General features: G+C 67.0%; 90 protein-coding genes, 1 tRNA gene, 2 pseudogenes and 1 riboswitch. Of the genes and pseudogenes, 53 read left to right on the top strand and 40 right to left on the bottom strand.

What is annotated here, in order from left to right; all coding sequences use genetic code 11:
* Positions 1 to 107: 107 nt before the first annotated feature.
* Positions 108 to 2,021 carry a septum formation family protein gene (locus LOC57_RS02690; protein WP_229957907.1) on the bottom strand — a complete coding sequence of 638 codons (1,914 nt, stop codon included), beginning with the start codon at positions 2,019 to 2,021 and terminating at the stop codon, positions 108 to 110.
* 276 nt (positions 2,022 to 2,297) lie between these two features.
* Here LOC57_RS02690 and LOC57_RS02685 point away from each other — a divergent pair, with 276 nt between their 5' ends.
* Positions 2,298 to 2,531, top strand: a complete 234-nt coding sequence (locus LOC57_RS02685) for a DUF3073 domain-containing protein (protein ID WP_227912583.1) — start codon at positions 2,298 to 2,300, stop codon at positions 2,529 to 2,531.
* 147 nt (positions 2,532 to 2,678) lie between these two features.
* On the opposite strand, the gene purM is transcribed toward LOC57_RS02685, so the two are convergent.
* The 5 genes from purM to LOC57_RS02660 all read right to left on the bottom strand — a co-directional run bounded on the left by purM (position 2,679) and on the right by LOC57_RS02660 (position 7,228).
* Positions 2,679 to 3,794, bottom strand: coding sequence for a phosphoribosylformylglycinamidine cyclo-ligase (purM, locus tag LOC57_RS02680; RefSeq protein ID WP_227912584.1), 1,116 nt, complete (start codon positions 3,792 to 3,794; stop codon positions 2,679 to 2,681).
* Positions 3,791 to 5,356, bottom strand: coding sequence for an amidophosphoribosyltransferase (purF, locus tag LOC57_RS02675; RefSeq protein ID WP_227912585.1), 1,566 nt, complete (start codon positions 5,354 to 5,356; stop codon positions 3,791 to 3,793). The genes purM and purF overlap by 4 nt, the downstream gene beginning before the upstream one ends.
* Positions 5,357 to 5,426: 70 nt before the next feature.
* Positions 5,427 to 5,720, bottom strand: a complete 294-nt coding sequence (locus LOC57_RS02670; protein ID WP_227912586.1) for a hypothetical protein — start codon at positions 5,718 to 5,720, stop codon at positions 5,427 to 5,429.
* A gap of 135 nt (positions 5,721 to 5,855) precedes the next feature.
* Positions 5,856 to 6,221 (bottom strand): sterol carrier family protein, encoded by a 366-nt coding sequence (locus LOC57_RS02665; RefSeq protein WP_227925391.1) that lies wholly within the window; start codon positions 6,219 to 6,221, stop codon positions 5,856 to 5,858.
* 2 nt (positions 6,222 to 6,223) lie between these two features.
* The gene (locus LOC57_RS02660; protein ID WP_227912588.1) at positions 6,224 to 7,228 is read right to left on the bottom strand and encodes an asparaginase; all 1,005 of its coding nucleotides are present in this window, start codon (positions 7,226 to 7,228) and stop codon (positions 6,224 to 6,226) included.
* A 285-nt stretch (positions 7,229 to 7,513) separates the two neighbouring features.
* Here LOC57_RS02660 and purD point away from each other — a divergent pair, with 285 nt between their 5' ends.
* The gene (gene purD / locus LOC57_RS02655) at positions 7,514 to 8,836 is read left to right on the top strand and encodes a phosphoribosylamine--glycine ligase (RefSeq protein ID WP_229957905.1); all 1,323 of its coding nucleotides are present in this window, start codon (positions 7,514 to 7,516) and stop codon (positions 8,834 to 8,836) included.
* Positions 8,833 to 9,741: a phosphoribosylaminoimidazolesuccinocarboxamide synthase gene (locus LOC57_RS02650; RefSeq protein WP_229957903.1), complete on the top strand. Its 909-nt coding sequence runs from the start codon at positions 8,833 to 8,835 to the stop codon at positions 9,739 to 9,741. The genes purD and LOC57_RS02650 overlap by 4 nt, the downstream gene beginning before the upstream one ends.
* A 131-nt stretch (positions 9,742 to 9,872) precedes the next feature.
* Here the strand turns inward: LOC57_RS02650 and LOC57_RS02645 are convergent.
* From LOC57_RS02645 to LOC57_RS02635, 3 genes are all read right to left on the bottom strand, one after another.
* Positions 9,873 to 9,949 (bottom strand) — tRNA-Pro (locus tag LOC57_RS02645).
* A 128-nt stretch (positions 9,950 to 10,077) separates the two neighbouring features.
* On the bottom strand, positions 10,078 to 11,034 hold the full coding sequence (locus LOC57_RS02640) for a metallophosphoesterase (RefSeq protein WP_229957901.1): 957 nt from the start codon (positions 11,032 to 11,034) through the stop codon (positions 10,078 to 10,080).
* Positions 11,034 to 13,412: a transglycosylase domain-containing protein gene (locus LOC57_RS02635; protein WP_229957893.1), complete on the bottom strand. Its 2,379-nt coding sequence runs from the start codon at positions 13,410 to 13,412 to the stop codon at positions 11,034 to 11,036. Before LOC57_RS02635 ends, LOC57_RS02640 begins: the two co-directional genes overlap by 1 nt.
* Positions 13,413 to 13,447: 35 nt before the next feature.
* Here LOC57_RS02635 and LOC57_RS02630 point away from each other — a divergent pair, with 35 nt between their 5' ends.
* From LOC57_RS02630 to LOC57_RS02620, 3 genes are read left to right on the top strand one after another with little or no spacing between them, the layout of a single operon-like run.
* Positions 13,448 to 13,606, top strand: coding sequence for a DUF4177 domain-containing protein (locus tag LOC57_RS02630; protein WP_227912593.1), 159 nt, complete (start codon positions 13,448 to 13,450; stop codon positions 13,604 to 13,606).
* Entirely contained in the window at positions 13,603 to 14,085 is a 483-nt protein-coding gene (locus LOC57_RS02625) for a RidA family protein (RefSeq protein ID WP_227912594.1), read from the top strand. The genes LOC57_RS02630 and LOC57_RS02625 overlap by 4 nt, the downstream gene beginning before the upstream one ends.
* Positions 14,078 to 14,989 carry an NUDIX hydrolase gene (locus LOC57_RS02620; protein ID WP_227912595.1) on the top strand — a complete coding sequence of 304 codons (912 nt, stop codon included), beginning with the start codon at positions 14,078 to 14,080 and terminating at the stop codon, positions 14,987 to 14,989. Before LOC57_RS02625 ends, LOC57_RS02620 begins: the two co-directional genes overlap by 8 nt.
* Before the next feature lie 87 nt (positions 14,990 to 15,076).
* Here LOC57_RS02620 and LOC57_RS02615 read toward each other — a convergent pair whose 3' ends face one another.
* On the bottom strand, positions 15,077 to 15,754 hold the full coding sequence (locus tag LOC57_RS02615) for a Crp/Fnr family transcriptional regulator (RefSeq protein ID WP_146360700.1): 678 nt from the start codon (positions 15,752 to 15,754) through the stop codon (positions 15,077 to 15,079).
* Between the two features lie 221 nt (positions 15,755 to 15,975).
* Here LOC57_RS02615 and LOC57_RS02610 point away from each other — a divergent pair, with 221 nt between their 5' ends.
* Entirely contained in the window at positions 15,976 to 17,157 is a 1,182-nt protein-coding gene (locus LOC57_RS02610; RefSeq protein ID WP_229957891.1) for a MarP family serine protease, read from the top strand.
* Between the two features lie 69 nt (positions 17,158 to 17,226).
* Here LOC57_RS02610 and LOC57_RS02605 read toward each other — a convergent pair whose 3' ends face one another.
* From LOC57_RS02605 to LOC57_RS02590, 4 genes are all read right to left on the bottom strand, one after another.
* On the bottom strand, positions 17,227 to 18,216 hold the full coding sequence (locus LOC57_RS02605; protein ID WP_229957889.1) for a DUF2332 domain-containing protein: 990 nt from the start codon (positions 18,214 to 18,216) through the stop codon (positions 17,227 to 17,229).
* Positions 18,209 to 18,670 carry a type II 3-dehydroquinate dehydratase gene (aroQ, locus tag LOC57_RS02600; protein WP_229957887.1) on the bottom strand — a complete coding sequence of 154 codons (462 nt, stop codon included), beginning with the start codon at positions 18,668 to 18,670 and terminating at the stop codon, positions 18,209 to 18,211. The genes LOC57_RS02605 and aroQ overlap by 8 nt, the downstream gene beginning before the upstream one ends.
* Positions 18,671 to 18,677: 7 nt before the next feature.
* Positions 18,678 to 20,018, bottom strand: a complete 1,341-nt coding sequence (locus LOC57_RS02595; RefSeq protein ID WP_229957885.1) for an MFS transporter — start codon at positions 20,016 to 20,018, stop codon at positions 18,678 to 18,680.
* A gap of 64 nt (positions 20,019 to 20,082) precedes the next feature.
* The gene (locus LOC57_RS02590; protein ID WP_229957883.1) at positions 20,083 to 20,673 is read right to left on the bottom strand and encodes a TetR/AcrR family transcriptional regulator; all 591 of its coding nucleotides are present in this window, start codon (positions 20,671 to 20,673) and stop codon (positions 20,083 to 20,085) included.
* Positions 20,674 to 20,777: 104 nt separating this feature from the next.
* Between LOC57_RS02590 and LOC57_RS02585 the strand changes: the two genes are divergently transcribed.
* A complete protein-coding gene (locus LOC57_RS02585) occupies positions 20,778 to 21,200 on the top strand; it encodes an organic hydroperoxide resistance protein (protein ID WP_227925381.1) in 423 nt (140 codons plus the stop codon).
* 78 nt (positions 21,201 to 21,278) lie between these two features.
* Here the strand turns inward: LOC57_RS02585 and acs are convergent, their stop codons facing one another.
* Positions 21,279 to 23,267 carry an acetate--CoA ligase gene (gene acs, locus LOC57_RS02580; protein WP_229957881.1) on the bottom strand — a complete coding sequence of 663 codons (1,989 nt, stop codon included), beginning with the start codon at positions 23,265 to 23,267 and terminating at the stop codon, positions 21,279 to 21,281.
* Between the two features lie 300 nt (positions 23,268 to 23,567).
* Here acs and LOC57_RS02575 point away from each other — a divergent pair, with 300 nt between their 5' ends.
* From LOC57_RS02575 to LOC57_RS02560, 4 genes are all read left to right on the top strand, one after another.
* Positions 23,568 to 24,779 carry a hypothetical protein gene (locus LOC57_RS02575; protein WP_227912603.1) on the top strand — a complete coding sequence of 404 codons (1,212 nt, stop codon included), beginning with the start codon at positions 23,568 to 23,570 and terminating at the stop codon, positions 24,777 to 24,779.
* Between the two features lie 89 nt (positions 24,780 to 24,868).
* Complete coding sequence (gene nth, locus LOC57_RS02570) at positions 24,869 to 25,681, top strand: endonuclease III (RefSeq protein ID WP_227912936.1); 813 nt, start codon at positions 24,869 to 24,871, stop codon at positions 25,679 to 25,681.
* Positions 25,678 to 26,361 carry an NUDIX hydrolase gene (locus tag LOC57_RS02565; protein WP_227912604.1) on the top strand — a complete coding sequence of 228 codons (684 nt, stop codon included), beginning with the start codon at positions 25,678 to 25,680 and terminating at the stop codon, positions 26,359 to 26,361. Before nth ends, LOC57_RS02565 begins: the two co-directional genes overlap by 4 nt.
* A gap of 41 nt (positions 26,362 to 26,402) precedes the next feature.
* Complete coding sequence (locus LOC57_RS02560) at positions 26,403 to 28,508, top strand: acyltransferase family protein (RefSeq protein WP_229957879.1); 2,106 nt, start codon at positions 26,403 to 26,405, stop codon at positions 28,506 to 28,508.
* A gap of 10 nt (positions 28,509 to 28,518) precedes the next feature.
* Here LOC57_RS02560 and LOC57_RS02555 read toward each other — a convergent pair whose 3' ends face one another.
* Positions 28,519 to 30,252, bottom strand: coding sequence for a bifunctional 3'-5' exonuclease/DNA polymerase (locus tag LOC57_RS02555; RefSeq protein WP_229957877.1), 1,734 nt, complete (start codon positions 30,250 to 30,252; stop codon positions 28,519 to 28,521).
* A gap of 76 nt (positions 30,253 to 30,328) precedes the next feature.
* Here LOC57_RS02555 and LOC57_RS02550 point away from each other — a divergent pair, with 76 nt between their 5' ends.
* Positions 30,329 to 30,886 (top strand): DUF4334 domain-containing protein, encoded by a 558-nt coding sequence (locus tag LOC57_RS02550; RefSeq protein ID WP_227925365.1) that lies wholly within the window; start codon positions 30,329 to 30,331, stop codon positions 30,884 to 30,886.
* A gap of 92 nt (positions 30,887 to 30,978) precedes the next feature.
* Positions 30,979 to 31,251: a hypothetical protein gene (locus LOC57_RS02545; RefSeq protein ID WP_227912608.1), complete on the top strand. Its 273-nt coding sequence runs from the start codon at positions 30,979 to 30,981 to the stop codon at positions 31,249 to 31,251.
* On the opposite strand, the gene LOC57_RS02540 is transcribed toward LOC57_RS02545, so the two are convergent.
* The gene (locus LOC57_RS02540; protein ID WP_229957875.1) at positions 31,202 to 33,757 is read right to left on the bottom strand and encodes an alpha/beta fold hydrolase; all 2,556 of its coding nucleotides are present in this window, start codon (positions 33,755 to 33,757) and stop codon (positions 31,202 to 31,204) included. The two genes, LOC57_RS02545 and LOC57_RS02540, sit on opposite strands and share 50 nt — an antisense overlap.
* A gap of 93 nt (positions 33,758 to 33,850) precedes the next feature.
* A complete protein-coding gene (locus LOC57_RS02535; protein ID WP_331460627.1) occupies positions 33,851 to 34,438 on the bottom strand; it encodes a DJ-1/PfpI family protein in 588 nt (195 codons plus the stop codon).
* A gap of 213 nt (positions 34,439 to 34,651) precedes the next feature.
* Between LOC57_RS02535 and ssd the strand changes: the two genes are divergently transcribed.
* The 7 genes from ssd (at position 34,652) to LOC57_RS02500 (ending at position 40,187) form a co-directional block, all read left to right on the top strand.
* Positions 34,652 to 35,911, top strand: a complete 1,260-nt coding sequence (ssd, locus tag LOC57_RS02530; RefSeq protein WP_229957873.1) for a septum site-determining protein Ssd — start codon at positions 34,652 to 34,654, stop codon at positions 35,909 to 35,911.
* Between the two features lie 83 nt (positions 35,912 to 35,994).
* Complete coding sequence (locus LOC57_RS02525; protein ID WP_229957871.1) at positions 35,995 to 37,152, top strand: TadA family conjugal transfer-associated ATPase; 1,158 nt, start codon at positions 35,995 to 35,997, stop codon at positions 37,150 to 37,152.
* Positions 37,153 to 37,192: 40 nt separating this feature from the next.
* The gene (locus LOC57_RS02520; RefSeq protein WP_229957869.1) at positions 37,193 to 38,020 is read left to right on the top strand and encodes a hypothetical protein; all 828 of its coding nucleotides are present in this window, start codon (positions 37,193 to 37,195) and stop codon (positions 38,018 to 38,020) included.
* Complete coding sequence (locus tag LOC57_RS02515; RefSeq protein WP_229957867.1) at positions 38,017 to 38,607, top strand: type II secretion system F family protein; 591 nt, start codon at positions 38,017 to 38,019, stop codon at positions 38,605 to 38,607. Before LOC57_RS02520 ends, LOC57_RS02515 begins: the two co-directional genes overlap by 4 nt.
* A gap of 146 nt (positions 38,608 to 38,753) precedes the next feature.
* Complete coding sequence (locus LOC57_RS16490) at positions 38,754 to 39,290, top strand: DUF4244 domain-containing protein (protein WP_331460626.1); 537 nt, start codon at positions 38,754 to 38,756, stop codon at positions 39,288 to 39,290.
* 158 nt (positions 39,291 to 39,448) lie between these two features.
* Positions 39,449 to 39,790: a TadE family type IV pilus minor pilin gene (locus LOC57_RS02505; protein WP_227912615.1), complete on the top strand. Its 342-nt coding sequence runs from the start codon at positions 39,449 to 39,451 to the stop codon at positions 39,788 to 39,790.
* Complete coding sequence (locus LOC57_RS02500; RefSeq protein ID WP_227912616.1) at positions 39,774 to 40,187, top strand: Rv3654c family TadE-like protein; 414 nt, start codon at positions 39,774 to 39,776, stop codon at positions 40,185 to 40,187. Before LOC57_RS02505 ends, LOC57_RS02500 begins: the two co-directional genes overlap by 17 nt.
* Before the next feature lie 117 nt (positions 40,188 to 40,304).
* Here LOC57_RS02500 and LOC57_RS02495 read toward each other — a convergent pair whose 3' ends face one another.
* Together LOC57_RS02495 and LOC57_RS02490 are read right to left on the bottom strand one after the other, a co-directional pair.
* Entirely contained in the window at positions 40,305 to 42,644 is a 2,340-nt protein-coding gene (locus LOC57_RS02495) for a DEAD/DEAH box helicase (protein WP_227925320.1), read from the bottom strand.
* Between the two features lie 112 nt (positions 42,645 to 42,756).
* A complete protein-coding gene (locus LOC57_RS02490; RefSeq protein ID WP_229957863.1) occupies positions 42,757 to 43,410 on the bottom strand; it encodes a GNAT family N-acetyltransferase in 654 nt (217 codons plus the stop codon).
* A gap of 84 nt (positions 43,411 to 43,494) precedes the next feature.
* Here LOC57_RS02490 and trhO point away from each other — a divergent pair, with 84 nt between their 5' ends.
* From trhO to proC, 7 genes are all read left to right on the top strand, one after another.
* Complete coding sequence (gene trhO, locus LOC57_RS02485; protein WP_229957861.1) at positions 43,495 to 44,388, top strand: oxygen-dependent tRNA uridine(34) hydroxylase TrhO; 894 nt, start codon at positions 43,495 to 43,497, stop codon at positions 44,386 to 44,388.
* A 258-nt stretch (positions 44,389 to 44,646) separates the two neighbouring features.
* Positions 44,647 to 46,494 (top strand): FAD-binding protein, encoded by a 1,848-nt coding sequence (locus LOC57_RS02480; protein ID WP_229957859.1) that lies wholly within the window; start codon positions 44,647 to 44,649, stop codon positions 46,492 to 46,494.
* 107 nt (positions 46,495 to 46,601) lie between these two features.
* Complete coding sequence (locus tag LOC57_RS02475) at positions 46,602 to 48,224, top strand: DUF7059 domain-containing protein (RefSeq protein ID WP_229957857.1); 1,623 nt, start codon at positions 46,602 to 46,604, stop codon at positions 48,222 to 48,224.
* Positions 48,225 to 48,403: 179 nt separating this feature from the next.
* On the top strand, positions 48,404 to 51,142 hold the full coding sequence (gene topA / locus LOC57_RS02470; RefSeq protein WP_227925308.1) for a type I DNA topoisomerase: 2,739 nt from the start codon (positions 48,404 to 48,406) through the stop codon (positions 51,140 to 51,142).
* Between the two features lie 27 nt (positions 51,143 to 51,169).
* Complete coding sequence (locus LOC57_RS02465; protein ID WP_229957855.1) at positions 51,170 to 52,192, top strand: Ppx/GppA phosphatase family protein; 1,023 nt, start codon at positions 51,170 to 51,172, stop codon at positions 52,190 to 52,192.
* A gap of 2 nt (positions 52,193 to 52,194) precedes the next feature.
* Positions 52,195 to 53,070, top strand: coding sequence for a sugar phosphate isomerase/epimerase family protein (locus LOC57_RS02460; RefSeq protein ID WP_227912624.1), 876 nt, complete (start codon positions 52,195 to 52,197; stop codon positions 53,068 to 53,070).
* A 47-nt stretch (positions 53,071 to 53,117) separates the two neighbouring features.
* Complete coding sequence (gene proC, locus LOC57_RS02455; protein WP_229957853.1) at positions 53,118 to 53,963, top strand: pyrroline-5-carboxylate reductase; 846 nt, start codon at positions 53,118 to 53,120, stop codon at positions 53,961 to 53,963.
* A gap of 527 nt (positions 53,964 to 54,490) precedes the next feature.
* On the opposite strand, the gene LOC57_RS02450 is transcribed toward proC, so the two are convergent.
* Together LOC57_RS02450 and LOC57_RS02445 are read right to left on the bottom strand one after the other, a co-directional pair.
* Positions 54,491 to 55,159, bottom strand: a complete 669-nt coding sequence (locus LOC57_RS02450; RefSeq protein ID WP_227912626.1) for a potassium channel family protein — start codon at positions 55,157 to 55,159, stop codon at positions 54,491 to 54,493.
* Entirely contained in the window at positions 55,152 to 56,531 is a 1,380-nt protein-coding gene (locus LOC57_RS02445; RefSeq protein WP_227912627.1) for a TrkH family potassium uptake protein, read from the bottom strand. The genes LOC57_RS02450 and LOC57_RS02445 overlap by 8 nt, the downstream gene beginning before the upstream one ends.
* Before the next feature lie 175 nt (positions 56,532 to 56,706).
* Here LOC57_RS02445 and LOC57_RS02440 point away from each other — a divergent pair, with 175 nt between their 5' ends.
* The 5 genes from LOC57_RS02440 (at position 56,707) to LOC57_RS02420 (ending at position 60,545) form a co-directional block, all read left to right on the top strand.
* Positions 56,707 to 57,915, top strand: coding sequence for an acetoin utilization protein AcuC (locus LOC57_RS02440; protein WP_227912628.1), 1,209 nt, complete (start codon positions 56,707 to 56,709; stop codon positions 57,913 to 57,915).
* A 47-nt stretch (positions 57,916 to 57,962) separates the two neighbouring features.
* A complete protein-coding gene (locus tag LOC57_RS02435) occupies positions 57,963 to 58,442 on the top strand; it encodes an ArsR/SmtB family transcription factor (RefSeq protein ID WP_227925296.1) in 480 nt (159 codons plus the stop codon).
* Positions 58,443 to 58,539: 97 nt separating this feature from the next.
* The gene (gdhA, locus tag LOC57_RS02430; protein ID WP_227912630.1) at positions 58,540 to 59,880 is read left to right on the top strand and encodes an NADP-specific glutamate dehydrogenase; all 1,341 of its coding nucleotides are present in this window, start codon (positions 58,540 to 58,542) and stop codon (positions 59,878 to 59,880) included.
* A 186-nt stretch (positions 59,881 to 60,066) separates the two neighbouring features.
* Positions 60,067 to 60,279, top strand: a complete 213-nt coding sequence (locus LOC57_RS02425; RefSeq protein ID WP_227912631.1) for a helix-turn-helix domain-containing protein — start codon at positions 60,067 to 60,069, stop codon at positions 60,277 to 60,279.
* Between the two features lie 167 nt (positions 60,280 to 60,446).
* Complete coding sequence (locus LOC57_RS02420) at positions 60,447 to 60,545, top strand: 30S ribosomal protein bS22 (RefSeq protein ID WP_003792170.1); 99 nt, start codon at positions 60,447 to 60,449, stop codon at positions 60,543 to 60,545.
* A 110-nt stretch (positions 60,546 to 60,655) separates the two neighbouring features.
* Here LOC57_RS02420 and LOC57_RS02415 read toward each other — a convergent pair whose 3' ends face one another.
* On the bottom strand, positions 60,656 to 61,468 hold the full coding sequence (locus LOC57_RS02415) for an HAD family hydrolase (protein ID WP_229957851.1): 813 nt from the start codon (positions 61,466 to 61,468) through the stop codon (positions 60,656 to 60,658).
* Between the two features lie 66 nt (positions 61,469 to 61,534).
* Here LOC57_RS02415 and LOC57_RS02410 point away from each other — a divergent pair, with 66 nt between their 5' ends.
* Together LOC57_RS02410 and LOC57_RS02405 are read left to right on the top strand one after the other, a co-directional pair.
* Entirely contained in the window at positions 61,535 to 61,786 is a 252-nt protein-coding gene (locus LOC57_RS02410) for a glutaredoxin family protein (RefSeq protein WP_227912633.1), read from the top strand.
* Between the two features lie 41 nt (positions 61,787 to 61,827).
* Entirely contained in the window at positions 61,828 to 62,550 is a 723-nt protein-coding gene (locus tag LOC57_RS02405) for a redox-sensing transcriptional repressor Rex (protein WP_227912634.1), read from the top strand.
* On the opposite strand, the gene LOC57_RS02400 is transcribed toward LOC57_RS02405, so the two are convergent.
* The 3 genes from LOC57_RS02400 to LOC57_RS02390 all read right to left on the bottom strand — a co-directional run bounded on the left by LOC57_RS02400 (position 62,547) and on the right by LOC57_RS02390 (position 65,681).
* Positions 62,547 to 63,803, bottom strand: a complete 1,257-nt coding sequence (locus LOC57_RS02400; RefSeq protein ID WP_229957849.1) for a hypothetical protein — start codon at positions 63,801 to 63,803, stop codon at positions 62,547 to 62,549. The genes LOC57_RS02405 and LOC57_RS02400 overlap by 4 nt on opposite strands.
* A gap of 338 nt (positions 63,804 to 64,141) precedes the next feature.
* Positions 64,142 to 64,816, bottom strand: coding sequence for a hypothetical protein (locus LOC57_RS02395; protein WP_227912636.1), 675 nt, complete (start codon positions 64,814 to 64,816; stop codon positions 64,142 to 64,144).
* A 325-nt stretch (positions 64,817 to 65,141) separates the two neighbouring features.
* The gene (locus tag LOC57_RS02390; protein ID WP_227912637.1) at positions 65,142 to 65,681 is read right to left on the bottom strand and encodes a YceI family protein; all 540 of its coding nucleotides are present in this window, start codon (positions 65,679 to 65,681) and stop codon (positions 65,142 to 65,144) included.
* A gap of 158 nt (positions 65,682 to 65,839) precedes the next feature.
* On the opposite strand from LOC57_RS02390, the gene LOC57_RS02385 reads away from it, so the two are divergent.
* The 5 genes from LOC57_RS02385 to ccsB all read left to right on the top strand — a co-directional run bounded on the left by LOC57_RS02385 (position 65,840) and on the right by ccsB (position 70,826).
* Complete coding sequence (locus tag LOC57_RS02385) at positions 65,840 to 66,502, top strand: histidine phosphatase family protein (protein WP_227912638.1); 663 nt, start codon at positions 65,840 to 65,842, stop codon at positions 66,500 to 66,502.
* Between the two features lie 59 nt (positions 66,503 to 66,561).
* A complete protein-coding gene (locus LOC57_RS02380) occupies positions 66,562 to 67,191 on the top strand; it encodes a redoxin domain-containing protein (protein WP_442860701.1) in 630 nt (209 codons plus the stop codon).
* Between the two features lie 5 nt (positions 67,192 to 67,196).
* Positions 67,197 to 67,994, top strand: a complete 798-nt coding sequence (locus LOC57_RS02375; protein WP_227912639.1) for a cytochrome c biogenesis CcdA family protein — start codon at positions 67,197 to 67,199, stop codon at positions 67,992 to 67,994.
* Between the two features lie 67 nt (positions 67,995 to 68,061).
* Entirely contained in the window at positions 68,062 to 69,804 is a 1,743-nt protein-coding gene (gene resB / locus LOC57_RS02370) for a cytochrome c biogenesis protein ResB (protein ID WP_442860159.1), read from the top strand.
* A complete protein-coding gene (gene ccsB / locus LOC57_RS02365; RefSeq protein WP_227912640.1) occupies positions 69,804 to 70,826 on the top strand; it encodes a c-type cytochrome biogenesis protein CcsB in 1,023 nt (340 codons plus the stop codon). Before resB ends, ccsB begins: the two co-directional genes overlap by 1 nt.
* Before the next feature lie 138 nt (positions 70,827 to 70,964).
* Here ccsB and LOC57_RS02360 read toward each other — a convergent pair whose 3' ends face one another.
* Positions 70,965 to 71,351 (bottom strand): PLD nuclease N-terminal domain-containing protein, encoded by a 387-nt coding sequence (locus LOC57_RS02360; protein WP_229957847.1) that lies wholly within the window; start codon positions 71,349 to 71,351, stop codon positions 70,965 to 70,967.
* 84 nt (positions 71,352 to 71,435) lie between these two features.
* Between LOC57_RS02360 and LOC57_RS02355 the strand changes: the two genes are divergently transcribed.
* Positions 71,436 to 71,741, top strand: a complete 306-nt coding sequence (locus tag LOC57_RS02355) for a DUF4229 domain-containing protein (protein WP_227912642.1) — start codon at positions 71,436 to 71,438, stop codon at positions 71,739 to 71,741.
* Positions 71,742 to 71,778: 37 nt separating this feature from the next.
* On the opposite strand, the gene LOC57_RS02350 is transcribed toward LOC57_RS02355, so the two are convergent.
* Genes LOC57_RS02350 through LOC57_RS02340 form a run of 3 tightly spaced genes read right to left on the bottom strand, consistent with a single transcriptional unit; the run spans position 71,779 to position 74,811 of the window.
* Entirely contained in the window at positions 71,779 to 72,663 is an 885-nt protein-coding gene (locus LOC57_RS02350) for a 1,4-dihydroxy-2-naphthoate polyprenyltransferase (RefSeq protein ID WP_229957844.1), read from the bottom strand.
* Positions 72,664 to 72,713: 50 nt separating this feature from the next.
* Positions 72,714 to 73,850: an AMP-binding protein gene (locus LOC57_RS02345; RefSeq protein WP_229957842.1), complete on the bottom strand. Its 1,137-nt coding sequence runs from the start codon at positions 73,848 to 73,850 to the stop codon at positions 72,714 to 72,716.
* 7 nt (positions 73,851 to 73,857) lie between these two features.
* Positions 73,858 to 74,811 carry a 1,4-dihydroxy-2-naphthoyl-CoA synthase gene (locus LOC57_RS02340; RefSeq protein ID WP_227912645.1) on the bottom strand — a complete coding sequence of 318 codons (954 nt, stop codon included), beginning with the start codon at positions 74,809 to 74,811 and terminating at the stop codon, positions 73,858 to 73,860.
* Positions 74,812 to 74,969: 158 nt separating this feature from the next.
* Between LOC57_RS02340 and LOC57_RS02335 the strand changes: the two genes are divergently transcribed.
* The 8 genes from LOC57_RS02335 to LOC57_RS02300 all read left to right on the top strand — a co-directional run bounded on the left by LOC57_RS02335 (position 74,970) and on the right by LOC57_RS02300 (position 85,774).
* Entirely contained in the window at positions 74,970 to 78,689 is a 3,720-nt protein-coding gene (locus tag LOC57_RS02335) for a nitrate reductase subunit alpha (protein WP_229957840.1), read from the top strand.
* Positions 78,689 to 80,482, top strand: a complete 1,794-nt coding sequence (gene narH / locus LOC57_RS02330; protein ID WP_229957838.1) for a nitrate reductase subunit beta — start codon at positions 78,689 to 78,691, stop codon at positions 80,480 to 80,482. Before LOC57_RS02335 ends, narH begins: the two co-directional genes overlap by 1 nt.
* Positions 80,479 to 81,177: a nitrate reductase molybdenum cofactor assembly chaperone gene (gene narJ / locus LOC57_RS02325; RefSeq protein ID WP_227912648.1), complete on the top strand. Its 699-nt coding sequence runs from the start codon at positions 80,479 to 80,481 to the stop codon at positions 81,175 to 81,177. The genes narH and narJ overlap by 4 nt, the downstream gene beginning before the upstream one ends.
* A 137-nt stretch (positions 81,178 to 81,314) precedes the next feature.
* The gene (narI, locus tag LOC57_RS02320) at positions 81,315 to 82,067 is read left to right on the top strand and encodes a respiratory nitrate reductase subunit gamma (RefSeq protein WP_227912945.1); all 753 of its coding nucleotides are present in this window, start codon (positions 81,315 to 81,317) and stop codon (positions 82,065 to 82,067) included.
* A gap of 26 nt (positions 82,068 to 82,093) precedes the next feature.
* Positions 82,094 to 83,326 (top strand): MFS transporter, encoded by a 1,233-nt coding sequence (locus tag LOC57_RS02315; RefSeq protein ID WP_229957836.1) that lies wholly within the window; start codon positions 82,094 to 82,096, stop codon positions 83,324 to 83,326.
* A gap of 40 nt (positions 83,327 to 83,366) precedes the next feature.
* Positions 83,367 to 84,107: a histidine phosphatase family protein gene (locus LOC57_RS02310; protein ID WP_229957835.1), complete on the top strand. Its 741-nt coding sequence runs from the start codon at positions 83,367 to 83,369 to the stop codon at positions 84,105 to 84,107.
* Positions 84,082 to 84,969 carry an NAD(P)H-hydrate dehydratase gene (locus LOC57_RS02305; protein ID WP_227912651.1) on the top strand — a complete coding sequence of 296 codons (888 nt, stop codon included), beginning with the start codon at positions 84,082 to 84,084 and terminating at the stop codon, positions 84,967 to 84,969. The genes LOC57_RS02310 and LOC57_RS02305 overlap by 26 nt, the downstream gene beginning before the upstream one ends.
* A gap of 46 nt (positions 84,970 to 85,015) precedes the next feature.
* Positions 85,016 to 85,774, top strand: a complete 759-nt coding sequence (locus LOC57_RS02300) for a CPBP family intramembrane glutamic endopeptidase (protein WP_229957833.1) — start codon at positions 85,016 to 85,018, stop codon at positions 85,772 to 85,774.
* Positions 85,775 to 85,884: 110 nt separating this feature from the next.
* On the opposite strand, the gene LOC57_RS02295 is transcribed toward LOC57_RS02300, so the two are convergent.
* The 5 genes from LOC57_RS02295 to LOC57_RS02275 all read right to left on the bottom strand — a co-directional run bounded on the left by LOC57_RS02295 (position 85,885) and on the right by LOC57_RS02275 (position 90,225).
* Entirely contained in the window at positions 85,885 to 86,319 is a 435-nt protein-coding gene (locus LOC57_RS02295) for a VOC family protein (protein ID WP_227912653.1), read from the bottom strand.
* A gap of 65 nt (positions 86,320 to 86,384) precedes the next feature.
* Positions 86,385 to 86,819: a hypothetical protein gene (locus LOC57_RS02290; RefSeq protein WP_229957831.1), complete on the bottom strand. Its 435-nt coding sequence runs from the start codon at positions 86,817 to 86,819 to the stop codon at positions 86,385 to 86,387.
* Between the two features lie 15 nt (positions 86,820 to 86,834).
* Positions 86,835 to 86,967: riboswitch (SAM riboswitch) on the bottom strand.
* A gap of 367 nt (positions 86,968 to 87,334) precedes the next feature.
* The gene (locus LOC57_RS02285) at positions 87,335 to 88,450 is read right to left on the bottom strand and encodes a CU044_5270 family protein (RefSeq protein ID WP_229957829.1); all 1,116 of its coding nucleotides are present in this window, start codon (positions 88,448 to 88,450) and stop codon (positions 87,335 to 87,337) included.
* Positions 88,447 to 88,974 (bottom strand): RNA polymerase sigma factor, encoded by a 528-nt coding sequence (locus LOC57_RS02280; RefSeq protein WP_229957827.1) that lies wholly within the window; start codon positions 88,972 to 88,974, stop codon positions 88,447 to 88,449. Before LOC57_RS02280 ends, LOC57_RS02285 begins: the two co-directional genes overlap by 4 nt.
* Before the next feature lie 231 nt (positions 88,975 to 89,205).
* On the bottom strand, positions 89,206 to 90,225 hold the full coding sequence (locus LOC57_RS02275) for an LLM class flavin-dependent oxidoreductase (RefSeq protein ID WP_229957825.1): 1,020 nt from the start codon (positions 90,223 to 90,225) through the stop codon (positions 89,206 to 89,208).
* Between the two features lie 94 nt (positions 90,226 to 90,319).
* Between LOC57_RS02275 and LOC57_RS02270 the strand changes: the two genes are divergently transcribed.
* Together LOC57_RS02270 and LOC57_RS02265 are read left to right on the top strand one after the other, a co-directional pair.
* The gene (locus LOC57_RS02270; RefSeq protein WP_227912658.1) at positions 90,320 to 90,871 is read left to right on the top strand and encodes an RBBP9/YdeN family alpha/beta hydrolase; all 552 of its coding nucleotides are present in this window, start codon (positions 90,320 to 90,322) and stop codon (positions 90,869 to 90,871) included.
* A 10-nt stretch (positions 90,872 to 90,881) separates the two neighbouring features.
* Complete coding sequence (locus LOC57_RS02265; RefSeq protein ID WP_229957823.1) at positions 90,882 to 91,949, top strand: ATP-dependent DNA ligase; 1,068 nt, start codon at positions 90,882 to 90,884, stop codon at positions 91,947 to 91,949.
* A 9-nt stretch (positions 91,950 to 91,958) separates the two neighbouring features.
* On the opposite strand, the gene LOC57_RS02260 is transcribed toward LOC57_RS02265, so the two are convergent.
* Positions 91,959 to 93,002: an SGNH/GDSL hydrolase family protein gene (locus tag LOC57_RS02260; protein WP_229957821.1), complete on the bottom strand. Its 1,044-nt coding sequence runs from the start codon at positions 93,000 to 93,002 to the stop codon at positions 91,959 to 91,961.
* A 321-nt stretch (positions 93,003 to 93,323) separates the two neighbouring features.
* Between LOC57_RS02260 and paaZ the strand changes: the two genes are divergently transcribed.
* On the top strand, positions 93,324 to 95,396 hold the full coding sequence (gene paaZ / locus LOC57_RS02255) for a phenylacetic acid degradation bifunctional protein PaaZ (protein WP_229957819.1): 2,073 nt from the start codon (positions 93,324 to 93,326) through the stop codon (positions 95,394 to 95,396).
* Between the two features lie 18 nt (positions 95,397 to 95,414).
* Here the strand turns inward: paaZ and LOC57_RS02250 are convergent, their stop codons facing one another.
* From LOC57_RS02250 to LOC57_RS16485, 4 genes and pseudogenes are all read right to left on the bottom strand, one after another.
* On the bottom strand, positions 95,415 to 95,555 hold the full coding sequence (locus LOC57_RS02250) for a hypothetical protein (RefSeq protein WP_229957818.1): 141 nt from the start codon (positions 95,553 to 95,555) through the stop codon (positions 95,415 to 95,417).
* On the bottom strand, positions 95,555 to 96,214 hold the full coding sequence (locus LOC57_RS02245; RefSeq protein WP_229957816.1) for a TetR/AcrR family transcriptional regulator: 660 nt from the start codon (positions 96,212 to 96,214) through the stop codon (positions 95,555 to 95,557). The genes LOC57_RS02250 and LOC57_RS02245 overlap by 1 nt, the downstream gene beginning before the upstream one ends.
* 45 nt (positions 96,215 to 96,259) lie before the next feature.
* A complete protein-coding gene (gene paaK / locus LOC57_RS02240; protein ID WP_229957916.1) occupies positions 96,260 to 97,618 on the bottom strand; it encodes a phenylacetate--CoA ligase PaaK in 1,359 nt (452 codons plus the stop codon).
* Between the two features lie 180 nt (positions 97,619 to 97,798).
* A pseudogene (locus LOC57_RS16485) lies at positions 97,799 to 98,005 on the bottom strand (hotdog domain-containing protein); the annotation flags it as partial.
* A gap of 236 nt (positions 98,006 to 98,241) precedes the next feature.
* Between LOC57_RS16485 and LOC57_RS02230 the strand changes: the two are divergent.
* Positions 98,242 to 98,922: pseudogene (locus LOC57_RS02230) on the top strand (DedA family protein); the annotation flags it as partial.
* Positions 98,923 to 99,349 lie beyond the last annotated feature (427 nt).

Genomic DNA, 99,349 nt, shown 5'->3' with positions numbered 1-99,349 from the left:
CCCCCCCCCCCCCCCCCACACACACCCCCCCCCCCCCCCCCCCCCCCGCGGCGCCCCCCCCCCCCCCCCCCCCCCACGCCGTTCGTTCGTTTGTTTGTTGCTGCCGGCTAGTTGGTCCGGATCAGGGACTCCGTCAGTTCCTGGCCTTCTGGGCTGAATACAAAGCAGTCCAGCCGGCGGTCTCCGTTGGACCAGGTCTGCTCCGTGGGGATGGACTTGGCGACCTTGAGATCCGGGTAGGACGAGGCGCTATCGGCGTAGTCCACGGCGGCGCACACCTCGTTGACCCGGTCTTCCAGGGCGGCTGTGCCGGGGAAGTCGTCGCTGCCCTCGAACCGCTCCGATGCCACCAGCTGGGCGTCGTGCGGAGTCTCGCAGGTGACGACGTCGGCAGTGGAGTTCACGTCCTCCCAGTCCTGCAGGCAGGCGCCGGCTTCCAGGTCCACGGGGCTGACGTTTTCGCTGACCACCCCTTCGCCCTTGCCGTTAAAGACGAAGACCACCAGGAGGATGGCAACGACGGCGGCCAGGACTACGCCGCCGATCACCAGCAGCAGCTTGGTGTTGCGTCTGCCTGTGCCCTTGGCCGGACCTGCTGCGGTTGCGGGGGCCGGTGCCGGGGCACCCGGCTCCTCAACTGCCGGCGTCTGGCCCGTGGCGTCTGCTTTAGGCTTCCGCGCGGCGCCGGCGGCAGCGGCAGCAGCCTGGCTTTCCGCCAGACGGCGGGAACGGCGGGTATCGCCGGTCGGAACCGAAGCCGTTGTTGGCTCCGGCTCGGGTGTGTCTTCGGCTTCAGCCTTGTCCTGCGCCGGCAAGGCATCCGTCACGGGCGCCGCTGCATTGATTCCGTGCAGCAGGCCGGGTGCATCCTTCGGCCCGGCGTCGGACCGGGCTTCGGACGGGGCTTCCCCAGCCCCTTCCTCGGTGTCCTCAGCCGCGGGTTCTTCAACTACGGCTTCTTCGGCTGCGGGTTCTTCGCCTACGGCTTCTTCGGCTGCGGGTTCTTCGCCTACGGCTTCTTCAGCCGCGGGTTCTTCGCCTACAACTTCTTCAGCTGCGGGTTCTTCGCCTACGGCTTCTTCGGCCGCGGGTTCTTGGCGTCCGGTCTCCGGCGAGCCCGGTCCTGCCTGCGCCGCGTCGGGGGCTTCGGGGTCCGTTTCGGCTGCTTCTTCAGCTGCGGGGTCAACCCGAATCTCTGCGCCGGCAGGAGCGGGCTCGAGACCGGAAAGCCGGCCCGCTTCGGCGGCATTGGCCTCCACGGCGGCTGTTTCGGAAGCCACGTCCTCAAGCTCGGCGGCCTCCACCGCGTCACTGCTCAGTGCCGGTTCGGCCAGGGACGGCTCTTCCAGCTCCAGCTCCTCGGGGGCCACTACCACCGGTTCCGGCGGCAGTTCCACGTCGTCCTCCATGTCCCCGGGTTCGTCCGCGGTGCTTTCGACGCCGGAACTTTCGGCGGACGGGTTGTCGCCGGCGCTTTCGGTTGACTGGGAGTCAGCATCAGCGCCCTCCGCATGCACGGCGTCATGCTCGGGTGCGGATTCCGCGGCTACAGCGTCACCTTCTGCAGTCACAGTGTCATCGTCTGCAGCCTCTGCGGGCACAGTGTCATCGTCTGCACGTTCTGCACGTTCTGCACGTTCTGCGGACTCGGGGGACCCGGTACCGGCAACCGCCTCGGAACTGTCGGCGCCTTTCCCTGCTCGTGTTGCCCTGTCCGCCAGGCGGGAGAGGACGGCACCCACAGCCGTTGCAACGGCAGTCTTTTTTCCCGGTGCCTCATCGGCTTTCTCCGACGTCTCATCGGCATCGGCGCCCGCTGGTTCGGCCGGCTGCGCGCCCGTGTCGGCAGCAGCACCGCTGTCGGCGAAAGTGCGCTCCCACAGGCCTGTGTCGTGGCTTCCGTCGGCGGATAGCCAGGCAGGGGAGTCCGAATGCGCGCTCAGATCGGGGAAAGCAGTGGGGTTTCCTGCCTCCTCCGGTAGCGGAGAGTCCGCCCCCGGTGTATTTTTCTGATCGCTCATGGTGAACGGTGGTCCTCCCTGTAGGTGGCGCTGTGATGCGCCCCAAAACTGTATCTACCCCTGACTTTAGCCAATATTCGGGGGGCGGCGCAGGGGCAGGTGCAGGGGAGGCCGGCCTGATGTGCTCCCGGGGCAGCCCGGACGGAACTGCAGGGGGCACAAGGCGGCGGGAAAACATGTAATCTGTACTTACGACAAATTGACCAAATATTCCGAGGCCTCGTTCATCTGCCCGAACGACCCGCCTCCGGATCGACGCAAAAAGGGGGTCACGCCATGGGGCGCGGCCGTCAAAAGGCAAAAGCAACCAAGCAGGCACGGGAGATGAAGTACTTCACCCCTGCCACGGACTACTCGGCGCTCCAGCGTGAGCTTTCTGGACCGACGAGCCGTCCATCCAGTCGATATCCCGAGGAGCCGGCTGAGCCCGACTACTCGGCGTACGAGGATAAGTACGCGGATCAATTTGGCGACGATGACGATGATGAGGGCAATCGCCGCGCAGGCTAGCGGCAGCCTCAATACATTGGCCAATTGCCATCCTTTCAGCGGACCACCTTCGGGTGGGTCCGCTGATTGGCGTTAACGCCGGGCTTGCCGGGCGGCCGGACGCAGACGGCCCCGGACCGGGCGGTCCGGGGCCGTCCTGCTGCCTCGTCAGGCGTAGCTGCCGACCAGCCGCACCGCTCCGCCGTCCACGCCCTTGGCGCCCTGGACGAAGTCGACGTCGGGGCCGTCCGGCGCCTGGGCGTCGCCCACGCTGCCCATCACCCAGGCGGGCACTCCCAATGCAGCCAGCCGCCGCAGTGCGGCATCGGCGCCGCCAGCGTCCACAATCGCCACCATGCCCACGCCCAGGTTCAGGGTGCGTTCCAGGTCCGGCTGGGGCACGTTGCCCAGTTCGGCAATGAGCTTGAACACCGGCGGGAGTTCCCAGGTGGAGCGGTCCACTGTGGCCTGCAGCCCCTTGGGCAGGACCCGGGCCAGGTTGGCGGCCAGTCCGCCGCCGGTCACGTGACTGAAGCCATGCACACCGGCTGCGTCGTACCGGGCCAGATCCAGGCAGTCTGCCGCGTAGACGCGGGTTGGCTCGAGCAGTTCTTCGCCCAGTGTCCGGCCCAGTTCCGAGACCTGGCGTTCCAACTGCCAGCCGGCGTGGTTGATCACGCGGCGGACCAGGGAATAGCCGTTGGAGTGGATTCCGGAAGAAGCCATCCCGATCACCACGTCGCCGCGGCGCACCCGGTCCGGGCCCAGCAGCCGGTCCGCTTCGACAACACCGGTAGCGGCACCGGCGACGTCGTACTCGTTTTCGCCCAGCAGTCCTGGATGTTCGGCGGTTTCCCCGCCCACCAGGGCCGTGCCGGCCACCTCGCAGGCGGCGGCAATACCGCGGACAATGCCGGCGATCCGCTCCGGTACCACTTTGCCGCAGGCGATGTAGTCCGTCATAAAGAGCGGCTCGGCGCCGACCACGACGATGTCGTCCACCACCATGCCCACCAGATCGAAGCCGATGGTGTCGTGGATGTCCAGCGCCTGGGCAATGGCCACCTTGGTTCCCACGCCGTCCGTGGACGTCGCCAGCAGCGGCTTGGTGTACGACAGCAGTTTGGATGCGTCATAGAGCCCGGCGAAACCGCCCACCCCGCCGAGGACCGAGGAATTGTGTGTGGCCTTCACCGCGGCCTTCATCAGTTCAACGGCTTTGTCGCCGGCTTCAACGTCCACCCCTGCGGAGGCGTAGGTGATGGAGGTGTCGGGCGCGTTCATACGGCCTCTTTCTTTTCGGAATCGTTGAGCAGGTTCTCGTATTCGCTGTCCGGGCCGGGGTCGCAGCCGTTGGCCCCGCTGCTCTCCGCAGGGTTCCCGGCGTCCGCTTCCAGGAGGTTCTTGCCCAGCCGGTCCGCGGAGGGCAGCTCGATGGGGTAAACGCCGGTGAAGCAGGCCGTGCACAGGCGTTCCCGCGGCTGGCGGGTCGCCCCGATCATGCCGTCTTCGGAGATGTAGGCCAAGCTGTCCGCACCGATGGACGCCCGGATCTCCTCCACGGCGGCTCCATTGGCGATGAGCTCGGCGCGGGATGCGAAATCGATGCCGTAGAAACACGGCCACTTTACCGGCGGTGAGGAGATTTTGACGTGGACTTCCACGGCGCCGGCTTCGTGCAGCATCCGAACAATGGCTCGCTGGGTGTTGCCGCGCACAATCGAGTCGTCCACCACCACCACGCGCTTGCCGCGGATCACTGATTCCAGGGCATTGAGCTTGAGCTTGATGCCCAGCTGGCGCAGGGTCTGGCTGGGCTGGATGAAGGTCCGCCCCACGTAGGAATTCTTGACGAAGCCGTGGGCGAAGGGGATGCCCGATTCCTCGGCGTATCCCACGGCGGCGGGTGTGCCCGACTCCGGCACCGGGATCACGATGTCTGCTTCCACCGGGTGTTCCCGGGCCAGCTGGCGGCCCATCTCAACGCGGGATTCGTAGACGGAGCGTCCGGCGATGGTGGCGTCCGGACGGGCCAGATAGACGTATTCGAAGACGCAGCCGGCCGGCGTCGGCTGCCCGAAAGTCCGGCTGCGGACGCCGTTATCGTCGATGGCAATGAATTCACCGGGCTTGATTTCCCGGATGAAGCTGGCGCCTACGGTGGCCAGTGCGGAACCTTCCGAAGCCACCACCCAGCCGCGTTCCAGCCGGCCGAGGACCAGGGGGCGAACCCCGTAGGTGTCGCGTGCGGCGTACAACGTGCCTTCGTCCATAAACACGAAGGAGAACGCGCCGCGCAGTTTGGGCAGCAGTTCCATGGCCGTGTCTTCGAGGGAGCGGCCGTCGCTGCCGTTGAGCAGGGCGGTGACCAAAGCGGTGTCTGACGTGTTTCCCTGGGCTATTTCCCCGGAGCGGGGCCGGCCCTCGCGTTCGATGATCAGTTCATACAGTTCAGCGGAGTTGGTCAGGTTGCCGTTGTGCGCCAGGGCCACGGTGCCGGCGGCGGTGGCGCCCAGAGTGGGCTGGGCATTGGCCCAGTGCGACGCGCCGGTGGTGGAATACCGGCAGTGCCCGACGGCGATATGCCCCACGAGGGTGTTGAGCGTGGTCTCGTCAAAGACCTGGGAGACCAGGCCCATGTCCTTGTAGACGCTGATGCGGTTGCCGTCGCTTGTGGCGATGCCCGCCGATTCCTGCCCCCGGTGCTGTAGTGCGTACAACCCGTAATAGGTAAGCTTTGCTACCTCTTCGCCGGGGGCCCAGACGCCAAAGACTCCACAGGCATCCTGTGGGCCTTTTTCGCCGGGCAGTAGATCATGGGAAAGCTGTCCGTCTCCGCGTGCCATGAGAGCATTGTCTCACGCTGATAGATGCCTCACGTCCGTATGCGCGCAACGTTACGCATGCCGCTGTTCGCTAGCTCTCCGGTTCGCCGGAATCCAGTCCCTCCACCGTGGCGCGGCGGCTCTTGCGCACGCTGAGCCAGTCAAGCAGCAGGGCCAGCAGGGCGCCCAGCGCCAGGCCCGGCATAGCGAACATCATGGTGAAGAAGCCCAGCGTTGCGGAGCGGGTGAACTCGGGATCCTCCGGGCCGCCGTAGGCGAGAACAATGGCGGCAATGAATCCGGCGATCACTCCCAGCGCCATAAAAGGGACAAAGCGTGGGGCGCGGCGGACCGTGATCTCGCGGCGCTCGGGGGTGTGCTGCATGCTTCGATTCTACCGGCCGTAAACACCCGGCCGCGTTCCCGGCGCTGAACAACCCGGCGCTGAACAACCCGGCGCTGAACAGCCCGGCGCCGGACGGGAGCACCCGGCTGGGCTGCGGGCGGTCCGGCTGCGCGCCTAGCGGCTGGCCGGGAACAGCGGAAGCACGTCCGCAAGGTCCGCGCGCAGCCCGGATGCTGCGACCTTCCCGGCCGCGACGGCGTCGGCCCAGGTCTGCTGCCCGGTGGCCAGCGCAAGCCAGGTGGCGCCGTCGGTCTCGATGACGTTGGGCGGGGTGCCGCGGGTATGCCGCGGCCCGGCCACGCACTGCGTAACGCCAAACGGCGGAACCCGTACCTCCACGCTGTTGCCCGGAGCGCGGGCAGCGAGTTCCTCCAAGGCGTAACGCACCGCAGTGGCGGTGGTGTTGCGGTCAGCTCCGCCGCCGGCGGCGGCCCGCAGGGCAGACCGTCCGTCCTCGGCGGTGATCCGGCGCCGTGCCACCGCTAGCCCAGCAGTGCGGTGACGGGTGCGCCCAGCCGGAGGCTGCCCACCGGGCGTCCGCCGCCCAGCACCGGCTGCATGATTTTTGCCAGGACCTTCTCCACGGCCAGCGGATCCACCGCGCCGCTGGCAGCGAGCAGCGTCAGGCCCACCAGCGAGGCGGCGCGGGTGCTGCCGTCAAGCATCTTCAGGGCCACCGAGGCGCCCGTCTCGGTGCCCAGCACCAGAACGCCCTCGGCGCCGTTCTTCGCGATGATGCCCAGGTCTTCCATCACAATGGTGTTCTCCCGGCCGTGCCCGTGGACAGCCCACGGGTAGTCCAGCATGGCGGTGGCCACGGTAGCGGCACGGGCGTTGCCGTGTTTGCCGGACGGAGCCTTGGCCAGCCGCCCGATGCCGCGTGCGAGCCCGGTCAGGGACACAGCGGCCAACGGCGCGCCGCAGCCGTCTACGGCCCAGTGCTGCACGGTCTCGCCGGTGAATTCCTCGATCACTTCGGCAATGCGCTGCTGCAGTGGATGCCGGGGATCCAGGTATGTGGCGTGGTCCCAGTTGTTCTCGGTGCAGGCCCACAGGAACGCGGCGTGCTTGCCCGAACAGTTGAAGGCCAGACGCTGCGGCCCCTTGCCCTCCCGGATCAGTTCGTTGCGGGCCTCGGTGTCCTGCGGCCAGTCCTCGGGACACTGCAGGTGGCCTTCGGTGACGCCGGCCGCGGACAGCATCCCGCGCACCACGTCCATGTGCTCGCGAGAGCCCACGTGGCTCGCCGCGGCCAGTGCCACCTGCGCACCGCGCAACGGGACTCCGGCCTGCATGGCGGCCACAGCCTGGAACGGCTTCAGCGTGGAGCGCGGAAAGATGGGGGAAGTGATGTCGCCGAGTTCGGTGACCACGGTCCCGTCGCCGGCCATTACGACGGCGGAGCCGATGTGGCGGGATTCAATGAAACCGTTGCGCTCAAGTACGGCCAGTTCAACGGCGTCGGACGCGGTAAAAGTTGCAGGCATGCCATTCAGTCTAAGCGGGTGCGGAGTCCGCGGGGGGCAAGCCGGCGATGACGGCCCCGGCACCGCCGTCGATCTTGCTGCCCCCCGCCGGTCCGCGGAGTGCGCTGCCTGCGGCGCCTGCCGCAGTTCCACTATCGGACGGGTGCCGGCTACCTGCAATGGTGCCCACGCATGCGGGTACCCGCGAAGAGCAAATAGGTAGCAGGCAGGTGGACTCAGGGGCCGGCGCGTCATGTGGGGGAGTTGCTTTCGGGGGTCCGACGCCAGCAAGTACCCTGAACTACTGTGAAGGTACTCGTTGTTGGCCCAGGCGGCCGCGAACATGCCCTTGTCCGATCCCTCTTAGCCGACCCGTATGTCCGCGAGGTCCACGCAGCCCCCGGCAACGCCGGTATTGCGCAGCTGGTTCCCGTGCACCCCGTGGATGCTGCTGATCCGCAGGCCGTGACGGAGCTCGCGCTCTCCCTCGGCTCAGACCTGGTGGTGATCGGCCCCGAGGCGCCGCTTGCCGCCGGGGTGGCCGACGCCCTGCGGGAGGCCGGTGTCGCGGTCTTCGGCCCCTCCCGCGCCGCTGCGCAGCTGGAAGCATCCAAGGCCTTCGCGAAGCAGGTCATGGCGGCGGCCAACGTCCCCACCGCCATGGCCCGGGTGGCCAAGACGGCGGATGAAGCCGCGGATGCCCTTGACACCTTCGGCGCCCCCTTCGTGGTCAAGGATGACGGGCTGGCCGCAGGCAAAGGCGTGGTGGTGACGGCGGACCGGGATGCCGCACTCGAACATGCCCGGGCCTGCTTCGACGCCGGCGGGAGCGTGGTCATCGAGGAGTTCCTGGACGGTCCCGAAGTGTCCCTTTTTGTCCTCTCGGACGGCCGGCACGTGGTGCCGCTGGCACCCGCCCAGGACTTCAAACGCGTGTTCGACGACGACGCCGGACCCAACACCGGCGGCATGGGCGCCTATTCGCCGCTCGACTGGGCACCTGCCGGGCTCGTCGATGACGTGGTCCACCGGGTTGCCCAGCCCACCATCGATGAAATGGCATCCCGCGGCACCCCCTTTGTGGGCGTCCTGTACTGCGGCCTGGCGCTGACCACCCGCGGGGTGCGGGTCATCGAGTTCAACGCCCGCTTCGGGGACCCGGAAACGCAGGCCGTGCTCGCCCGGCTGAAGACACCGCTGGGCGGACTGCTGATGGCAGCAGCCAAGGGCGAACTGGACGCCATGGAACAGCTCAAGTGGGACCCGCGCCCGGCCGTCGCCGTCGTGGTTGCCGCCGAAAACTATCCGGACGCGCCCCGTACCGGTGACCGGGTGCGCGGCCTGAAGAAGGCCGAACGGCTTGACGGCGTACACGTGCTGCACGCCGGGACACGGCTGAAGAAGGACAAGGTGCGCAGCGCCGGGGGCCGGGTGCTCGCCGTCGTCGGACTGGGGGAGGACCTGGCCGCCGCACGGGAGCGTGCCTACGCGGGAGTGGACCTCATCCGGCTGGAGGGCTCCCAGCACCGCACCGACATTGCGTTGAAGGCCGCGCGGGGGGAAGTGCAGGTGCCCGAGGGCAGTGCCGGCGCCCGGCCGGAAGCAGCCATTGAAGGGGACCTGGCATGAGCGGGCTGGGCTCGGCGCCCGAGCTGCCGGGCTGGCGGCACGTCTATTCCGGGAAGGTCCGCGATCTCTATGTGCCCATCGGCGAGGCGGAGGAAACCGGGGACGGCCGGGTCCTGGTGGTGGCCTCGGACCGGATCAGCGCGTATGACCATGTGCTCTCCAGCATTATCCCGGACAAGGGCCGCATCCTGACCCAGCTGAGCCTGTGGTGGTTCGAGCAGCTGGCCGAGGTGCCCAACCACGTCCTGTCCGCGGACGAGGGCATCCCGGAGGCGGTTGCCGGGCGGGCAATGATCTGCAGGAAGCTGGACATGTACCCGGTGGAATGCATTGCCCGCGGCTACCTGACCGGCTCAGGCCTGGCAGAGTACCGCGCTTCACAGACCGTGTGCGGGCTGCCGCTGCCGGGCGGACTGGTTGACGGATCCCGGATTGCGCCGGCGGTCTTCACGCCGTCCGCCAAGGCCGAACAGGGCGAGCACGACGAGAACATCACCTACGAGGCCGTGGTGGATACAGTGGGTGCCGGGACGGCGGAGCAGCTGAGGTCGCTGACCTTGGACATCTATACCCGGGCCGAGGCCATCGCCCGGGAACGCGGCATCATCCTGGCCGACACCAAAGTGGAGTTTGGCCTGGATCCGGCAACCGGGACAGTCACCCTGGGCGATGAAGTACTGACCCCGGACTCCTCCCGGTTCTGGGACGCGGCCCTGTACGCCCCGGGACAGGCACAGCCCTCCTTCGACAAGCAGTATGTGCGGGACTGGCTTACCTCGCCCGCCTCCGGCTGGGACAAGGCATCGGACACCCCGCCCCCGGCGCTGCCGGACGACGTCGTGGAACGCACCCGCGCCCGCTACGTTGAGGCGTACGAGCGGCTGACGGGCAAAGCGTTCGTGTAGGAGCGTCCGGCCGGCGCCCTGCAGCCGCAGGGCGCCGGCAGCTGCCGCTAAGGCAAGAGAGCCCGCTCACCCATAAAAGTGTCCGCTTAACGCAAAAGGCTCCGGTCAGATTTCTCTGACCGGAGCCTTGCTGGTCGGGGTGACAGGATTTGAACCTGCGACCTCGTCGTCCCGAACGACGCGCGCTACCAAGCTGCGCCACACCCCGTAACCATTGTTTCGAAGGTCTTTGACCACCTCGCGAAGCAACTTTACAAGGATACTAGACAAACCCCGATTCTGCGAAACCGGCCTCCGCTGCCCCCGCCGGAGGCCGGTTTTCCGGGCCTGCGCCGGTCAGGAGTCGCGGGCCGTGAGGGTTAGCAGGACCGCTTCGGGGCGGCAGGCAAACCGCACCGGAGCGAACCGGGAGGTTCCGATGCCTGCGGAGACATTCAGGGGAACCCGGCGTCCCCCGTGGGCCCACGACGTGAGGCCTTTGGCCTGCCAGGTGGGCAGGTCGCAGTTGCTGACGAGGGCGCCGTACCCGGGAATGCACACCTGTCCGCCGTGCGTGTGGCCGGCCAGGATAATGTCGGCTCCACCACCGGTGAACTGGTTGAGCACCCGCTGGTACGGAGCGTGGGCAACGCCGATCTTTACTTCGGGTGCCGGTACCGCCGTACCGCCGGTGCTGTCGGCGTCGTCAAGGTCACGGAAGCCCTGATACCGGTCGCGTTTGAGGTGCGGGTCGTCCACACCGGAGAAGTTCAGGCGCAGACCGGCCAGGTCCATAACGGTGCCGGTATTGGTGAGGTCCCGCCAGCCGGCTTCGCGGAACGCCCCGAAGAGGGAGCCGAACGGAAGTTCGTCCGGGGTCCGCTTGTGCTTGGACGGCCCGGTGAAATAGGTGAACGGGTTTTTCAGCACGGGCGCGTAGTAGTCGTTTGACCCCGGCACAAACACTCCCGGGAACCGCATCACCGGTTTGAGCGCCTCCAGCACCGGAGGCACCGCCTGGAGATGGCTGAGGTTGTCACCGGTGTTCACCACCAGGTCCGGCTCCAGGTCCGCCAGCCCCTGCAGCCAGCGGACCTTGCGGTCCTGGCCGGGAACAAAGTGGATGTCGGAAAGGTGCAGGACCCGCAAGGGCACACTTCCAGCCGGAAGGACCCTGACGATCTCCTCCCGGACGCTGAAGAGGTTGCGTTCAATAAAGCAGCCGTAGGCCAGCGCAGATGCGCCGCTCGCAGCGACGCCCCCGGCCAGCCAAGCCGCTTTCCGTACCGTTGACGCGAGGGGAAAAGCGGACACTAACCGTTCCCTCCGGCGCCGCCGCCACCGCCGCCCGGGTTGCCACCGTTGCCGTTGCCGTTGCCGTTGTTGCCGCCGTCGTTTCCACCACCGTTTCCACCACCGTTTCCACCACCGTTGTTGCCGGTGCCGTCACCCCCGGGAGCAGGAGCAGCAGGTGCAGGAGCAGCGGGCGCAGGAGCAGCGGGCGTGTCCTTGTCAGCCGCGGGGGCTGCCGGAGGAGCCGGGACCGTTGCCTTCGGCTGCCCGCCGCCCATGATGCTGGCAGGCGGAGCGGTGAACGGATTCGCCGTGTACTGTCCGGCAATGCGCTGGATGAAGTTCTTCCACGACGGGCCGGCAATCAACGAACCGTCAATTTCGGGATAGACCCGGCCGCCGATCAGCTTGTCCGACATGGTGGTGTTGTTGGCTTTCCAGTTGCCGATCCATGACGCGGTTGCCATGCCGGTGCTGTAGCCCATGAACCAGGTCTGCGAACGGTAGTCGTTGGTACCGGTTTTGCCGGCTGTGGGGACGCCTACCTGGAGGTTCAGGCCCGAGCCGTTGGTCATAACCCGCTGGGTGGCCACGTTGACGCCCTGGGCAACTTCCTTGCGCATTACCTGCGAGCAGGACTGCTCCGGCACCGGGTACTCGGTGCCGTCGGCACCGGTCACCGATTCAAGGGCGATTGGCTTGCACATAAGACCCTCGGCAGCGAACGTCGCAAAACCGGTGGCCATGGACAGCGGCGAGGCGTCGCCGCCGCCGCCGAAGGTCGACGGCGGGTCCACGGAGAGCATCTCTTCTTTGCCTTCCTCACCCTTGCCGTTGTGGACGCCGGCGGCAAAGGCCATCTGCTGGTACTTGCACAGGTCGATCTCGCGGGCCTCGGCCAGCGTGATGGTGTTGTACGAGTTGGCGAGACCGTCCAGCACAGTGGTGGTCTTGTAGTTCTTGTCGCCGTAGTTGATGGGGGTCCACGGGTCCGTACTGACGTAGGCCCCGCCCTCATAGCAGCTGGCGTTCCAGCGGGTTCCCACGGGGTAGGTCCGCTTGGAGCCGTTCAGGGTGGTGTTCAGGGTCCTGCCCGAATCAAGCCACGCAGCAACGGTGAAGGGCTTGTACGTCGACCCGGGCTGGAAACCGCCCAGGCCGTTGAGGTACTTGGACTTGTCGCCGTCCTGGTAGACGTCCACATTGAAGTTCTGGACCGAGTTGCCGGGCGCAAGTTCGGGCGTGTACCGGGTGTTCTGCGCCATGACCAGGATCTTGCCCGTCCCCGGCTCCACGCTCACCATGGAATGGCCGATCTCGGCGTCGGTGGAATCCGGGTTGGCAGTCTCGTTAATGGCAGTCTGCGCCGCGTTCTGGAACGTGGCGTTCAGGGTGGTCTTGATCTCCAGGCCGCCGCGCTGAAGCAGCTTCTCGCGGTCCTCGGGGGTATCCCCGAAGGCCTGGTCGTTGGTGATCAGCCGGGTGACGTAGTCACAGAAATAAGGGGCCTGGGCAGCACCCACGCAGTTGCTGGAGACCGGGGTCACGTTCAGGTCCAGCCCGGTGGCTACGGCTGCGTCGTGTTCTTCCTGCGTGATGCGGCCGGTTTCCAGCATGCGCTCGAGCACCAGGTTGCGGCGCTCCAGGGAGCGTTCCGGGTTCTGTTCCGGGCTGTAGTACGTGGTGCCGTTGACGACGCCGGCCAGCAGGGCGGCCTGCGGGATGGTCAGGTCCTTGGCGTCAACATTGAAGAAGTACCGTGCCGCCGCCTGGACGCCGTAGGTGGTGCCGCTGAAGGGAACAATATTGAAGTAGCCCTCAAGGATTTCGTCCTTGCTCAGCTCCTTCTCCACCGCAATGGCCAGCTTCATTTCCCGCAGCTTGTCGCCGTAGTCCTTGTTGCCGCTGAAAACGACTTCTTTGTCGTTCTGCCGATTGGTGTCAATGATGACGTTGTTTACGTACTGCTGGGTGATGGTGGAGGCACCGCGCGTGGTGTCGTTGGTGACATTGGAGACCAGTGCGCTGATGATGCCCTGCAGGTCCACGCCGCCGTGCTCGTAGTACCGGTCATCCTCGATGGCCAGGACAGCATTCACCATGTTCGGCGAGACCTGGTCCAGGGTCACCGGCTGGCGGTTCTCGTCATAGAGAGTGGCGATGAGCGAGCCGTCATTGGCATAGATCTTGGAAGGCGTGGCCAGGGCTCCGCGCTGCAGCTCCGAGGGGAGCTGGTCGAAGAACTGAATGGAGCCGGAAGCGGCGGTGCCGGCTGCCGCGGCCGCCGGAACCAGGAGACCGGCTGCCAGGACTCCGCAAAGAGCACTGATGCCGAAGAACGCGACGAGCTTTCCGAGTGTGGTCGCCGTGTCGAAGAACGGTGATTTGCGTGCTGCCATGCGAGACAGTCTACAAGCACGTTACGCTTTCCCTTATGACCAAATGGGAATACTTCATTACACCACTTCCGCTTCACACGCCCGGGCAGGTCCTGAATATGCACGGGGACGAAGGATGGGAGCTGGTGCAGATTGCTGCCGCGCCCAACGGCACGGGTTCCGTTGCCTATATGAAACGCGAAAAAGGCCAGTGAGCGCCGCTGCCGGTGCAGTATCGGCCGTTGAGATCCGGCTGAGGGAGCTGGGCCTGACCCTTCCCGATGTCGCAGCTCCGGTGGCTGCCTATGTCCCGGCGGTTATCACCGGAAGCCTCGTCCATACGTCCGGCCAGCTGCCGTTCGTGGACGGGACGCTTCCGGCAACCGGCAAGGTGGGTGCAGAGGTGGATCCGGCGGACGCCGCGTCGTACGCAGCGATCTGTGCCATCAACGCACTGGCGGCGGTAAAGGCGCAGATCGGTGATCTTGACCGCATCAGCCGCGTCGTGAAAGTTGTCGGTTATGTTGCTTCGGACCCTTCCTTCACCGGCCAGCCAGCCGTTGTGAACGGCGCTTCGGAGCTTCTGGGGAAGGTATTCGGTGCGGCCGGAACCCACGCGCGCTCCGCCGTCGGCGTTGCCGTCCTGCCGCTGGATGCGCCCGTCGAAGTAGAAATGATCGTGGAATTTGCCTAACTCGACTATCCGGCTCTTTCCGGTCGCGCCCGATCAGCGGGTAGCGGCCCAAAGCTGGTTCGAACGCTCCGACCGGACGCCGCGCAAACCGCGCCTGGCCTCCTCGGTGGTGCTGCTGCGGGACTCCCCGCGCGGTACTGAAACGTACCTCTCCTACCGGCGGGGCGAGTCCCCGCTGGGCAAGGTCGCCTTCCCGGGCGGCAGCGTGGAAGAGAACGACGACGCGCAGGCCACCTGGTTCGGGCCTGCGCCCGCCGCCTGGGCCAAGTCGATGGGGATCGACGATTCCCGGCTGGCCCGCCGGCACGTAGTAGCGGCCATCCGGGAACTGTTTGAGGAAACCGGAGTCCTGCTGGCCGGCCCGGATGAAGCCACCCTGCTGGAAAGCAACCGCGGCCCGGAGTGGATGGCGGCCCGCACCGCCATCGCCGCCCAGGACGCCTCTTTCCTGGAACTGCTCGGCAAGCGGGGCCTTGGGCTGCGGACGGACCTGCTGCGTCCGCTCTCCAACTGGCACAGCGCAGACTTTGCCCTGCGCCGTTTCGACACCCGCTACTTCGCCGCCATTGCTCCGGTTGGCCAGGACGCCACACTGCTGGAGGGCAAGGGCGTATGGGCCGGGTGGAAAGCTGCTGCCGACGTGGTCGCCGCACGCGACACCACTGCCCTGGGCGACGAAATCGGGCGTCCGGATACGCAGGGGTTGACCCTTGGCGAACTGGTGGTTCCCGCCGTCGAAATTACCCTTGAAAAGGTCGGTTCGGCACGCGGCTGCATCGCCTACCTGTCCAGCAGGCGGCCCGCTGCGGTCTACCGGCCGGAACTGGTGGAAGTGGACGGCGAACCGCGCCTGGCCGTAAATCCCGGCGGCGCCGCTGAAGGATCTTCTGCGCACGGACGTTGATGCTGCCGGATACAGCAACGGCGCCGGCCCCCATAGGGGTCCGGCGCCGTTGCTGTATCTCCTGCGTTTTAGGGCGTGTCCAACTGCCTAGCGCGAACGCTGCCGCAGCCGCTGGACGTCCAGGATGACGACTGCGCGTGCTTCCAAGCGCAGCCAGCCGCGCTGGACGAACTCAGCCAAGGCCTTGTTCACGGTTTCACGCGAGGCGCCAACCAGCTGGGCCAGTTCTTCCTGCGTCAGCTCGTGGGCTACCAGGATGCCGTCGGTGGCCGGACGGCCGAAGCGGTCCGCCAGATCCAGCAGCGCCTTGGCCACACGGCCCGGAACGTCGGAGAAAACGAGGTCGGCCAGCGACTCGTTGGTGCGGCGCAGGCGGCGTGCCAGGGCCTGGAGCAACTGGACGGAAACCTCGGGGCGGGTCTCGATCAATGCCCGCAGGTTCTCGTGCCGGAGACCGGCAAGCCGGGTCTCCGAGACGGCGGTTGCCGTGGCGTTGCGCGGGGAGGGATCAAACAGTGCCATCTCCCCGAACAGCTCACCCGGGCCGAGGATAGCCAGCAGGTTCTCCCGCCCGTCGGGGGCTGAACGGCCCAGCTTGATTTTTCCGGAGACGATGAAATAGAGCTGGTCGCCCTGATCGCCCTCGCGGAAAACGGAGGCCCCGCGGGAAAGGTCGACCTCAGTGAGCTCTTCGGTCAGAGCGGCGAATACGTCGTCTCCCAGAGAGGCGAACAACGGCGCGCGGCGCAGTACCTCGATATCCATGAAATCTCCTGTAAATAGTGTTCTCTACCTATTATCTTGCCGCACGTCACGCGCCAGTGACACCTGAAGCACGTTTGTTCGCCTATGGATGAGAAAAAGAGAGCAGGCCCACGCACGGCTCCGAAGAAGCGGTAACGGGTTCTTCAGGTTGTACGGATAAACTCGTCAAACGCAGCGGCCAACCCCCGTCGAGCCGCCCGAACCCCCTTTTGGAGCTTTTAGTGCTCGGACTGACACTTCTGGACATCGTCCTGCTCCTTGTCCTGCTTTTTTACCTGGTGGCAGGGCTGCGCAACGGGCTGGTGGTGACTCTGGGAGGAATCGTCGGTTTCGTTGCCGGCGCCGTGGCCGCGTTCTTCGCCATCCCCCTCGTAGCGGGATGGGTGCCGGACAACGGCTGGCGGCTGACAGTGGTGATCGCCACCGCCGTAATCCTTGTCCTGATAGGGCATGCGGCTGGTGCGGCGCTGGGCGGAATGATCCGGCGGTGGCTGAATTTCCCGCCTCTTCGGGTCCTGGACCGGCTGCTTGGCGGGGCCGCGAACCTGGTTGTTGCGGCCCTGGTGATGGCCATGCTGGCCTTCAGCGTCACGACGCTTGGCGTGCCGTACCTATCCCAGCAGATTGCCGGATCCAAGGTGCTCAATGCGATTGATGACGGCACTCCTGAACAGGTCAAGACGTGGAGTGCGCAGATCCGTTCCTTTACGGTCTCCGAGGGATTGCCGACCATTCTGGACAGTGCGGCGCCGCAAACGGCGGTGCCGCCCAGCGCGGAAGTCAGCTCGGCAGCACTGGAAAAGGCTTCGGCTTCCGTGCTGAAGATCACAGGCACGGCCTACCAGTGCGGGCAGAACCAGACGGGATCCGGGTTTGTGGTGGCGGATGACCGGGTGGTCACCAATGCCCACGTGGTGGCCGGCGTCAACGAGCCGGTAGTGGAAGTTCCCGACGGGTCCGTCCTGCCGGCCAGGGTGGTGTACTTCGACGCGGCCCGCGACCTCGCCGTGCTCGCCGTGGATGACTTGGACGCGGCGCCCATCCCGGTAGGCGCCCCGCTGCCGGACGGTACTACGGCCGCCTTCGCCGGTTACCCCGCCGGCGGGCCCTTCCGGCTCCAGGCAGCGAGTGTCGAAGGGCTTTCCGAGGTGGCCGTGCGTGACATCTACGGCACCTCACCGGAGGTGCTGGAGGTCTACACGCTGGCAGCGAACGTCCAGCAGGGCAATTCCGGCGGACCGCTGCTGGACGTTGACGGGCAGGTGGCGGGAGTCATTTTCGCCAAAACCACCGGGGACCAGCCCATCGGCTACGCCTTGTCCCTTGCCGAGGTGGGCCCGGTCATTGAGGACGCCCCCGGCTTCAGCAAGGCGGTTTCCGCCGGGTCCTGCACCGCCAAGTAGCGGCGGCCCCAACCGAACGCCACGCGCATAACAGAGCCGCAGGCTAACCGCGCCCTCCGGCCGTGCCGGTCACAGCCAGTCCAGGGACTGGCCGTGCGGGCCGGTCCGCGCCACCGGCGTGCCGTTGTGGTGCAGCACAAACAAACCCGGATCCGCGGAACCGGGCGGAGCGGAAAGTCCCGGCACCACGCCCAGGCCCTCATTGGAGAGCCAGTGCACCGGCCGGCCGGGAACGCCGAGGCAGCTGAAAATGGTGTCGCGGAAAATTTCCCGGTCGCCCTCCGGCAGGTAGGCCAGGACCGCTGTGTGGAAAACAACGACGGCGGCCTCGGCCGGCGCAGCCTCAATCAGTCCGGCAATCTCGGCATTCAAGTCGCCGCGCACAATCCGGGCAGGGGAGTGGGCCGCTGCTTCGGCCGCAACCCCCAGCAGCCGGCGGCGTTCATCCATGCCCGGCCAGATCAGGGCGTCCAGCCAAGCGAGGTCGGCCGGATCGGCCGGGTCCAGGGGATTAAGGTCCACTCCGGACCGGTGAATGATGTTCGGCACCGACGACGGCAGCGGGGGATTGCCAGTGGTCCGGCACGCCAGTACCCAGTTGTCCCGGCCCTGACCGTTGATGACGGCGCCGTCGTCGTACCGGTAGGCGTATCGGTCCGGATACAGGCACAAACCCGCGGACGCACCAACCTCGATCAACGCCAGCGGGCGTCCCTCGTCCCGGGCGATCCGTGCCAGCGACGGCAAGAGGACGGCGCAGCGGCGCGGCTCGTTGGTCTGCGTGCTGCGCCGCAGGATCACGTCGCGGATACCGTCCCAGTCCTGGAGCAGGAAAGCGCGGAACCCGCTGTAAGTGCCGGCTTCCGCGCCCCGGCTGCGGGCAGCGGCCAGCACGAGGTTGGGTTGGCGCTTGTCCCGGGGAAGCCCGTCAATCAGGTCCAGCACCTTGGCGTCCCGGCTGATTTCCTCACACCACTGCTCGTAGACTTCCGAGGCGCCGCGGGCCTCGTAGCGGGCGAAGCGCGCATACCGCTGCGCCGTTGACGGGGCCTCAGCCACGCTCCGGCTCCAGCGACTCCGCCAGGTACTCCACAGCCATGCGGTAGCCGCTGATACCGGCGCCGCAGATCACCACGGAGGCTACCGCGGAGACGAAGGAGTGGTGCCGGAATTCCTCGCGACGGTGGATGTTGCTGAGATGTACCTCCACCACGGGAAGTTCCACGGCGGAGAGGGCGTCCGCGATGGCTACCGAAGTGTGGCTGTAGGCCGCGGGATTAAAGACGATGCCCGCAGCTGTGCCCCGTGCTGCGTGGATGGCATCGATCAGGTCGCCCTCATGGTTGGACTGCACACAGTCCACGCTCCAGCCTCGGGAGGAGGCTGCAGCCATGGCCGCAGCCTCCACATCCGCCAGCGTGGAGGTCCCGTAGATTCCAGGTTCACGGGTGCCCAGGAGATTCAGGTTGGGGCCGTTGAGGACCAGGATGTTGCGTGTGCCGGCAGTAGTCATGGCTTAACTATGCCGGAGCGGATCCTGTCTTCTGCGGCGCAGCAGCCGTGTTGTGCTGCGTCATGTGACGCGCCGCCAGCGCGCCCGCGATGGTGATCAGGGACATCAGCGCCAGTACGACGCCGGGGTGCCACCAGGCGGCGCCGGTTGCATTGGAGAATACCTGGGTGACGGAGGGGGTGAAGCCGGAGAGGATGCCGGCAATGCTGTAGGCGAGGGACAGGGCCGTGAAGCCGGTCCGGGCCGGGAACAGGTCGGCCATCAGTCCGCCCAGTGCGGCCCAGGCCGCCGTTGGAGCTATCCCGCCGATCAGGATGGTCAGGATGTAGACCGGGGTGTTGGCGTTGCTGATGATGAAGTACAGCGGGAAGGAGATCACCAAGGTGGCAACGGCACCGGCCAGGACCATCCGGGCGGAGCCGATGCGGTTGGCCAGGAAGCCGAAGGCCGGGATGGTAGCCAGCTGGAGCACCGATCCGACCAGCGCAGCGTTCAGGACGGTGGACTCCGACAGTCCCAGGATCTTGGTTCCGTAGGACTGGGTGTAGGTAGTCATCAGGAAGTAGGAGCCGATGCCCAGGAGGGCGGCCGCAGCAGCGACCAGCACTGCTGCCCACTGGCTGCGCAGTACCTCGAGGAGCGGGACCCGGGTTACCTGGTGTGCCTTCTCGACGCCCTTGAACACGGGGGTCTCGTCAATGGCCAGGCGCAGGTACAGGGCAATGCCCATAAAGGGGAAGGCCAGCAGGAAGGGAATGCGCCATACCCCGGCCTCCATGGCATCGTCCGGGACCTGCGTCAGCAGCAGGAAGATGCCGGTAACCAGGATGGTCCCCACCGGAGAGCCGATCTGGGGAATGGCCGCGTAAAGGGCGCGCTTGCGCGGAGCGGCATGTTCGGTGGCGATCAGGATAGACCCGCCCCACTCGCCGCCCACGGCCAGGCCCTGCAGCAGGCGCAGCAGCACCAGCAGCAGCGGCGCCCAGATGCCGATGGTGTTGTAGTCCGGCAGCAGGCCAACCGCACCGGTGGCAACACCCATCAGGATGATGGTCCAAATCAGCGAGGTCTTGCGCCCCACCCGGTCTCCGATGTGCCCGAAGAGGATGGCGCCCACCGGCCGGGCAATAAAGCCCATGCCCAGGGACAGGAAGGACAGCAGGACGCCTGTTGCTGCATCCACTTCCGGGAAGAAAATCCGGTTCAGGATCAGTGCGGCCGCGGTGCCGAAGACATAGAAGTCATAGGACTCCAGGGCCGTGCCGATAAAGGACGCCCCCGCTACCTTGCGGGCCATCTTGGAAGAGTGTGGTCCGGCAGGTGCGGCCGGTGCGAGTGAAGTAGACACGAGAAGGAATTCTCCTATCCGGCGCCGCTTTTCCCAAGCCCGTGAGGCGAAGGTCACATCGGCGTCAGGCCTGGGCCGCGGGTTTGGGTTTTCCCGCGGTGATCCGGGGCAGGACCAGCGCCTCGCCGGCTGCCGCCAGTGCGGGCCCGACGGCGGTTCCGTCCTCCACATATCCGTGCACCATGGCGCCGTCGCGCAGCATCAGCAACTGGTCGGCCAGGCTGTCCGCCTCCTGCACGCCGAGCAGGCGCAGCCGGCCGGCCACAAGTGAATGCAGCCAGGCGCGGTGCCCTGTAATGACCATGCGGACGGGATGCTCCGGGTTCGGGTACTCAGCCGCGGCATTGATGAAAGGGCACCCGCGGAAGCCGGGGGTGCAGGCCTCGGTTCCCATCACTTCTGCCAGCTGGCGCAGGCCCGTGCAGGGGTCCGGGTCAAGGGCTGCGGCCCGCTCCTGCATTCCTGCGGACTGCTCCTGCAGGTATGCCACCACCAGATCATCCTTGGAACGGAAATACCGGTAGAAAGTCACTTTGGTGGTGCCTGCAGCAGCAATGATCTTGTCCGCGCTCACGGCCCGCACACCCTCGGTGTAGAACAGGCTCGAAGCACTGCCCAGGATCCGCTCGCGTACCCCTGACGGTTGCGTGCCCATTGCTTTCCCCTCTTCCTTCACGGTATTCGGTCTGCATTACTTGCGGTAGACGTACTAGTTAGTCTACCTTGATCCTACAGACTTTCCCCACATAAGGAGTTCCCATGAGTGCTTTGTACACAGCTGCTGCCACCGCTACCGGCGACGGACGCAACGGAGAAGCCCGCACCAGCGACGGCAAGCTGGAGGTCAACCTCTCCACCCCCACCGAGATGGGCGGCTCCGGCGAGGGAACCAACCCCGAACAGCTCTTCGCCACGGGATACGCCGCATGCTTCCTGTCCGCGCTGAAGATGATTGCACGCGCGGAGAAGGCCCCCATTGCAGATGCTGCCGTCACGGCCGACGTCAGCATCTACAAGCAGGAAGAAGGCGGCTTCAAGCTCGGCGTCGCACTGCACGTGGAAATGTCCGGCGTGGACGAGGCAACCGCGGACAAACTGGTCCAGGCAGCCCACCAGGTCTGCCCCTACTCCAATGCCACGCGGGGCAATATCGAGGTGGAGCTCGACGTCACCGTCGGCTAGTCCAACCCGCTCCTCAACACAGCAGGTGCCCGCCCCGGTCAGGGGAGGGCACCTGCTGTGTTTTGCCGTCGGCAGGGCTTACCTGCGCAGGGACTCGGCGATCTGCTGCATCACAGTGTTATCCGCCAGCGTGCTGGAATCGCCGGCTTCGCGTCCTTCGGCCACATCCTTGAGCAGGCGGCGCATGATTTTGCCGCTGCGGGTCTTGGGCAGTTCGGGAACCACCAGGATGTGCCGCGGCTTGGCGATCGGCCCGATTTCCTTGCCCACGTGGTTGCGCAGAGTGGTGACAATGTCGTCGTCGTCCTTGGCGCTGCCGCGCAGAATAACAAAGGCGACCACCGCCTCACCCGTGGTGTCATCCGCCGCACCGACGACGGCGGCCTCGGCTACCGAGGGGTGGCTCACCAGGGCGGATTCGATCTCCGTGGTGGAGAGCCGGTGCCCGGAAACGTTCATCACGTCATCGACCCGGCCCAGCAGCCAGATGTCGCCGTCCTCGTCCTTCTTCGCGCCGTCACCCGCGAAATACATGTTGTCGAACCGGGACCAGTAGGTCTCCTTGAACCGTTCCGGGTCTCCCCAGATGCCGCGCAGCATGGCCGGCCACGGCTCCTTGATGACCAGGAAGCCACCGGATCCGTTGGGCACCGGCTTCCCCATTTCATCCACCACGTCCACCGAGATGCCCGGCACGGCTACCTGCGCGGAGCCCGGCTTGGTGGCCGTGACGCCGGGCATGGGTGCGATCATGTGCGCCCCGGTTTCGGTCTGCCACCAGGTATCCACGATAGGCGCCGGGTTTTCCTTTTTGCCGCCGTTGGCGCCGATGACCTGCCGGTACCACATCCATGCTTCGGGGTTGATGGGTTCGCCCACCGATCCCAGCACCCGGATGGAATCCAGGTTGTACTTCTGCGGAATATCCCGGCCCCACTTCATGCAGGTACGGATGGCGGTGGGGGCGGTGTACAGGATGGATACCTTGTACTTCTCCACCAGTTCCCACCAGCGGCCCTGGTGCGGCGTGTCCGGTGTGCCCTCGTACATCAGCTGGGTGGCGCCGTTGATCAGCGGAGCGTAAGCCACGTAGCTGTGGCCGGTGACCCAGCCGATGTCCGCGGTGCACCAGTACACGTCCGTTTCCGGGTGCAGATCAAAGGTGTTGAGGTGGGTGAAGGCGGTCTGCGTGAGGAACCCGCCGGTGGTGTGAAGGATGCCCTTGGGTTTCCCCGTGGTGCCGGAGGTGTACAGGATGAACAGTGGATGCTCGGAGTCATGCGCCACTGCGGTGTGCTCGGTATCCGCGGTGTCCACGACGTCGTGCCACCACTGGTCCAGGCCGTCGTTCCACTGCACCGGCTCTGCGTTGCGGCGGACCACCACTACGTTTTCCACCGTATGGCCCGGCCTTCCGAGGGCTTCGTCAACGGCGCCCTTGAGCATGCTGGGCTTGCCCCGGCGGTAGGAGCCGTCGGCAGTCACCACAAGCTTGGCTTCCGCGTCATCGATCCGGCTCCGCAGGGCGTCAGCGGAGAAACCTCCGAACACCACTGAATGCACCGCGCCGATCCGCGCGCAGGCCAGCATGGTGATGACTGCTTCCGGAATCATCGGGAGATAGACGGCCACCCGGTCGCCCTTGGCCACGCCGAGGGACTCGAAGGCGTTGGCCGCTTTCTTCACTTCTTCGGTCAGCTGGGCGTACGTGTAGGTCCGGGTATCGCCGGGCTCACCCTCGAAATAGATGGCAACACGCTCACCCCGGCCTTCTTCCACATGCCGGTCCAGGGCGTTGTATGCGGCGTTGAGCTCTCCGCCTACGAACCACTTGGCGAAGGGGGCATCACTGAAGTCCAGTGCCTGGGCGAAATCCTTGTCCCAGGACAGCAATTCGCGTGCCTGCCGGGCCCAGAAGGCGGGTCCGTCCGCTGCTGCTTCCTCGTAGAGGGACGGCTGGGCCACCGCAGACGCAGCAAATTCGGCACTCGGCGGGAAGCTCCGGCGTTCGTGCAGAAGGTTCTCGAAGGCGTCACCGTGCTTCTTCGCAGGGGACTGATCAGACATGTTTGAACCCTTTCACTTCGCAGAAATCCAGCACCAGGGGAATGGTGCCGGCTGCCATCCACACTATCGCCGGTTTCGAAGGGCTGTGTCCGGGCTCACACAAACAGTTTCAAAACGGCGTGAAAATGCGGTGAGCGGTATGTCACTGCCCCGGGGCGCGCCGCCACTCGGCTAGTCTGCCTCGCCGTCGTTGATTAGGCTGAGGGAAGGAAGCAACCGCCTTTGTACCGTAAATGCGGCCTACCGTTCCCGGCGGCCCGTCCACCGGTGCTGCGGTGGTGGTCGTGAATGGAGATCAGTATGAACAACCCCCCTGTTGAGAATGAGACCCGCGGCATGGCCGACGCTTCGCACACCGACGGGCCGTCCACGGCCGCGGGAGGGCGGGCACGTCCCGGTACCGCCGATGCCGGGGGCCAGGAAGCACTGTTCGGCCCGTTCAGCCTGCGTGACACCGTAGTGGGCGGATCTGTCCTGGTGATGCTCGTGGGCAGCATCCTCCCGTTCTTTACCGTCAGCTCACTCAGGTTCGAAGAGGACTTCAACCTCTGGAACGGGTTCTCCCTTTTCTTCCTGGGTATCGGCATCCTGCTGCCGCTGGTCGTTGCCGGACTTTTCGCCGGCCGCCGGCTTGCTCCGGGCACAAAGCCCCGGGTCGGTTCGCTGTCCCTGGACCAGTTCGCCTCCGTGGTTGCTGTTTTGGCGCTCGCCTTCTTCTTTATCCAGACCGTTACCGATTTCGCCGTCGGTCCGCTGATCGCCCTCATCGGCTCCCTGGGCCTGGTGGCCGCGACCACACTCGCTCCGCACCTGCCGTTCTTCGCCAAGGAGTTCGAAGGCCGTCCCGAGCGCACCGCGGCCCCCATGGCACGTGAAGCGCTGCCGCTTCGCGCCCGCCCGGCACGGCCCAAGGCTGAAGCCCCCGCAGCACGCCGGTTCACCAACCCCATCCGCCGCAGCGACGCCGGAACCGGCCAGGCCGGTGCAGCGCACCAAGCCGAAGCCCAGCAGGGCCCTGCTGTTGCGGCCGGAGGAGGGGTTGTCGCAGGTGCCGCCGCTGGCGCTTCCGCCGCGGCGCCGCAGACCGCACGCCCCGCCGACGGCGTCCAGGCCGCCCAGGATGCGCACCCGGCCGCCCAGGCTCCAACCCCGGAAAGCAGCCGGCAGGAACCCTTGGCCGCCACCACGGTGAACCCGGTGGTTCGCGAGAGCGAAAACCCCGCCGCTGAAAATCCCGCTGCCGGAGCTGCCGCGGACGAGCCCGCTGAGCCCATCACCGCTACCCGCGACGAGTCCGAAGCCGTGGTGGAAGCGTTCTGGTTCGCTGTGGGAACCCCCCGCCAGATTGTTGACGAACGCACAGGACTGCCCCTGTTCATGTTCCACCCCGGTGACTGGGAACTGGGACTGGAAGACCGCGGCGATGAATTCCTTGTCCAGGACAAGCGCACCGGCCGCATCGGCGTGCTGCGCGACCTGAGCAACATCGAGCGGGTGGACGCGGACCAGTAAACCCTCCTCCGGCGTAAAAGCGCCGGAGGCCGGCCCGCAGTTTCGGCACTTACGGCAGCGGCAAATCCGACGCCGGATACAAAGCGCAGATAGAAGGACAAGCATTGGCGAAAGCAACCGGCAGCGATCCGTCCCTCCTTGCAACCAAGCGGAGGGCGCGGCGAATTAACCGGCTGCTGGGAGAGCTGTACCCGTATGCCGTTGCCGAACTGGACTTCACTAACGCGTTCGAGCTGCTGGTAGCCACCGTGCTCTCGGCCCAGACCACCGACATCCGCGTGAACGCAGTCACACCCGTCCTGTTTGCCCGGTACCCGGATGCCCGGGCACTGGCGGAGGCAGATGAAGCCGAGCTGCAGGAAATCATCCGCCCCACCGGCTTTTTCCGGGCCAAGTCGGCCAGCGTCAAGGCGCTTTCCACCAAGCTGGTGGATGAGTTCAACGGCCAGGTCCCGGACCGGCTGGAGGACCTGGTGACCCTGCCGGGAGTGGGCCGAAAGACCGCCAATGTAGTGCTCGGTAACGCTTTCGGTGTCCCGGGGATCACGGTGGACACCCACTTCGGGCGCCTGGCCCGCCGGTTCGGCTGGACCACTTCCAAAGACCCCGTCAAGGTGGAAGAGGACGTTGCCGCTCTCTTTGAGCCCAAGGACTGGACGCCGCTCTCCAACCGGGTGGTCTTCCACGGACGGCGGGTGTGCCATGCCAAGAAGCCCGCCTGCGGTGCCTGCGCCGTCGCGCAGCTCTGCCCGTCCTACGGCGAAGGCGAGACGGACCCGGAGAAGGCCCGCAAACTGCTGAAATACGAATTGGCGCCCGGACGCGAGGAACTGCATGCCCGCATGATGGCGGCCGAGACCCGTGCCCAGCTGCGGGCCGCTGGCTTCGGGCTCGAAGCATGAGTGCACGCGGGGACCTCGAGGCGCTGGCCGCTGCGGTAGCCGCCGGGAAAACGTCCTTCAACGCGGACATGGACCTGCTGCGGCGCAGTGTGGACCCTGCCACGGCACGCCCGGCTGCCGTGCTGATCCTTTTCGGGGTCCTCGATGACAGGCCTGCGGACTTCTCCGCCGACGCCGTTCCGGACGATTTGGACGTACTGCTGATTGAGCGGGCGGCTACACTCAGCGACCATCCGGGGCAGGTGGCTTTCCCGGGCGGCTCCGTGGACGCTGCCGACGCCACCGCGGTGGATGCCGCGCTGCGCGAAGCGGAGGAAGAAACCGGGCTGGATCCGGCCGGCGTCCGCGTACTCGGCGAGCTCCCTGCCATCGGGTTGCCGGTCAGCAACTTCCTGGTCAGCCCCGTCCTGGGTTGGTGGGACAAACCCACCCCGGTGGATGTGGTGGACTACGGGGAATCTGCGTCGGTTTTCCGGGTACCTGTCGCTGACCTGCTCAATCCGGAAAACCGGCGCACGGCCGTCCTCCCGGGCCGCAAGGGTGCGCCCCGCACTCCCGCGTTCCTGGTCGGCGGGGTGCTGGTCTGGGGATTCACCGGTATCATCCTCTCCAGCGTGCTGGACGAATTGGGATGGACGCAGCCCTGGGACGAAACCCGGGAGGTTGTCCCCTCTCTGTAGCGCGGATTCCCGAAGCAACGGACTGTTACAGGGGGAAACCATTGGTTGTCAGTACTTCAAGCGCCGGGCTGACCCCCGCAGCCAAGGCAGCACCGGCCGTGAAGAGCCGCTTCCGTACTGACATCCAGGCGATGCGTGCCCTTGCGGTGGGGCTGGTAGTGATGAACCACCTGTGGCCGCTTCGGCTGCCCGGCGGCTACGTCGGAGTGGACGTCTTCTTCGTCATTTCAGGCTTCCTGATCAGTTCGCACCTGGTGCGGGAGATCGAGGCCACCGGGCGGGTCGGCCTCCGGGTTTTCTATGCCCGCAGGGCCCGCCGCTTGTTCCCCGCGGCCTTCCTTGTCTTGGCTGCCTCGATGCTGCTGGTACTGCTTTTCCTGCCCTATCCCCTCTGGATGGCAACGGCGCAGGAGATCCTGGCCAGCGTTTTCTACGGTGAGAACTGGCTGCTGGCGGCCAAAAGCGTGGACTACTCCGCGATGACCGAATCGGCTTCCGCAGTGCAGCACTACTGGTCCCTCTCGGTGGAAGAGCAGTTCTACCTGCTGTGGCCGTTGGCGCTTATGTTGTTCGCGTTCCTGGCCCGTCGCCGCGGTCGGTCGGTCCGGCGAACGCTGCTGAGTGCAGTCTTGGCGATAGCAGTACTGTTCCTCGCCTACAGCATCTATGTCACGGCCAGCTCCCCGGAGCAGGCGTATTTCGTGACGCCTGCCCGCGTTTGGGAGTTCGCCATAGGCGCCGCGGTAGGTCTGGCAGCGCTGCAGTTGAAGTCCCTCGCGCTTCGCAACGTACTGGCCATTGCCGGTTTCGGGCTCATTCTGGCCAGTGCCCTGACCTTTGGCGGAGAGACGCCCTTTCCCGGGTGGACCGCCCTGGTCCCGGTCCTGGGGTCAGCCCTGGTCATACTCGCCGGAAACGGTCAGCGCCGGCTGGTTCATGATCGCCTGACCGCATTACCCCCGGTGCAGTTTGTGGGAAAGATTTCATACTCCCTGTACCTGTGGCATTGGCCGCTGATCGTGGCGGCACCCTATGTTTTGGGTGTGGTCCCCACCGCGCCGTACAAGGTTGCAGTCCTGGCAGCAGCGGTCCTCTTGGCCTGGCTGACCAAGCGCTGGCTCGAGGACGCCTGGATCAACCCCCGTGGCCGGCACTCGGGCCGGGCCATGGGGTTCCGCGCTCCTGTTGCCGGCATGGCAGCGGTATCGGTGGCTGCTGTCCTTCTGGGAGCAGTCGGAACTGCCAAGGAAGAGCACGCCCTGGACTTGGCGGAGGCTGGGGCGTCCGGCCCGTGCTACGGCATCGCGGCTTTGGAGAACCGGGAGTGCGGCGACCCGTATGCCGTTCCGGTTGGCCTTCCGCACATGGGCAAGGCCAATGAGTACTGGACAATGCCCGAGGTCTGTGCGGAGGCGAAAGACGAACTGCTTGAAGGCGGTGAGCCGGCGGTGTGCGACTTTTCCGGCGGAAACCCGGAGGCCCAGAACGTGTGGCTGGTCGGGGACTCGCACGCCCAGCACTGGCAGGAGCCTGTCCTGACGCTCGCCAAAGAGCGCGGGTGGAAGGTCAGCCTCAGTTATCTTGGTGCGTGTCCGCTGCTCGATGCCCCCATTGAGTCCTTTGAAGGCAAGGGATCACATCCGGATCACGTCGAGGCGTGCCGGCACTGGGGCCGGGTGGTAACGGATGCTATTGAAGCGGACTCCCCGGACAAGGTCTTTGTCAGCATGTTTGTAGGCGGGGAAATCGTTAACGACGGGACCGGAGAACCGCAGGGCGAGCAATACATCAATGCCCTCACACGGGACTGGAAGCGCTGGACGGACGCCGGGATCATGGTTGTTCCACTCGTGGACCCGCCCCTGAACGGGATGGTGCGTGATCCCGAATGCCTTTCCCTGAACGCATCCTCGCCGCAGGAATGTGCCGTTCCCCGGGAGACGGCAGTGGGGCCTGACTTCTTCCTTCAGGCCGCTGAGCGGATGGGAACGGACAAGGTTCGGGCAGTGGACCTGACCGAATACTTCTGCGACCTGCACAGTTGCTATTCGGCGGTGGGCGGCGTAGCCGTGTACTACGACGCGAACCACGTGAACGCACAGTTCTCGCGGCAGCTGGCGCCCAAAATAGCGGCCGTGGTGGATTAACCCGGGCCGCCTACTTGGCATCCGCGTAGGAATCGACGGCTGTGACCAGCACCGGAAATTCCAGCGGAATGGGACCGAACAGCAGCCGGGTGGCGGCAGCGGCGGCGTCGGACACCAGGGCGCTGACCTCCTCGACCCGGGGAGCCGGCACATGCAGCATCACTTCGTCGTGCAGGAAAAAGACCAGCTCGCCCGCGGGGGAGTCCAATGACGCCGCACGCAGCCTGCGCCGGATCTCCGCCAGCCAGCACAAGGCCCATTCCGCCGCCGTGGCCTGGACCACGAAGTTGCGGGTGAACCGGCCCTGGGAGCGGGCGAGGGAGTCCGCGCGGCGCTGTTCTTCTGCGCTGGTGCTTTGCTGGGCACGGAGCCAGCGTTCTGAAACGGGCGGCGAACTCCGACCCAAATGGCTGCTGACTACACGCCCCGCTTCTCCGGCGCGCGCACCGCGTTCCACCACGTCAATCGCACGCGGATAGGACCGGGTCAGGGCCGGCATCAACCGTCCTGCTTCGCCCGAAGTGGCCCCGTACATGGCGCCGAGCATCGCCATCTTCGCCTGTGCCCGGTCCCCGTTGAAGTTCTGGTCGGCAATGCCCTGATACAGGTCCTTGCCGCGGGCTGCTGCCGCCAGGGCGGAATCCTGCCCGAGCGCCGCCAGCACCCGCGGTTCCAGCTGGGCAGCGTCTGCCACTACCAGCCGGTGCCCGGGGTCCGGACGGACGGCATCGCGGACCGTCTTGGGAATCTGCAGGGCACCGCCGCCGCGGGAAGCCCAGCGGCCGGAGACGACACCGCCCACCACGTACTCGGGCCGGAACCGGCCATCCCGGACCCAGTTATCCAGCCAGGTCCAGCCGTTGGCGGTGAGGAGGCGGGACAGTTTTTTGTACTCCAGCAGCGGTTCGATCGCCGGATGGTGATGCTGCTCCAATTCCCAGGAACGCGTGCTGCGTACTTCTATGCCGGCCCGGTGCAGGGCCCTTAGCAGCTCCTGGGGCGAATCGGGGTTGAAACCGGGGTTGCCCAGCAGCCGGCGCAGCTCTGCCGCGAGTTGTTCAAGACGTTCCGGCCGTGCTCCTTCCCGCGGCCGCGGACCGAGCGCATCTTGGAGCATCGCTTCGTGGATGTCCCGCCGCCACGGTATCCCCGAGCTTTCCATCTCCACTGCGATCATTCCGCCGGTGGACTCTGCCGCGGCCAACAGGTTCAGCCTGGCCGGGGACGAGGACCGCGCCACTGCGTCCAACTGGTCGGCCAATTCCGCCGCCAGTTCGCCGGCAGTGCTGTGGGCGCTCCCGGCCGCGGCGCCGTCGGGAGCTTCGAGCGTGTCGAAGATGGAGGTCTGGTCCGGCGAGGCCTGTACGGGCAACAGCTGCCGCGGTACGGGATCCTCATCCGGCGCCTGTGTCCGGAGCTTCTCCGTGTAAGGGGTTGCCGGTACGGATTCGGCATAACGGAGGATGCCGCGTACGAGGGCCAGGTCATGGCACCGTTCCACCGTGATTCCGGCCGCCAGCATCCGGCCATAGACGCCTCGGGCCGATTCCCAGACCCAGCGCACCGGTGCCGAGCCGCGGTGTGCCTGGTCGAAGTGCCGCACCGCGGCGGGCAGGTCCGCGAACGGCACAACGACGGCGGGAGCCGCGGGAACGCCGGCGTCGTCGGTTTCCTGCAGCGTCCAGGAGCCGGCCGGCCCATCGGCCCAGTCGACACCGGTGCCGGGCGCGAGGACGATGTACATGCCTCTATTCTCACCCGGATCAGTGCAGCACCGGTGCGCCGTGTCCGGGCGGAGCCCCGAAGGCTAGTCTTACCGGATGGGCGAACCACGGATCGATGGACCGGATTTAATGCTCCGGGAACTCAGCGGTGGAACCACTCCGGCGCAGGCCCTCGGGTTTTTTGATTCCCTGCCGCCGGTGCGGGTTCAGGAGCTTACGGGGTCCTGGCAGGGAGCGGAGGTGCCGACGTCGCACCCCCTCGACGGCGTCCTGACCCGGCTCGGCTGGTACGGCAAGCAGTTCGACGGGCCTGACGACGCCCACCCTCTGCTGTTTGCCGGCGGCGACGGCGGGCCGTTCGACGTTAACCCCTGGTTCGTGCCGCTGGGCACGGTGCTGCGGCTGGGGCCCCTGCTGCGCCAGCCGGCGGCGGGCCGCGCACTCCGCCCCCTCCTGCAGCTGGTCCGGACGCGGAAACCACGGGCCCGCCTGCGGATGGTGGAGTACCGCGGCGTACTTTCCGCGGCCATGGTTTACGACTCGCAGCCCATCATCGATTCGTTCCGGCGAGTCAGTGGGAACACACTCCTGGGCGCCATGGACTACCGCGGCCCGCAGGGCCCCTTTATGTTCACCCTTCGAAGAAGCGGCTAGCCGCTCCGGGCCGGCTGATGCAGTGCGGCGGCATCGGGCGCATGTCCGATAGGGCAGACTGGACTGTCACCTTATACGCAGGACGGAATCCCTTGATCACTCTTCAGCAGGACAATGACGGCTTCATTCGGATGGACCGGCACTTTCCGCGCTCCGCGGCCATCCGCATCATCTTCAACGACGGTTCCGCTGAGATCTGCACAGGCGCCCGGGTGAACGAGGCCTACGACGACGCCGTGGCCGTTTTCCGGGAGAAGAATCACCTTGATGCCAAGGGCTTTTCCCGCGTCCGGAAACTGCCGGCCAACTCCAAGATCAATGCTGTGCCGGTTTCACCCGGGATGGGCCAGCAGGAACCTCAGTAGAAACTTCGGAAAGCGCCTCCGGTGACGGGTCCGGGAGCGGCTCCGGGGACGGCGCCGTCGGGCTGGCGGCGCGGAGGTGCCCGATGATCAGCTGCAGCAGTTCCGGCACCGCGGCGGCATGGAAGTAATGCCCCATGCCGGGCATGGTCACGTGGCGTGCACCCGGGATCGCCGCCGCCGTGGCCTGGCCACCGCTGGGATGCACAATAGGGTCCCGGTCGCCGTGGATCACCAGTGTGGGCACCCCGATTCCGGCCAGGTCGGCGGTGCGGTCCTGCGAGGCGTGGATTGCGCCCAGTTGCCGGGCCCGGGCGTGCCCGCGGTCCGGGTAGGCACCCCGCTCCCATGCCAGGGCGGCCAGCGGGCCCTCGACGGCGGGATCGGCCGGATTGGCCCGGCCGGACAGGTGCCGCATCATGCCCACCCGCGCGCGGACGAACTCCTCCCGGGTGCGGGGTGGGCGCTGTGCGAACCGGACCTTGGTGGACAGCGCCGCGGCACCGACCTTGGGTGCGCCCGTGGTCGAAATCAGGGAGGTCAGGGTCAGGGTCCGCGCCGGATGGCGGGCCGCGAAAGACTGGGCAATCATCCCGCCCAGTGACATCCCCGTCACGTGTGCCCGGGCCACCTGGAGGTGGTCCAGCAGCCCGGCGACGTCGTCGGCCATGTCCTCGATCCGGTAGGCGCCGGGCATGGGCCGGGCGAGCGCCTGATGCAGCAGGGTCGGCACAGGGGTGTCCATTCGGGTGGAACGTCCGGCATCCCGGTTGTCCAGGCGGATCACCCGGTAGCCAGACGCTGCCAGCCCGTCCACGAGCGCCGCGGGCCAGGCGGTCAGGTCCAGCCCGAGACCGGAAACCAGGACTACCGGCTCACCATCCTCCGGGCCGTCCACGCGGAAGCACAGGCGCACCCCGGAGGCGAGGGTGGCAAAACGGTCCGTACCCGGACCGGCTTCGGCGCCCGGGCGTTCCGGCCCCGTAAAACGCAGGTGTTCGTCCGCCAAGACGCCGTTCTGCAGGTCCCGGCGGTCCGCCAGGAAGTTCATGGTCATCAGCCACGGTGCCTGCGTGCCCTGACGCGGCAGGGACGCCAGGCTGCGCTGGACATAGCCGGCCCCGAAATCCAGGAGCGGGCGCGTTTGGAGCGCTTCCGGCGCCACCGGAACCGCCGCGGTGTAACCGTGCCGGTCCATGGACGTCAGCAGACGGGAGAACCACTGGGTCAGCAACCCCACCTTCAGGGTCCAAGCCGCATTGGTGTAACCGATGGCGAAGGCCATGTTGGGGATGCCGCTGAGCATCACTCCGCGGTAGGCCACATGCTCGGGCAGGTGCACTGGGGCACCGTCCAGGCGCAGTTCCATGCCGCCCAGAACCTGGATGGTGAACCCGGTGGCGGTCACGACGACGTCGGCCTCCACCTCTTCGCCCGATGCCAGCCGGAGTCCGTGTTCAGTGAATCCGGCGAGCTGCCCGGTCACCAGCGCCGCGTGGCCGCCGCGCAGGGCGGCGAAGAAGTCGCCGTCCGGCACTGCGCAAAGCCGCTGGTCCCAGGGTTGGTAGGGCGGGTTCAGATGGGTGTCCAGATCGAACCCCGGCGGCACTACCCGGGACTGGATTTTGCGGATGGCCTTCCGGGCCAGGTTTGGCCAGCGCTGGCAGAACGCCCAAATAGCCCGTTGCCGGCGGGCACTGATCTCGGCCATGATCCGGCCGGTGCGCTCAGGGCCAACGACGCCGCGCAGCCGGCGGGCAATGGGGTCCTCCGCCGGTATGGGCAGGATGTAGGTGGGGGTCCGTTGGACCATGGTGACCTCTGCTCCGAGCGTGGCCAGCGCCGGTACAAGCGTGACCGCGGTGGCGCCGCTGCCGATCACGGCGATCCGCTTTCCGGCCGGGTCCAGGTCCTCCGGCCAGTGCTGCGGATGCACAATCCGGCCGCGGTAATCTTCGCTGCCGGGAAGGTCCGGCGTGTATCCCTTGTCGTAGCGGTAATAGCCGGCGGCATTGAAGATCCAGCGGGCGCTCAGGTGCAGGAGTTCCCCGGTCCCCACCGGTTCGGGCAGGATGCCGTCGGGACCTGGTTCCGGTGTCCGCATCATCTCCACCGTCACGTTCCACCGTGCATCGGCGCTGGACCAGTCCGCCGCTACCACCCGCTGGTGGTAGCGGATCAGGGTGTCTACGCCGTATTCGGCCGCTGTCTCTTTGAGGTAGCTCAGGATGCTCGGCCCGTCGGCTATGGCTTTCTCCTCCCGCCAGGGGCGGAAGTCGTAGCCAAAGGTATACAGGTCCGAGTCGGACCGGATCCCCGGGTAGCGGAACAGGTCCCAGGTCCCGCCGGCCCGGCTCCGGGATTCGAGCAGGGCCACGGAGCGGCCGGGATGGTCCTGGCGAAGGCGGCAGGCCGCGCCGATGCCGCTGAGGCCGGCACCGATGATCAGCACGTCCAGGTGTTCCGGGCTGTCTGCGGATGGATAGTGCGTGGAGTTTTCGGGTGCCATGGTGATCCGTTTCCTTGTCCGCGGGGTCCTCTGCCTGCGCCGACCCTACCGCCGCCGGCGGACATTTCGTGCAGGATTCCGGGTAGGGATTTCCTACACGGGAGGTTCGGGATCGTATTGGATGCCGCGCCGAACCTGTTTGGCCCGTTCTTCTCCGGCCAGCCGGCGGACCAGGTGCAGGGCCATGTCAATGCCGGCGCTGACCCCGGCACTGGTGACCACGTCGCCGTCGTCCACCCAGCGGTCCCCGGACCGGATTTCGATGCTGGAATCCCATGCCGCGAGCCGGTCCAGTGCATCCCAGTAGGTCGTTGCCGGGCGGTCGGAGAGCAGGCCGGCAGCGGCGTAAACCAGGCTTCCCGTACAGACACTGGCCATCAGGGGGACCTTGACCCGCAGGGCCCGCATCCAATCCAAGTGCTCCGGATCCGCTGCCAGCGCCCGGGTGCCGTGTCCGCCGGGGTGCAGGAAAACCTCAAAGTGCGGGGCTTCAGCCGCGGAGAGCTGCGGCGTCAGAAGCATGCCCTTGGCCGCAGTGACCGGGGCACCGTCGGCGGACAGCAGGACGACGTCGTATCCGTCTTCGGGGAAGACCTGGGTCCAGTAGGCCAGGACTTCCCACGGACCGACGGCGTCGAGTTCTTCCACGCCGTCAAAGAGCAGTATGCCGATGTGCTTCATGCCGGTCATCCTGCCAGTGCCGCCGGTGAAAGCAGGGAACGACACAGCGCCGGGGCAGGCTCCGGCGGCCTGCGGCGGTTCCCGGAACCGGAACCTGGTCCCTCTCTTCCTCCACATCCGGAACCGGGACCGGGTCTGGCTGCCCGGCCGGTGCCTCGCCCCCGGGCAGGAACCGGGACTGGCACGGTGGGTGCCATGGAAAAGGATCACGGCTTGGCTCAGGACTTCTTAGGGGCGGGCTTCTCAGGGGCGGACTTCGCCGGGGCGGGCATCTCAGCACCGGACTTCCCATCAGCGGACTACCCCTCAGCGGACTTCCCAACGGCGGAGGCCGCAACGGGACGGAGCAGGCTGAGGCCGGCATCTGCCGGGAGGCGGGGCAGGCGGCTGCGCGGAGCCATTGCCCGGGAACGCGGTCCGGTGGTGCTGGTGTCCGGGGACCAGGAACTGCAGGACGAGGTGGCCCGCTTGGCTGCGGCGGCCGGGGTGGAGATCACCACGGCCGGCAGCGTCCCGGCTGCCGTGGCCCTGAAGCCGGATGCGGTGCTCGTGGGATCCGACTACCTGCGGAATTCCGGAAACAGCTCCGGTGCCGGATTCGGTGCAGCCTTCCCCTCCGGAGCAGGGAAAGCGGAAATTATTGTGGTCGGACTGGCAGCGGATACCCAGGTCTGGGAGGCCGCCGCCGGGAGCGCCGCGGCACGCGTTGCGATCCTGCCTGCCGCAGCAGCCTGGCTTGCCGGCTATTTGGGCCGGGGCAGGGCAGGCCCCGGCGGTCTGGTCGTAGGGGTGTTGGGTGGCTGCGGCGGTGCAGGGGCGTCCACCGCGTCCTGCTGGATCAGCTCCGCGGCTGCGGAAGCCGGCGAATCGGTCCTTCTGATCGATGGAGACCACTGGGGAGCCGGATTGGAGTGGGGATTGGGGACCGCTGAGGCGGAGGGCATCCGCTGGCCGGACCTTGCAGGGCTGAGCGGGACCCTCAACCCCGTCCAGCTGGCTGCCGGGCTGCCTGCGGTGGCAGGGTTTTCGCTGCTCGCCCGCGGCAACGGCGAACCGTCCAGGGACGGCGGCGTTGTCCTGGCCGTTATGGATGCGGCCCGTCGGGGATACGGCGTAACCGTGTTGGACCTGGGCCGCTCCACGGGCCTGGAATTCCTGCTTCCCTTCTGTGACCAGGTGTTGCTGGTGGTTCCTGGACGCGCCGGCGGCATCCTCGCGGCGCGGTCGCTGCAGCCGGATTTGGCCGGGACACCGGTGCAGGTGGTGGTGCGCGGACCGCTCGCGGACGGGTGGGACGAACAGCGGGTAGCCGAAGCCACAGGGTACCCATTGGCCGGTTACCTGCCGTTCCAGCGGGGCATGGAGCAGGCCGCGGAGAACGGGCGCATCCTGGCCGGCCCGGCCCGGCGCAGGATCGCCGTGGCGTCGCGGCGGATCCTCGCGGAAACCTTGATGGCCGGGAGGGCCGCGTGAGTCCCGGGAATAGCGGAGGCCGCTCTGCTGCCTTTCCGGGCAGGGCGTTCCCGGGTGCTGCATTCCCCGGCACAGCGGTCCCGGTGGGTCCCGATCCGTTGCTCAGCCGCGTGCGGGACCGGATCCTGGCGCATCCGGAACCGGTCACCGGGGCACGGCTGGCGGAGGCGGTCCAAGCCAGCGGCCGGCTGCTGGGATCGGAGGGAACCCTGCAGGCTGTGGACCGGGTCCGCGCCGAACTCCAAGGCCTTGGGCCGCTGCAGCCCCTGGCTATGCTGCCGGACGTCAGTGACATCCTGGTCAACGGCCCGGACCGGGTGTGGGTGGACGCCGGACACGGGCTGGAGCTGACCGGGGTTCGCTTTGCCGCAGACTCCGATGTGCTGGCACTCGCCACCCGACTGGTTGCCGCGGGGGGACGGAGACTGGACGACTCGTGCCCCTGCGTTGACGTCCAATTGCAGGGTTACCGGGTTCACGCGGTACTTCAGCCTGTCTCCACGGGGTCAACCCTGCTCTCCATCCGGATCCACCGTAACCGCGCCTTCACGCTGGCTGAGCTGGGCCGCGGCGGCACCATGGACGGCCGGTGTGAAGCGGTGCTTCGGGAAATTGTGCGGCGCCGGTTGAACTTCCTTGTCAGTGGGGCCACCGGTTCCGGCAAGACCAGCCTGCTCTCCACGCTGCTGGCCCTCAGCGGAGCACAGGAACGGCTGGTGCTCGTGGAAGACGCCGCGGAGCTGGCTCCGCTGCACCCTCACGTGGTTGGCCTGCAGAGCAGACACGGCAACGTGGAAGGCAGCGGGGTGCTGGAGCAGGCGGAACTGGTCCGCCAGGCCCTGCGCATGCGGCCGGACCGGCTGGTGGTGGGCGAATGCCGGGGCGCTGAAGTCCGGGAGCTGCTGGCCGCCCTCAACACCGGCCACGACGGGGCGGGCGGAACCATCCATGCCAATTCGGCTGCGGATGTGCCTGCCCGGCTGGCCGCCCTCGGTGCTCTGGCCGGCATGACGCCGGAGGCGGTAGCGCTGCAGGCAGCCGCGGCCCTGGACGTCATCATCCACCTGAAACGGGAAACCGGTCTCCGCGTGGTGTCCGAGGTAGCGGTACTGGCGCTGGAGGACGGTGTGCTGAAGGCTGTTCCGGCGCTTGTCCGCGCAGGCGGGGAATACCGGCAGGACAAAGCGTGGGAGCAGTTGCAGCAGCGGCTGGCGGACCGCTTGGCCGGCGGTGCCTGCTGATGCCCGGAGCGCGCCGGACCCGGCATCCGGAAGTGCGGCCGTGACCGGACTGACCCTTGCCGTGCTGCTGTCCGGGGCCGCCTTCCTCGTATGGGGCAGGTGGCCGGAGCCGGTCCGGGAGGTTCTTGAAGGCAAGCCTCTTCACGGTTCGGCCGTGCGGTTGCAGCGCGCCCGGCCTGCGGACCCGGACCCGGATGCCCCGGCACTGCTTGTTCGTGAGCTTGCAGGACTGTTATCAGCGGGACGGTCCGCGCAGCGTGTATGGGCTGACGCTGCCTCCTTGTACACCGCGAAAAACCCGGCCGGCGGCCGGATACATCCTTTCCTGCCGGTGCTCCAGGCCGCCGGGGCAGCAGCAGCCCTCGGTTTGAGTCCGGTTGCCGTCTTCGCTCACGCTGCTGTGCGGGACAGCGGACGGCGCGGCGCGGGACCGTGGCGGGCCGGACGGAAAGCCGGCACTGCGGACCGGCCGCCGGTAGGCGGCCGGCTGGACGGGGCCGGACAGGTCGGGTTGCTGTGGGCCGGCCTGGCCACCTGCGTTCGGGTGTCCGAACGCAGCGGTGCCCCGCTGGCCGCCGTCCTGATGCGCTACGCAGGGCAGTTGGACGATTCCCGGGATGCTGCCGCGGACCGGGCAGCGGCGTTGGCCGGACCGCGGGCTACGGTCGGGTTGCTGACCTGGTTGCCGGCCGGCGGGATGGGACTTGGTTATCTGTTGGGCGGCAATCCGCTGCAGATACTGGCGGGGACGCCGCTTGGATGGGTCGCGGCGGGTTCTGGCTGTGGTTTGTGGCTGGCCGGGTACTTATGGTCGGGCTGGATAGTGCGAAGGGCGGCCGACCCGGGGGAACCGGTGGACCAGCGATGAACGGACTGGCAGTGTTCGTCCTTCTGGCCGCTGCCGCAGTCCTGCTCCTGGCGCCCGGAAGGGGCTTGCCGGGCATCGGCCCAGGCCCGAGTGCCGCCCAGCCGAACACGGAGGCGGGTGTCAATGATCCGGCCCTAATGCTGGATTTGGTGGCGGCGATGCTCAAAGCCGGACAACCGCTGTCCTCCGCCCTGGCGATACTCGCCGAAGGTGTGGACGCTTCCACCGCACGGTGCCTTAGCCGCCTGCTGGGTGCCTCCAGCCTCGGGGCTCCGTGGGAGACCGCATGGCAGCTTGCCTGCAGCGAGGAGGCAGGACCAGCCGGAACCGGGACGGAACCGGTATCGGCGGCCTTCCTTGCCCTCGGGCCCGCACTGCGCTTCACCGCGACAACGGGGGCACCGTCGGCGGCCGTCATCCATTCCCACGCTGATGCCATGCGCCGCCGGCGCCGGGCGGAAAGCAAACGGCGTGCCGCCACTCTCGGGGTCCGGCTGGTCGTGCCGTTGGGCCTGTGTTCCCTGCCCGCCTTCGTCGCCCTGACCGTGGTGCCGCTCCTGCTGTCCCTGGTCCCGGGGTGGCAATAACCGTCCTTCCTCGAACGCTGCTTTCCTTCCTCCACAGCAGGCAATCGGGGAGCCGTTGTCCTTGTGCGGGACGCGGGCTCCAGCGGCACACGACGCCGGAAGGCAGGATCGAAGTTCCACGGAACTGCAAGCAGGAGGAACACACCATGACACTGAATCCGCCGGTCGCACCGCCGAAACCGCTGGCCGCACCGCTGATCCCGCCCGCTATGCACCGCTTGCCCCAAGCCCCGCACCGTTTGCCGCTGCCCGCATCACGGTTGCCAGTGTCCGGACCGCTGCGGCAAGAACGGTTGGCGCCGGATGCTGCGGACCGGGCAGGAGCGAACGTGCGCCCGGCGCCCGGTGCACGCTCCGGCTCCCGCTGCAGCAATCCGGAGTCCGACGGCCGCCACGGCGTGTACCTTCTGTCCACCCCGCCGGCAGCTCCCAGCCGCCCGCTTTCGCTTATGAAGCCCGCTGATGCTCCGGCCGCTCCGAATCCGTCGCCTCATCCGTCTCTTTCGTCTCGTTCGGCTGTTCCCGCGTGGACGGACCGGGAGGCGGGGATGGCCACCGCGGAATATGCCATTGCCACCCTCGCTGCGGTTGCTTTTGCCGGGCTGCTGGCGGTTGTACTCGGCAGCGACGAAGTGCGGTCCATGCTGGTCTCGCTGATCCGGTCCGCACTGACCCTTGGGTGAGGACTGGTGTGAGGACTTGGGTGAGGACAGGCGTGAGGGCAAGGATGCGGGCCAGGGCTGCGGAACCAGACCGGGCTGCGGAACCAGACCGGGCCGCGGGAGACCGGGCCGCGGGAGGCCGGGCCGCGGGAGGCCGGGTACTAGGCGACCGTGGCGCAGTGACGGCAGAGTTTGCGGTGGCGTTGCCGGCAATCGTGCTGGTACTGGCCGCCGGGCTGACCGGAATCGCAGCCGGTGTGACGCAGCTGCGGTTGGAGGAGGCGGCCCGGGCAGCGGCTCGGGAGGTGATGCGGGCAGACAGCTCCGCTGCCCAGGCAGCGGCGGCGAGGGTGGCCGGTCCGTCGGCGGAACTGGTCCTGTCCGGGGAAGGACCGTGGATCACGGTGGAAGTGCGCAGCGCCCTGTCCTTGCCCTTGCTGAACATGCTGCCGCTGGAGCTCTCCGCAGATGCCGTGGCCTTTCCCGGGGATGGAGGCCTGCCCGATGGGGTTCCGCGCTGAGACCCCGGAGAAAGCCGGAGAAGCAGACGTCCGGGACAGGGGAGCGGGAACCGTCGCTTCCATTGGGATCTGTCTGGTGCTGGTGGGGGCTGCCGTGTTCGGCCTGGTTATGGTTCAGGTCTCGGTGGCGGCCATCCGGGCCGGTGCAGCAGCCGACCTGGCCGCGCTCGCCGGTGCCGACGCACTCCGCGGGCTGGGCCCTCCGGGACCCGTCGGCGCGGGAGCCAGCGAAGACGCCTGCGAGGTAGCGCGGGGCGTGGCGGCCCGGAACAACGCGCGGCTCGCCGACTGCAGGGCCGATGCCGGCCGGGGCACGGTCACAGTGCGGGCAGAGGTGCTGGTGCCCGCACTTCCAGTCCCGGCAGCGGCCGCCGCACGCGCAGGGCCGCCGGAATGAGGGCAGCAGGCGTCTTGGGGCAGTCCTCCAAGGATGCCGGGCTCCGGTAAGCGTCCCCCTCGCCCACACGAAGGCAGCGTCCCCTGCACCCGAGGGGTAGCGCCCCTGTCCCTCCGGCTAACTCAGCGCGAGCGCCTCGTCCGGGGCATGTTTCAGCAGAACGTCCAGGAGCGTGACTGCGCCCTTCTTGTCCAGTGGGTTGTTTTTGTTGCCGCACTTGGGGGACTGCACGCAGGACGGGCAGCCGCCCTCGCACTCGCAGGCCCGGATGGCGTCCCGGGTCGCCGCCAGCCAGATCCGGGCGGCGTCGTAACCGCGTTCGGCGAAACCGGCTCCGCCGGGGTGGCCGTCATAGACAAAGATGGTGGGTTTCTCCGTATCGGCGTGCAACGCGGTGGACACCCCGCCAATGTCCCAGCGGTCGCTGGTGGCCACCAGCGGCAGCATCCCGATGGAAGCGTGCTCGGCGGCGTGCAGCGAGCCGGGGAAGTCAGCAGCAGCCAGTCCGGCCTCCAGCAGGAAGCGTTCATCAATGACGAACCACACGGCCTTGGTGAACAATTCCTTGGCTTCCAGCTCCAGCGGCTCCTCGCCCAGGATTTCGTTCGAAATCAGGGCCTTGCGCTGGTAGGAAACCACCTGCGTGGTCACCTTCACCGTCCCGAAGCAGACCTGGATGCCGTTCCACTCCTCGGTGCGCTCCGTCTCCAGCACCTCAACTTGGGTGATGTCCCGGGCCTGGGTGTAGAACTCCGGGTTGGTGCGGGTAACCATGGCGCAGTGGTCGGCCTCGTTGAGCTCGTCCACCAGGAAGGTAGTGCCCTGGTGGACGTAAATCGCCCCGGTGTGGGCCTGGTACTGCGCCTGCGGGGAATCCATGGTGCCCAGCAGGGTGCCGGTTTCGGACTCCACAATGTTGATCGGCCCGCCGCCGGCAGCACGCAGGTTCACCATGGATGCCGCGCTCTCCGGATGCGTCCAGAACCAGCCCGAGGGTCGTTTCCGCAGATACCCCTGGCCCACCAGCTGCTCCAGCAGTCCGGCGGCGGTGGGACCGAAGAGCTCCCGTTCGTCCGGGGTCAGCGGCAGCTCCGCAGCCGCCGCGCACAGGTGCGGGCCAAGCACATACGGGTTGGACGGGTCGAAGACAGTGGCTTCCACGGAAATATCGAAAATAGCTTCCGGATGGTGCACCAGATAGGTGTCCAGCGGGTCGTCGCTGGCGACAAAGGCCGCCAGCGCGTCCTGCCCCGAGCGCCCGGCCCGCCCGATCTGCTGGAAGAGGGAGGCCCGGGTTCCCGGCCAGCCCGCCACGAGCACGGCGTCGAGCCCGGAAATGTCGATCCCCAGTTCCAGGGCCGAGGTGCTGGCGATACCCAGCAGCTCCCCGCTGCGCAGCCGCCGCTCCAGCTCGCGCCGTTCCTCCGGCAGGTAGCCGGAGCGGTAAGCCGCGACCCGTCCCGGCAGCGACGGGTGCACCTCGTCCAGCAGCCGCCGGGTGATGGTGGAAATGGTCTCGGCGCCGCGGCGCGATTTGATGAAGGCAATGGTCCGCACCTGCGCGGAAACCAGGTTCGCCAGCAGGTCCGCGGTCTCGGCCACCACGGTCCGGCGGGACCGGGCGCCGTTTTCGCCCTTCAGCTCGGTGAGCTGCGGTTCCCACAGAGCCACCGTGGTGGACCCGTGCGGGGAGCGGTCCTCGGTGACCGCCGTGACCGGGGCGCCGATCAGCCGGCTGAAGGACTGCTCAGGGTCCGCGGAAGTGGCGGAAGCACCGATAAAGACCGGGTTGGAACCGTAGTACCGGCAGATCCGCCGCAGCCGGCGCATCAGGTTCGCCACGTTGGAGCCGAACACGCCGCGGTAGCTGTGCGCCTCGTCGATGATGACGTACTTCAGGCGGCGGAAGAACCGCGCCCACCAGGCATGGTTGGGCAGCACCCCGAAGTGCAGCATGTCCGGGTTGGCCAGCACCAGGTTGGCGTGGTCCCGGATCCAGCGCCGCGCACCGGTGTCAGTGTCGCCGTCGTACGTCTCGGCCCGCACGGTCGGCAGCTTCAGCGACTTCACCGCTGCGAGCTGGTCGGCGGCCAGGGCCTTGGTGGGAGCGAGGTAGAGCGCGACGGCGCCGGAAGGCTCCAGTGTGGCGCGGTCATCGAGGGAGGTCCGGTGGATGGCGTCCACTACCGGCAGCTGGTAGGCCAGGGACTTCCCGGAGGCGGTGCCGGTGGCGATGATCGTGTGCCTGCCCCCGTGCGCGGCGTCGGCGGCTTCCATCTGGTGCGCCCACGGTTCCTGGATGCCCAGGTTCCGGTAGGCGGCGACGACGTCGGGATGCGCCCACTCGGGCCACGGTGCGGTGACTGCCCGGCGGGCTGGAATCTGATGCACATGCATCAGCTGTTCCGGCTCTGCGCCGCCGCCCAGCAGCGGAATCAGGGAATCATGTAGGGCCACGAGCCCATTCTCCCACCGGCGAACCGGAGCCGGACCATGTTCACTGCAGGGGGAACCTCCCCCTCAGACTCCGGCCCCTGCACCCCCGGGCCGGAACAGCGGATCAGAGACGTCAGAGCCGCGGCTCGAACATCACGACGCTGGCCAGCGACTCCCAGCCGAGGTACCGGTACAGTTCCTGGCCGTCCATGGACGCGACCAGCAGTCCGGAGTCGGCGTCGTCCTCGAGCGCGAGGGCGGTCAGCGCCCGCATCACGTAGCTGCCCAGCCCCATCCGGCGGAACCCGGGCTCGGTGACTATCCGGTCAAAGACGGCGTGGCCGTTCACCACGGCCACTCGTCCCTGCGCAATCGGTGTGCCCCCGGAGAGCACGGTCACCGATCCCACGTTGTCCTCATGGGTGGTTTCCGTCTCGAAGTCTTCCCAGGGCAGGACCGGCGCCTCGATGTCCTGGTCGGACATATCGGCGATCATCAGCACTTCGTCGGTGGAGCGGACCTGGAGACCGTAAACGGTGGCGGCACCGTAAATCTCGTTGACCCGCGTGGTGACGATGGTGAACAGCCGGGTGGGGCTGTGCCGGGCGGAGGAGGCCAGGGCGGCAAACTCGTCGTGGGAGGGCTCAAGCGCGAAATACTCCCAGTCGTTGGTCCGGTCATGGAGCAATGCGGCCGGAAAACGGCCTTCATGCCGCGTCCGGTAACCACGTGCCTGTGCCCAGCCGGAGACCCAGGTCTCCAGCAGATCATCGTCCAGCGCTCTCATAGATGCACATTAGCGGGCACCTGTAGGGAAAGGTATGCGGGCCCGGGGAAAATGGGCCATCCTCCGGCGGTCTACCCTTGTCTTGTGGCACTGAACCGAATTGCACTGTATTACGCTTTCACCCCTCTCTCCGATCCCGACGCCGTCCGGCTGTGGCAGCGCACGTTGTGCGAAAAGCTGGGCCTGCACGGGCGCATCCTGATCTCCCGCGACGGCATCAACGGCACCGTGGGCGGAGACCTGGACGCGGTGAAGGCCTATGTGAAGGCGACGCGGGAATACCCCGCCTTCAAGAAGATGGACGTGAAGTATTCCGAGGGTTCCGCCGAGGATTTCCCGCGGTTGAGCGTGAAGGTCCGCGACGAGATCGTGAGCTTCGGCGCACCCGGGGAGCTGAAGGTGGACGAGAACGGCGTGGTGGGCGGAGGCACCCACCTGCGTCCCGAGGAACTCCACGAACTCGTGGAGCAGAAGGAAAAAGCCGGTGAGGAAGTGGTGTTCTTCGACGGCCGCAATGCCTTCGAAGCGCAGATCGGCAAGTTCAAGGGCGCAGTGGTTCCGGACGTGTCCACCACGCACGACTTCATCAGCGAACTCGAGTCCGGCAAGTATGACGACCTCAAGGACAAGCCCGTAGTCACGTACTGCACCGGCGGCATCCGCTGCGAGGTGCTCTCCAGCCTGATGGTGAACCGCGGGTTCAAGGAGGTCTACCAGATGAAGGGCGGCATTGTCCGGTACGGCGAGACCTACGGGGACAAAGGCCTCTGGGAAGGCTCGCTGTACGTTTTCGACAAGCGGATGCACACCGAGTTCACCGACGACGCCGTTACCATCGGCCGCTGCGTGCGCTGTGAGGCACCCACGAGCAAGTTCGAAAACTGTTCCAATCCGTCCTGCCGCAAACTCACCCTGTACTGCGCGGACTGCGCCTCCGATCCGTCCACCCTGCGCTGCCCGGACGGCTGCGGCGAGTGACCCGCCGCTGCGGCGAGTGACCGCCGCTGCGGCGAGTGACCGGCCGCTGACCGGCCGCTGACCGGCGAGTGACCCGCCGCCGCGGCGGCAGGGGGCCTCCGCACTACTTAGGCGGAGCCTAATAAACCTGTGTACTTCCGGCACCCCCGCTGATACTGTCCCGCACACGGGCCGACGGCCCGCGGCAGGCCCGAACGGACCCGGCACTTCGCCGGACGGACCGGGGACGGGCGCGGCTCAAAGCGGGGGAGTGTTGACGTGGCGGACGCAGCAGTAGACGAAGGCAACAGCCAAACCGGAGACGGCCGGACGGCAGTTCCGGAGCCCGCTGACCGGGCAGCAGCACCCCGGGGCGGGCCGGAGCACTGGGACCGGCTGGTGGACGTCCTGGTGGTCGGCACCGGCGCCGCCGCCCTGACCGCGGCGATCACCGCCGCCGACGAGGGCCTGGACGTCCTCATGGTGGAAAGCACCAAGCTCTGGGGCGGCACCACCTCAATTTCCGGCGGCGGGCTGTGGATGCCCAACAACCCGCTGATGAAGCAGGCCGGCGTGGAGGACAGCCAAGAGAACGCGCTGACCTATATGGAAGAGGTGATCGCCGACGTCGGTCCGGCCTCCTCGCGCGAACGCAAGCTCGCGTTCCTGCGCACCGTGCCCGATGTGGTGACCTTCCTGGGCGGCCTGGGCGTGCAGTGGATGCGGTCCAAGGACTACCCGGACTACTATCCGGACCGGCCCGGCGGCATGGTGGGGCGCTCACTGGAAGTGAAGGCCTTCGACACCAAGCTGCTGGGTCCCTGGTTTAAGCAGTCGCGTCCGGCCGCTTCCGGCATCCCGGCCCCGCTGGCCACCGACGATGTATGGGAACTGTCCCGGGCCTGGTCCACGCCCAGCGGCTTTATCCGGGGTGCCCGGTTTGTCTTCCGCACGCTCGGCGGGCTGGCGCGCGGCAAGCGGCTCTACGGGCTGGGCGGGGCGCTGGCCTCGTCGCTGATGTACATCGTCCGTAACCAGCAGACCCCGGTCTGGCTGTCGGCTCCGCTGGTGGACCTAATCCAGGACGACGACGGCACGGTGCTGGGCGCCGTCGTCCGCCGCCACGGCCGGGACGTGCGTATCCGGGCGAGGCGCGGCGTGGTGCTGGGGGCCGGCGGTTTCGCCCGCAACGCGCAGTGGCGGGAAAAGTACCAGGGCCTGGAGAAGGAGTATTCATCGGCACCGGAGGGGGACCTGGGGCAGGCCATCGATATTGTGGCAGCCCGCGGGGGAGCGCTTGCCCTAATGGACGATGCCTGGTGGGGGCCCACCTGCGTGGGGCCGAAAGGCGAGGTCACTTTCACCCTCGCCGAACGCTCCATGCCCTTCTCTCTGGTGGTGGATGCAGCCGGCAACCGGTTCCTGAACGAGTCCGAATCCTACGTGGACTTCGGACACCACATGCTCGCAAACAACCGCAAGGTCCCCGGGGACCCGGCGTGGCTGGTCTTTGATGCCCGGCACGCCCGCCGCTACCTCTTTAACGCGCTGCTGCAGGGCCGCCGCGAATGGAAGAAGCAGGGCCTGCTGCTCCAGGACGAATCCCTCACGGGCCTGGCGGAGAAAATGGGTGTGCCGCCGGCTGCCCTGCAGGCCACCGTGGAGCGGTTCAACGGCTTCGCCAAGACCGGCATCGACGAGGATTTCCACCGCGGGGACACCGTGTACGACAACTACTACAGCGATCCGCGGGTCAAGCCCAACCCGAACCTCGGACCGCTGGAGAAGGGGCCGTTCTCCGCCGTGCGCCTGTACCCCGGGGACCTAGGCACCAAGGGCGGTTTGCTGACGGATGCCGATGCCCGGGTGCTGCGGGAGGACGGCAGCGTGATGTCCGGCCTCTACGCGGCCGGCAACACCACGGCGTCGGTCATGGGCCGCACGTATCCCGGGGCGGGGGCCACCATTGCCCCGGCCGTCGTCTTTGGCTACCGGGCCGCCCGGCATGCGGCAGGGGCGCCCGCTGCCGGAACGGCATCCGAAGGGCAGGCCGCTGCGCTCCCATCAGCACACTCCACGGGTTCCGGCGGCACCTCCGCGGAGCCGCTGGAACCGGCGGCAGGATAGGGAAAAGCATAGGAAAGGGTCCGGCTGAGGCCGGGTGCCGCCGGAGTCCGAGCAGGCGCAGCCGGGCCCTGCACGGACTGCGGCCCGCACGGTCATAGACTGGGTTTGTGACTGATTTCTCTTTCGTGCCCTCCGCGCCGCGCAGCCGGGATACCTGGCTGCTTAAGGCGCTCGCCGCCGACCTCGGGGAGGCGGGCTACACCGTGGACGGTGTGGCCGGGTTCCTCGGCGAGGAAGCGTCTGCGGCCCTGCAGCGGGACCAACTGGTGCCGGCGCTGCTGGCCTGCCGTGCCGAGGCCGATGCGGCAGAACCGCGCCGGGTAGCACTGCCGGTGCTGCTCTGGCTGCTGGGGGAGACCGTGGAGCGGGCACAGCTGGATGCTGCCATGCCGCGCACGGGCACCGAAGGCCTGCTGGAACTCGGGCTCATTGAGCGCGGCCTCATTTTCGGCACCTTCCGTGCGGCGGTGGACCTGCGGCCCTACGGCGCTGACGACGGCGGCACGCCCACCGAGGGGAACCCCGACGCTGATCTATGGGTCGCCAGCGACCTGGGCAGCCACCAGCGCCCCGGCGTGCTGCGCCGCGACCATGTGCTGGGCATCGGCCAGGCCTCCCTGAGCCTTGCGCAGCTCACGGTGCGCAATCCCGTGGGCCGGGCCCTGGACCTCGGCACCGGTTGCGGTATCCAGGCTTTCCACCTGCTCCGCCACGCGGACCACGTCACCGCCACCGATGTGTCCGAACGCGCGCTGGGCTTCGCCCGCTTCAACCTGATGCTCAACGCCGCCCAGCTGGACATCGACCCGGACCAGCCGGAAGACCGGTTCACGCTGCGGCTGGGCAGCCTGTTGGAGCCGGTGGCCGGCGAGAAATTCGACCTGGTGGTGTCCAACCCCCCGTTCGTCATCACGCCGCGCACGGGCGCCGACTCTGAAGATGACCGCTTCACCTACCGCGACGGAGGGCTTGCCGGTGACGGCATCGTGTCCGCGCTGGTTTCCGGTCTGGAGCAGGTGCTGCGTCCGGGAGGCACCGCACAGATGCTGGGCAATTGGGAGATTCCTGCCGGCGAGGAGGAGAACTGGTCTGCGCGCATCGAGCAGTGGCTGCCCGAGGGCACCGACGCCTGGGTGATCCAGCGCGAGACGCTGACCCCGGCCGAGTACGCCGAAATGTGGCTGCGGGATGCTGCCCAGGGCCGGGACCGGGAGCAATACACGGCCGCCTATGCCGGTTACCTGGCAGACTTCGCCTCGCGCGGCGTCGGGTCTGTGGGCTTCGGCTCACTGTGGCTGCGCCGCCGGCGCAAGGCCGGCGCCGAACCGCTGCGCCGGTTCGAGGAGATCACCCATCCCGTGGAGCAGCCCATGGGCCCGCACCTGGACGCCGCGGTGCGGCGTTTCGACTGGGCGGGAGCGCAGGCCGATTTGTCTTCCGCGCATCTGACCGTGGCCGACGACGTGACCGAGGAACGCCACCAGCGTCCCGGCGCCGAACACCCGGGTGTGATCCTGCTCCGCCAGGGCGCCGGGCTGCGCCGGACCAATCTGATGAGCACGGAGCTCACCGGCTTCGTTTCCGCCTGCGACGGCGAGCTGTCCGTCGGGCAGATTACCTCCGCCCTGGCAGCACTGCTGGACCGCTCCGATCCTGAGTTCGGCTCCGACCTGGTCCGGGAAGTGCGTAATCTGGTGGTGGACGGCTTCCTCGTTCCGCTTTACAGATAGGTCCCGGCCGATCCTGTTGCAGGTCAGTGCCGGCGGTGCTTTATGGTTACCCTAGTGCTGGGGCATCGCGCATACTGTCTGTGGATGAACCGGACTGTGATGGCCGGGGCGTGGATGCACCGGACACCCAGGGCGCAAGGCGTCCCCGATAATTTTGAACCCCGTTACGTAGGAGAACAGTGCCAGTTAAGGCAACGGACAAGAAGACCGGCAAGAAGAAGCTTGTAATTGTCGAGTCTCCGGCCAAGGGCAAGACCATCGCCGGGTACCTGGGCGAAGGCTTCGAGGTGACGGCGTCGATGGGGCACATCCGCGATCTTCCGCAGCCCTCCGACCTGCCCGCAGAGCTGAAGAAGACAGCTGTGGGCAAGTTCGCCGTGGACCTCGACAAGGACTTCGAGCCGTACTACGTGGTGTCCCCGGACAAGAGGAAAAAGGTGGCCGAGCTCAAGGCCGCCCTGAAGGACGCCGACGAGCTCTATCTCGCAACTGACGGTGACCGCGAGGGCGAAGCCATTGCATGGCACCTGCTGCAGGTCCTCAAGCCCAAGGTGCCCGTGCACCGCCTGACTTTCCCGGAAATCACCCGCGAAGCCATCCAGCGTGCGCTGCTGGAAATGCGCGACGTTGACGTGGCCATGGTGGACGCCCAGGAAACCCGCCGCATCCTTGACCGGCTGTACGGCTATGAAATTTCCCCCGTGCTCTGGCGCAAGGTGGCCCGCGGCCTGTCCGCCGGGCGTGTTCAGTCCGTTGCCACCCGCCTGGTGGTCGAACGCGAGCGGGAACGCATGGCGTTCCGCCCGGCGTCGTACTGGGACCTGGTGGGCACCTTCGCCACCGAGGCTGCCGAGAGGTTCAAGGCCCGCCTCGTGGCCGTTGACGGCGCCCGCGTAGCCACCGGCAAGGACTTCACCGACCGCGGGGAGCTGAAATCCAAGACCGCCGTGCACCTGGACGAAGCCTCGGCCGTGTCCCTGGCCGCCGGCCTGGAATCGGCTGCGTTCACGGTCCGCTCCGTGGACACCAAGCCCTACACGCGCCGTCCGGCCGCTCCGTTCACCACCTCCACCCTGCAGCAGGAGGCCGGCCGTAAGCTGCGCTTCTCCTCCCGAGTGACCATGCAGGTGGCCCAGCGGCTGTATGAAAACGGTTACATCACCTATATGCGTACGGACTCCCCGGCGCTGTCGGACCAGGCGATCAACGCCGCCCGCCGGCAGGCCTCGGAACTGTACGGCCCCGAGTACGTGCCCGAGGCCCGGCGCGTGTACAAGGGCAAGTCCAAGAACGCCCAGGAAGCCCACGAAGCCATCCGGCCCGCCGGTGACTCCTTCCGCACCCCCGCCCAGGTGGCGTCCTCGCTGCGCGGCGATGAGTTCCGGCTGTACGAACTGATCTGGAAGCGCACCGTCGCCTCCCAGATGGCCGACGCCAAGGGTTCCACCGCCTCCGTGCGCATCGGCGCAGTTTCCACCGACGGGCGCGACGCCGAGTTCTCGGCCTCCGGTACGGTCATAACCTTCCGCGGTTTCATGGCCGCCTATGAAGAGGGCCGCGACGCCGTGCGCGAGGACGACGACGCCGAGGGCACCGAGGGTGCGCGCCTGCCGGTGCTGAAAGCCGAGGACCGGCTGACCGCTGCGGACATTGCCGCCGGCGGCCACGAAACCTCCCCGCCGCCGCGGTTCACTGAAGCGTCGCTGGTGAAGATGCTCGAAGAGCTCGGCATCGGCCGTCCGTCCACCTACGCCGCCACCATTTCCACCATCATGGACCGCGGCTACGTGAGCAGCCGCGGACAGGCCCTGGTGCCCAGCTGGATTGCGTTCTCCGTGGTCCGCCTGCTGGAAGAGCACTTTACGGACTACGTGGACTACGACTTCACCGCAGAACTCGAAGAAGACCTGGACCGCATTGCCCGCGGCGAAGCCGGACGCGTGGAATGGCTGAACCAGTTCTACTACGGCGACCGGGTTGAAACCGGCCTGCACACCATCGTGAACGACCTCGGCGAAATCGATGCCAAGGCCATCAACTCCATCGAAATTGCCGACGGCATCATGCTGCGCGTGGGCAAGTTCGGTCCCTACCTGGAGCGCCCGCTGCCCGCGGACGCCCCGGAGGGAACCGAGCCGGAGCGGGCGAACGTGCCCGAGGACCTTGCCCCGGACGAACTCACCGCCGAAAAGGCCATCGAACTGATGGAGACGGCGGCTCCCGAGGAACGGGTGCTCGGCACCGACCCGGAGACCGGGCGGACCATCGTGGCCCGCAACGGCCGCTACGGTCCGTACGTGATCGAGCTGATCCCGGAGCCCACCGAAGAGGACCTGGCCAACCAGCCGGTGGAGTACTACAAGAACGGCAAGCCCAAGCCGCCGAAGAAGCCCGTGAAGGCGAAGCCGCGCACCGGTTCGCTGTTCAAGTCCATGAGCGTGGAGACGGTCACCCTGGAGGAGGCGCTGAAGCTCATGAAGCTGCCGCGCGTCCTGGGTACCGACGCCGAGGGCAACGAGATCACCGTGCAGAACGGCCGTTTTGGGCCGTACCTGAAGAAGGGCTCCGATTCGCGCTCCATCGGTTCGGAAGAGGAGATCTTCACGATCACCCTGGAGCAGGCACTGGAGATCTACTCCCAGCCCAAGCAGCGCGGCGGCCGGCAGGCAGCGGCTCCGCTGGCCGAGTTCGGTGTTGACCCGGTGTCGGAGAAGCCCATTGTGGTGAAGGACGGCCGGTTCGGCCCCTACATCACCGACGGCATCACCAACATCACGGTGCCCCGGTCCACGGCCATCGAGGAACTGACCCGCGAGCAGGCGATCGAACTGCTCGCAGAGAAGCGGGAGAAGGCCCCGGCCGCCAAGAAGCCGGTGCGCAAGCGGGCGGCTCCGAAGAAGGCCGCGGCGAAGAAGTAGGGGACGGGCAGAGTCCATAATGGAAACATGCGCCTAGGCGTCCTCGACATAGGGTCCAATACCGTCCACCTGCTGCTGGTGGACGCGCGTCCCGGTGCCCGCCCGTCTCCCTTCGCCTCGCACAAGCGTCCCCTGCAGCTGGTGTCCTATTTGGACCCCGACGGCGCGATCAGCGAAGCGGGGCAGGATGAGCTGGTCGGGTTCGTCAGCGAGGCGTGGGACTTTGCCCGCCGGCACGGCGCCCAGGACCTTCTGGCGTTCTCCACGTCGGCCATCCGGGAATCAGCCAACGGTGCCGAGGTCCTGGCCCGGGTGCACCGCGAGACCCCCGTCCGGCTGGAAGAACTGTCCGGCGGCGACGAAGCGGCCATGACGTTCCTGGCTGCCCGCCGCTGGTACGGCTGGGGAGCGGGAACCATCCTGGACCTGGACATTGGCGGCGGCTCCTTCGAGATGGCGATGGGCCATGATGAGCTGCCCGAGATTGCCCGGTCCCTGCCCCTGGGCGCCGGCCGCCTGACCCGGGACTGGCTGCCCGATGACCCGCCCACCCCCAAGAGCATCAAGAAGCTGCGCAAGTACATCCGCGGGCTGGTCGGCGAGACGGCGGAGGAGTTCGCCGCCGTCGGGCGCCCGGACCTGGTGACCGGAACATCCAAGACCTTCCGCTCGCTTGCGCGCATTGCCGGGGCCGCGCCGTCGGCCGCCGGACCTTTTGTGCCCCGCCGGCTCACGCTGGAGGACCTGTCCCTCTGGACCAAGCGGCTGGGAGCGATGAGTTCCCGGGACCGTGCGGAACTGGACGGGGTCTCCGCGCTGCGGGCACCGCAGATGCTTGCCGGGGCACTGGTAGCCCAGGCCGCCATGGAAGCCTTTGACGTGCCCGTCCTGCGGATCTGCCCCTGGGCGCTCCGCGAGGGCCTAATCCTGCGGCGTTTCGATACGCTGCGGTTTGAAACCACCGGGGACCTTCCCCGCGGCCCCGCGGAAGGCGAGGAGTTCCTCGTCCCTGCGGGAGCCGCTCCTTCCACCAACGGAAAGCACAGCTGAAAATGACTCCGTCACCTTCCGCCGTCCCCTCGACGGCCGCCGTGCAGCCGCTGACCGCACCGACTGAAATCCCGGTCGCGCTTTCGAGTGCCTCCGTGTATCCGCTCTCGGTGCACGACGCCTTCGCCGTGTCCCATGACCTCGGCTATGACGGCGTCGAAATCATGGTCACCAACAGCTCCATCAGCCAAAACCCGGACACCCTCCGTGACCTGAGCGAGCGGTACCAGCAGCCCATCCTCGCCATCCACGCACCCACCCTGCTCCTGACCCAGCAGGTCTGGGGCAAAGCCTGGACCAAGATTGAGATGTCCGCGGCCATGGCTGCCGAGGTTGGTGCCTCCACCGTGGTGACGCACCCGCCGTTCCGCTGGCAGACCGGTTATGCCGAGAACTTCGCCGAAGGGGTCAAGACCATCGCGGAGCAGTACGGGGTCACCATCGCGGTGGAGAACATGTACCCGTGGCGCGTCCGCGGCCGTGAGGCGAAGGCATACCTGCCGCATTGGAACCCGGTTCCGGAACCCTACGAGCACGTGACGTGGGACTTCTCCCACGCAGCGATTGCGGGCATGGACTCCTTTGAACAGATCCGCAAACTCGGTGACCGGCTCAGCCACGTCCACCTGACCGACGGAACCCCCAACGGCAAGGATGAGCACCTGCTCCCGGGCGAAGGTACGCAGCGCTGCGCCGAAGCCCTTTCCTACCTTGCCGGCGCCGGCTTCAAGGGTGTGGTGGCCATTGAGGTCAGCACCCGGAGAAGCAGGGGAGCAGGGGAGCGCGAAGAGCAGCTGAAACAGACCCTGGACTTCGCCCGCGAGCACCTGCGTCCCAAAGCGCCGGTCGGCGGCCCCAGCAGCAGTCTCGGCGCCTGACCGGCCGCCTGACCGGTCCGTGGAAGGTCCATGACAGAATCGAAGCCATGGACAGTGCATCGAATCCCCGACTGGCATTTTTGGGCTGCGGCTCAATGAACGAAGCGATCCTTGGCGGGATCCTCGCGGGCGGACTGCCCGCTGAGCAGGTCACCGCCACGGTCCGGCGCCCGGAGCGGGCGGAAGAGCTGCGCGCCGCGCACGGCATCACGGTGCTGGCCGGCGGCGAGGACGCCGAGTCGAACCGAAAGGCCGTAGCAGGAGCGGACCTGGTCATTGTGGGCGTCAAACCCGTGGGGGTGGCGGACCTGCTGCGCGAAGTCGCTGACGCGCTGCCCCGGGGCGCCGTCGTGCTCAGCGTCGCCGCGGCCGTACCGCTGGAGCTGATGGAATCACTGCTTCCGGCCGGTCAGCCGGTAGTCCGCGCCATGCCGAACACGCCGTCCCGGTTGGGCCGCGGCGTCGTATCCATTTCTGCCGGCACCTCAGCCGGCTCCGAAGCGATGGAACTGGCCCGCCGGGTCCTCGCGGCCACCGGAACAGTGGTGGAGGTGCCCGAGGAACAGGTCGACGCCGTTTCCGCCGTCAGCGGTTCCGGCCCGGCGTACGCGTTCTACCTGGCTGAGGCGATGGCGCGTGCCGGTGTGGAATTGGGCCTGGACCCGGACCTTTCCGCCCTGCTCGCACGCGAAACGGTCGCCGGTGCCGGCTACATGCTGGCCGAGCCCGACGCCGACGCCACGGCCCTGCGCCGCGGCGTCACCAGCCCCAACGGCACCACGGAGGCAGCCATCAAGACCTTCGACGAGCGCGGCCTTCCGGCCATCATCGAAGCCGGTGCCCGGGCAGCGACGGCCCGCGCCGAAGAAATCACGAAGCAGCTGACGGCTTAGCCCTGGCCCGCTGACTTGCCTCCGGCCGGTTGATTACGCCTTTGCGTCCGCCGGGTCCTGCCGCTGGTGGGTAATGCTGCCGCTGCAAGTCCAGCACGGCGCCCCGGGACCCTGCGGTTTGTCGTATTCCCTGCGGATTGTGGCATTCCCTGCGCCGCGCAGCGCGGGGAATTGCACAAAACGAGGGTTTCACCCAAACCGCAGGGTTTTCCGGGAACGGCCCGCATCCCTGAGGTTCGGGGCTCTTCGTTTCCGGTCGAATGGCCTCACGGTTGGTGCGCTTCGTCCCGATTGGGCGTTCCGGTAGCACCCTGCAGATGAGACGGGGAGAAGACCCGTACCGCCGCAGGGTGTGGCGGAGGCGGCTTTAATATTCCAAGCGAGCTCTGCGAGCGAGGAATTTCGTTGCCGCCGGAGCCACGCCCGAAGGCGGTAGCCGAGCCGGAGCCACGCCCGAAGCCGGTAGCCGAGCCGGAGCCACGCCCGAAGGCGGGAGCCGAACCAAGCCACCGGCGGGGAACCAGACCCTACGGCCGCGCCGCGAACCGCTCGAGCAGATCGACGTGCCCGGCCACGATCAGGGTGTCCCGGCTGGAGACTTTGGTGTCCGGCTGGGCGTAGGTGAAGTCCTCGCCCGGCGACTTCACGCCTACCACGGTCACTCCGTACTTCGCCCGTACATTGGCCTCGCCCAGGGTGAAGCCCTGCGTCTCCTTGGGCGGGTACATTTTCACGATGGCGAAGCCGTCGTCGAATTCAATGAAGTCCAGCATCCGGCCGCCCACCAGGTGTGCTGCGCGGCGGCCGGCGTCGGCCTCCGGGTAGATGACGTGGTTGGCGCCGATCCGGGTAAGGATCTTGCCGTGCGCCGGAGTGATGGCTTTAACCCAGAGGTGCTCGATGCCCAGGTCCACGAGGTTCACGGTGATTAGCACGCTGGACTCGATGGAGGTGCCCACGCCCACGACGGCGGCGGAGAAGTCCTCGGCGCCCAGCTGCTTGAGCGCCTCGATGTTGGTGGCGTCGGCCTGCACCACGTGGGTGAGGATGCCGGAGGCTTTCTGCACCAGCGCGGGGTCGCGTTCCACGGCCAGGACTTCGCGTCCCTGCCGGACCAGCTGTTCGGCGGTGGCGGCACCGAAGCGGCCCAGGCCGATCACCAGTACCGGGGCGTTGTGTGGAGGTCTGTCAGCCAATGATCGGCCTTTCTTCGGGGTAGTGGTACAGGGTGTTGCGCTGGCGCACGGCCAGGGCCGCGGCAAGGGTAATGGTGCCGACGCGTCCGGCGAACATCAGCAGGGAGAGCACGTACTTGCCCGACGGCGGCAGGACCTCGCTGAGGCCCGTGCTGAGGCCCACGGTGGCAAACGCGGAGATCACTTCGAACAGTACCGGCTGCAGGGTTTCGTTGGTGATGACCAGCAGGGCGAGCGTGGCTACGGAGACCAGGGTGGCGCCCAGGATGGTCACCGAAATGGCCACCCGCATGGCGCTTTGCGGGATGGTCCGGCCAAAGGCCCGGACGTCCGAGTCGCCGCGGGCTTCGGCCACCACGGCCAGGAACAGCACGGCAATGGTGGTGACCTTGATGCCGCCGGCGGTGGAAGCCGAGCCGCCGCCGGCGAACATCAGCATGTCGGTGACGAGCAGGGTGCTGGAATCCAGGTCCGACATGGAGACGAGGTTGAACCCGCCGGAGCGGGTCATGACCGAGGCGAACAGGGAGTGGATGATCTTGTCCGAGAAGGACAGGTCAGCGATGGTGCGGGTGTTGAACCATTCGAAGGCACCCCACACCACTGCTCCCACCACCAGCAGGATCAGGGACACCAGGACGGTGAGCTTGGTGTGGAGGTTCCATTTGCTGAGGCGGTGGCGGGTCCGCAGCAGGACCATGATCACCGGGAAGCCGAGGGAGCCAATGAACACCCCCAGCATCAGCGGAACCAGGATCCACAGGTCCTCCTCATAGGGGACCAGGCCGTCCGAGTGCGGGGTGAAGCCGGCATTGTTGAAGGCTGAGATGGAGTAGAACACCGCGTGCCAGATTGCCTGCCCGAAGGATTCGCCCAGGATCATGAACCGCGGCGCCATGGCCGCGGCCAGGGCCAGTTCAATGACGACGGCGGTGCTGAAGACAATGCGCAGGAGGTGGCCTACTTCGCCCAGCCGCCCGGTGTTCATGCTTTCCTGGGCGAGAAGCTTGCCGCGCACGCCCAGGCGCTTGTTCACGGCCAGCGCCAGGAGGGAAGCGAGTGTCAGGATGCCCAGGCCGCCCACCTGGATGGCGATCAGGATCAGCACCTGCCCGAACGTTGACCAGTAGGTGGCTGTGGAGACCACGGTCAGGCCGGTGACGCACACAGCCGATACTGCAGTGAACAGGGCATCGTGCAGGGGGGTGGCCTCGCCGCTGGTGGAGGCCACCGGCAGGCTCAGGAGGGCGGTAAAGAGCAGGATGACCAGGGCGAAGACCGTCAGTGCCAGGCGCGCCGGACGGCCGCTGACCATGTTGTCGACGAATTCGCGGGCTGCGGAAAGGAACGAACGTTCGCTTCGGGGGTTCATTTGCAGGAGTGGCTGCCGAGGAAGTGCCATGGTTTCTTGGTTCCAGTTTCCGTTCTTGTCCGCGGTGATTCGGCACAGCAAACATAATCCAGCAGAGCGCGCTAAAGGGTTTGATCCGGCAGCCGGGCACGGACCCCAATATCAGAGTAACCCCCGGATCACGTACCCTGTCTGCATGATCAGTTCCGGGCTCAGCCTTCCCGTCATGCCAACGTGCATTGTGTGGGATGAATCGCTGCTGGCCTACAACTTCGGTGCAGGCCATCCCATGAGCCCGCACCGGTTGGACCTCACTGCACGGCTGGTCCGGGAACTGGGGCTTTTCGACGTGGAGGGCGTCCGTCTGGAACAGCCCTACGTTGCCGACGCCGCGGACCTGCTGACCGTGCACAGCTTTGATTACGTCAGTGCCGTGCAGGCCGCAAGTGCCGATCCGTCGGACTGCAATGCGGCCATGGGCCTTGGCACCGAAGACAACCCGGCCTTTGCAGGCATGCATGAGGCCAGCGCACGGCTGGTGGGCGGTTCGCTGGCGGCCGCGGACGCCGTGCTTTCGGGCAGTGTGCTGCACGCAGTGAACTTTTCCGGGGGAATGCACCATGCCGGCCGTGAGAAGGCGGCGGGGTTCTGCGTGTACAACGACGCCGCGGCCGCCGTCGCGCGCCTCCTCGACCGGGGCGTGCAGCGGGTGGTGTACATCGACGTCGACGCCCACCACGGCGACGGAACGCAGAACATTTTCTGGGACGATCCCCGGGTGATGACCATTTCGCTGCACGAAAGCGGTTTGACCCTTTTCCCCGGCACCGGGTTCGCCAACGAGACCGGAGGAAAGGGCGCGGAGGGCACGGCCGTGAACATCGCCCTTCCTGCCGGCACCACGGACGCCGGCTGGCTGCGGGCCTTCCACGCGGTGGTTCCGCAGCTGACCGAGGCGTTTGCCCCGGAAGTGATTGTCAGCCAGCACGGGTGCGACAGCCACAAGGACGATCCGCTGACCAACCTGCGCATCAGCGTTGAGGCGCAGCGGCAGGTTGCGCTGACCATCAGTGACCTGGCCGGCCGGCTGTGCGAAGGCCGCTGGATTGCCACCGGCGGGGGCGGCTACAACGTGGCATCCGTGGTGCCCCGCTCCTGGGCCCTGCTCATTTCCGTGGCCGCCAACGGGCGGGTGCGTCCCTCAACGCCCGTGCCCGCGGCCTGGCGGGACTACGTGCTGGAAAAACACGGTGTCAAATGCACGGACGTCATGGGGGACGGGGCGGACCTGTGGTGGCGTTCCTGGGAAGTGGGATACGACCCAAATGACGGGATCGACCGCACGGTGATGGCCACCCGCAAGGAGCTTTTCCCGCTGCACGGGCTGGATCCCTGGTTCGATTAGCTGAGCCCGAAGATGCCCGGGCACCCGTATGCGGTTAGGGTAAATCCATGGTCTGTGACGATGTATTTGCTGTAATCGCGGAAGGCACCCGCCGCGAAATCCTCGGTGCCCTGCGTACCGGGGACAAGTCCGTAGGGACGCTGGTGGAGGAGCTGGAGGTCAGCCAGCCCACGGTGTCCAAGCACCTGAAGGTGCTCCGCGACGCAGGACTCGTCACCATGCGCGCTGAAGGGCAGCGCCGTTATTACTCGCTGCAGGCCGCCCCCCTGGAGGAGCTCGTGCTCTGGCTGCGGGCCTTCGAACTGCCTTCCCTGAGCGGGCATACACCGCGCCTGGCTTCCGTGGGAACCGCGCGCACCACCGCGGCGGCGGCTGCCGCCGGTGCCCTCGTTCCCGGTGCTGCGGAGGCCCGTCCGCTGCCCCTGGACGCCGGTGTCCAGAACCTGGGCCGTACCGTCGGCCGTGCTGCAGAGCGTGCCGCGGACCTGTTCGGACAGCTGCCCAAATTCCGCCGCCGCCGCCCGTAGGGGTGACGTGCGGCCCGTTCGTAACGCGCGCATCGCGTCAGGGCACCCGCCGGACTAGCGTAGTGCTGACGGTGCCCCGACGCATAAGGAGCAGGACATGGAACGAGTACTCACCCGTGTGCGCGACGACGTTTTCCGCCGCAATCCCGGCGAAACAGAGTTCCACCAAGCCGTGGTGGAGGTCTTCGATTCGCTGGCGCCGGTCTTGCGCAAGCACCCGGAGTTCGCCGAAGCGGCTATCCTGCAGCGCATCTGCGAGCCGGAGCGGCAGATCATCTTCCGGGTTCCCTGGGTGGATGACAAAGGTGCGGTCCAGATCAACCGAGGCTTCCGGGTGGAATTCAATTCGGCGCTGGGGCCGTACAAAGGTGGGCTGAGGTTCCACCCGTCCGTCTACCTGGGCATCATCAAATTCCTCGGGTTCGAGCAGATTTTCAAGAACGCGCTTACCGGCATGCCCATCGGCGGCGGCAAGGGCGGCTCCGACTTTGACCCGCGCGGAAAGTCCGACGCCGAGGTAATGCGCTTCTGCCAGTCCTTCATGACCGAGCTGTACCGGCACATCGGGGAGTACACGGATGTTCCGGCAGGGGATATCGGCGTCGGCGGCCGGGAAATCGGCTATCTCTTCGGGCAGTACAAACGCATCACCAACCGCTACGAATCCGGCGTGCTCACCGGTAAGGGCGTGAGCTGGGGCGGGTCCCTGGTCCGCCCCGAAGCCACCGGGTACGGCGTGGTGATGTTCGTGGAGGAAATGCTCAAAACCAAGGGCATGAGCTTGGACGGGCAGCGGGTGATCGTCTCGGGATCCGGCAACGTCGCCATCAACGCCATTGACAAGGCGCAGATGCTGGGCGCCAGCGTGGTGGCCTGCTCCGATTCCTCCGGGTACGTGGTGGACGAGAAGGGCATTGACGTTCCGTTGCTGCGGCAGATCAAGGAAATCGAACGCGGGCGAATCTCCGAGTACGCCCAGCGCCGCGGACACTCGGTGAAGTATGTGGAAGGCGGGTCGATCTGGGACGCGGGCGCCGGCGTCGCCCTGCCCTGCGCCACCCAGAACGAATTGGACGAGGACAACGCGCTGGCCCTGATCCAGTCCGGGGTCCGGGCGGTGGCCGAAGGCGCCAACATGCCCTGCACCCCGGCGGCCATTTCGGCGTTCCAGGGCGCCGGCGTGCTCTTTGGACCCGGCAAGGCAGCCAACGCCGGCGGGGTGGCAACTTCGGCCCTGGAAATGCAGCAGAACGCCAGCCGGGATTCCTGGTCCTTTGAGCACACCGAGCGCCGGCTGTCCGAAATCATGGTGAACATCCATGAGCGCTGCGCGCGCACAGCGGAGGAGTACGGAGCGCCGGGCGACTACGTGGTGGGCGCGAACATCAGCGGGTTCGTCAAGGTGGCCGATGCCATGCTGGCCCAGGGAGTTATCTAGCTGTTCCGTTCCTGCCGGGCATCGTGGAGGGAAAGAACTTCCACTATGGTTACTCCAGCCACTACAGTAGGGACAAACGGGGCCGGACTCACGTCGCCGTGGCGTATTACGCGATGTCTTTCAGCTCAGTATTCTCCAATGCCGGGCTGCGGGAGCGGCAGCTAATGAGCAAAGGGACAGGGATAAATGGCAGACGAGGGAAACTTCTCGGATGTGCGGTTTCTGACGGTGTCGGAAGTCGCCGATGTCATGCGCGTTTCCAAAATGACGGTCTACCGGCTGGTCCACTCAGGTGAGCTGCCGGCGGTCCGCTTTGGCCGGTCCTACCGGGTTCCGGAGTCGGCCGTGCAGAAGGTGCTTCGAGACGCCGTCATTGACCGGCGTTCCGACACCGCGTGAGGAAGCCGCACGGCAGCGGTTCCATGCTGTCAATTACCGCAGCGCCGACGCTGTACCCTGTTAAGGAACGTTTTAATCGTCGCAAGTAACTACCGGCGTGCACTCCCTGCGGCCCTGGGCCGCAGGGGATGGATACCGGTAACTCCTAATTAGTTTGTGAGGACTCTGTGGGTTCAGTAATCAAGAAGCGCCGCAAGCGTATGGCCAAGAAGAAGCACCGCAAGCTGCTTCGCAAGACCCGCCACCAGCGCCGCAATAAGAAGTAACCACTTCTCCGCGACCGCTGTCAGCGTCCCGTGCAGTTTGCCGGTCCGCTGTGGCAGAGCCCGCCAGTCTTCCGGGACGGCGGGCTTCGGCTTTTAAGGCGTGCTTCGGCTCAGTGGCCGCGGACCCGGGTGAAGCCCCGCCAGAGGCCGTAGGCGGCGCCGGCCACGGTTGCGGACTTCAGGCCCAGGGTTGCTGCCCTGCGGCCGGAGCGGAAGTCATAAACGGGCCAGTTGCGTTCGCGGGCGTGACGGCGCAGCCGGGCGTCCGGGTTGATGGCTACCGGATGACCCACCATGCTCAGCAACGGAACGTCGTTATAGGAGTCGCTGTAGGCCCAGCAGTTTTCCAGCTCCAGGCCTTCCTTTTCCGCCAGTGCCAAAACGCCGTCGGCCTTGGCCTGCCCGTGGAGGAACTCGCCCACCAGCCGCCCGGTATAGAGGCCGTCGGTGACCTCGCTGACCGTGCCCAGGGCACCCGTGAGGTTGAGCCGCGACGCGATCACCGAAGCGACCTCCACCGGGGTTCCGGTCACCAGCCATACCGGCCTGCCGGACTTCATGTGCTGCTGGGTCAGGGCGCGGGTGCCGGGCCATATTTTTGAGACGATCATCTCGTCGTAGACCTCTTCACCAAGCGTGCGGACATCTTCCGACGACAGTCCGATGGCGAAGGCCAGTGCCGCGTCCCGGACCGAGTGGACGTCCTTGAGGTTCTCGCCCTGGAGCATGAAACGCAGCTGCTTGCCGGCAAAGCCGGCGGCTTCCCGCAGGGTAAAGACTTTCCGCTGGTGCAACTTGCGGCCCACATGGAACAGGCTGGCTCCGCGCATCAGCGTGTTGTCCACATCGAAGAAGGCCGCCTCGCCCGGCTTGCCCGCTGCAGACGTGGTCCCGCTGGCTCGGACTGCAGTGGATCGGGGCATATTCCGAGTCTACGCAAATCCAGGCCCGGGCGCGGAAATCGCGAGGTTTGGCGCTATTTTGGAACTATGAGCGAATCCGCCGGACCCGAAGTTGTCCTCCTGACCCGACCGGGCTGCCACCTGTGTGAAGAGGCCCGGTTAGTGCTCAAGCGCGTGGGCGGGGAACTGGGCGTGCCATGGCAGGAGCAAAATGCCGAGGAAGCCCCCGAACTCGCGGCCCGTTTCGGCGAGGAGATACCGGTGCTGTTCATCGACGGTGTGCAAAGGGATTTTTGGACCATCGATGAAACGCGCCTCAGACGGTTGCTGGGGGCATGATGATGCCGGAAGAAGCCCGCTCAGCCGAGGAGCAGACCGCTATGGAACGGGAAACCGCAAACAGCGACCAGGCCCCGCCGGCCGCCAGGCCCGGAACCCAGCGGCATATCCCTCCGGCGTCGCTGGCCCGCCTGACCATTTATCTGCGTGCCTTGTCCGTGATGCTCGCTGACGGCATAGAGCGGGTGTCCTCCGAGGAGCTGGCTGAGGCAGCGGGAGTGAACTCCCCGAAGCTGCGCAAGGACCTCTCCTACCTGGGCTCCTATGGGACCCGGGGGGTGGGATACGACGTGCCGTACCTGAGCGGGCAGATCTCTGCGGCCTTGGGACTGACGCTGAACTGGCGGGTGGCGATAGTGGGTGCAGGCAACCTGGGGCGTGCACTGGCCGGCTATCCCGGTTTCGGCAGCCGCGGCTTCGAAGTGGTGGCCCTTTTCGATGCGGACCAGATGGTAATCGGCCAGGAGGTCGGCTGGTTGAAGATCAGCCCCATCCAGTCGCTCGAAACCGTGCTGGTGAAAACGCGGGCGAACATGGCGGTGCTCTCCGTCCCGGCCGACGTCGCCCAGGAACTGTGCGACCGGCTGGTGGCGTCCGGCATCACCAGCATCCTCAGCTTCGCGCCGGTGGTGCTGCAGGCACCGCCGAACGTCCAGATCCGCAAGGTGGACATGGCTACGGAACTGCAGATCCTGGCCTACCATGCCCAGCGGGCCCAGGTATCGGAGATCGCATCCGACGCACGGGCCCGTCTGGCACGCTAAACAGCGTCCGGGCGGGCCGGCTCTGCCCGGCCCGGAGATACGACGTCGGGCTCCGGGTTATCCATTCCGTGACCTGCGGTGTAGTCCTGCTGCGCGTCGACCTGTGCGGCGCTGCGGCGCGGGGAACGGAACCATGGAGCCGCGCCCTTGGTGAAGGTCAAGCCAGCCCCCAGGGCGGCGGCTGCTGCGGCGGCCGTCTGAACGCCCGTGCCCGCCGGGATGGCGTACGCCAGAGCTGCGACTGCCAGTACGGCCGCCGTCACCTGGGCCCAGCGGCGTTTTTCCCAAATGCAGACGGCAAGCAGGAGCGCGACGCCGAAGAGCACCAGGGCGTAGGCCACTTCCACGATCGCCACGGCCCTGACGTACTGCGAACCGTTGACGCCGAACCGTTCGAGGATGGACAGCACCCCCGGCAGGGACTCCGGCACGGGAAGGCGGGAAACCGCTGAGAAGGTGTCACCGAGGTTGAGCGCGCCGGCACCGGCAACACAAGTACAGGAAATTGCGATGAAGGGCGCCGGGTTGCCCGTGGCAGAGGGGAGCTTTTTTCGCATCCACCGGGCCGCGGCCCGCGTCTGAGCAGCAGCGGTCCGGGCACCGGTCTGGACCTGGTGGGCGCCGGCTTGGATTGTGTTGGTGGTGGCGTGGGCGCCGGCTTGGATGCGCAGGGATGCTGCGTGTGCGCCGGCGTGGATGTGGCGTGAGGTAGTTTGGGCGCCGGATTGGACTCGGTGTGCTCCGGCGCGGGCTGTGCGGGTGGTGGCGTGGGCGCCGGCTTGGATGCGCAGGGATGCTGCGTGTGCGCCGGCGTGGATGTGGCGTGAGGTGGTTTGGGCGCCGGATTGGACTCGGTGTGCTCCGGCGCGGGCTGTGTTGGTGGTGGCGTGGGCGCCGGCTTGGATGCGCAGGGATGCTGCGTGTGCCCCGGCGTGAATGTGGCGTGAGGTAGTTTGGGCGCCTGTCTGTACTCGGTGTGCTCCGGTGCGGGCGCCTGCTTGGGCCCGCTCGGCACCTGCGCGCAGCCGAAGCGCCGCTATGTGCAACCCGATGCGGAGCCACGCCTGGAGTCCCCGTGCTCCGGCGAGGAGCCACCGGCCCACCCCCCTGGCCCCGGCGGCCAGCCAAGCAGTAAGTCCCAGGACTCCTTTCCGGAACCACAAGGCCAATACTTCTTCCTCGTTCCGTGAGGGGCCTCCGGCTGCGGCAGCGCTGTCCAGAGCGTTGCTGTCCAGGGCATTGCTGTTATCCATACCCTTCGGCAGATTCTGCGACGGCGGATGCGGCGGGGGAGCCGGGAAGGTGACATCATTCACCGGTTCTGTCAGTTGCCCCTGATGGTTTTGGCGTCGGCGGTTAGGAAGAAGTGAGGCCATGGTGATCCCCTTCGCGGCGGAAACGGCGTCTCCGGAGGCGACTGCGGGCAGCGCCGCGCTTCCGGGAGAATACCTAACGCTACGCGGGCACTGAAGCCGTGTGACCACCCCTGCACTGAACCCGCTGCGGGAAGGGAAAAGTCCCGCCGCAAACCGGCGGGACTATCCATATTGCAGTCCGGGGCCTTCCGGGGGCCCTTCCTGGACTCGCCGGGTCAATACGGCGGGTACAGGGGTGTGGTGCGGAAATAAGGGTTGGAAGGGGCGAGATAGAGCATCACAATGCCCGCAATGCCCAGCAGGCTGGAGAGCAGTGAGAGCAGCCCCAGCGGTGAGGTGAAGTACGTGGCGGCCATGGTGATAATGCCGATCAGGGCGAAGGCAGCGAACACGGTCCCCAGGATCCGGGCCCAGTTTTTCCCCCTCCGGACAAAGACGGCTATCAGGATGTAGAAGCCGAAACCGATCAGGGCGACCACAATGCCAAAACTCACCAGGAAGGAATTCACGCTGGTGGGAGTCATGCCCGAGTCTGTGAGTGTCTGCTGCTCTTCGGGCGTGAGCAACGAGGGCAGGCTGAAGGAAGTAATGATGTTGTTGATCAGGCTCAGGACGCCGGCAGCGAGGATGAGCCAGGATCCGATCACCACTTCCCGCGGAGCCGGTCCCTTGGGAGCACGTTTACCCATACCGCCGCCGGGATAGGCGTACCCGGAGGGCTGTGCCGCCTGGTATCCGTACGGCCCGGAGGCGTACTGGCCGTACTGGGGCTCGGGGCGCGTGCCGCCTCCCGGCTGCGGGGATCCGTAAGGGTTCGGAGTGCCGGGGGCACCGGCGGGTGGAGGGTTGTTTTCGCGACCTGGCTCGGGAGCGTTCTCAGGTGTAGTCATGTCCGCCTGCTAACTGGTTGGAGTCTTAGGCGGCTGGGCGGTTTGTTGCTCCGGCAGGGGCGGCCGGGGCGCCCCCCAGCCGAGCCTCCAGCCTATCGCGGCAGCGGCTGCGGGGTCAGGGGTCGCTGAAAGCCCGACGGTCGCCGGAAGATAAACGGCACCGGGTACTAAACGGCACCGGGTACTAAACGGCACCGGGCGCTAAACAGCAGTCAGGCGCTAAACAGCAACCAGGCAGCAAAAAGGCAGCCCCGGACCGACGTGGTCCGGGGCTGCCTGGGGGTATTGCCCTGCGCCGTATGGCTAGCGCGGTGGTGCCGGGCGGTTACGCTGCGATGAAGGCAGCGTCCACGTTGATGGTGACCTTGTCTCCCACCAGCACGCCGCCGGTTTCCAGGGCGGCGTTCCAGGTCAGGCCGAAGTCCTTGCGGCTGATCACGGTGCTGGCGGAGAAGCCGGAGCGGGTGGCGCCGAAGGGATCCACTGCAACGCCGTTGAATTCGGTGTCCAGGACCACGGTGCGGGTGATGCCCTTGATAGTGAGGTCGCCGGTGACCTTGTAATCGGACCCGGAACCCTCGATGCCGGTGGCGGCGAAGGTCAGTTCCGGGAACTGCTCGGCATCGAAGAAGTCGGCACTCTTGACGTGGCCGTCGCGGTTGGCGTCATTGGAGTTGAAGGAATCCGCTGCGATGACGGCGGTTACGGCGGTGTCCGCCAGGGTCTCGCCGATGGTCAGGGTAGCGTCCACCTTGTCGAAGTTCCCGCGGACCTTGCTGATGCCCGCGTGGCGGACGGTGAAGCCGACTTCGCTGTGTGAAGCATCAAAGTTCCAGGTTCCGGTGGTGAGGCCGCTGGGGATCATGGGAGAACTCCTTCTGTGACAGTGCCGCGGGAGGGCTCCCGGAGCATCTTCATGCATTTGCATTTAGTGTTGCATGGTTTGGTTAAACGTTCAAGTTAATTGGGTTCCTGATCTCCGATAATTTAGCGGCTGGCTCCAACTCTGCGAAACTGGGACACATGTCCCGCTCATCCATACATCTCGTACGCCACGGTGAAGTCTTTAATCCGGACAAGGTTCTCTACGGGCGCTTGCCGGAGTTCCACTTGTCCGATCTTGGCCGCCGGATGGCGGACCGTGTGGCGGAACACTTCAGCGACCAGCGCAGCCAAGGGGCCAACCTGGTTCACCTGGTTGCTTCCCCGCTGACCCGTGCCCAGGAAACCGCTGCCCCGATTGCGGCCGCCCTTGGACTGGAGATCGTCACGGAAGAGCGGATCCTTGAAGCCGAAAACCGCTTCGAGGGAATGTCGCGCATCCAGAGCAAGCTGCGCAACCCCCGCTATTGGCCGCTGCTGCGCAATCCCATGCGTCCGTCCTGGGGCGAACCGTATGCCAAGCAGGTGGCGCGCGTGATGGCCGCCGTCGACGACGCGCGGATGCGTGCGGTGGAAGTGGGCGGGGACAACGCGGAGGCGATCCTGGTCAGCCACCAGCTGCCCATCTGGGTGACCCGCCTCGCTGCGGAAGGCAAGAAGCTCTGGCATGACCCGCGCCAGCGTGAATGTACTCTCACTTCCGTCACCACCCTGGACTTCGACGGCGCGGTCCTGACGGGTGTGCGGTACGCCGAGCCCAGTGCCGACCTGCTGCCCGGTGCTGCAAACGTGCCCGGCGCATAATAGAATTACTACGCGTTGTAGAAGTGGCTTCTCCGTGCCGCGATGAAAGCTGGAAATCCTTGAAGAACCGTCAGAGCCCTGCGGGGGACCTAGGCCGCCGCTCGTTCCTGCGCCTCGGCGCCGGACTAGCCCTCAGCGTCCCCTTTGCCGCTGCCGTCGCCGGCTGCTCCACGGATGACCCCCTGGCCGAGCAGGCCAACGCCGGAGACAACAAGAACTACATTGCCGGAGACGGCTCGGTCACCGAGTACGCCCCCGGCGACCGCGGCGATGCCGTGCAGTTCAGCGCCACACTTTTTGACGGCACCGAAGTGAATTCCGCTGACTGGGCCGGCGACGTCGTGGTCCTCAACTTCTGGTACGCGGCCTGCGCCCCGTGCCGGAAGGAAGCCCCGGACTTGGTTGAGCTGCACAACACCTTTGAGCCCGAGGGAGCGCGTTTCTACGGAGTGAACATCCGCGACGAGGCGGCCACGGCTGAGGCCTTCGAACGGAATTTCAACATTCCCTACCCGAGCTTCATGGACAAGGACGGCGGCGTGCTGCTGGCCATGACCAGCTATGTCCCGCCGCAGGCCGTGCCCACCACCCTGGTGCTGGACCGGCAGGGCCGCGTGGCAGCCCGCATCCTCGGACTCGCTGAAAAGGGCACCCTGAAGGCCCTGATCAGCGACGCGCTGGCTGCGTAAGGGCCGTGTCCTTCCTTCCCGCCGCGCTGGCTCCTGCCGCTGAGTCCACCGCCAACGCCTTTGCCGACACGGTGCTGAACGGGTCCGTGCTGCTGGCTATCCCCGTGGCTGCCCTGGCCGGCCTCGTCTCCTTCCTGTCCCCGTGTGTGCTTCCCCTCGTTCCGGGGTATCTCGGCTACGTCACCGGACTCACCGGTGTGGACCTGCAAAAGCAGCGCCGCGGCCGCATGTTCGCGGGTATCGGCCTGTTCGTGCTTGGTTTCTCCGCGGTCTTCGTTGCCCTGGGTGCCGGGATCGGCCAGCTCGGCGCCTGGTTGAAGGGCTCCGAACAGGGCTGGATCCCGCAGGTCCTGGGCGTGGTGGTAGTGCTGCTGGGCGTTGTCTTTATGGGCGGCATGAGCTGGTTCCAGCGTGACCGCAAGATCGAGGCAAAGCCCCCGGCCGGCCTGTGGGGTGCGCCCGTCCTGGGCATCACCTTCGGTCTGGGCTGGGCACCGTGCATCGGCCCGACCCTTTCAGCCGTGCAGTTGCTGTCCTTTTCCGGCAGCGACGCCAGCGCCGCCAAAGGTGCGCTGCTGACCTTCGTCTACTGCCTGGGCCTGGGGCTGCCGTTCCTGCTGATAGCCGTCGGATTCCGGCGGGGCATGGGCGCCCTGGGAATCTTCCGGCGGCACCGGCTCGCGCTGCAGCGTTTCGGCGGAGGCATGCTGATCATCCTGGGCGTGCTGATGATCAGCGGCGTCTGGAACATGTGGATCAACCAGCTCCAAGGTTGGTTGGGTAACGTGACCCTGCCGATCTGATGCACTCAAAGACAGACAGTGAGACCAGAGGAACCATGAGAACACCTAGACCCCGGAATCGGTTGACGTGAAAGCACTGAAGGACCGCCCGTCCAAGTCCCGCCCGCAGAAGGGCCGCAGGGACGACGTCGCGCTGCCCGCCCTGGGCGTGTGGGGGACGCTGCGGTGGGCCTGGGGCCAGCTGACCAGCATGAAGACGGCACTGTTCCTGCTGCTGCTGCTGGCAGTGGCCGCCGTTCCGGGATCCCTGTTCCCGCAGCGCCCGGCAAATCCGTCAGTGGTGACGCAGTACATCAAGGACAACCCCGGCACCGGGCCCTGGCTGGACCGCTTCCAGCTTTTCGACGTGTACTCCTCCGTCTGGTTCTCGGCAATCTACCTGCTGCTGTTCATCTCCCTGATCGGCTGCGTTATTCCGCGGGCCAAAGCTCACTACAAGGCCCTGCGTTCCAAGCCGCCGCGCACCCCGAGCAGGCTTTCCCGGATGCCCGAATACGGCACCATGGCGATTCCCGCCGGTTCACTGACCCCTGCCGAAGCAGTGCGGGACGCCGCGAAGATCCTGCGCCGGCGAGGCTACCGGGTGGATATCCGGGATGAAGACGGGGAACGGCCCTCGGTCAGTGCCGAGCGCGGCTTCGCGAAGGAACTGGGCAACCTGATGTTCCACACCTGCCTGATCGGGGTCCTCGCCTCGGTGGCCGTGGGCGGCTTGTTCGGTTACAGCGGCCAGAAAATCGTGGTGGAGGGTGAGTCCTTCGTGAACACCCTGGTCAGCTACGACACCTTCACCCCGGGCTCCAATTTCAGCGAGAACCAGCTGAGCCCTTACTCGCTGACCCTGGATAAGTTCGACGTCGAGTTCGACCGCGAATCCGAGACGCACTTCGGCCAGCCGCTGGACTTCACCGCCAGCATGACCGTGAAGGACGGCCCCGACGCCGAGGAACAGAAGCAGGTCCTGAAGGTCAACTCACCCCTGACCCTGGGCGGCACCCGCGTGTACCTGGTGGGCAACGGCTATGCGCCTATGGTCACGGTGCGCGACGGCGAGGGCAACGTGGCGCTGGAGGGCCCGGTTGTCGCCGTGCCCACCGACGGCGTGTACACCTCGCTGGCCGTTATCAAGGCACCCGACGCCAAGCCGGACCAGTTGGGCTTTGTGGGCTTCTTCCTGCCCAGTGCAGCCATGGACGAGACCGGCGTGAGCTATTCCTATGATCCGGATCCGCTGGAACCGCAGCTGAACCTGAACTCCTACTACGGTGACCTGGGCCTGGACGAAGGTGTCCCGTCCAACGTCTACGTGCTGGAGACCGAGGACCTGACCCCGCTGAACAACCGCGACCTGCCTGCCGGCGGCATTGTGCTGGATGCCAACGAGACGTACGAGCTGCCGGACGGCAAGGGCTCCATCACCTTCGACGGGCTCAAGCGCTACGCCGCCCTGGATATCCACTACGATCCGGGAAAGACCGGGGCACTGGTGTTCTCGGTGCTGTCCCTTTCCGGCCTGGCCGCTTCGCTGTTCCTGGCGCGGCGACGGGTATGGGTTCGCGCGGGAGCACACCCGGACGGCCGTACCATGGTCGAGTACGGGTTGCTTGCCCGCGGCGAGGATCCCCGGCTGACCGGTGAAGCAGCTGCTATCCGTGGCCTGTTGGCCGAAAAGTGGCTGGTGCCGCAGGGCACTGAAGGACAAAATGTTGAGCGGGCCGACGTATCCGCAAACACGGCGGCGGAGTCCGGCCACGAGGCCGGGAACCCCGCACCCCCCGCATCGAATGATGAACCAGGTAAGGACCGGTAATGGACCCCATCGATTACGACCTCGCGCGCTACAGCGAGTTGTTTATGCTGCTTGCGGCCTTCACCTACACGGTCGCCTTCCTGGCCTTTGCGTGGGACCTGGCCAAGAGCAGCAAGATCATCCAGACGGTGGAGAACCGGGTGGAGCAGAAGAACGCAGTGCGTGAAACAGTTCCCGCCGGCAACGGCAACGCCCGGGACTGGGATGCCGAGGCAAGCCGGGGTTCGCAGACCGCAGACGCAGGCATGGGCTACGGCGGTCCGCGGCGCAACGCCGCACGGGTGGGCGTTGCCCTGACCGTGCTGGCTGCCGCCATCCACGCAGCCGCTGTCCTGTGCCGCGGCATGGCGGCCCACCGCGTGCCGTGGGGCAACATGTACGAGTTCTGCACCACCGGCGCCCTGGTGGTGGCCGTGGTCTTCCTGCTGGTGATCACCCGCCGAGACCTGCGCTTCCTGGGCACCTTCGTGCTGGGGCTGGTCCTGGTCATGATGATGGCCGCCACCATCGGTTTCCCCACCCCGGTGGCGCACCTGGTACCCGCCCTGCAGAGCTACTGGCTGATCATCCACGTGTCGGTGGCCGTGCTGGCTTCGTCGCTCTTCACCCTGACGTTCGCCATGTCCGTACTGCAGCTGCTGCAGGCGGACCGTGAATCCCGTATCCGCTCCGGCCGGCCCGCACGGATGGCGTTCATGCGCATTGTTCCGTCCGCGCAGAGCCTGGAGAACCTGTCCTACCGCATCAACGCCGTGGCCTTTGTGCTGTGGACCTTCACGCTGATGGCCGGGGCCATCTGGGCCGAGCAGGCCTGGGGCCGGTACTGGGGCTGGGACACCAAGGAAGTGTGGACCTTCGTGATCTGGGTGGTCTACGCCGGCTACCTGCACGCACGCGCCACCCGCGGCTGGACCGGAACCCGCGCTGCCTGGCTGTCGATCGTCGGCTACCTGTGCGTGATCTTCAACTTCGGAATCGTCAACGTGTTCTTCTCCGGCCTGCACAGCTACTCCGGCCTGTAAGGCACTGAAGCCCTAACGCACCAACGGTCAATAACGCACCAACGCGGAAGGCCCCGTCCCGGATCTCCGGGGCGGGGCCTTCTGCGTTACAGGGTTCCGGCATTGCCGGGGTGCTGCGGCTGAAAAGGCGCGTGCAGCCTAGGCGCCCGGCAGGCCGTCGTCGTTCTGCTTGCCGCTGTCATTCTGCTTTCCTCTGCCTTCCTCGCGTGCTTTCAGCTCCGCTTCGCGGCGCGCGGCCTCTTTCTGGGCCTGGCGGCGGCGGCTCTCCAAGTTGCGCAGGAAGTCCGGGTCGTCGTCGGGGGCGGCAGGACGGCGCGGCTCCCTGGGCCCGGAACCCCCGCCGGTGGGACGGCCGAACAGGAACCACAGCAGGGCGCCGAGGACCGGGACCAGAACGATGGCGAACAGCCAGGAAACCTTGGAGATGCTGCGCACTTCGTTCGAGCGGGACATGATGCACTCGATGACGGCGTAGATGATCACGGCAGCGACAATAATGACGCCGAACAACACAAGACGGGGCATACCAACAGTGTAGAGGAGGGGCGCCTGCCCGGTCCTTTGGCGGCGAAAGGAACAGCAGGGGTACCCAGCGCCTAGAATGAAGGCGTGGCTTTCTGGAAATTTACTGCACTCCGCCTTGGTTTGGTGGCCGTTTTCTTTGCGATCAGCATGTGGCTGGGGCTGGGCATTGTGCCCTCGGCGCTGGCGGCCGCGGTTATCGCCTGGTGCGTGACCTATCTGTTTGCACGCAACATGCGCGACGAAGCCGCACGCACGGTACAGCGCCGGTTCACCCAGGAACGCGCACCCAAGCGCAACCGCGGCGAACTTGACGACGCCGCGGCGGAGGACGGCATGGTGGCGGACCGTCCCGGCGTCGAAACCGACGCGGACCGCCGCCGCGACGCCTAGCCCCGCAACGGCTTAGGCTGCACCGTCCTGCCCCGGCCTAGGCCAGGATGCGGGTGATCACCAGTCCCGCGGCGTAAAGCACGCTGAAGCCCAGATTGATCAGGCCCGTGTGTTTCAGCACCGGAACCAGGCTGCGGCCGGTCTTGCCGGTGAGCATCAGCCCGGCCGGCAGGATGCAGGCCGGCACCAGCAGCAGCACCAGCAGGAGCCAGGGGTAACTGCCGACAATAAACAGCGGCAGCAGCAGGGCCACCGCCAGCATCATGACGTAGCTGATCCGGGCCGGACCGTCGCCCAGCCGGACCGCCAGGGTGCGCTTGCCGGCCACCCGGTCCGTGGGAATGTCCCGGACGTTGTTGGCCATCAGCAGTGCCACGGCAATCAGTCCGGTGCCTACGGCGCCCAGGACGGCGGCAGCGTTGATTTCCAGTGCCTGGGTGTAGGTGGTGCCCAGCGTGGCCACCAGGCCGAAGAACACAAAGACGAACACATCGCCCAGGCCCATGTAGCCGTAAGGGTTTTTGCCGCCGGTGTAGCCCCAGGCTGCCGCCACGCAGCCGATCCCGACCAGGATCAGGAACCACGTGGAGGAGAGCACCACCAGGGCCAGGCCGGCGACCATGGCTGCGCCGAAGCACCCGAAGGCCGCGTACTTGACCTGCTTGGGGGTTGCCAGCCGGGAGCCGGTCAGGCGAAGCGGTCCCACCCGGTTGTCGTCGGTGCCGCGGATGCCGTCGGAATAGTCATTGGCGTAGTTGACGCCTATCTGCAGCAGGACGGCAACCAGCGCAGCCAGTACGGCACGCAGGGGCGAGAAGGCTCCGAGGTCATAGGCGGCGGCGGAGCCGATAATCACCGGCGCGACTGCCATCGGCAGCGTCCGGGGCCGGGCGCCTTCTATCCATTGGGCGGCTGTAGCCACAGTTGTAATCCTTAATTTTTCTTCGGTTTTGGAGAGTTGTACCCGGCGGTTCAGTGCCGTGCGGCGGCGAGCAGCCGCAGCAGGGTCATCCGGTCCGCCTTGCCGTTGGGCAGCAGGGGCAGGGATTCCAGCAGCAGGACCACCTTCGGCACTGCCGCAGCGCCCAGCCGGGCGCGGACGGCCTCACGGACCAGTTCAGGGTCAACACTGCCAACGACGGCGGCGCCCACCCGGGCGCCCCACTCGGCGTCCTCGAGGCCCAGGACAAAGGCCTGTTCCACCCCGGCCACGGTTTCGACCGCTTCGGCCACCACCTGCGCGGAAACCTTGACGCCGCCGCTGACAATTACGTCATCCAGCCGGCCGGATACGCTGACCCGTCCCTCGCCGTCGACCGTCCCGGTGTCATCCGTGCGGAACCAGCGTCGGCCGGAGTTGAACCGGAAACGGTCCCGGGTAAGCTCCGGACGGCCCATGTACCCGTCGGCGAGCACGTCACCGGCTATCCACAGCCGGCCGTCTTCGCGGATCACGTCGACGCCGGGCAGCGGAAGCCCGTTGTAGACGCAGCCGCCGCAGGTTTCGCTCATGCCGTAGGTGGTGACCACGTTCAGCCCAAGGCTGCCGGCCTTTTCCAGCAGCGCAGCACCGGCCGGAGCTCCGCCGAGCAGGATCGCATTGAAACGCCGCAGCACGCGCAGCGTCTCCGGGGCAGGATCCTGCAGCAGCCGGTGCAGCTGGGTGGGCACCAGCGAGGTGAAGCGGTTGCGGTCCGTCATGTCTTCGGCGGCGCGGGTGAAGACCTCCGCGGTGAACGGGACGGACAGGTCCATAAAGACCGGCTGAGTCCCGGCGTAGAGGGACCGCACCAGGACTTGGATGCCGGCAATGTAGTTCACCGGCAGGGCCGCCAGCCACTGGCCGTCCGCTTCCAGCGCCACCGCAGTGGCCACGGAGGAGGCGGCCAGGGCATCGCTGCTGAGCATGGTCTGCTTGGGGGTGCCGGTGGACCCGGAGGTGCTGATCACCAGGGCAATGTCGTCATTGGGCAGCTCGCCCTCGAACGCCTGGCCCGGGTCGGTGTGCGGCGCGACGGCGGGGCCTTCCCCGGCCAGCGCGTCGGCCAGCGGGGCAAGCAGCATGCCGGCGTCGAAGCCGGGCCTGATGAGGACTGGGAGCAGTTCCAATGCGGTCCTAGAAGTAGTAGGGGAATGAGGACCAGTCCGGGTCGCGTTTGGCCAGGAATGCTTCCTTGCCCTCCACCGCCTCGTCCGTCATATAGGCCAACCGGGTGGCTTCGCCGGCGAAGACCTGCTGCCCGGCCAAGCCGTCGTCGGCCAGGTTAAAGGCGAACTTCAGCATCCGGATGGCCTGCGGGGACTGCCGGGCTATATCGGCAGCGTACTCCAACGCCGTTTTTTCGAGGTCCTCGTGGTCCACGGCTTCATTGACCGCACCCATGGCCACCATGTCCTCGGCGGAGTATTCACGGGCGAGGAAGAAGATTTCGCGGGCTTTTTTCTGGCCGATCTGCCGGGCGAGCAGGGCCGAGCCGTATCCGGCGTCGAAGCTGCCCACTGTGGCGTCGGTCTGCTTGAATTTTCCGTGCTGGCGGGAAGCGATGGTCAAATCGGCAACCACGTGGAGGCTGTGCCCGCCGCCGGCGGCCCAGCCGTTCACCACGGCAATAACCACCTTGGGCATGGTGCGGATGAGCCGCTGGACTTCCAGGATGTGCAGCCGCCCCGCGCGTGCCGGGTCAATGGTCTCCTTGGTTTCCCCTTCTGCATAGCGGTAGCCGTCACGGCCGCGGATCCGCTGGTCGCCGCCGGAGCAGAACGAGTGGCCGCCGTCCTTGGGGGAGGGGCCGTTGCCGGTGAGCAGGACGGTGGCGACGTCGGGGGTCATCCGGGCATGGTCCATGGCCCGGTACAGTTCGTCCACGGTGCCGGGGCGGAAGGCATTGCGTACCTCGGGCCGGTTGAAGGCAATCCGCACGGCCGGCAGGTCGCGCAGGACGGCGCCGTCGGCGTCGCGCTCCACCTGCCGGTGGTAGGTCATGTCCTGCAGGTCTTCGAATCCGGATACAAGACGCCACTGCTGCGGGTCGAAAATATCGGACACCTGTGCTGGAAGTTCTGTGCTCACAAACCGAGTTTATCGCCCGGCGCGGTTCGTTCCCGACAACCCGGGCAGCCCGGAACGCACCGCAACCCTCCCGTGCACCGGGCGGTGTTGCCGGCCGCAGCCGCTTAATCCGCTGCACCCCTGTTCTCTGCAGGGCATCCTGCTCCAAGGTAGTAGCTATGGCTGGCTCCGTTCCGGGGATAGATGGCCCCGCATCAGATGCAATGCTCAAGTTTGGCCGGTTCTTCACCCGATGGGATGAAACCGATGACGGCCGGGCGGTTTTCCGCGAGGGCGGCCGGGAGGGGGACGCCTTCTACCGCAACCGGTGGAGCCACGACAAGGTGGTGCGGTCCACCCACGGGGTGAACTGCACGGGCTCCTGCTCCTGGAAGGTCTACGTCAAGGACGGGATCATCACCTGGGAAGCGCAGGAGACCGACTACCCCTCGGTGGGCCCGGACCGCCCCGAATACGAACCCCGCGGCTGTCCGCGCGGTGCGGCCTTCTCCTGGTACACGTATTCCCCCACCCGGGTCCGGTTCCCGTACATCCGCGGAGTGCTGCTGGAAATGTACCGGGACGCCAAGGCCCGCACAAAGGATCCGGTGCTGGCGTGGGAAGAGATCATCAACGACCCCGAGCGCCGCCGAACCTACCAGCAGGCCCGCGGCAAGGGCGGGCTGGTGCGCTCCAGCTGGGTCGAGGCCCTGGAGATGACGGCCGCCGCGCACGTCTCCACCATCAAGAATTACGGGCCGGACCGCTGCACCGGGTTCTCACCCATCCCTGCCATGTCCATGGTCTCGCACGCCGCCGGGGCCCGGTTCATCAACCTGATCGGCGGGGTGATGAACAGCTTCTACGACTGGTACGCGGACCTGCCGGTGGCCAGCCCGCAGGTTTTCGGCGACCAGACGGACGTCCCGGAATCCGGCGACTGGTGGGATGCCACCTACCTGATGATGTGGGGCTCGAACATCCCGGTGACCCGTACCCCGGACGCGCACTGGATGGTGGAGGGCCGGTACCGGGGCACCAAGGTGGTTTCCGTCAGCCCGGATTACGCGGACAACACCAAGTTCGCCGATGAATGGCTGCCGGCCGCCGCCGGTTCCGACGCGGCGCTCGCCATGGCGATGGGGCATGTGATCCTCAAGGAAAACTTCGTGGACCGGAGGGTTCCGTTCTTCGAGGACTACGTGGTGCAGTACACGGACCTGCCGTTCCTGGTTCACCTGGAGGAACGGGATGACGGGACGGTGGTGCCGGGAAAGTTCCTGACCGCGGCGGATCTGGGCCGCAGCCAGAAGAAGGTCTCGGACGCCGCTTTCAAGACCGTGCTGCTGGACCGTGATGCCGGCACCCCGGTGGTGCCCAACGGCTCCGTGGGTTTCCGCTACAACGAGGCCGACGCCGGCAAGTGGAACCTCGACCTGCAGGGCGTGGTGCCGGCCCTGTCGGTGGTGGATGCCTCCTCCTACGGCCAGCAGGTTAGCCGCGTGGACCTGCCCGCCTTCACCGATCCGTCCGGCGTCGGATCGGTGGTGCAGCGCGGAGTGCCCGTGCTGGAAGTGGCCGGCCGGACCGTCACCACCGTCTTCGATCTGATGCTGGCGCAGTACGGGGTAGGCAGGGACGGGCTGCCCGGCCAGTGGGCCGCCGGCTACCAGGACGCCGCCACTGCGTACACCCCGGCCTGGCAGCAGGAAATCACCAATGTGGGTGCCGAAGCCGTCATCCGCACTGCCCGGGACTTCGCGGCCAACGCGGAGAAATCCAATGGCCGGTCCATGATCATCCTCGGCGCGGGCATCTGCCAGTGGTACCACGGCGACGTCACCTACCGTGCCATCCTGGCCATGCTGATGCTGTGCGGATGCCAGGGCCGGAACGGCGGCGGCTGGGCCCACTATGTGGGACAGGAGAAGTGCCGGCCCATCACGGGGTGGGCGGCCATGGCCTCTGCGGGGGACTGGAACCGGCCGCCACGGTTCATGGTCGGCACCGCGTTCTGGTACATGCATACGGACCAGTTCCGTTCCGACGGGTATTCTTCGGACGCCATGCAGTCCCCGCTCGCCTCCGGGCACCTGCGCGGAATGCACACCGCCGACGTCATTGCGAAGTCCACCCGGATGGGCTGGATGCCGTTCTTTCCCCAGTTCGATGCCCGGAACTCCCTGGACGTTGCCGACGACGCCGCCGCCGCCGTCGCGCGCGGTGAAGCGGATACCGAAGCGGGGTGGGTTGCGCGGCAGCTGAAGGAGGAAAAACTGCGGTTTGCCGTGGAGGATGTGGACGCCCCGGGGAACTGGCCGCGCACCCTGATCCTGTGGCGTTCGAACCTCCTGGGCTCCTCGGCCAAGGGCGAGGAATACTTCCAGAAGCACCTGCTGGGCACGCTGAACAACGTCATGGGCAAGGACCACGCCGACGCCCGGCCCAAAGACGTGGTGTGGCGCCAGGACGCCCCGCAGGGGAAGTTGGACCTGCTGGTGTCCGCGGACTTCCGGATGACCAGCTCCACGCTGCTTTCCGACGTCGTGTTCCCCGCCGCGACCTGGTACGAAAAGTACGATCTGTCCTCCACCGACATGCACCCGTACGTCCACGCCTTCACCCCGGCCATCGCCCCGCCCTGGGAAGCGAAAACGGACTACGACCTGTTCCGGTTGCTCGCCGAGGAATTCTCCCGCCAGGCGGCCACGCACCTGGGGGTGCGCAAGGACATGGTAGCCACGGCACTCACCCATGACACCCCCGGGGAAATCGCCCAGCCCGGCGGGCACGCGCCGGATTGGAAAGGCACGGACATCCCGGCGGTCCCGGGGCAGAATCTGCCCTCGCTCGCCGTGGTTGAACGGGACTACACCGCCATCGGGGAGAAGTTCACCGCTGTCGGCCCGCTGGCTGAGAAGCTGGGCTTCACCACCAAGTACGTCAAATACGATGTCTCCCGGCCGCTGGTCCAGCTGGCCCGTAAGCACGGCGTCTTTGACCGGGGAGCGGCAGCGGGCAGGCCGGCAGTGGATACCGATGCCCGGATGGCCGAAGCGATCCTGCTGCTTTCCGGCACCACCAACGGGGAACTGGCGGTGCAGGGCTTCCGGACCCTCGAAAAACGGACCGGGATTCCCCTGGCGGACCTGGCCGAAGGCGCGGAGGACCGGCAGATCACCTTCCGGGACACGCAGGACCGGCCCACACCGGTCATTACCTCCCCGGAGTGGTCCGGTTCGGAGACCGGCGGCCGGAGGTACGCCCCGTTCACCATCAACATCGAACGGCTCAAGCCTTTCCACACACTGACCGGACGGATGCACTTCTTCCTGGACCACGACTGGATCCAAGACATGGGTGAGGCGCTGCCTGTGTACCGGCCGCCTCTGGACATGCACCGGCTGTTCGGCGAGCCCGCCCTTGGTACCCGCGGCGAGTTGTCCGTGGCCGTACGGTACCTGACGCCGCACAACAAGTGGTCAATTCACTCCGAGTACCAGGACAACCTGCTGATGCTCTCCCTTTCCCGCGGCGGCACCTCGGTGTGGATGAGCGAGGAGGACGCCGCCCTTATCGAGGTCTCCGACAACGACTGGGTGGAATGTGTAAACACCAACGGTGTCCTGGTGGGCCGGGCCATCGTGAGCAGCCGAATGCCCGCGGGGGTCTTGTACGTCTACCACGCACAGGAACGGATCATTGACGTGCCCAAGTCCGAAGCCACCGGCAGGCGCGGCGGCATCCACAATTCGGTGACGAGGATCCTGGTTAAACCCACACACATGATCGGCGGCTACGCGCAGCTGTCCTGGGCCTTCAACTATCTCGGCCCCACGGGCAATCAGCGCGACATCGTCTCCGTTGTCCGCAAGCGTTCCCAGGAGGTGGCCTACTGATGCGCATCATGGCCCAGACCGCAATGGTGATGGCACTGGATAAGTGCATTGGCTGCCATACGTGTTCGGTGACCTGCAAGCAGGCGTGGACCAACCGCGCCGGCACCGAATACGTGTGGTTCAACAACGTGGAAACCCGTCCCGGGCAGGGGTATCCCCGCCGGTACGAGGACCAGGAACGGTGGAAAGGCGGCTGGGAACTGAACAGCCGCGGGAAGCTGAAGCTGAAGGCCGGCGGACGGCTGGCCAAACTCTTCGGCATCTTCGCCAGCCCGGTCCAGCCGGAGCTGAATGACTACTACGAGCCCTGGACCTACGACTACGAGAACCTGATCAACGCCCCGGCCGGCAAGGACTTCCCGGTGGCCCGGCCCAAGTCCCTGATCACCGGCGAGAACATGAATATCCGCTGGTCCGCCAACTGGGATGACGACCTGGGCGGTTCGGAGCGCACCAACCGGCAGGACCCGGTGCTGCAGAAGCTGCGCAGCGAGGCCGAGGAGAAGGTCAAGGCGGACTTCGACAACACGTTTATGTTCTACCTGCCGCGGATCTGCGAGCACTGCCTGAACCCCTCCTGCATGGCCTCCTGCCCGTCCGGAGCCATTTACAAGCGCGAAGAGGACGGCATTGTGCTGGTGGACCAGGACCGCTGCCGCGGCTGGCGGCAGTGCGTCACCGGCTGCCCGTACAAAAAGATGTACTTCAACCACCGCTCCGGCAAGGCCGAGAAGTGCACCTTCTGCTATCCGCGCATCGAGGTTGGTATCCCCACGGTCTGCGCGGAAACCTGTGTGGGCCGGCTGCGGTACATCGGGATTTTCCTGTATGACGCCGACAAGGTCACTGAGGCCGCCTCCACCCCCAACGTTCAAGACCTGTACGAGGCACAGTTGGACCTGATGATGGACCCCAATGATCCGGAAGTGGTTGCCGGCGCCCGGGCAGAGGGGATCCCGGAGGACTGGATTGACGCGGCCCGGCGCTCGCCGGTCTACGCCATGGCCAAGACGTTCCGGGTGGCGCTGCCGCTGCATCCGGAATACCGGACCATGCCCATGGTCTGGTACGTGCCGCCGCTGTCCCCGATTGTGGATGTGCTCAACGAGCAGGGGCACGACGGCGAGAGCGCGGACAATCTTTTCGGCGCCATCGAGGCGCTGCGGATACCGGTGGAATACCTGGCCGAACTGTTCACCGCCGGGGACACCGACCTGGTGACCGGGGTGCTGCGCAAGCTCGCTGCCATGCGCGCCTACATGCGCGACATCACCCTCGGTGACGCTCCCGACGAGCGGATTGCGGCCGACGTCGGGATGGCAGGTGAGCAGATTGTGGCTATGTACCGGCTGATGGCCGTGGCCAAGTACGAGGAGCGGTACGTCATCCCGACCGCGCACCTGGAGGACGCCCACAACCTCGAGGAAATCGGCTGCTCCCTGGATGTGGAGGGCGGGCCGGGCATGGGACAGACCGGGGTGTTCGGTGAAGCCTCCGGCCGGCCGACGCCGGTGGCGGTGGAAAACTTCGACGCGCTGCAGGCGCGGCAGCGCGGGGAGGACCCCACCGGAAACGGCAACCTGGGCGGCCGGGTGAACCTGCTCAACTGGGACGGGCGGGGAACACCGCGCGGACTGTTCCCCGCCAACAACAACCGCGGGGCAGCGGACGCAGACGCCGCCGAGGGCAAAGGCGCGGGGTACGACCAGGCCGAAGGCGACGGACCGGCGTCGGACTCCGGCGGGCGGAACGGTCCCGAGCCGCCCTCCTCCGGACCGGGGGTCCGCCCGTGAGCCTGCTGGAGAAGCTGCTGGGCAAACCGGGCAAGGGCACGCTGGCCCCCGAGCCGTACGCTGACCAGCACCCCGCGCGCAGCCGGGCCATTCGGCAGGCAGCTGCCCTGCTGCTGGAGTATCCGGACCGGCAGCTGCTGGACCTGGTGCCGGCCATCCGCTCGGCCCTGGCCGAAGCCGGCGCCGGCAGCAGCGAGCTGGACCCGCTGTTTGGCTGGTTCGCCGACACGCCCCTGCGGGACGTGCAGTCGGCCTACGTGCAGGAATTCGACCTCTCCAAGCGGCACAGCCTGCACCTGACCTACTGGACCGACGGCGACACCCGGCGCCGCGGCGAAGCGCTCGCAGCCTTCAAGGAGATCTACCGCTCGCACGGAGTCCTGCCCGAGGGCACCGAGCTCCCGGACTACCTGCCGCTGGTGCTCGAGTTCGCCGCCAAAGTCTCACCGCAGGACGGCTACGAGCTGCTGCAGCGCTACCGGCCGTCCGTGGAACTGCTGCGCCTGGCCCTGCGCGATGACGGGCTGCCCCATGAGGGTGTGCTGACCCTGCTGTGCACCACGCTGCCCGGTGTCTCTCCCGAGGATGCCGCTGCGGTGATGCGTACCGCGGGCTACGGGCCGCCCACCGAAACCGTGGGCCTGGAACCCTACAGTTCGCGGCTGCTGCCGGTGAGTGAAAGGAACAGCCCATGATCGCAGCGGATCTGCGGGCAGAAATGCCGCAGGCAACCGTGCCGGAAGCAACCGTGCCGGAAGCAACCGTGCCGGAAGCAACCGTGCCGCTGGACGTGCCGCCGCCGGGGAATGTGCAGGTGGGCCTGGACGACGTGATGCTCTGGGGAGTGCTGCCCTATCTGGTGCTCGCCGTCCTGATCCTGGGCTCCATCTGGCGCTACCGGTATGACAAGTTCGGCTGGACCACCCGGTCCTCCCAGCTGTATGAATCCCGGCTGCTGCGCATTGCCTCGCCGCTGTTCCACTTCGGCATCCTCGCGGTGATTGTGGGTCACTTTGTGGGACTGGTGATTCCCAAGACCTGGATGGACGCCATCGGGTTGAACGAGGACACCTACCATTTCTTCGCCCTCAGCGTCGGGACCCTGGCCGGCATCGCCACCCTGGTGGGAATCGTGCTGCTGATCTACCGGCGCCGCACCACCGGTCCGGTGTTTATGGCCACCACCCGCAACGACAAGCTGATGTACATCTTCCTGCTCGCCGCAATCCTCACCGGGCTGGCCACCACCGTCTTCTCCGTCTTCGACACGAACATCGTGAATTACCGGGACACTGTGTCGCCCTGGTTCCGGTCGATCTTCATCCTTCAGCCGGACATCCTGGGCATGACCGCGGCCTCGGTGTCCTTCAAGATCCACACCCTGTTCGGCCTGGTGCTGTTTTCCCTCTGGCCGTTCACCCGGCTGGTGCACGCGTTCACCGCACCGCTGCAGTACCTGTTCCGGCCCTACATTGTCTACCGCTCCCGGGGGAAGCGGCCTCTTCCCGGTGCTGCGCCTCCGCCCCGCGGCTGGGCGCCGGTGGGCACCCCTGACCGCGACCGCCGCGGCGTTCCGCGGAACTGAGTTCTCCCTCCTGAAGGCAGGCACCCATGTCTACAGCATCCACCTCGCCGGCCGCAGGGGCGGACCTGAAATCCGGCCAGCTGCGGAACCTGATAGTCGCGACCATTGCCTCCACAGTCGGCTTCTGGGCCTGGACCATCATCGGGCCGCTCTCCAGCCGTTACGCCGCCGACATGGACCTGGGCGCAGGCCAGACCTCCATCCTGGTGGCCATGCCCATCCTCGTCGGTTCGGTGGCCCGCATCCCGGTGGGTGCCCTGACGGACCGGTACGGCGGGCGGATCATGTTCACCGTCATCCTGGGTGTCACCGCGCCCCTGGTGCTGCTGACCGGAATAGTGGGACGGCTGGGCAACTTCCCGTTCCTGGTGGTCATCGCCTTCTTCCTGGGCATTGCCGGGACGGTGTTCGCCATCGGTATCCCGTTCTGCTCGGCCTGGTATGACCGCAGCCGGAAGGGTTTCGCCACCGGTGTTTTCGGCGCCGGGATGGTGGGCACCGCCGTGTCCGCCTTCTTCACCCCAAGGCTGGTCGACGCCGTCGGCTACATGGGCGCGCACATCACCATCGCCGTCGTGGTGGCCGTCATGGCCGTGATCAGCTGGCTTGTCCTGCGCGAGTCCCCGGCCTGGTCCGCCCCCACGGAACCGGTGCTGCCCAAGATCACCCACGCCTTCACGCTGCGGGTCACCTGGCAGCTGTGCTTCCTGTACGGGGTGGTGTTCGGGGCTTTCGTGGCGTTCTCGAACTATCTGCCCACGTATCTGGGCAACGTGTACGACTATGACGCAACCGCGGCCGGGACCCGGACCGCCGGGTTTGCGGTGGCCGCCGTCATTGCCCGGCCCATTGGCGGGACTATTGCGGACAAGGTGGGGCCGAAGCTGGTCACCCTGGCCTCCCTCGCCGGAACGGTGGTGCTGGCCGTGATCGTGGCACTGCGGCCGGAGGAGGAACGGGTGTACGGTACCGCGTTCATCCTGATGGCGCTTTTCCTGGGGTTGGGCACCGGCGGCGTATTTGCGTGGGTAGGGCGTGCCGCCCCGGCGCAGGACGTCGGCACCATTGGCGGGATCATTGCCGCCGCCGGCGGGCTTGGCGGATACTTCCCGCCACTGGTTATGGGGGCCACCTTTGATCCGGAAAGCCGCAGTTACTTTGTGGGACTGCTGCTGCTGGCCGCTTTTGCCGCCGTCGCGTTCCTGCTGACCTTTACGGTGCGCAACGGCGGGCGGGTGGATGAACGGACGCGTACCTGAAAACCGGTGTCCGGCCGGCGGCGGGCGTACAGTCGGGTGCATGGGTGCAACCGAACTGATCCTGATCCGCCACGGCGAGAGCGCGGGCAACGTAGCCGCCACCCGCGCCGGACGTGTTGGTGCCGAACGTATTGATATTGCCTGGCGGGACCCGGACGTCCCGCTCAGTCCCGACGGCGAGGCGCAGGCCGCGGCGCTGGGCCGCTGGTTTGCCGGGCTGCCCGCCGGGGACCTGCCCGATTCGGTGTGGTGCTCGCCGTACCTGCGGGCACAGCAGACCGCCGAACTGGCCGGACTGCCTGGAATAGCCGGGCCGATGCGCCTCGATGAACGTCTCCGGGACCGTGAACTGGGCGTGTTGGACCTGCTGACCAGTGCCGGCGTCGCCGCCCGCTACCCGGAGGAAGCCGAGCGCCGGGCCTGGCTGGGGAAATTCGTGTACCGGCCGCCGGGCGGGGAGTCCTGGGCCGACGTCGCCCTGCGGTTGCGTTCCGTCTTCCGCGACCTCGACGACGAGGAGGACGGCAAGCGGGTGGCAGTGGTCTGCCACGACGCAGTGATTATGCTGATCCGCTACATCTGCGAACGGCTGAGCGAGCAGGAACTGCTGGATCTCGCTGCGGCCAACAGCGTTCGCAACGGCTCGGTCACCCGCCTGGTGCGGCCGTCCGGAACCGGACCGTGGAAAGCGCACACCTTCAACAGTGTGCTCCACCTGCAGGACAGCGGAGCACCCGTTACCGAACATTCTGGAGATGAGCATGACGTCCACCCCCGCTAAACTCGTTACCCCCGCACTGCTGCGCGACTGGCAGCTCTCCACCGACACTGCCGGGAAGGAGGAGCGCGGCACCGTAGTGGTGATCGGCGGGGAACGCCGCACCCCCGGAGCCGTGATGCTGACCGGCCTTGCGGGCCTGCGCGTGGGCGCCGGCCGGCTGACCATGGGCGTGGCGGACTCCGTTGCCGTGGCCGTAGCCGTTGCCATTCCCGAATCCGGCGTGGTGGGACTCGCGGAAGCCGACGGCGGCATAGACGGCGGTGCCGCAGGCGGGCTTCTCGCGGCGGACCTGGAGTCTGCAGCTGCGGTGGTGATTGGCCCGGGAATGGCCGACGCCGAACAGACTGCGGCCCTGCTGCAGTCCGTGGTGCCGCTGCTGGGGGAGAAGACCCGGGTGGTGCTGGATGCCTACGCGCTGGGTGTGCTGCCCGGCCAGCCGAAGCTCGCAGAGGCACTGGCCGGACGGCTGGTCCTGACCCCTAACCGCACAGAGATCCTGCACCTGCTGGGGGATGAAGACGCGGACGAGGAGTCCCTTGACCTGGCCGAAGCCTCGGCCGAGGTGGCCCGCAAGTATTCGGCCGTGGTCACCGCGCAGAACCTCATCACGGCGCCGGACGGTTCCAGCTGGGAAGTGCCCGCCGGGAATCCAGGCCTGGGTACGTCCGGTTCGGGTGATGTCCTGGCCGGTGCGGTGGGCGGTTTCCTGGCTCGCGGTGCCACGCCGGAGCAGGCCGCATGCTGGGGCACCTACCTGCATGCCGTGTCGGGGGACCGGCTCTCGGCGTCGCGCGGCCCGCTCAGTTTCCTGGCGCGCGAGCTGCTGGAAGCCATGCCCCCGGTGATCGCGGAGCTGAACTAGGGGGAGCAGGCTGCCCGGGGCCGCTCCGGGCTCCTATCCTTAACTGATGACAGCTAACGAATACCGGGCCCCGTCCGGCCGCCCGCCGGCGCAAATCCCCTGGCTGGCGTACCGCTTCACCCGCAGTGATGCCGTGGCGGCGGGCTACTACGTCCTGTTCCTGCTGTTGCTCAGCTTTGTGCCGATCGACATTCCGGGCCTGTCCGCGCTGATCCCGGATCCGCTGGTGGCCGCATATGTGATCAACCTGGCCTTCTACGCGGTGGGCGGCGTCCTGGCCCTCATCGCAGCCCGGGCCTATGTGGCACGGGAAGCAAGGATCCTCGCTACCCGGCCGGTCCTTTCAGCGGCGCTGATTCCGATCGGCGTGATCCTGACCATCATCGCTTCCATGGTGGGCCTGATCATCACCGGCGAGGCGGAGACCGCCGTGAACCAGGAGGCCGTGCAGGGCCTTGTGACCGAGATGTCGCCCTGGCTTGTGGTGCCCCTGGTGGTGGTGCTGGCGCCGTTCGTCGAGGAGTACATTTTCCGCCACCTGCTGATCGGCAAGCTCAGCCGCTACTGGAACACCTGGGCCTGCTGCATCCTGTCGGTCCTGTTGTTCGCCTCCATCCACATTGTGGGCAAGGAGTCGCTGTCCCTGCCGGTACTGATGCCCTATCTGGCCACCGGCGCCGTGCTGGTGGGCATGTACGTGTGGGCCGGGAACAACTTCATGCTGTCCTACGGGGTGCATGCCGCGAAGAACCTGCTTAGCGTGGTGATCATCTACGCTGTGCCGCCGGAGCTGCTGCAGCAGTAGGGTCTCACGGCTGTTTTAGAGGATCCGCGGACGCCCTCTGTACAGCTGATGCGGGTATTGGCCCTTCCAAGCCGCATCAGCTGTACAGAAGCTGGAAGAGCAGGTGCGCGTCAGCTGATGCAGAACTCGTTGCCCTCGGGATCGGCCATCGTGTACCAGGAGTGCGGGCCCTGACTGGCCTCGTACAGGAAGGATGCACCTCGACCTTCCAATGCGGCCCGGGCTTCGTCCTTGTCCCTGCCCTCCAGCCGCACATCCAGGTGGATTCGATCCTTGACGGTCTTGGGCTCGGGGACGGGCTGGAACAGGATGCGCAGCCGGTCCTCCTGTCCCACCTGATCGGCAGGGCAGATAGCTGCGCCGTCACGCCAGACCCGGACACCGTTGTGCTCAATCACGTCCTCGGGTTTTGCGAAGCCCTGGTCCAGCAAGGACGAGATGAAGCCCTGGTCCGTGGGCTCCAACGTCCAGCCCAAGGTTTCCGCCCACCAATCGGCCTGAGCGTGGGCATCGGTGCAGTCTACGCAGATCTGTATGTTCGTCATGGCCCAGAGCCTAGGAGGGCAGCGCCACCGTCGGCACTGAATTGCGGCCAGCTACCGTCCGCAAGCTAGGAGCCGGGCTTCTCGAGCCGCTCACTTTCGGGTGCCCGGACCGGAGAGCCGTTGCATGGCAGTACCCGCTCCGGCCGGGCCAAGTAGAAAAAAGAGCTCCGGGCTTCGGAGCCAAACCCGCCGGGCACCATCAGCGTGGAATACCGCTGGCACCACTGGGGCGTGTCGACGGCGGCTTCCAACGCGGTTGCGACCGCACCGACATTGTGGAACCACATCAACTGCTGCTGCCCGTCGATAACCAGGTAGATGAGGTCCAGCTGCGGATCCGCGGTGACGTCGACGTCGGCCCAGTGCTCCCAGCCCTGAAGCCGGCGGCCGTGGATCCAATGGATGTTGTGGCCCGGAGCGAAACCGGTGCAGTTGCTCGGGGAGGAACTGCTGAAGTCGGGGTTGTTGAAGCCGGAGTTGCTGACACTGGAAATGCTCACAGTGGGTTCCTTTTCAGGTTGTCCTTGCCTGCAGCGGATGAAGCAGGCCGCTTCGTCATCCGAACCACCCGCCGAACAGTGGGGTTGGTGTGGGGCCAGTCGGAGCTTTTATGCCCGGCGAACCGGGCGAAGGCCACATCTCGTGAAGCTGAAAACTACTGTAGCGGAGGGCGCCGACATTTCGACAGGAGTGCGGGTTTCCGGGTCCGTTTCCGGGGCGCCGGGCGGGTCGGGCGCCGGGCGGGTCGGGCGCCGGGCGGGTCGGGCGCCGGGCGGGCCGGAACGGCGGCAACGAAAACTTCCGCTCGCAGAGCTCGCGAAAGTTATTAAAGCCGCCTAACCCGGCCCGTCCGGTGCCCTGGTGCCGCACCGCGCCTAACCCGGCCCGTCCGGTGCCCTGGTGCCGCACCGCGCCTAACCCGGCCCGTCCGGTGCCCTGGTGCCGCACCGCGCCTAACCCGGCCCGTCCGGTGACCCCGTGTCCCGCCCCGAAAGGCGGCGGAAAGGAGGGACGGCTACGGGGCGGAATCCACCACGGAGGTTCTAACCGAAGTCCATGCCTGAACGGTGCCGGCAGGAGCGTTGGGGAAGTCCTGCAGCAGTACGTCCTGTTCGCCGATGACCAGGCCTGAGTCAGGATCGATGATGATGTCGGTCCGCGACGTTCCTCCTGGGTGGGGGATTCCGATGGCGATGCCTGTCCTGCCGTCCACTGTTGCCTGCTTGTCGCTCATGACCACGCCGGGGATCAGTGCAGCGGCCCGATACATGGTTGCGCGCAGGTCGGCGGGGACGGCCCCGGTGCGCAGGCCGTCAGCGATCGTCACGAAGGCCTCCGTTTCCGGCGTTTTGCCGGCTCCCTCGGTGCGCTCGTAAATGAGGTCCAGCAGTTCCCGGGGATCCCGGGGCAGGCTTCCGGCTTCGTCAAGGGAGGTGCCGATGATGACCATCGGCGCTTGTCCGTAGAAGGTACCTCCCGGGCCGCGCTGGATTCCGACCGTCGGGTTCGGCTCCCCGCCCTTCGGCGGCAGCTGGGCGATCTCGGCGGCCGCCGCTTTGGCGGCGTCGGACGAGGACTCGAGGGGAATCCGCTCTCCGCGGTCCCAGATCCATTCACCGTTCCTGTCTGCCGGTATGTAGAGCTGATCGCTGACGGTTTCCTGCCAGGAAAGGTCGCTGCCGTCAGCCATCTGCTTGCCGCCCCAGGTCAGCTCGGTTGTGTCGATTTTCAGGTACTGGCCGGGGCCCACCACGGGATCGGAGGTGCGGATAGTGGCGTCGGCTGCGGCGTTCAGGACTTCTGCCGCCTCAGCGGTGGCGCCGGGACTGGCGGGCCGGACGACGTCGGCCACCACTATGCCTCCCACCAGCAGAGCCGCAGCGGCGGATGCAAGCAAGAGACGGCATCGGGCGCGGGGCGGCGTGGTCCTCGGGCCTCCGGCGCGGCGGGCGTTTAGCGGAGGAACAGTGTGCAGGCGGGAGGGCGAGGTGCTTTGCGCCGCCTGCGGGGCGTCCATCACGGCCAGTGACCTGGCGCGGCTGCCGGCCAGCTCCGTTTCGTGAACCCAACGTGCGGGGTCAGCGGATGCAAGTGCGCGGTCAAGGCCGCCGGGCTTATTGGTATGGCTCATCGTTTCGCTCCCTCTGAAAGTGATTCCGTGTCCAGCAGGCGGCCGAGCGCCTTGCGTGCCCGGTGCAAACGCATCCTGACGGCGGTGGCGCTGGTGTTGAGCAGGTCCGAGACCTCGCTGGAACTGAAACCGTCCCAGTACGTCAGGAGGAGGACCTCCCGCTCATCGGGCCCGAGCCGGGCGAGCGCCTCATGGATGCGGGAGTCGTCGTCGTTCCGCTCGTGGTCCCGTTCCAGCTGGAGGGCTCCGAGGAGGTTCACGGACCGGGAGGCGGACCGGTCATGGTTGCGGAGGACGTTTTTCGCGATCCCGAACAGCACCATGACCGAAAGGCTTTCCTCTTGCCCGGTCTTTTCCCAGGCGATCCGGAAGACCTCGGCGCAGAGGTCCTCGGCGGTGGCGGCGTTTTCGGTTCGACGCCGGAAGTAGCGGTAGATGCGGTCATGTCCGGCGGCGTGGGCGGCCAGGAAACACTTCTCCCTGTCCACGTCCCGTTGTTCCTTCCGGAAAGTTTCTACACTCATGCCCTGTTAATGTCCGGCAGCCTCAAAAGTGTAACCAGGCGGTGCACGCAACTTTCCCCGACACGTGCGCTGCCCCGCTCTGCGCATAGGCAACGGACATGCGAAGGGGCCTGGCGGAGGCGGCTTTAATACTTCCCGCGAGTTCTGCGAGCGGGGAGTTTCGTTGCCGCCGGAGCCAGGCCCCGTAGGTGCCCACGTTCCCAGCGAGGCCGGTCAAAGCCAGCGAAAGAGTTACCGCCAGCCTGCCCCCGGCGCCACCAGCTTCACGACGCTTTCCAGCAGCTGCGCGTTGTAGTCCACGCCCAGCTGGTTCGGCACGGTAATCAGCACGGTATCGGCTTCCTGCACGGCGGCGTCGGCGGCCAGTTCAGCAGCGATGACATCCGGTTCGCCGATGTAGCTCTTGCCGAACCGCGCCAAACCGCCGTCGAGATGGCCCACCTGGTCCCGTCCCTCGGCCTGCGCACGGAGCCCGAAATAATGCCGGTCCTCCCCGGTGACCAATGGGATGATGCTGCGGCTGACGGAGACCCGCGGGGTGCCCTGGTGGCCGGCGTCGGCCCAGGCCTGCCGGTACACGGCAACCTGCTCGGCCTGCAGCTGGTCGAACGGGACACCGGTGTCCTCGGTCAGCAGGGTGGAGCTCATCAGGTTCATGCCCTGCTCGCCCGTCCACTTGGCTGTGGCCCGGGTGCCGGATCCCCACCAGATGCGCTCGGGCAGGCCGGGGGACAGCGGATCGATGGGCATGGCTCCGGTGCTGCCGGTCATGGCCGGATCCGCCTGGGCGACGCCGGCACCGGCAATCGCGGCCCGGAACACTTCGGTGTGCTGCCGGGCCATGTCGGCGTCGGTGGATTCCGGCCCCGGCACGTAACCGAAGGACTCATATCCGCGCAGGGCCGGCTCGGGGGATCCCCGGCTGATGCCCAGCTGTAGCCTGCCTCCGCTGATCAGGTCCGTGGCCGCGGCATCCTCGGCCATTGAAAGCGGATTCATATAGCGCATGTCGATCACGCCGGTGCCCAGCTCAATCCTGCTGGTCCGCGCGGCCATGGCTGCGAGCAGCGGGAAGGGGGCGGAGAACTGCGGGGCGAAGTGGTGCACCCGCAGGTACGCGCCGTCGACGCCGATTTCCTCGGCTGCGACGGCCAGCTCCACCTGCTGCAGCAATGCGTCACGTGCACTGGGGGTCCGTGAGCCGAGCGCATTCCGGTAATGTCCGAAGGACAGGAACCCTATTCGTTTCATATCAGCCTCAGCGCCGTAAGGTTCGGCCGTATTCCCGTCCTCCCCGGACTTCCGGGCCGGGCACGTGGAAACGCAGCGGAAGGAAGCAGGAACAGTGCACATCACCTTGGTCCCGGGCTATCAGGGCTCACCGCCGGAGCAGTGGCAGAGCCGGTGGGAAGCCGACCTGCCGGACGTCACCCGCATCGCGCCGTCGTCGTGGGACGAGCCGGAGCTGGAGGACTGGATGTCCGCGCTGGACAAAGCCGCCGGGGCACAGCACGGGAACACCGTGCTCGTGGCCCACAGCCTGGGCTGCCTGGCCGCGGCGGAATGGCTGCTGCGCAACCCCGACGGCGCCCGCGGGGTCTTCCTGGTCAGCCCGCCGGATCCCGTAGCCGCCTCCTTCCCGCAGCCGGCCGGGACGTTCCGGAACCCGCGCTTGCAGGAACTGCCTGTTCCGGGCCTGCTGATCGCCAGTGAGAGCGACCCGTACTGCGCGCTGCCGGCGGCAGAGGTCATTGCAGCGGCCTGGAAACTGCCATTCATCAATGCCGGCGAGCTGGCGCACATCAACGAAAAGAGCGGCGTCGGCTACTGGGAACAGGGCCGGGATTTGCTCACCGCGTTCACCGCGGGGCTGGGGGAACGGGCCGCAATCGGATAAGAATGGGCACATGCAACTTCCGGTGATGCCTCCCATTGCGCCCATGCTGGCCAAAGCCGCCAGCTCCCTGCCCGAAGGCGAGTACCTCTACGAGCCCAAATGGGACGGGTTCCGGTCCATCATTTTCCGGGACGGCGACGACGTCGAGATCGGCTCCCGCAACGAGAAGCCGATGACGCGCTACTTCCCCGAACTGGTGGAGGCGCTCAAGGCAAACCTGCCCGAGCGGTGCGTGGTGGACGGGGAAATTGTGATGGTGGCGCCGGACGGTAAACGGTTGGACTTCGAGCTGCTGCAGCAGCGCATCCACCCGGCCGCCAGCCGCGTGAAACTGCTTGCGGAGCAGACCCCGGTCCGGTTCGTGGCCTTCGACCTGCTGGCCCTGGGAGACACGGATTACACGGACAAACCGTTCGCGGAACGCCGCGAGGCGCTGGTCCAGGCGCTGAAAACGGCGCAGGCACCGGTGTCCGTCACCGCCGCCACGGATGATCCGGAGCAGGCGCGGGACTGGTTTGACCGGTTCGAAGGTGCCGGGCTGGACGGAGTGGTTGCCAAGCCGCTGGATGCTGCGTATGCCCCGAACAAGCGCACCATGGCCAAGCTCAAGCATGAGCGCACCGCTGACTGCGTGCTGGCCGGCTACCGGGTGCACAAGTCCGGCCCGGACCTCATCGGTTCGCTGCTGCTGGGCATTTACAACGACGACGGCGAGCTCACCAACGTGGGCGTTGTCGGAGCCTTCTCCATGGACCGGCGCCGGGAGCTGTTCCAGGAGCTCCAGCCGCTGGTGGCGGGCGAAGAAGGGCACCCCTGGGCGTCGGAGGAGCAGGAGGCCGGCACCCGCACGCCCCGCAACTCGGAAGGCAGCCGCTGGAGCGGCAAGAAGGATCTCTCCTTTGTACCGCTGCGTCCGGAGCGGGTGGTGGAGGTGAAGTACGACCACATGGAAGGTAATCGGTTCCGGCATGTGGCGAGCTTCGTGCGCTGGCGGCCTGACCGCTCGCCGGAGTCCTGCACCTACGCCCAGCTGGAGGAACCCGTGAAGTTCGACCTGGCGGACGTGCTGGGCAGCTAGCTGCGAAGACTAGCCGCGGCCCCGGCACCCGGTCCGGAATTCGCTGCCGGCATCCGCCAGGATGGCCGCGGTGTAGCCGTCCCGGTAGCCGGTCTCGGTGGGATGCAGGTCGAACGGGCCGCCGTCGAAGCGAATCCAGGAATCGGCGGATCCCACTCCGTGTCCGGCGAATTCGTCCACCACGTCCACAAACACGCCGTCCTCGGGAACCTGTCCGGCGATGACCGCATTCAGGGCGTCGGTTCCGGCGTTGAACAGGGCCTGCGCGTCCGCGCTGAGCGGGCCCGGCGCACCGGTTTCGAACAGGTGCGGGTATCCGGTGACCACCAGGGTGGCGCGCGGGGCTGCCTCGGCTATCCGGGCGAATTCCGCCGCCAGCTGGGGAGCCAGGACCGTCGAGGCGTAGGTGCTGGCCTGCTCGATGGCCGGTGCGCAGGTGGCCGGAAGTTGGGTCCCGGCGCAGGCGGCCACCACGGTGCCGAACCGGACGTCGTTGCCGCCGATGGTCACGGTCACGACGTCGGTCCGGTCGTTGAGCGTGCCGCTGGCCGCCGCGTTGCTGACCTGTTCGGGCAGGTCCACCGGCGCGTCGGACGGGGTGGTCAGGGCGGTGGCGCCGGCGCAGGTGGCATCGGCTTCGAGATCCACTCGCCGCCGGGCGTCCAGCAGCGCGGGATAGCCCTGTTCCGTGCGGCCGCAGGCATCCAGCAGGGGACCGCCGCCGTAGCCGGCGGCATAGGAGTCTCCGAAGGCCACATAGTCGACGTCGCGGCCCCAGCCGTGCCCGCCACCATGCCCGCCGCCGTGGCCCCAGCCATGCCCGTGGCCGTCTCCGCCCCGGTGCTGCACGGAGTCCCCGCCGAAGTTGCCCGGGGAGCCGCCTGCCGGACCGTCTGCCGCGGCGGACGACGCACCGCCGGCCAGGAGCGCCGCCGCAGCCAGGGCCAGGACACCGAGCCTCCCGCCGCGGAATGAACGGCGGAACGGGAGGCGGAACGGACTGCGGAAAGGGACACCGGGTGAACGGCGGTAAAGACCTGGGCGAGGGCTCATCTTTGCACTCCTTCGGGCAGCGGAATCAACGTACCGGAATCAATGGCTCCAAGGCGGACAGTCTGTCCCAGCGCAGGGCATGCGGCAATCGCCAATCCCGTATCCGGTTCCCGGCCGGCGGGTTTTCCATCGATAACCCGGGCAGCATGAGCGGCCGGAATGCTGCCGGGAGGGGTGTGGCGCAATGCACCTCTGCGCTACGCTGGCGATATACCGACCGTATGGTCAGTAATCGCTGGCTTCTTGCAGGCCCGTCGGTACATTCCAGCAGTCCCGGGCAACGGTGCCCGGCAGGACGCGTCCCGTGCGAAAGGTTTTCCCATGACGGCAACAGCCCTCGACGTTGACTACGTACCCAGCTACGTCCGGGACGCCTGGTGGTCTCCCGGCGACGGCGGAGCGGGCACCGAGGTGCGGGATGCCAGCACCGGCGAACTGCTGGCCCGGGTCAGTACGGACGGGCTGGACACGGCTGCCGCCGTCGAACATGCCCGCAGCACAGGCCAAGCCGAGCTGGGGAAGTACACCTTCCACCAGCGGGCCCTGCTGCTCAAGGAACTGGCCGGTTTCCTCAACGCCCGCCGGGAGGAACTGTACGAGGTGTCCGCCCGCTCCGGGGCCACCCGCAAGGACTCCCTGGTGGACATTGACGGCGGCATCGGAGTGCTCTTCGCCTACGGGTCCAAGGGGCGCCGCGAGCTGCCCAACGCAACGGTCATCACCGACGGCGCGGTGGAACGGCTGTCCCGGGACGGATCTTTCCTTGGCGAACACATCTACACCCGCCTGCCCGGCACCGCCGTGCAGATCAACGCCTTCAACTTCCCGGTATGGGGCCTGCTGGAAAAACTGGCGCCGGCCTTCCTCGCGGGGGTGCCGAGCATCGTCAAACCCGCCACGCCCACCGGCTACCTGGCCGCCGCAGCCGTGCGGCTGATCGTGGCGTCCGGGATCCTGCCTCCCGGGTCGCTGCAGCTGATTTCCGGCCCGGCGCGGGACCTGCTGGACCACCTGGACTACCGGGACCTGGTCTCCTTCACCGGCTCGGCGTCCACCGCCGAAAAGCTGCGTGCGCATCCCAATGTGGCGGTGGGAGGCGTTCGTTTCACGGCCGAAACGGATTCACTCAATGCCGCCATCCTGGGACCCGACGCCGTGCCCGGCACCCCCGAGTTCGAGGCCTACATCGAATCGCTGGTCACCGAGGTGACGGTCAAGGCCGGCCAGAAATGCACCAGCATCCGCCGGGCCCTGGTGCCGCGGGAACTGGTGGACGACGTCGTAGCCGCCGCCGCGGACCGCATCCGGGAGCGGGTGGTGCTGGGCGATCCACGGGCCGCGCAGGTGACTATGGGGGCGCTGGCGTCCACCGAGCAGCTCGACGGTGTCCGCGGTGCCGTCCGTGAACTGCTCGCCGCCGGCGGGACGCTGGCGCTCGGCTCGCTGGAGGCACCCGACGTCGTACTTGCCGACGGCAGTACCGGCCCGGCGCCGTCGGGCGCCTTTATGGAACCGGTGCTGCTGACCTGGGACAACAAGGACGCGGACGCACTGCACAGTGTGGAGGCCTTCGGACCCGTTGCGTCGGTGGTCGGCTATGACAGTGTGGCCGACGCCGTCCGGCTGGCTGCCCGCGGGGGCGGGTCGCTCGTGGCCACCGTCTGCACCAATGATCCGCAGGTGGCCGCCGAACTGCTCGCCGGCATTGCCGGGCACCATGGGCGGGTGCTGATCCTGAACCGGGAGGATGCGGCGAGTTCCACCGGCCACGGCTCCCCGGTGCCGCACCTGGTCCACGGCGGTCCCGGGCGGGCGGGCGGGGGAGAGGAGCTGGGCGGCATCCGCGCGGTGCTGCATTACATGCAGCGCACCGCCGTGCAGGGCTCGCCGAACATGCTCACCGCCCTCACCGGCATTTGGCACACGGGTGCGGACCAGCGGTTCGACGCCGGCCATCCCTTCCGCAAGCCGCTGAGCGAGCTGCGGGTGGGCGACGCCGTGCGCTCCGGGCTGCGCACGGTGACCCTGGCGGACATCAGTGCCTTCGCCGAGACCACCGGCGACACGTTCTACGCCCACACCGACCAGGCCGCGGCCGAGGCCAATCCGTTTTTCCCGGGCATTGTGGCGCACGGCTACCTGCTGTTGTCCTGGGGTGCGGGCCTGTTCGTGGACCCGGCGCCCGGTCCGGTACTGGCGAACTACGGGCTCGAGAACCTGCGCTTCATCACTCCGGTGGCTGCGGGCGACGCCATCCGGGTCACGCTGACCGCCAAGAAAATCTCGCCGCGGGAGACCGACGACTACGGCGAAGTGGCGTGGGACGCGGTGCTCACCAACCAGGACGATGAGCTGGTAGCCACCTACGACGTGCTGACCCTGGTGGCCAAATAGCTGCCGGGGGACGCTGGGTTACGGGCAGCTGCTGCGGCGTACTGCCCAGTCGCAGACGGTGTCCGGGCTCAGGACGTCGCTGACCACCACCACGCCGTAAGCGGCCAGGATGAGGCCTGCAACTGCCAGGGCCGCCCACAGCAGCCGGCGCTTCCCCATCAGGCCGAGCCTGGATCCAGGCGGGTATGCAGCCCGTCGAAAACCATGGTGATGATGTTGTCCGCGAGCTTCTGCGCGGGCAGTGGACCGCCCGGCCGATACCACTCAACAATCGAGTTGATGGTGCCGAAAAGCAGCCGGGTGGTGGTCCGCGGATCAATGTCGCTGCGCACCGAGCCTTCACGCCGCGCCGCGTCCACCAGGTCCGCCACCCGGTGGTCGAACTCGCGGCGGCGGGCCAGCGCGGTGCGCTCAATCTCGGTGTTGCCGCGCAGGCGCAGCAGCAGGGTCACAAACGGCAGCCGCTCGGTCAGCACCTCAATGGTGCCGCGCAGCACGAATTCGAGCCGGACGTCGGCCGCACCGTCGGAGGCCCGCGGGTCATCCAGCACCGCCTCCAGCCCGTCCAGGGCATGGTCGAGGGCCAGGCGGAGCAGCTCGCCCTTGGAGGGGACGTGGTGGTAAATGGCTGACTTGGTGATGCCCAGGTTCTCGGCGAGGATGCCCATGGACGTGGCTTCGTACCCGTGCCGGTTGAACACGTCCACGGCCACGTTCAGCACACTCTGCTGGTCATAGCCGGGGCGGCCGCGGCGGCCGGGAACGGCAGCAGCAGGTGCATCGGGGGCAGCAGCGGGATCGGGGGCGGCATCAGGCATGGCGCCATTTTCCCACGCCGGGGCGCACCGGCGTCGGGCCGTTCATCACGACGGCGCGGCGCCGGGCTGCCGGCGCAGATCGTAGATCCGGCGCAGCTTGCCGCTGGAGCGTGCCAGCGTGCCCGGTTCCACCACCTCCACGGTGCAGGAGGAGCCGACATGGACCTTGATCTGCGCTGCCAACTCGACGGCGGCGGTGGCCGCCTCCCGTGCGGAGGTCTCTTCCCGCCGCTCGATCCGCACGGTGAGTTCATCCATCCGCTCCGGCCGCGTGATTTCCAGTTGGAAGTGCGGGCTGAGGGCCGGCAGGCGCAGCGCGATTTCCTCGACCTGGGTGGGGAAGAGGTTCACGCCGCGCAGGATGACCATGTCGTCGCTCCGGCCGGTGATCCTGCCCATCCGGCGCATGGACGGCCGCGCCGTGCCGGGCAGCAGGCGGGTCAGGTCATGGGTCCGGTAGCGGATGATCGGCAGCGCTTCCTTGGTCAGGGAGGTGAAGACCAGTTCCCCGGGCTCGCCGTCGTTGAGCACCCGGGTGTCATCAAAGGGATCGATGATCTCGGGGCGGAAGTGGTCCTCCCAGATGTGTGCACCGTCCTTGCTCTCCACGCACTCGCCGGCCACGCCCGGGCCCATCACCTCGGAGAGGCCGTAAATGTCGCAGGCATCCAGGTCCATCAGGGTTTCGAGTTCATGCCGCATTTCCTCTGTCCATGGTTCGGCACCCAGCACCGCGGTTCGAAGCGAGGTGGACCGGGGATCAATGCCGGCGGCAGCCATCGCGTCGGCGATCGCCAGCAGATAGGTGGGGGTGCAGAGGATGGTGTCCGGCTCGAAGTCCAGAATCAGCTGGATCTGGCGTTCGGTCTGCCCGCCGGAGATCGGTATGACGGTGCAGCCCAGTTTCTCCGCTCCGAAGTGTGCGCCCAGCCCGCCGGTAAACAGCCCGTAGCCGTACGCATTGTGCACCTTGTCGCCCGGCCGCACCCCGGACGCACGCAGCGAACGTGCCACCAGGGCGGCCCAGCGGTCCAGGTCTCCGGAGGTGTAGCCGACCACCGTGGGCCGCCCCGTGGTTCCCGAGGACGCGTGGATGCGCGAGACCTGGTGCTGCGGTACCGCGAACATGCCGAAGGGGTACGTTGAACGCAGGTCCTCCTTGGTGGTGTACGGGAAAAGCCGCAGGTCGCCCAGCTCGCGCAAATCCGAGGGGTGCACGCCGGCGTCGTCGAACTTGGTCCGGTAGAGCGGAACCCGCTCGTAGGCGTAGGCCAGCGTCTGCTGCAGGCGCCGCAGCTGCAGGTCCTCCAGTTCGTCCCGGCTCATCCGCTCCTCGGGATCCAGGGAAGCAGGATCCAGGGCGGCGGGATTCGCGGCGGCGGATTTGGCGGGGGAAGTCTTCATGCGCTGTTTCCTGTCGGGAACGGGGCCGGCGTCGGGACGGGAGGGCGGGTCCGGGAGCGGGCCGCGGATGGTGCGTGAGCGTCCGCGGAAAAGGGCGACGACGTCGGATGTGCCGTCGGGGCGGTCGGCCCGCACCTCAATGTCATAAACACCGCTGCGGCCGCTGCCCGCCCGGTGCTCGGCGTGAGCGGTCAGGATGTCGCCCGCGTGCGCCGACGCCAGGAAGGTGATGTCTGCCCCCGCAGCCACGGTAACCTCGGTCCGCTGCCGGGCCGGTCCGCCGGCTTCCGGGTTGCAGGCCAGCGCAAAGGCGGTGTCGGCGAAGGCAAAAACCATGCCGCCGTGCGCAATGCCGAAACCGTTGAGCATTTCCGGGCGCAGCAACATGGAAATGCGCGCTGCGCCGTCCCGGAGCTCCAGGACTTCGATGCCCAGCCACTGCGAGGCGGCATCGAAAACCAGAAGGGGATGGGCGGGGGATTTGCCCGGGGTGACGCCGGTGTCAGCCATGGGACCCTCCTTTTTATTTACCGAATGTTCATTAGGTAATCCCGGCAGGAGGATGGCTGTCAAGGACCCGGGCACCCGCGGCCTGCCGGTGTTCCCAGAGGGTGCAGCAGGTCATGGCGTACCCTAGGGAGGTGACTCTTACCGCGGCCGCTGCCGTTTCCGGGCCCGTAAGGCCTCCCACATCTGCCCTTTTGCCCGAGTGGCTGGACCCTCAGGTATTCCTGGCCAATCCTGCCCTGGGACCTTGGGTTGTCCTGCTCGTCTGCGGCATTGTTTTTGCCGAGACCGGGCTGCTCATCGGGTTCTTCCTGCCCGGTGACTCGCTGCTTTTCACCGCGGGCCTGCTGGTGGCCACGGGCACCATCCACATCAATGTGTGGCTGCTGGGCCTGCTGGTCTTTGTCAGCGCGTTCGTAGGCGACCAGACCGGTTATTACATCGGCAAAAAAACCGGCCCGGCTATCTTCAAACGGGAGAACAGCCGGCTGTTTAAACAGGAAAACGTGCACCGGGCCGAAGTGTTCTTCGAGCGCCACGGCGGCAAGGCCGTGATCCTGGCACGCTTTGTTCCGGTGGTGCGGACCTTCACGCCCGTGGTGGCTGGCGTCGCAAAGATGAACTACAAAACCTTCGTTACCTTCAACGTCATCGGCGCCTTCTTCTGGGGCGTGGGCGTTACCCTGCTGGGTTATGTGCTCGGCGACCGCGTGCCGTTTGTCCGGGAAAACCTGGACCTGATCTTCGTGGGCGTAGTAGTGCTTTCGGTGATTCCGATCGTTATCGAGGTACTGCGCCAGTCCCGTAAGGTCAGCACCAAGCACGACGACGGCGGCCCTGCCGGAGGCGCCGAGGAATCCGGCTCAGGTGCATTCGACCCAGCTGCATCAGGCCAAGCCACCGCTGCCTCCGCACAAAGCCCCGCTGCCCGTCCGGCCGCCGGCGATGCTGCCCGTGCCCGGCAGGCAGAAGAGTCCGCTGCCCGTCCGGCCGCCGGCGATGCTGCCCTGGCCCGGCAGGAGCAAGAGTCGGCTGGCCGTCCGGCCCGGCATGCCGCAGCCGACGGCGGACGCTTCTCCGCACCGAAAGCGGATGCCGAAGGCAGCGGCTCCTAACCGCGCTGCCCGCAGGCTGGGATAGCAGTCCCGCCCGCAGAGTTTCGCAGAAGGCCCCGCCCCCCCGGCCCGGGCGGCTGCGCGTCGCGGGCGGCGGGGCGGGCGGGGG

The organism is Arthrobacter sp. zg-Y750, assembly GCF_020907365.1.
GTDB lineage: Bacteria > Actinomycetota > Actinomycetes > Actinomycetales > Micrococcaceae > Arthrobacter_B.
This window is presented reverse-complemented; position numbering and strand designations above follow the sequence as displayed.

Excerpts from the sequence above, each read along its gene's own strand:
- LOC57_RS02690 (WP_229957907.1), bottom strand. The coding sequence starts at position 2,021 with ATGAGCGATCAGAAAAATACACCGGGGGCGGACTCTCCGCTACCGGAG.
- LOC57_RS02685 (WP_227912583.1), top strand. The coding sequence starts at position 2,298 with ATGGGGCGCGGCCGTCAAAAGGCAAAAGCAACCAAGCAGGCACGGGAG.
- purM (WP_227912584.1), bottom strand. The coding sequence starts at position 3,794 with ATGAACGCGCCCGACACCTCCATCACCTACGCCTCCGCAGGGGTGGAC.
- purF (WP_227912585.1), bottom strand. The coding sequence starts at position 5,356 with ATGGCACGCGGAGACGGACAGCTTTCCCATGATCTACTGCCCGGCGAA.
- LOC57_RS02670 (WP_227912586.1), bottom strand. The coding sequence starts at position 5,720 with ATGCAGCACACCCCCGAGCGCCGCGAGATCACGGTCCGCCGCGCCCCA.
- LOC57_RS02660 (WP_227912588.1), bottom strand. The coding sequence starts at position 7,228 with ATGCCTGCAACTTTTACCGCGTCCGACGCCGTTGAACTGGCCGTACTT.
- LOC57_RS02650 (WP_229957903.1), top strand. The coding sequence starts at position 8,833 with ATGAGCGGGCTGGGCTCGGCGCCCGAGCTGCCGGGCTGGCGGCACGTC.
- LOC57_RS02635 (WP_229957893.1), bottom strand. The coding sequence starts at position 13,412 with ATGGCAGCACGCAAATCACCGTTCTTCGACACGGCGACCACACTCGGA.
- LOC57_RS02630 (WP_227912593.1), top strand. The coding sequence starts at position 13,448 with ATGACCAAATGGGAATACTTCATTACACCACTTCCGCTTCACACGCCC.
- LOC57_RS02615 (WP_146360700.1), bottom strand. The coding sequence starts at position 15,754 with ATGGATATCGAGGTACTGCGCCGCGCGCCGTTGTTCGCCTCTCTGGGA.
- aroQ (WP_229957887.1), bottom strand. The coding sequence starts at position 18,670 with ATGACTACTGCCGGCACACGCAACATCCTGGTCCTCAACGGCCCCAAC.
- LOC57_RS02590 (WP_229957883.1), bottom strand. The coding sequence starts at position 20,673 with ATGGGCACGCAACCGTCAGGGGTACGCGAGCGGATCCTGGGCAGTGCT.
- LOC57_RS02585 (WP_227925381.1), top strand. The coding sequence starts at position 20,778 with ATGAGTGCTTTGTACACAGCTGCTGCCACCGCTACCGGCGACGGACGC.
- acs (WP_229957881.1), bottom strand. The coding sequence starts at position 23,267 with ATGTCTGATCAGTCCCCTGCGAAGAAGCACGGTGACGCCTTCGAGAAC.
- LOC57_RS02575 (WP_227912603.1), top strand. The coding sequence starts at position 23,568 with ATGAACAACCCCCCTGTTGAGAATGAGACCCGCGGCATGGCCGACGCT.
- LOC57_RS02565 (WP_227912604.1), top strand. The coding sequence starts at position 25,678 with ATGAGTGCACGCGGGGACCTCGAGGCGCTGGCCGCTGCGGTAGCCGCC.
- LOC57_RS02555 (WP_229957877.1), bottom strand. The coding sequence starts at position 30,252 with ATGTACATCGTCCTCGCGCCCGGCACCGGTGTCGACTGGGCCGATGGG.
- LOC57_RS02550 (WP_227925365.1), top strand. The coding sequence starts at position 30,329 with ATGGGCGAACCACGGATCGATGGACCGGATTTAATGCTCCGGGAACTC.
- LOC57_RS02540 (WP_229957875.1), bottom strand. The coding sequence starts at position 33,757 with ATGGCACCCGAAAACTCCACGCACTATCCATCCGCAGACAGCCCGGAA.
- LOC57_RS02535 (WP_331460627.1), bottom strand. The coding sequence starts at position 34,438 with ATGAAGCACATCGGCATACTGCTCTTTGACGGCGTGGAAGAACTCGAC.
- LOC57_RS02515 (WP_229957867.1), top strand. The coding sequence starts at position 38,017 with ATGAACGGACTGGCAGTGTTCGTCCTTCTGGCCGCTGCCGCAGTCCTG.
- LOC57_RS16490 (WP_331460626.1), top strand. The coding sequence starts at position 38,754 with ATGACACTGAATCCGCCGGTCGCACCGCCGAAACCGCTGGCCGCACCG.
- LOC57_RS02500 (WP_227912616.1), top strand. The coding sequence starts at position 39,774 with ATGGGGTTCCGCGCTGAGACCCCGGAGAAAGCCGGAGAAGCAGACGTC.
- LOC57_RS02490 (WP_229957863.1), bottom strand. The coding sequence starts at position 43,410 with ATGAGAGCGCTGGACGATGATCTGCTGGAGACCTGGGTCTCCGGCTGG.
- LOC57_RS02465 (WP_229957855.1), top strand. The coding sequence starts at position 51,170 with ATGCGCCTAGGCGTCCTCGACATAGGGTCCAATACCGTCCACCTGCTG.
- LOC57_RS02460 (WP_227912624.1), top strand. The coding sequence starts at position 52,195 with ATGACTCCGTCACCTTCCGCCGTCCCCTCGACGGCCGCCGTGCAGCCG.
- proC (WP_229957853.1), top strand. The coding sequence starts at position 53,118 with ATGGACAGTGCATCGAATCCCCGACTGGCATTTTTGGGCTGCGGCTCA.
- LOC57_RS02445 (WP_227912627.1), bottom strand. The coding sequence starts at position 56,531 with ATGAACCCCCGAAGCGAACGTTCGTTCCTTTCCGCAGCCCGCGAATTC.
- LOC57_RS02440 (WP_227912628.1), top strand. The coding sequence starts at position 56,707 with ATGATCAGTTCCGGGCTCAGCCTTCCCGTCATGCCAACGTGCATTGTG.
- LOC57_RS02435 (WP_227925296.1), top strand. The coding sequence starts at position 57,963 with ATGGTCTGTGACGATGTATTTGCTGTAATCGCGGAAGGCACCCGCCGC.
- gdhA (WP_227912630.1), top strand. The coding sequence starts at position 58,540 with ATGGAACGAGTACTCACCCGTGTGCGCGACGACGTTTTCCGCCGCAAT.
- LOC57_RS02425 (WP_227912631.1), top strand. The coding sequence starts at position 60,067 with ATGGCAGACGAGGGAAACTTCTCGGATGTGCGGTTTCTGACGGTGTCG.
- LOC57_RS02415 (WP_229957851.1), bottom strand. The coding sequence starts at position 61,468 with ATGCCCCGATCCACTGCAGTCCGAGCCAGCGGGACCACGTCTGCAGCG.
- LOC57_RS02410 (WP_227912633.1), top strand. The coding sequence starts at position 61,535 with ATGAGCGAATCCGCCGGACCCGAAGTTGTCCTCCTGACCCGACCGGGC.
- LOC57_RS02405 (WP_227912634.1), top strand. The coding sequence starts at position 61,828 with ATGGAACGGGAAACCGCAAACAGCGACCAGGCCCCGCCGGCCGCCAGG.
- LOC57_RS02400 (WP_229957849.1), bottom strand. The coding sequence starts at position 63,803 with ATGGATAACAGCAATGCCCTGGACAGCAACGCTCTGGACAGCGCTGCC.
- LOC57_RS02395 (WP_227912636.1), bottom strand. The coding sequence starts at position 64,816 with ATGACTACACCTGAGAACGCTCCCGAGCCAGGTCGCGAAAACAACCCT.
- LOC57_RS02390 (WP_227912637.1), bottom strand. The coding sequence starts at position 65,681 with ATGATCCCCAGCGGCCTCACCACCGGAACCTGGAACTTTGATGCTTCA.
- LOC57_RS02385 (WP_227912638.1), top strand. The coding sequence starts at position 65,840 with ATGTCCCGCTCATCCATACATCTCGTACGCCACGGTGAAGTCTTTAAT.
- ccsB (WP_227912640.1), top strand. The coding sequence starts at position 69,804 with ATGGACCCCATCGATTACGACCTCGCGCGCTACAGCGAGTTGTTTATG.
- LOC57_RS02360 (WP_229957847.1), bottom strand. The coding sequence starts at position 71,351 with ATGCCCCGTCTTGTGTTGTTCGGCGTCATTATTGTCGCTGCCGTGATC.
- LOC57_RS02335 (WP_229957840.1), top strand. The coding sequence starts at position 74,970 with ATGGCTGGCTCCGTTCCGGGGATAGATGGCCCCGCATCAGATGCAATG.
- narH (WP_229957838.1), top strand. The coding sequence starts at position 78,689 with ATGCGCATCATGGCCCAGACCGCAATGGTGATGGCACTGGATAAGTGC.
- narI (WP_227912945.1), top strand. The coding sequence starts at position 81,315 with ATGCTCTGGGGAGTGCTGCCCTATCTGGTGCTCGCCGTCCTGATCCTG.
- LOC57_RS02315 (WP_229957836.1), top strand. The coding sequence starts at position 82,094 with ATGTCTACAGCATCCACCTCGCCGGCCGCAGGGGCGGACCTGAAATCC.
- LOC57_RS02310 (WP_229957835.1), top strand. The coding sequence starts at position 83,367 with ATGGGTGCAACCGAACTGATCCTGATCCGCCACGGCGAGAGCGCGGGC.
- LOC57_RS02305 (WP_227912651.1), top strand. The coding sequence starts at position 84,082 with ATGAGCATGACGTCCACCCCCGCTAAACTCGTTACCCCCGCACTGCTG.
- LOC57_RS02300 (WP_229957833.1), top strand. The coding sequence starts at position 85,016 with ATGACAGCTAACGAATACCGGGCCCCGTCCGGCCGCCCGCCGGCGCAA.
- LOC57_RS02295 (WP_227912653.1), bottom strand. The coding sequence starts at position 86,319 with ATGACGAACATACAGATCTGCGTAGACTGCACCGATGCCCACGCTCAG.
- LOC57_RS02285 (WP_229957829.1), bottom strand. The coding sequence starts at position 88,450 with ATGAGCCATACCAATAAGCCCGGCGGCCTTGACCGCGCACTTGCATCC.
- LOC57_RS02280 (WP_229957827.1), bottom strand. The coding sequence starts at position 88,974 with ATGAGTGTAGAAACTTTCCGGAAGGAACAACGGGACGTGGACAGGGAG.
- LOC57_RS02275 (WP_229957825.1), bottom strand. The coding sequence starts at position 90,225 with ATGAAACGAATAGGGTTCCTGTCCTTCGGACATTACCGGAATGCGCTC.
- LOC57_RS02265 (WP_229957823.1), top strand. The coding sequence starts at position 90,882 with ATGCAACTTCCGGTGATGCCTCCCATTGCGCCCATGCTGGCCAAAGCC.
- LOC57_RS02260 (WP_229957821.1), bottom strand. The coding sequence starts at position 93,002 with ATGAGCCCTCGCCCAGGTCTTTACCGCCGTTCACCCGGTGTCCCTTTC.
- paaZ (WP_229957819.1), top strand. The coding sequence starts at position 93,324 with ATGACGGCAACAGCCCTCGACGTTGACTACGTACCCAGCTACGTCCGG.
- LOC57_RS02250 (WP_229957818.1), bottom strand. The coding sequence starts at position 95,555 with ATGGGGAAGCGCCGGCTGCTGTGGGCGGCCCTGGCAGTTGCAGGCCTC.
- LOC57_RS02245 (WP_229957816.1), bottom strand. The coding sequence starts at position 96,214 with ATGCCTGATGCCGCCCCCGATCCCGCTGCTGCCCCCGATGCACCTGCT.
- paaK (WP_229957916.1), bottom strand. The coding sequence starts at position 97,618 with ATGAAGACTTCCCCCGCCAAATCCGCCGCCGCGAATCCCGCCGCCCTG.